Source organism: Mesorhizobium sp. ESP6-5 (assembly GCF_020164695.1).
In the GTDB taxonomy this organism is placed as follows: domain Bacteria; phylum Pseudomonadota; class Alphaproteobacteria; order Rhizobiales; family Rhizobiaceae; genus Mesorhizobium; species Mesorhizobium australicum.
Genome location: NZ_JAIUGR010000007.1, coordinates 168481 through 277771 on the forward strand (window position 1 = coordinate 168481; position 109291 = coordinate 277771).

A 109291-nucleotide genomic window follows, 5' to 3' on the forward strand; every position below is an offset into this window, starting at 1 on the left:
CAGCACCCCGCGCGGCGTTCCCATTGCGTAAGGCGTCGATCTTGGCATGTCGCCCCAATTGGCCGGGGAACTGTCCAGGCTCACCTCGGCGAAATCATACGACCCATGGTAGGCGCCTTCGATCTTGACGATCTTCGGCCGCCCGGTGAAGGCGCGCGCGGCCTTGATGGCCATCATCACCCCCTCCGTGCCGGAGTTGGTGAAGCGAATCCGGTCGACGGAGGGCAGCCGGTCGACGAGAAGCTCGGCAAGCTCGATCTCGCTGAGCGTCGGGGCGCCGAAGGCCGTGCCGAACGGCAGTTGCTCGACCACAGCGGCAGCGACGTCGGGATGTGTGTAGCCATGGATCATCGAGGTGAAATTGTTGATGCAGTCATAGTAGACGTTGCCGTCGACATCCCAGACCCTGCACCCCTCGCCTCGCGCGGCATAGATCGGAAACGGATCGACAAAGACGGTGGTGCGCGTATTGCCGCCCGGCATCACCTTCTTGGCGCGCTCGAAGAGGCTCTTTGATCCAGGCATGGCGTCGGGATAATGCGGCATGGCTCTCGCTGGCGAATTTGACCGTCAAGGCGGCGGCGGCACCGCCGCTCGTCGCAATGCTATGGCCAGCTTCTGCACCGACGCAATCGGCCAGGCGGAGTATGCGACACGACCAGGCCGTCACTGACCATTATCCTCCCGCCGCCACTGCCCGGTTCGGATGCCTGAGGTGGGTTGGCGTGATGCCGGTCTGCTGGCGGAACACACGGCTGAAATGGCCGGCATTGGTGAAGCCGCAGCGGTAGGCGATGTCGCCGATCTGCAAGTCGCTGCCTTCCAGCAGCGACTTCGCATGATGCACCCTGAGCGCCAGATATGCCGCCATCGGGCCGATTCCCAGTTCCAACCCGAAGAGCCGTTCGAGCTGGCGCCGCGAGCAGTTCAGGCGGCTTGCGATCTCGGCCACCGACAGCGTCTCCTGCAGGTTGCTCTCCATCAACAGCAAGGCCCGCTTCACCGCCCGGCTCGACGCCGCCGGAAACAGGTCGCCGACGGGCTGCACGTCGCGGCTGCTCCTGATCCGGTCGAGCACCAGGATCTTGGCGGCCTTCTCGGCCGCCTTCTGGCCGATGAACTGGGACACGAAATGGCCCGCGAGGTCGGCGGCACCCGTGCCGCCCGCGCATGTCGCGCGGCCCCGGTCGACGGTAAAAAGGCTGTCGGCATGGGCGTTGACCTCCGGGAACCGGCTGCGGAAATCCTTGATGTGGAACCAGCTGACGGCAGCGCTGTAGCCGTCGAGCAACCCGTAGCGCGCCAGCACGAAGCTTCCCGTGCAGAGCGCCGTCAGCGGCACTCCCTTGCCGGCGGCACGCAAAAGAAACGCCTCCTTCTCGGAACTCAGGCTGCGGTTTGTGTCGAGCAGGCCGCCGACCACGACCACGTTATCGAAATCCTCGGGGTTGCCGATCCCCCCGGTCGGCAGCAATTCGACGCCGCAACTTGCCCGGATCGGCAGGCCGCGTTCGCCGACGATCTCCCAGTCGAACTCTATCCTGCGGCTGCGGTCGCCCTCATCGCCCGCCAGCCGCAGCGTGTCGATGAACAACGATAGCGGCGACAGCGTGAAGTCGCGAACGAGGAGAAACGCAAAACGCCTGGCCATTGTTGTTCGGAACCGTCCTCGTGCCCTCTGATTGCACCCTGCTGCGCATCAATCGCTACCCCCTTATATAGCCCGTGTCGGAAAAGGCAGAGTTGGTTTGGCAAGCCCAACTCCTTTCGCCAGCGAATTCCTTTCGCCGGGAAAGTTCTGGTCTTCGGCTTCGTGCACGAGATCCCCGCGACGAACATCGGACGCTGCTCAAGCGCCCGTCGCGTCCGACATGAAGGCGATCGCAACCCTTCTCGCCGCGCGGGCAAGCGCGATCAGCGCCGAGATCAGGCGCGGCCTCGGAGTCGAGGACTTCGCGCAGTCGGATGAGCACGACCATCCGCGCCGGCGGTGAGACACTTCGCGCGCGCTGGCTTATTGGCTGCGGTGGCGGCCCCAGGGCCACCGACGCTGATCCGGACCTGGAGGGAGTTGCCAAGGCCGCGGCGCGGTGGTTTGGCGAACCCGAATGAAGCGTGTCCATCGGGCGGCGAATCCAACTGCCCCGCCGATGAAGCCGAACACCCGCCGGGTCCCATGCCAGGGGGAACTGATCGAGCCTGGTTTCGGTTGTCTGTTGTGCGAACGATCGTTGCACGGCAGGCACCTGACGAGCGAAGATGAGAGATGAAACCTGCAGCCAAGCGGCGTGGTTCCCTGCGGAAGGTCCTAGGTGGCATCGCAGCGGCGATTGCGACCACCCCTGACCGGAGGGCCGAGCAAGGCGCGAGCACCGCGTCAATGGTTGCCGAATGGCCGCTGCCGCCATCTGCGACGCTTGGCTCCTCCTTGCGCCTGAAAGGGATCGAACGCGAAGTACGAGCCAGGCTACCCTGGACAGTGAGGAAATTTGCCAAGGCCGAGACCGGCCGCATCGTCTTGCGCATGCTGCAAGCCGACGCGGATGCGTTCCGGGCCGCCTCGGCGACCATCTCCAGGACGCTGGAGGGGATCGAAGCGCTGGCCGTGCTTCCGCGAGAAGCGGAGGACATTCTCACCATCTCGTCGCGCGAGCGGCACAGGTGGCTCAGGGACGGTCGCCTGAAAAGCATCGGCACGCGCACCGTGAAGATGCGCGGGCGATCCAAGGCCGTGACCTTCCATGTCTTCGATCCACGCCACATCGAGGACGTCCTTGATCGTGACCTGGCGACCGCCTGGCGGGAGGAGGACGCGCGGGAAACATCCGAAAACAGGAGGCGCGGAGCTGGCAAGGCCGCGCTGACGCGAGCAGGCAAGCGGACGGGCAACGCCCGCAAGACCAGGAATTCGGGAAAAGACGATGCGCCAAAGCTCGAGGGCTGGGACACGTTCGAGGCGGAAGGATTGCTGCGGTAGAGCAACCCCAGGAAAACGATTTTCCGGCGAGGATCGCGCTCGCGCCCCATTCCCGTCTACGGATATTGCGCCTTACCGGGGCCGGAAGCGCCGAGATCGCCCTGCAATTCCTTGGGCAGGGGAAGGCTCGAACATTGCAGATGGACGTCGCGGGCGAGCAGCTTTCGCTGCTTCTGCTCGTGCTCCTTGGTGGCCGCTATGATCCCCAATCCATACGGGCCAAGTGCAACGAATTCCCAACCCGGATGCGTTTTTTCGCGGACCGCGTAGTCCGAAGCCGCCGCTCGAGCTTGCTGGCATTGCGGCGTCGCCCATTTCTGGTCCTGCTGCGAAAGCGAGGCTCCGTAATCGACTGGAGAGGTCGCGCATCCGGCCATCGTCGCGGCCAATGCGGACGTTGCAAGCCCCACCGCAATTTTCATGCAGAATCCCTTTGCCAACCACCGTGGAGAGTACACGGACGCCTTCATCTCACAAGGGGAGCGTTGCGACCAGAGAGCCCGGCCTCGTTTCCTGGGGGCCGCCCGTCGCCAGATTTGGACCGCAGCTGGGAACCAATGATGGGCGAGACTGTTCAGTTGTAACTTGATACGACGCTGACATTCTTGCCGGCGGGCAAGGCGGACATCTTCAGGAGTTCCCATCATGACTATTTCGTCCGGATTTCGTTCAATCGCCATTGCCGCGATCGCCGCTGCGGGCGTCAGCCTGGCCAGCGCCGCGCATGCCGACAGCGGTAAAATCCGCTTCTCCGTCTACAAGGCGGCCTTCTTTGTCGGCGGCTCCGGTGGCGAGGGCACGCTGACTTTCCATGGCCGCAAATACCCGATCTCGATCGGCGGCGTCTCGGGCGGCCTCGCCTTCGGGGTCTCCAAGACCTATTTCCAGGGCACCGTGCGTCACATCAAGCGCGTCCGGGACGTGACTGGCGTATACGGCGCCGCCGGCGGCGGCGGCACGCTCGGCAAAGGCGCCCAGGTGATCGTGATGACCAACGACAAGGGCGCCCAGCTTGAACTCACGGGCCGACAGGTTGGCCTGCAGGTCAACGCCGATCTGAGCGGGCTCGCCATCTCGCTGAGGTAGGAGCCTCGGCCTGCCGGCCGTTTCAGAGATGACGGACTTGATCTCGATGCTGGCCCTCGTCATGCCCTATCGCGTTGCGAGGCGGCATCCCTGGCCTCGGCGCAGCGTTTCTGGCGGGCGACGTAATCCGCCATGTAATGGTCGAGAGCGGCGCGGAATTCTTCTTCGCGTGAGCGCGGGTTGCTCACTGGGGCCGGTCGGTTGGTCTCGGTCTCAAGTCCAACGCGGTCGAAAGCAATTGCGGACATCCTGGCTCTCCTGTCTTGAAACACTGTGACAGGATGAGCCGGGCGGGCAGCTTCGTCCCGGGCGCGCGGCCGAATAGTTCCGAAAAGCCCCGAAAAGATGCTAGTTTGCACCATGGTGGGGAAACGGTTCGCTTTCGGCCCGTTCGAGCTCAACCCGGAGGCGGGAACGCTGCTCCGGCAACGCATGCCCATTCCCGTTGGGTATCGCGGCGTGTTGCTCCTGGCAGCACTGGTCGAGCGGGCCGGCGAAGTGCTCTCCAAGGCTGAGCTGATGGACGCGGCATGGCCACGCGCGGCGGTCGAGGAAAGCAACCTTTCCGTCCAGATAGCAATGCTCCGCAAACTGCTTGGGCCGGGTCCCGACGACGCAGAGTGGATCGCGACCATCCCCCGGGTCGGCTACCGCTTCGGCGGCGCGGTGGATTGCCTGGACGCCGCCGCACCGTCCGATAGCGTCGAGGCCGGTCCCTCGATCGCCGTGCTGCCCTTTGCCAATCTCAGCGACGAAGCCGAGCAGCAGTATTTCGGCGACGGCCTTGCCGAAGACATCATCACGCGCCTTGCGCGGCTGCGCTGGCTCTTCGTCTCGGCGCGAAACTCCTCATTCACCTATGGCGGCAAGGCGGTCGACGTGAAGCAGATCGGGCGCGAGCTGGGCGTGCGCTATGTGCTCGACGGAAGCGTGCGCCGCTCCGGACAGTGGCTCAGGATCAATGCCAGGCTGAGCGACGCCGATACCGCGCGCCAGATCTGGGCAGAGCGCTACGACGCGGAGATTGCCGATTTCTTCGGGCTGCAGGATGAGATCTCACAAAGTGTGATCGGCGCCATCGAACCCAGACTCTACGTCGCCGAACAGGAGCGTTTCCAGAGCCGGTCGCCCGGCAACCTCGACGCCTGGGGGTACGTGATGAAGGCGATGCCCTATGTCTGGACCTGGGCCTCGCTGCCGGATTTCGAGGTCGCCGAGCCGCTGCTCCAAAAAGCCATCGACATCGACCCCGACTATCCGCGGGCCAACTGCCTGAGCGCATGGGGTCTCGCCGCAAAGGCGATGCTTGGACTGGCCGATGCCCAAGCTGCCCTGGCGACCGCCCACGACATGGCGCAACGGGCCATTCGCAGCGACCCGGAAGACCCCTGGACGCACTTCGCCACCGGCTTCGTACATATGGCCTCGCGCCGTTTCGATCCGGCGGTCAAGGCTCTCTCCGAGGCAATCAACCTCAATCCGAGCCTAGCCTACGCGCATATGATCCTCGGATCCACCTATGCTTATGCGGGCATGCCGGACGACGGCCTGCACCATGTCGCGCTTGCCGACCGCCTCAGCCCACGCGATTTCACGCAGGCAGGCAGCCTCTCTGTCATTGGACTCTGCCATTTCATGGCCGGCCGTTATGCCGAGGCCGCCGAGTTTGAGCGGCGGGCGGTGGACCTCAGGCAGAATTTCGGCACGGCCTGGCGCACATACGCCGCGTCGGCCGGAATGGCGGGCGATCACGCAGCCGCTGCCCACGCGCTGTCTCAGGCGAGGCGCCTGCATCCTGCCGTGTCCTTGGACTGGGTCGAGAAATACCACCCCATCGTCCACGGAAGGGACCGGGCGCGCTATATCGAGGGGTTGCGCGTCGCCGGACTCGACTGAGCGCTGGACAGCGCGGTCAACACCACGGTGTGGGGCCGATTTTTTAGTGGTGCAGCTCCAGGAGGAGCGCGTCGTGCTTTCTGGAGGGAACTGCGTAATACAAAGCTTTGGGCCTCCATTGCGGAGAACGGCCCCTACCCGCTCAGCTCCTCAACCCCGGCGCTTCCTGTCCAGTGCGCTCGACATATTCCGTATAGCCGCCACCATAGGTGTGGATGCCTTCCGGCGTCAGTTCGAGCACGCGGTTCGACAGCGCGGCCAGGAAATGCCGGTCGTGCGAGACGAACAGCATCGTGCCTTCATACTGCGACAGCGCCTCGATCAGCATCTGCTTGGTGGTGATGTCCAGATGGTTGGTCGGTTCGTCCAGCACCAGGAGGTTGGGCGGGTCGAACAGCATCAGCGCCATCACCAGCCGCGCCTTCTCGCCGCCTGACAGCACCCGGCATTTCTTCTCGATCTCGTCGCCGGAAAAGCCGAAACAGCCGGCAAGTGCCCGAAGCGGCGCCTGGCCGGCCTGCGGAAAATTATCCTCCAGCGTCTGGAACACGGTGCGCTCGCCTTCGAGCAACTCCATGGCGTGCTGGGCGAAATAGCCCATTTTCACACTCGGTCCCCGCGCCACCGTACCGGTATCGGGATCGGAAGCACCGGCCACCAGCTTCAGCAGCGTCGATTTCCCCGCGCCATTGACGCCCATGATGCACCAGCGCTCGCGGCGGCGGACCTGGAAGTCGAGCCCTTCATAGATGGTGCGGCTGCCATAGGCCTTGTGCACGTTCTTCAAGGTGACGACGTCCTCGCCACAGCGCGGCGCCGGCTGGAACTCGAAATTCACCACCTGGCGGCGCTTTGGCGGCTCGACGCGGTCGATTTTGTCTAGCTTCTTCACTCGGCTCTGCACCTGCGCGGCATGCGAGGCACGCGCCTTGAAGCGCTCGATGAAGGCGATCTCCTTGGCCAGCATCGCCTGCTGACGTTCGAACTGAGCCTGCTGCTGCTTGTCGGCGATCGCCCGCTGCTGCTGGTAGAATTCGTAATTGCCGGAATAGGCGGTGAGCGATCCCGCATCGATCTCGACGATCTTGTTGACGATGCGGTTCATGAACTCGCGGTCGTGCGAGGTCATCAGCAGCGCGCCGTCATAGCCTTTCAGGAACTGCTCCAGCCAGATCAGGCTTTCCAGGTCGAGATGGTTCGACGGTTCGTCGAGCAGCATGGCGTCGGGCCGCATCAGCAGGATGCGGGCCAGCGCCACGCGCATCTTCCAGCCGCCCGAGAGTTTGCCGACGTCGCCGTCCATCATCTCCTGGCTGAAGCCCAGACCGTCCAGCACCTCGCGGGCACGCCCGTCCAGCGCATAACCGTCGAGTTCCTCGAAGCGATGCTGCGCCTCGCCATACTTTTCGATGATCTCATCCATCCGGTCGGCCTGGTCGGGGTCGGCCATCGCAGCCTCGAGTTCCGCCATTTCGGCCGCCACGTCGCTCACCGGCCCAGCACCGTTCATCACTTCCGCGACCGCGCTGTGGCCGGCCATGTCGCCGACATCCTGGCTGAAATAGCCGATGGTGACGCCACGATCGACCTGCACCTGGCCCTCGTCAGGCTGCTCCTGGCCGGTGATCATGCGAAACAAGGTCGTCTTGCCGGCGCCGTTCGGCCCGACGAGGCCGATCTTCTCGCCCTTCTGCAGCGTGGCCGACGCCTCGATGAAGACAAGCTGACGGCCGTTCTGTTTGCCGATGTTTTCAAGTCTGATCATGGTGATCCGGGGAGGCTCAAAGGAGATTGGAGGATTTGCCCGCGCCCTTACGCGAATGAAGATGCCAGGGGAAGAGGCAGAAGCGCCGCAGATGCCTGGCGGAGCACGAGGCGCCGATTTCCTCAACTGGCGGAAATCGGCGGTTTGCATGGCTGCTCCTGCCTGCCGGCGTCCATGAAAAATCGGCGGGCGGTCGAAATCCGCCCTTGTCGAACGACTTTGACGCGGTGGCCTGCACGGCCAGACCAGAAACGCCAACAGGACAGGACCATGGCAATGGCCAAGATGCTCGTGATCTACAAAACCCCGGCCGATCCGGCCGCCTTCGACCGCCACTATTTCGACGTGCACATACCACTTGCCAAGAAGCTTCCCGGGCTGCGGCGCTATGATGTCAGCAGGCGGCCCATCGTCAAGCTCTCGGCGGGCGAGATGCCTTATCTGGTGGGAACATTGTATTTCGACAGCCTCGACGACATCCGCGCCGCCTTCGCCTCGGAAGTCGGCGTCGCCTGCGCCGCCGACCGGCGGATACTGGCTCCGGGCGACGACGATCTGACGATGCTGTTGTTCGACGCCGACGAGGTGTGATCCCGACCGCCAGAAACACTCCAGAAACAAGATTCAACATCCGGGAAAAACTGAGGAAAACATCGTCGGGCATAACATGCTCGTGGCAACCGGACAGCGGTCGCCACCAATGCAAAGGGATGCTGCCTGCGATGCAACGACATTCGACCGGATGGATGAGTGCCCTCGCAGGCATTTCGCTGGCCATGCTCGCGGTCGCACAGTCGGGTGCGGAGGCGGCGGTCACCCGAAGCGAATATTGCAGCCGGCTCGGTCTTCAACTCGACGGCGCCATCCAGACCAAGGCCAGGCCCGGTGCCAGTGCGAGCCAGATCGCGCAGGCAACGGCACTGCAGGACAAGGCGAACCGGTTCTGTGCCGAAAGCAAGCAGGCGCAAGGCATCCGGACCTACGCCAACGCCCTGAAGCTCCTCGGTGTGACACCGGTCGACCTCAACCAGTGACGAGCAGTCATCACCCTTGAAGACCCGTCGCGAAAAGGGCGGCCTTTTCCTGCGGGCAATGCCGCGAGCGGTCCGCCCTCGCGCAGCATGTCTTGCCCTTGCTGGATGGCGGCAAAGTCCTGATGACGGATCTGGATGGAATCCGGGTAGAACGCGGTCGAGGAATTCTGCACGCCATCACCACGGCAGTCCTGCCGTCACCACGGCAATCTCTCGCCATCGCGAAAAAAGCCGCCGGTCGGGCCGTCGTCCGGCAAGGTCGCGGCCCAGACGATGCCGGCCGCCCCTTGCGCGACCGGGCGTCCGCCCGGTCCTCCCATGTCGGTGGCGACCCAGCCAGGGCAGACGGCATTGACCAGCACGCCGGAGCCGCGCAGCTCCGCCGCCAGCACGCGCGTCAGCGCGTTGAGCGTCGCCTTCGAGGTCGAATAGGCCGGCGTCCCCGCCCCCATCGAGGCTAGCGAACCGCCTTCGGACGACACATTGACCAGTCGGCCATGGCCGCCCGCCCCGAGCAGCGGCGCGAAGGCGGCGCCCGCCCGCCAGGCGCCGAAGACGTTGGTCTCGAACGCCTCGCGGATGACGGTCCAGTCGGGCCGCGAGGCGCGCGAGCCGGTGTCGTAATGGATGGCGGCATTGTTGATCAGCACGTCGAGCCGGCCGAACCGCCGCTGCACCTCTTCGGCTGCCGTCTGAGCCGCGTCAGGCGCGGCGACATCGAGCGCGATGACCTCGACATGGCCATCGAGCGCCTTGGCCGCCGCCTCGCCCTTGGCGATATCGCGCACGCCGAGCAGTACGGTGAAGCCGAGCTTGGCCAATTGCCGGCCGGTTTCCTGACCGATGCCGCGATTGGCGCCTGTGACGAGGGCGACTTTGTCGGACTGGGTGTTCATCTGTCATGCCTTTGTGGATGTCGATCATCGAAGCGAAGATGGCACGGAGGGAATTGATTTATTAGGCGGCGGAGATCGCAGTCATTGTGCGATCGATTGCATGGATTGGTTTGCGCAGGAATCGGGTGTCGGCCGGCGCTGCGCCATGCGATCGTTGATCCATCATGAGGACCGGTCATGCTCACGCTCCACGATTATCTGCCATCGCAGAACGGCTGGAAGGTCCGGGTCCTGCTCGGATTGCTTGAGATTCCCTACGACAGTCATCCCGTCTCGATTTTCGAGGGCGAGAGCCATACCGACGCCTTCCTGGCGCTCAACCCGGCAGGCGCTGTTCCCGTACTTCAACTCCAAGACGGCAGCGCTATTGCCGAATCCAATGCGATCCTCACCTACCTCGCCGAAGGCACGTCCTTCCTGCCGTCGGACCGCTATCGGCGTGCCAAGGTCATGCAATGGCTGTTCTTCGAACAGTACAATATCGAGCCCGTCATCGGCTCGCTGCGCTTCTGGACCTTGACGGGACGGCTCGAGCGCAACCAGGCCATGGTTGCCGGAAAACGCGAAGCCGGAGCCCGTACGCTCGCCGCCCTGGACCGCAGCCTTGGCGAGACGCCTTGCCTCGCCGGCAACGACTTCACCGTGGCCGACATCGCCGTCTATGCCTACAGCCACCGCGCTGGGGATTGCGGCTTTTCGCTCGCGGACTATCCGGCGTTCGCCGCATGGACGGAGCGCGTGCGCGATGCCATCGGACCCGGCTACCCCGTCCACCCCTACGGCATCGATCCGCATTCCGGAGCCTGAGCGCATGCGCTGACGGATCTGGCTCCCGCCAGAATCCGTCTCTGTTTACACCGCGGTGGAATAGGGATACTTTTTATCCTTAATAGGTCGGTCGGTACCGGCCCGGGAACCCGTGGATGATCCTGAAAAGCCAAGTCGAATGGGCACTGCACTGCTGCGCCATTCTCGCCGGTCTGCCCGAGGGGCGGTATCTCTCCACAAAAGCGCTTGCCGAGTTCCACGGCCTTCCCAAGGAATATCTCTCCAAGGCACTGCAAAGCCTGTCGCAGGCGGGACTGGTGCACACGACGCTGGGGCCGTCGGGTGGATACCGGTTGGCGCGGACGCCGGCAGAGCTGACCTTCCTCGACATCGTGGAGGCGGTTGAGGGCAAGGCGCGGACGTTTGTCTGCAACAATATCCGCGAGAACAATCCGTGTCGTCCCCAGGGCTATTGCGAAAGCAATCCTTGCCCGGTGGCGCGCATCATGTGGGAGGCCGATGAGGCCTGGCGCGCAAAATTGCGCGCCGTCAGGCTTTCCGACCTCACCGAAGCGTTGGCGCTCGACATCCCCGCGGAGCTTTGGAAAAACAGCTTCGAATGGGTGCTAGAGCGCGCCGGATGAACGTGGCCGCATGACCGTCGCGGGCGGCCGGTCTCCCGTCGCCGGCATGCAGGCGGCTAGCCATGCCCGCATCGTTCCGGGCGCCCGTTATCGACAGCGCCACGCCGAGATAGATGGCGGCGACCACCAGGTCCTGGAGCAGGCGCGCTTCTCGCGGCCTCAGGCGTGCCATGAGACGCCCACGGCCCTGGAAATACCAGACACGATGCCGGCAAGCCCGAGAAGGTTGATCAAGACCAGAGCCAGGAAATGAGGATCGCCGAACATGGGCTCACCGACAGTATTTTGGCTGGCGGCAGGGCCGGACGCGAGGAAGGGCGACCGGCCTTGCGCCCCTATTTCTTGGCCGGATAGGTCAATTCCTTCTGGGCGCTATCGACCACGAACACCGCCAGCAGCTTCGCGGGCTTCGTCTCGCTGCCGTTTTCGCTAACACTGTGGCGATCACCCGGCATCTCCGAAAAGCTCTCGCCGGCCTTGTAGACCTTGACCGGGTCGTCGTTGACCTGGCTGCGGATGGAGCCTTCCAGAACGGTGGCATAGATGAAGGCGGAGCTTGGATGCGTATGCGCCTCCGAATAGCCGCCCGGGCCATATTCGACGAGGATGCCCTTGATGCTCTTGCCGGGGGCATTCGGCAGTTCATGCTCATAGACGAGGGTGACCTTGGCGGCCTTCTCGCCGGCGCGATGGGCCTCCTTGGCTCCAACCGGGCCGGCCAGTGCCGCCGTCAGGGCGAGCGCGATGGCGATTGACTTGATCATTCGAAAACTCCTTTGTGTGTTGAGCTACGGCGCATCCTGGCGGTCATTTCCGCGCCGCGGTGGCGAACCATTGTTCGAAGGTGATGCGGCCAAGGCGCGGATTGTTGTCGGAGACGAGCGAAGTGTCGTTCAGCCTCGCGCCGAAGTAGAGCGCCTCCGGATCAGCCACGACCTCGCGGGGATCGCCGACAGCCTTGAGGTAGCGGGCGACGAGTTCGCTCATGCGCGCACGCTCCGGACCGGAAATCTCGATCATGCCGTTGATCGGCGCGCCGAGCGCGATCCCGGCCATCGCATCGGCGACGTCGTCCGATGCGATAGGCTGCACATAGGCCGGCGACAGGTGCACGGCCTCGCCGACCGTGCCGGACTTGGCGATGCTGGCCAGGAATTCCATGAACTGCGTCGAATGAACGATGGTGTAGGGGATGCCGGAGGCCTTGATCAGCTCTTCCTGGACGAGCTTGGCGCGAAAATAGCCGCAGTCCTGCAGGCGTTCGGTCCCGACAACCGAGAGCGCGATGTGGTGCCTGACCCTGGCAATTTTGCCCGCGGCGAGCAGGTTGCGGCCTGAAGTGGTGAAGAAATCCATGGCGGGCTGGTCCTCGAACGAAGGTGAATTGGCGAGGTCGATGACGACCTCGGCGCCAGCCAGCGCCACCTCCAGGCCTTCGCCCGTGATGGTGTTGACGCCGGTATTCGGGGCGGCGGCAACCACCTCGCAGCCCTGCTTGCGCAGCCGTTCGACCGTCTTGGAGCCGATAAGCCCGGTGCCCCCGATGATGACGATTTTCATGATAGTCTCCGTTCGCGGCCGCGCCGCGTCGTTGCTGGTTCGTTGAGGGAGAGGTCAGTTCAGGCCGGCCTTGTCGAGGCCATAGAGCTTGTCCGCGGAGCCGGGCACGGTCTTGAAGGCGACGCTGACACGGTTCCAGGCGTTGATGGCCATGATCGAGAAGGTGAGGTCGGAGATTTCGTTCTCCGAAAGCTGCCCGCGCACGCGTTCATAGAGCTCGTCCGGGATACCGCCTTCGGGGAGTTTGGTGACGGCTTCGGTCCAGGCAAGGGCGGCACGTTCTCGGGGAATGAATAGGATCGATTCGCGCCAGACGGCGAGATGGTACAGCCGCAGCTCGCTCTCGCCGTGGATCTTTGCTTCCTTGACGTGCATGTCGAGGCAGAAGGCGCAGCCATTGATCTGGGATGCCCTGACGTGGACCAGATCGCGGAGCTTCTCTTCGATCGCGCCATGTGTCTCGGCCATGCTGAAATCGAGGAGCTTCTTGAAGAGTTCAGGCGATTGCTGGGCGGCGTTCAGGCGCTGCGTCATGGCTTTTCCTTTTTTGGATATCTTGTGTCCTTAAGGACAATTAATATCCATAATGACTGGACAGTAAAGCGCCACCCGCCTACGATGCGAACATAAGGCTTATGTCGAAAAGTATGAGGGCGAGGATGGACGTCGTATCGGCGTTGCGAACGTTCCTGCGGGTGGCGCAGACAAAATCCTTCTCAGCGGCCGCCATCGACCTCGATCTGACGCAGCCGGCTATATCCCGGCAGGTCTCCGCGCTGGAATCGCATCTCAAGACGCGCCTCCTGCACCGCACGACGAGCGCGCTCGCCTTGACGGCGGAGGGTGAACGGATGCTGCCGATGGCGCTGCGCGTCATCGAAGCGGTCGAAGCGCTCGGCGAGGCCAGCGGCGCCCAAGCGGTAGCCGTATCCGGAAAGGTGAGGCTCAGCCTGCCGACGCCCCTCGGCTTCTTCCTCAGCGACCGCCTGGCAGGGCTGTTGGAGCGCCATCCGGCACTTCAGGTCGAACTGCTCCTTCGGGATGAACCGTCGGACGTGGTCGCGAATGCGATCGATCTAGAGGTACGCCTCGGGCCGGTCTGTGACAGCAGCCTGATCTGCCGCCGGATCGGCTGGACAACAGCCTTTCTCGTGGCCTCGCCAGCCTACATCGAGGGACGCGACACACCGCGAACGCCGCAAGACATCAAGGATCACTCCTGCATTTGCTACAGCCGTGGCGGGGACGGCCGGTCGTGGTCGTTCTCCAGCGGAGCGGAGGAAGTGGTTCTGCGGATTGAGCCCCGCCTCGTCGCCAACAATTCGATGGCCGTCCATCGCGCGACCCTGGCGGGAGCCGGGCTTGCGGTGCTTTCCCACATCCTCGCCGGATCGGACATCGAAGTGGGCAGGCTGGTCAAGCTGATGCCGAATTTTCCGCCGACGCGCCTGCCGATCAATGTCGTCTACCCGTCCCGCCGGAATATCCCGCTGCGTGTGACAACGGTGCTCGACTTTCTTATCCAGGCCGTCCGCGGCGATGTCTTGATGGCGTCGTCGGCGCCCGTGCGGACAATTCCCGGACCCTTGACCCACACTACCGCGTCTGAAGGCTCCTATTTCTTTCCCTGCGGATAGATCGTCTCGCCGCGCTTCAGCATCGCCACGAAGGCTTCGATCTTCTTCTTGCGCCCGGCTTCGGTCTTCATGTTGTGGGTGCGAAAGGCGAGCGAGAAGCGGTTCTGCGCGCTGAGCTTTTCCAACATCGCCTTGGCCGCCGGCTCGGCATCGATCGCCGCTTGCAAATCATCGGGGATTTTCAATTCCTTGCCGCTGCCATAGGCACGTGCCCAGCGCCCGTCGGCCTTGGCCGCCTCGACCTGTTTCAGCCCGTGCTCGGTCATGCGGCCCTCCTCGATGAGCCGCGCGACATTGTCGATGTTGATCTTGCTCCAGATGCTTTTTTTGCCGCGCGGCGTGTAGCGCTGCAGGAAACTGTTCTCGTCCAGCCCCTTGCGCACGGCGTCGATCCAGCCGAAGCACAGCGCGACGTCGATGGCTTCCTTCGGTGTGATCGACTTCAGTCCCGAGCCTACCTTGTGAACCTTGATCCACACTTCGGTTTCCGTGGCGTGGTGCTGGCCGAGCCAGGTATGGAAACTGGCCGCGTCGGGAAATTCCCTGACCTTTTCGGGATCGACCTTGACCGGAGCCATCAGCGGGCCTGCCGGTTCAGAATTGTTGTCGCTGGGGCCGCTGTCATCTTGCCTCCGTCATCCTGCGGCCGGCATCATGGCATCACACCCAATTCCCGTCAGCAGTGGAGACGCTGTCATGAAGTTGGAAACACACCATGGATTGCCGCGTTGCGGCTGAAGCGCGCCCGACCAGATGGAGGAGCACGACGCTTCCCCACCGTGCTATAGGACCACAAATGCCACGCGGGGGGATATGCCGCAATGAAATCTCTGCTCTTCGGCCTTGCCTTGTTGCTGCCGGGCGTGGCGCTGGCCGAACCGATCGAAACCCGCAAGATCATCACCGCGCTGACCGGCGACTTCAACGGCGACGGCGCTCCCGACCTTGCCATGGTGGTCGAGACCGGCCCGACCGACCCGATGGACATTCATTTCTTCCTCGGGGACAAGGAGCACAATTACCTCAAGCCTGTCGAGATCGTGCGCGAACAGATCGGTGGCGAGTGGAACGGCTACGACCGGCCGGGCTACGAGAACTCCAACGCCGAGCCGGAACTGACAATGCTGCCCAACGGCTCGATCAAATTCCATCTGCCGGCGCCGGAGATCGGCAGCGAGCGCACCAACCAGACGCTGACCGTCGCCTACCGCAACGGCGCCTTCATCGTTGCCGGCTTCGCCTACGATTCCGATGATTACCTGCAGGAGAATGCCGCCAGCGCCTGTGACTACAATGTGCTGACCGGGAAGGGCACCAGCTCGAAGCAGCAGCCGGACGGCAGCACGAAGCACAAGACCGTGTCGGCGGAAGGCAAGACCATCGCATTCCGGGACTGGAACTCGGGCGACGCCTTCGCTGCTTGCCAGGAATAATGGCTCGCTGGGCTTCGGCCGGCATCAGGCCGGTGGCGGCATTGCCGGCGTCAGGCCGTGACGGCGCATGATCTCCATCATCGCAGCTTTGTCGGGCGGCCCGCCGGCAGCGGCGTTAAGCAGACCGAATGCCTCGCGGAAATAGTCCGGACCAATTGCCGCCGGCGTGATGACGCACAGCGTCTTGGCATCCCGGGTGCCGTTATTGTCGAAGCGGTGGACGGCGCCGCGTGGAATGCACAGCGCCTCCCCCGGCCCAACCTCGATCGGCTTGCCGTTCACGGTCCAGGTCAAAACCCCGTCAATGCCGTAGATCGTTTCCTCGTAATGGTCGTGGCTGTGCGCCGGCGCGGGCAAGCGCTGCGCGCTTGGCACCATCAGTTCGAAAGCGGCGACGCTGCCGTTCGAATTTTCGCCCGACACCAGGAAACGGACCGACAGCCCCTGGGTGCCGATGGTTTCATCGGCTGGGTTGACCCCAGGATTCATGGATGACATTGCGCAAACCCCTCCGGTAAATTACATTTACTAGCTATCAGTAAATTCAATTTACCGGATCGTCAATGGCCACCTCCACCGAAGTTCTGCAGACCAAGACCGAGGATCTTTTGATCGGCGCCCTGCTGCGCGTGCCAGCCCAGGCGATCCAGCGCCGGCTGATCAGGGAGCTCAATGCCGCCGGCTTCGACGAACTGCGTCTGCCGCATATGGCCGTGCTGCAGTTTCCCGGCCCGGACGGCGCGCGGCCCGGCACGATCGCCGAGCGTGCCGGCATGAGCAAGCAGGCCATCAACCAGCTGCTCACCAGTCTGGAAGGCTACGGTTATCTCGTCCGCTCCGACGGCGAAGGCAGCGCGCGCGTGGTGCGGTCCACCGAGCGCGGCCACGCCGCTTTCTGGAAAATGGTCGACACATTGCGCGACATCGAGGAGGACTGGCGCACCGAACTTGGGCCGAAGCGCTTCGCCGAACTTAAGGCGCTCTTGTTCGCAGTCTGGGATAGCCCGCTGGCCCGTTGACCAAGCTTCGGCCATCGAGGCAATCGGGTTTCCAAACCGCACGGCGTCGACCAATCGGCATCTCCGATAGCACCATCGGTTTCTTCCGTTTCCCCTCACCGCATCGAGCTGCCAATTCCCTGCCCTTGTCCAACCAACGAAGGCAGAGCGGAATGAGCATTTCGAACCAGAGAATCCTGATCGTCGGCGGCGGATCCGGCATGGGCCTCGCGCTTGCAAGGCGCTGCCTCGAAGCCGGGGCCGAAGTCATCATCGCCGGGCGCGGCGAGAACAGGCTGCGGCAGGCGCGTGAGGCGCTGGGCAATCCCGCAGGGCTGGGGATGGCCACTGTCGACATTACGCGGGAAGACCAGGTCGGGGCGTTGTTCGCCGGGATCGGCGGCCTCGACCATATCGTCAGCACCGCCGCCGACATCGAAGGCGCCTACCGGCTGCTGCCGGAGCTCGGTCTCGAGGCGGCGCAACGCGTGGTCGACAGCAAGCTCTTCGGCCCGCTGCTGCTTGCCAAGCATGGTGCGCCACGGCTGGCAGTGGCTGGATCGATGACCTTCGTCTCCGGCATCGCCGCCTACCGGCCGGCCGCGCGCGGCTCGGTCGTCGCCGCCGTCAATGCCGCGCTCGAAGGGCTGGTGCGGGCGTTGGCCATAGAACTCGCGCCGCTCCGCGTCAACGCGGTGTCACCCGGCTGGGTCGATACCGAAATTTGGGCGCAAGTGGCGGGCGACAGGAAGGCAGACACGCTTGCGGCGATGGCCGAGCGGCTGCCGGTCGGCAGGATCGGCCAGCCCGAGGACATCGCCGACGCGATCGCCTTCCTCATCGGCAATGGCTTTGCCACCGGCACGACGCTCCACGTCGAGGGCGGACATCGTCTCGTCTAAAACGGACGGCTCTGCGAAATGCTGTTAAAGCAGGGCCTTGGAGCGGCTTGAGGATTCAGCGTCTGAACTGGCTTTCGAGGATGCCGGCGCCTGCATGTCGCGCGCGGCGGCGAGCAGTCGGCGCAATGCCGGCGGCTGGACGCGCCGACGCCGCCAGATCATCGTCAGCGGCGCCGCCTGTTCCGGGCCAGGCCAAGGCAGTTCGATCAGCTCACGACGCTTGAGCGCGTCGCTGACCGCCAGACGTGGAATGAGGCCCAGCCCCGCGCCGGCCGCCACCAGCCGGGCAATGGCACCGATGCTGCCGACTTCGGCGGCAAGTTCAGGCGTACCAGTGCCCGCCTCGGCAAAGGCGGTGTCGAACATGTGCCGGTAGATGCATCCAGGCTCCGTTGCCACGAAGCGCAGCGCGGCAAGGGCGGCCAGGTCGCACGGAACCGGCTTCTGCCCCGGCGCGGTGACCAGCGCCAGCGGTTCGGCCAAAATCGTGCGCCTGGCGAAGCGCTGATTGGCGCCGCCGTTGGACATATCGCGGCGCTCGAAACAGAAGGCGACATCGATGTCGCCCTCCTCCAGCAGGCGCAGCAGCGCGCCGCTATCAGTCACTTTCATGCGCACGGCGATATCAGGATAACTGGCCTGGAACCCCGGCAGCCAGGGCGCCAGCCGGGCCGAGGCGATCGTCTCCAGCGCGCCGATGGTCAGCGCTCCGCTGGTCTGTCCCGCCACAGCGAGCACCGCCGCCCGCGCTTCGGCATCGAGCCGCAGCAATTCCTCGGCGATAGGCTTCAACACCAGTCCCGCCGGCGTCAGTTCCAGGCCCGACTTCGAGCGCGTGAACAAGACAGCGCCAAGCTCGGCCTCCAGCGACTGGACCTGGTCGCTCACACTCGACTGGGCGAGATGAACCGTCTCGGCGGCGCGCGTGACGGTACGGCAGCGCGCCACCGCGAGGAAGGTCTTGAGCAGTCTTGGATGCATCGGCTGGCCGAAATCGCCCGGCCTACTGCAGCTGCGGCTTTTTCAGGAAACTGCCGCGGTCGGCGGATTTCACACGCAGCCACGTTTCGCGGCCGTCGCGCACCACCCGCATCGGGATCTCGGCACCGGCCGAACCGCTTTCCCACAGCTTGCGATAGAAATCGGCGAGCCCGTCGACCGCGCCGTCGCGAACCTCGGAGATGACGTCGCCTTCGCGCAGGCCGGCCTTGGCGGCCGGGCCGCCCTCGGTCACGCTCATCACCACCACCTTACCGTCGCTTTCGGCCGACAGCGCCCCGAGCCACGGGCGCGGCGGCTTGGCCACCTGGCCACGCGTCAGCAGGTCGTCGAGGATCGGCGGCAACAGGTCGATCGGCACCACCATGTTGATATCGGCCACCTCGCCGGCGCGGCTCATCTGCAGGCGCAGCGAACCGATGCCGAGCAGTGCGCCCTCGGCGCTGAACAAGGGCGCGCCGCCCCAGGACGGATGCGCCGGCGCGATGAAGATCGCCTCGTCCAGCAGATACTCCCAATAGCCGGCGAATTCCTGCTTGGTGACGATCTTGGCCTCGACTGCCCGACCGATGCCGTCGGCAAGCACCACCGCGTCGCCGATCCTGGCCTTGCCGGCATCGCCCAGCGCCACGGCCGGCAGGCCGGTCGGCGCCAGCGCCTGGACGAGGCCAAAGCCTGATTCCTGGTCGTAGGCCAGCGCATGCGCGGGAATGACACGGCCGTCATGCGAGGTCAGCCAGACCTCTTCCGCCTCGGTGATGAGATAGCCGATGGTCAGCACCAGCCCGTCATCGCGGATGACGACGCCGCTGCCTTCCCTGAGCGTGCCGAGGGCCCCGGCCGTGAAGGCATCCTCCGGAACGGTCGCCCGCACGGCAACCACGGAGCGCGGATTGGGATTGATGGTCATGATTTTGTCCTGCGATGCGAATGCCTGGCGGCTTGTTGTATAGGTATGCCACGCGGGAGAAGGCGCAAGGGGTGAGAACGGTGGCCATGGACCACGAAGCCAATCACTTGGCCTTTCGAGGTTCGAACGCCCGGCAGGACAATGCGGCGGCCCAAGATTAACATAGTTCAACACAAGTTGAACTTCCCCCTCCACAGCCCTACCTATAAACGCCTATCCATCCTTCCCACAACACGAGGCCGCGCAATGACCGAATACACCCCGCCGAAAGTATGGACCTGGAACAAGGCCAATGGCGGCACCTTTGCCAGCATCAACCGGCCGATCGCCGGTCCGACGCATGACAAGGACCTGCCCGTCGGCAAGCACCCGCTGCAGCTTTATTCGCTGGCGACGCCGAACGGCGTCAAGGTGACGGTGATGCTGGAGGAGCTTCTGGCGCTTGGCCACAAGGGCGCCGAATACGACGCCTGGCTGATCCGGATCAACGATGGCGACCAGTTCGGCAGCGGCTTTGTCGAGGTCAATCCCAATTCCAAGATCCCCGCCCTGATGGATCGCAGCGGCAAGACCCCGTTGCGCGTCTTCGAATCCGGCTCGATCCTGGTCTATCTCGCCGAAAAATTCGGTGAATTCCTGCCCACCGAACAACCGGCCCGGGCGGAAGTGCTGTCCTGGCTGTTTTGGCAGATGGGTTCTGCGCCCTACCTCGGCGGCGGTTTTGGCCATTTCTACGCCTATGCACCGGAGAAGTTCGAATACGCCATCGACCGCTTCTCGATGGAGGTGAAGCGGCAGATGGACGTACTCGACCGCCGGCTGGCCGAGGTCGAGTATCTCGGTGGCAAGGATTATTCGGTCGCCGACATGGCGGTCTGGCCCTGGTATGGCGGGCTGGCGCTCGGCCGGATGTACAATGATTCCGCCGAATTCCTGTCGGTTCACGATTACAAGCACGTTCAGCGCTGGGCAAAGGCGATCGACGAACGGCCCGCTGTCCAGCGTGGCCGCATGGTCAACCGCGCCTTTGGCGAACCGTCCATGCAACTGCACGAACGCCATGACGCCAGCGACTTCGACACCAGGACGCAAGACAAGCTGGCCGCCGAGTAAATTCTGGAGAACTGGCGGGCGACAAACAAAAGCCCATCACCGGATTAAATCGGTGATGGGCTTTTTGCTTGATGCATGAGACGGATCAGTGAAGAACTTCCACGATCTGACGGGTGTCCGGGTCGACCAGCACGGTCTGATCGTTGATCACCGCAACGCGATACTTGACGTTGGGGACCTCGCGCAGTTCGACCTTGTCCGGCACGGACGAGCCGAGCTTGAGCTCGACGCCCAGAAGGTTCACCGACGCCAGCGGCTCCTTCTTGATGTATTCGCGAACCACCGTCTCCTGTTCCGGCTGGACCACGATCGTGTCCGCCAGGGCCGCTCCGACGCCGCCCAGCAGGACGATGGCAGCCGCGGCGCTCGTAAGATAATGTTTCATAACAACCTCCATGATTGGATATTTTCGCTCCGCCTCAGGGAAAACTCTCGCGCAACTGGGAGGTTCCATCCCTGTTTGTGAAATAAATGTGGCGCGCAATCAGAAACATGCCACATTTTATTATGCACACATGTGAAGATAAGCACCGGTATGCTTTTCTTTTCTGAAGAAACTTCTTCTAATTTGCGGGAATAGCAAAAACATCGCGCTTTGCAGCGCAAGCAATGACGCCTCTTTCTCGGATTACCCGCTCCTTAGCAACAACTAACGTATAGCGAAGAGTGTCGTTCCAAATGCCCTACCGGCCTCCAAAAAAGGCCCGCCCTGCCGGGAGCAGAACGGGCCTACAACGGACCGGTGGAGGTGGCGCCTCACCGATCGCGGCAGGAAAAACGCACGCATCACGGCTTCGTTCCACCGGCCACCGCGATTTGGCGGAAGGTGCGCAACGCTCGATGCCGGAGCGGAAGCTCTTCGTCAGAATCGGACGCCGTCCCGATGGAGCGGCGGCACCGGGTTGACTGCATCCGGGCTCATCGCGACGTCTTGCGCGCGCCTGTAGATCAGCCCCACGACGAGCACGAAATAGCCGACCTGCAGGACGACCAGGACCACCACTGTCCAGGCAAGCGCCACCCAGAACGAACCGGTAGCAATATAGGTCCACACCGCGACAACGATCGTGGTCGCCGACATCCCGACGAGAAATGACCCAAAATACATCGACCTTCAAGATCGCCGAACCGGTTCCGGTCCCGGCGACTCCCTGCCCATCTCCACACCCGCGCACAGGTTTTCATTATTTTAGCAATTACGCAAGTATGGCGTCCCTCTGGGCATCCATGTAGAAGTTTGTTGCGGGGCGGCCCCGGCAGGAGCAGTTTGATGCTCACGGACCGCGATATCAGAGAAAAGAGTTCGGTGGGGATTGGAAATGACGCTCAAGCTTATTGGCGCCGGTTTCGGCCGCACCGGCACATGGTCGACCTTTGCAGCGCTGAACAGGCTCGGCCTGCCCTGCTATCACATGCAGGAAGTGATCATGAACAAGGCCAATAAGGGCCATCTTGATTTCTGGCGCGCGGTGGCCAACAGCCCGCCCGGCACCCAGCACGACTGGAACCGCGTGTTCGCAAACTATACGGCCACCGTCGACAATCCAGGCTGCTGCGTCTGGAAGGAATTGATGGCTGCCTACCCCGACGCCAAGGTGCTGCTGACACTACACCCACGCGGCGCCGAGGCCTGGTATGAAAGCACCATCGATACGATCTACTTCACCGAGAACCTGTGGCAGTTCAAGATTTTGGAATGGCTCACACCGTTCGGCCGCAAGTTCGGCGACATGTCGCGCAAGCTCATCTGGGGCCGCACATTGGCCGGCGTCATGGGTGATCGCGACAAGGCGGTTGCCCGCTACCTCAGCTATGTCGACGAAGTGAAAGCAGCCGTGCCGCCGGAAAAGCTGCTGGTGTTCAACGTCAGCGAAGGCTGGGGGCCGCTCTGCCATTTCCTCGACGTCGCCCAGCCAAACGAAACCTTCCCCAACCTGAACGACCGCGAAACGATCAAGAAGATCATCCGCGACATCATCAAAGGCTCCTACATCATGCTGGGGCTGACGATGGCCGCCATCGCGGCGGTGATCGCGGCATTGTGGTGGTGGCTGGGGTAACGGCAAGCCCAGGCAGCTCGATCCCTTGCCTGCATGGAGCGGTTAAGTTTTTCGCTCCGAAACAAACGACCTGAAAGCTACCCGCTTTCACGCCAGACTGGCTGGCAGCGGCTTTCGCTGGAACTCTTGCGCTTGTCTTCCCTTGCCGGGCGGCCACCAGCCCATGCCTGTCCGAGCAGGCTTACCGTTCTTGAACGTGGCGGCGAAGCCGGATGATCATATCTCGATTGGATAAAATAGCGGAACGTCCAATGGACATTGCCGGAACCGAACGGGGCCTCTCGGACCTTCGGGCGCACGAAACAAGACCTTGGTCCTACAAGGAAACCGATCAGTTCGATCCGCAGGCACGCAGCCTATCGAGTCAGATAGCAACGCAACGTCCCCGGTCAATCCATGGACCAGCACTTTGCCATACTGCGTTGCCGCCTTGCCAGCCGCCTGGGGTTGGCCGATCATGCCCGGCTAGAATGCCGGGCCTTGCAGCCGCTGCCTATTCCGCTTTCGCGGAAGTTTCCGAGGTTTGGGCGATGTGCGATGGTGTTGTTGCGGCGGTACGAGCCGCCCTGGTTGGCGCGGGCGCCGAGCACACCCCAACAATGCGCCCCCCCGTCCGCGTCGACCATGGCAAGCGCACGGTTACTTGACCAGCGTCCATGCCCCGGTCCAGCGTCTCCAGGCATTCACCCCGGCGCCCCTGCAAACAGCACGACGCCGTCACCACCGGCCGCTGGCCAATCCCTGATGGTGCGGTCGGAGCCGCCGGTCAGCACCGTGCCATCGGCGGCGAAGGCGACGGCGTAGATCGGTCCGGTCTGGCTGTCGAACATGGCGATCTGATTCCCACTCGCCATGTCCCACAGCCTTGCGGTGCCGTCGAGTGATCCCGACAGCAGGCGTTTGCCGTCGGCCGATAGCACCAGTGCGTAAACCGTGCCCTCGTGGCCCTCGAAGCGCTTCACCTCGCGGCCGCTGTCGACATCCCAGACCTTGATCGTCAGGTCGCCGCTGCCGGTGATCAGATGATGCCCGTCGGCGGTGAACACGGCGCCATAGGTGCCTTGCTCATGGCCGTGCCAGCTGCGCAACTGCTTGCCGCTGTCGATGTCCCAGAGTTTCAGCGTCCCGTCGATGCTGCCCGAGAGGGCCTGCTTGCCATCGGGCGAGACGGCGACCGCGCTGATCGACCAGTCGTGGCCGGTCAGCACATGCAGCACGGACCCGTTGACGAGGTCCCAGATGATGACGTTGCCGGTGTCGTGCCCGCTGACGGCGCGCCTGCCGTCCGGGCTGATCGCCAGCTTGTTGACGCCACCGTTCTGGCCGGATTGGAAGACGTGCAGCACCGCGCCGTCGGCGAGTTTTCGCTGCACGATCTCACCATCGTCGCCGGCCGTCAGCGCGCTGGTGCCGTCGGGCATGTAGAGCGCGGTGCGCGCCATGTCCTTGTGAACGCCGAGATTGCGCATCAGGTGCTTGCCGCCCATGTCCCAGAGCTTGATCGTATGGTCAGTGCTGGCGCTCATGATCGAACGCCCATCCGGCGCCACCGCCAGCCAGACGACCGCATCGCGATGGCCGTCGGGCTGCGTTGGTGCCGCCGGCGGCGACGGCGGCAACGGCGCCACCGTCGGCGGCGGAATGACCGTGACCTCAGGCGGCATCGGCGCTACAGACACCGGCGGAACAGCAGGGACGGCCACCGGCGGAGCTGGTTGCACCGGCAAAGCCGGCGGGTTTGCAGCGGCTGGCGGCGTGGCCGCCTGCTCGGGCGGCAGGGCCGGCGGCAAGGGCGGTGTCCGAGCAACCGGCGCCGGCGATTCCGGCTTTGGCACGGATTCCATGGGCGGCGCGCTGGCGACATGCTCGCCACCCTCATGCGGCCGCCACGAGCCGAACCCGTCGCCAAGCAGCGCCAGCAAGACAACCACTGGCAGCACCAGGAAAGTCCGGCGCAGGCGTGGGCGGCCCGCCGGCTCCAATTCGGCGTCCCTGCCGAACAGCGGCACCCCGGCCGCGTGCACGGGCCGGCCGGGCAATTGGCCCGCCAGGAACAGCAACGCACCGATGAAACAGGCAAGTGCCGCCGCCGAATATGCCGCCGGCCGCAGCATGGCAACGTCGAGCCCGGCAAGGCCACGCCCGGCCAGGATGTCGATCAGCGGATAGACCTGGGCCAGACAGGCAGCCGCGACCACGGCCAGGACAAGCGCCAGCACCTTGTCAGCCAACCTGTTCATCGCGCCCTCCGCCCGCCGATTTGGACAAGATTATCAGCGCCGGTGGATGCCGCAAAGCGCCGCTCTTGTTTCCTGCCCTGATGTACACCGATCGCAGTATTCGGATTTGCGCCAGGGCACCCGGCCTCCTGGAGCCCAGAGTCCGCAATGCTTCGGTGGGCTAACCTCGACTATCTCCCTCACAACATTGACAGATGACCGTGATGTGTCACTATCGTGACGGGATATAGTGGAGAGCTTGCACTATGAAGAAGATTTATGAACGACCCGTCCTGGTCAAGAAGGGTAATCTGAAGTCGGTCACGGCCGGGCCCTCGGCGCCGATACTGCCAGGCTGATCTCAGTACCCGGGAACATATCCGCCAATAATGTTGGGGGCACTGTCCGATCGGCAGGCAGGGATGCTCTGTCTTTCTTGAGGCTGTGACAGCGTTGCCGTCGCGTGGTGTATGCGACGACCGTCGCGCAATGCCTTTCACCCCAATTCCACCCAGACCGGCGCGTGGTCGCTGGCGCCATCTTGCCCGCGCACGTCACGATCGATGCCGGCGGCCCCGAGCTTGCGCACCAGCGTCGTCGACAACAGGATGTGGTCGAGCCGCAGGCCCGCGTTGCGTGGCCAGCGGTTCCGTCGGTAATCCCAGAAGGTGTAGAGCGTCTCCTTCGGGTATTTCTTGCGCAACGCGTCGGTCCAGCCTTGTTCGAGCAGCGCGGCGAAGGCGGCGCGGCTTTCCGGCTGCACCAGCGCGTTGTCGTCATAGGAGCGTGTGGCGTAGATGTCGCGCGGTTCGGGCACGATGTTGTAGTCGCCGGCCAGCACCACCGGCAGGCCGGTGTCGATGAGCTGTTCGGCATGCGCTTCCAGCCTTGCGTGCCAGGCGAGCTTGTAGGTGAATTTCGGCCCCGGCTGCGGGTTGCCGTTGGGCGCATAGAGACAGGCGATGACGATGCCGTTCACCGCCGCCTCGATGTAGCGGCTCTGCCGGTCGGCATCGTCGCCGGGCAATACATCGCGGGTCAGCACCGGCTCGGCACCGCGCGCGAGTATGGCGACGCCGTTCCACGTCGGCTCGCCTTTCCACACCGCGCCATAGCCGGCATCGGCAAGCGCGGTACGCGGAAACTGTGTGTCGCGCGCCTTCAGTTCCTGCAGGCAGACCACATCGGGTTTTGCGGAGCCGAGCCACGACAGCAGGTTGTCCAGCCTGCTGTTGATGTTGTTGATATTGAAGCTGGCGATCTTCATTGGGATCAGGGCGCGATCCTGCCCATCCAAGCCTTCACCGTCTCCGCCAGCGTCGTCAGATGATCCGCGGTAGAGAAACCCGAAATACTCTTGCGCGGCTTCAAATCATGGTCGCCGTCCTCCAGCCAGATCACTTCGATGGCATCGGAAAGGTTGTAGGTCGCGACCTCGTCCTTCGTGCCGAACTCGTCGCGCGTGCCTTGGAAGATCAGCGTCGGCGTCTTCAGCCCGGCGAGATGTTTTGTCCGCAATTGCTCGGGCTTGCCAGGCGGATGGAAGGGATAGCCGAGGCAGATCAATCCTAAGATCTCGCCCTTGGAAAACATCTCGTCGGCGATCATCGAGGCGACGCGCCCACCCATCGACTTGCCACCGATGATGAGCTTGCCCGTTACACCCTTCGCCCTGAGGTCGGCGATCGCCTTGATGTATTCCGGGTTCACCGTTTCGGCACGCGGTGGCGGCTTGCGCTGGCCGTAGCGGCGCGCGGCCATATAGTGGAACTCGAAGCGCACGACCTGGAAGCCAGCGGCGGCCAGCGCCTTTGCGGTGGCTGTCATGGAAGGAGAGTCCATTGAAGCGCCGGCGCCATGGGCAAGCAGGATGGTGACGGGAGCGGTCTCGTGGCCGTCGAAGAGGAAGCTGGTCATGGGTGTCTTCCTCATGAAGGCCGAGTTCCCGGTGTTCAAGCGCAAACATTTCAGCCCGCCGACTTCTGCGCCAGCTCCATATCCACGAACTGCACGCCTTTGGCGGCGACCCCGGCCCACTCGGACTTGGAGTCGAGTTCCAGATAACGAGACCACAGCCGCCGCGCCTCAAGCAGATTGCCGGCGTCAAACTCCAGCCGCGCCAGATTGAACACCGGGTCGGCATAAGTCTTGTCGAGCGCGATCGCCTTCTGCAAATGCCTTCGCGCCGAAGCATCGCGCCCTTGCTCGCTCATCAGCCCGGCCAGGTTGAACCAGGCTTCGACGAAGACCGGATCGAGCTTGATCGCCCTGGCATAATCATGCACGGCTTCCGCCACGCGCCCGGACCCGCGCAAACAGTTGGCGCGGTTGAAGGCGGCGATGGCGTCGGTGGGATCGATGGCGAGGCAGCGCTGGTAGAGTGCGGCGGCCCCGTCATGGTCCCCGCCCTCCTCGGCGGCTTCCGCCTCGGCGAACAAATCTTCCAGCGTGTCGTCGCCTTGTGCCGCGGCGCCGAGATCGAACAGCAGCTGCCCGTCGAGCTCGCTCTGGCCGCCTTCGAGGTAGATGGCGTCGGGGCGGCCGTGCTGCGAGCCGACATTGAGCGACTTGGCGGTCAGCGAAGCCACCGGGCCGGAGCGGTGGACGGAGCGCGCGATCGCGCCCCATGTCGCGCCCCCGGCGATCAGCCCCGCATATTTGCGCGCCAGGATCAGGTCGCGGAAGGAATAGGGCTCGCCATCATGCTCGAAGGCGTCGAACAGGCTGAGCCTGTCGAGATCGGCGCCGGACAGCCTTGACTGGTCGATCAGCGATTGGCGCGACAGCGAAGACGCCTCGGGCGCCTTCATCAGCCCGAGCAGCCGCAGGAAACCGTTCTCGCTCATGAGAATGCGCCCGGCCGCGCGCTCGGCGCCAACGCGGCGTTCGATCTCGCTATCGCTATTTTTGGTTAGTCCGGCCTTGGTCAGCCCCGCCTTGACCAACAATGCGCGTCCGAACACGACATGCGTGGTGCGGCGGGTGACGCCGCGCCTGAGCTGGCCGTGCTGGCGCTCCACCTCGCGTGCGGCAAGCCTGAGCGGAAACGCCGCCAGTGCGCCGATCGTGCCGAAGACAGCGCCCGGAACGGCCGGTGCCGTCATTTCTTGCTCTTGCCGACCGCCTTGAGCAGGTTGGCCTTGAGAGGATTTTCAGGCGCACCACCCGCGGCCGCCTTCTTCGCGGCGGGCTTGGCGGGCTCGTCGGCCTTGCTCTTCGACTTGGCCGGCGGCTTCGACTGAGACAGGCTGGCCTTCAGCGCATCCATCAGGTTGATGACGTTGCCGCGCTCCGGTGCCGCCGCGATGATCGGCTTGTGGCCCTTCAGCTTCTCGCGGATCATCGTCATCAGCGCGACCTCGTAGCGGTCCTCGTAATTCTTCGGATCGAAGGTGGTTTCCTTCTGCTTGATCAGCGCTTCGGCAAGCTGCAGCATTTCCGGGTCAGGCTTGCCGGCTGGAATGTTGCCGAAATATTCGGCCGTGCCACGCACTTCGTTCGGGTTCCTCAACGTGCACACGAACATCCCGTTCTCGCGCGCGCCGATCGTCACCACGCGCTCGCGGCTGGACAGCACCAGCCTGGCGATGGCGAGCTTGCCGGATTTGCGCATCGCTTCGCGCAGCACGGCGAAAGTCTCTTCCGCCATCGCCCCGTCCGGCGCCATGTAATAGGGCGCGTCCTGGTAGATGACGTCGACCTCGTCCTCATCGACGAAAGCCTCGATGTTCATCGTGTGGTTGGATTCGATGCGCACCGCGTCGAGGTCGGCATCGTCGATGATGATGTACTGCTTGTCCTCGTACTCGTAGCCCTTGACCAGATCCGCCCGCTCAACGAGCCCCAGTTCAGGGTCGACCGGCTTCATGTTGATGCGGTTGTGGGTCTTCTTGTGCAGCTGGTTGAACGAGATGCGCTCGCTGGCGCTGGTGGCGGGGTATAGCCGCACCGGACAGCTGACGAGACTGAGCTTGAGGTAACCCTTCCAACTTGCCCTGGGCGCCATGATGAACTCCTACGCGGCCATGCACTGACTGTTACTTCGCAGCGCTTCGTCCGAAGGACGAACAAGGCTGCGCAAATCCTACACCGACCCCGCACAATACCGACAAATCCCTGACGAAAGCTTCCCGCCGGGGCTGCGAGAGGACCGGCGACAAGATAATTCAAATTGTCGAAAGCGTCGATGGCGTTTGAGCCGACACGCCGGCGACCACAGCGAACGCTCCACGCTTCGTCATCCTAGGGCGTAGCAAGGAGCGAAGCGACGCGCGCAGACCCTAGGATCCATGCCGTGACCTACAAGCGTTGCCGCGGTGAAGGAAAGCTCACCATCCAGTCCCGCGAAAGAGTTCGAACCAGTCTGGATTGGCCTTCTCGATCAGTTCAACTTTCCATAGGCGCGGCCGGCGCTTAAGTGACTTCTCGCGCTGGATTGCATCGGTAATGTCGAAATATTCCTCATACCAGACCAGCCGTTGCACGCCGTATTGGCTGGTGAAACGCGAGCCTTGGCCCGACTTGTGTTCTGGCATACGGCGACCTAGGGTCTTCGCGACGGAGCTTCGCTCCTGCTTCGCCCTAGGATGACGAAGTTCAGGAGCCCTGGTCGTCGAAGGGCGCCTCAAAGCCCGTTTACCTTTCCCGAGACCACCGGCAGATCCCTGGCGAAGTCGTCGATCTCAGCCCACGGATCGCCCGACGTCTCCAGCAACCCCGGCAGCGACGCATAATTTAAATCCTGCGGTGCATCGATTGCCTCCAGATCGGCCCAGCTCACCGGTGTCGAGGCCGGCAGGTTGGTGCGGGCGCGCAGCGAATAGGGGGCGGCGGAGGTGTGGCCACGCGCGTTGCGGTGATAGTCGATGAAGATGCGCCGCTTGCGGTTTTCCTTGCCCATTGTGGTGGTGAAGGTGTCGGGCGCGGTGGCCGCTAGATGCGTTGATATGGCGCTGGTTGCCTGATGCAGCTTCTTCCAGTTCTGCTTTTGCGTCACCGGCACGGTGATGTGGATACCGCTGCCGCCGGAGGTCTTTGCGAACGGCACCAGACCAAGCCCCTCCAGCTCGCCCTTGATGTGCACGGCGGCCTCCACCACCTCGCGCCAGGAAATCCCCTCGCCCGGGTCGAGGTCGAGGACGATCTGGTCGGGCTTGTCGAGGCTCGAGCGATGCGTGCCCCAGGTGTGGAACTCGACGACGCCGAACTGCGCCAGCGCCAGGTATCCTTTCGCGCCCTCGACCGAGAGATAGGACTTGGTCTCGCCCTCGGAATTGGTCGCCTGGAACATCACCACCGAAGGCGGCATGCCGGTGAACGCATGACGCTGGAAGAAGCAGTCCTTGGGCAGGCCGGTCGGGCAGCGCACCAGCGACACCGGGCGGCCAAGGATGTGCGGCAGCATGAAGTCGCCGACCAGCGCGTAATAGACGGCGATGTCGAGCTTGGTCGGGCCGGTCTTGCCGAACAGCCGCCGCGTCGGGTTTGTCACCCAGATGGTGGCGAGATCGGTTTCGGCGATCAGGCGCTTGCGCGTCGAGGAGACCGGCGTCGACAGGCCGACATCCCTGAGGCCCCGGAACACACCGTGGCGCAACGAATTGTCCGCGGTTCGATTGGCGTAGTGGATGCGCGCCGAAAACAGCGGCTTGACCCAGTGCATCTCGCGCATGATTTCGCGCGGCACGCCTTCCGGCGGCGTGGCGCCGGATGTGAGCGGCTCAAGCCGGGCCAGCAGGTCGGCCGCGGTCCCGGCATCGAAGCCGGTGCCGACCTTGCCGCGATAGTGCAGTTCGCCGTCCACCCACTCGGCCATGCCGAGCGCGGCCAGCCCCTCGGCCGCGTCCGAAATGGTGTAGCCGGCGATGACGAAATCGTCCTTTTCGAGCGCCTTGGTCTTGGTCCAGCTCTTGGTGCGGCCGCTCTGATAGATCGCGGTGGCGCGTTTGGAGACCACGCCCTCCAGGCCGAGTTCCGTCACCTGGTCGTAAAGCGCTTGCCCGGAACCCTCGACATGGTCGGAGAACTGGATCGCGGAGTTGGCGCCAAGCCCGCCAAGCAGTTCGGCCAACAGCGCCTTGCGCCGGATGAGCGGCACCTTCATCAGATCCCAGCCCTCGAGATGCAACAGGTCGAAGGCGTAGAAATGCAGCTTGCTGCCGGCGCCCGCTGCCAGCGCGTCCTGCAACAGCGCAAAGCGGGAAATGCCCTTGGCATCGAGCACGACGATCTCACCGTCGATGATCGTCTCGCGGCACGGCAGCTTGGCGAACGCATGTGGCAAGTCGCCATAGCGTCTCGTCCAGTCGATGCCACCGCGCGTGATCAGCCGCACCTGCCCGTCGGAGATATGCGCCATGGTGCGGTAGCCGTCGAATTTGATCTCGTGCAGCCAGAGCTCGTTCGTATTCTCGGCAAGGCCTTCGCCGCCCGGCGGCTTCGGCACCTGGCTCGCCAGTTGCGGCTCGATGCGGCTCAGCGCTGGCGCCTTGGCCGCGCCCGGCAGGTCGCCCGGCTTCAGCGAACCGGGCTTTGGCGCGGACTTCGCGGCCGGCTTAGGTGGCGCTGCCAGCTCCTCGATGCGCAAGCCGGATTTCACGCTTTCCGGCCGCGCTTCGAGGATATTCAGCCCCGTGTCGGCGGCGAGGTCGCGCTCCTTGAACAGCAGCCAGTTCTTCTTGTTCTCGTCTTCGCCGGGCTTTGGCTTCAGCCGGGTCAACATCCAGCCGCCATTGAGCTTTTCGCCGGCCAGCCGGAACTTGAAGGCGCCGGTGCGCAGGCTTTTGTCGACATCGTCCATCGGCGCCCAGCTGCCGGTGTCCCAGACGATCATCGGCCCGCCGCCATATTCGCCTTCGGGGATGACGCCCTCGAAATCGATGTATTCGAGCGGATGGTCCTCGGTCTCCACCGCCAGCCTTTTGTCGGCTGGGTTGAGCGATGGCCCGCGCGGCACCGCCCAGCTTTTCAAGACATCGCCAACCTGCAGGCGCAGATCGTAGTGGTCCGCCGTGGCGTGATGCTTATGGATGACGAAGCGGTTGCCGCCCCCAGTCATCAGCCCGCCGGCCGGCTCCGGCGTCTTCGAGAATTCGCGCTTGGCGCGATAGGATCCGAGCTTGGCGGGCGGCATGTCAAAAGCCGAGCCTGGCGGAAACCAACAACCGCCTCGTTCCTTCGCGCCGTGGGGCGCTATCTTGGCACCGCTCGCGATTTATCACGTGGTCTCAGTCGTCCGTCGCCGGCGTCAGCTCCAGCTCGGCCGGCGACAAACCCTGCTGCAACTGGCTCAGCCGAAACTCATCCACCCAGTAGGCCTCGCCGTCGACCAGCACGCGCGCACTGTAGGTGCCGCCTGAGAAACGCTGCGCGGTGACGTAGACCTTGTGGCGGTCAAGTGCCTTGCGCACCGCGGCGCGCTTGGAGTTCTGGCCGTTCACGGCAGTGGACATGCGCTTCGCCCTCGGTCGCCTGACACGGAACTCGGCCGCTTTTGGCGGCCCGGCGACTGGCCCCAAGGATGGCGGAGACGCGCGCGCCTGTCAATTTCGCGGGCGGCGTCCTTCAGGTCTTCAACCGCCGGAAACGGCGCATCACGCCCTGCACGGCCTTGTAAAGCCGCGGCTTGGAGCGCACAAACAGCTCGGCCTTGCAGCGCAGCCTGATATAGGTCGTCGAGCCCCTGCCCTTCAGCGTCATCGCCTCGCACAGTTCGGCCAGCACCGAGTTCGAGGCGCCGATATGCTGCTTGTATCCCTGTCCGCCGACCGAGAGGTCGAAATAGCCGAGCCCTTGCGCCCGTGCCCACACCATCAGCTTGCCGATCATCGTCAGGCCCGGCGCGACGTTGGCCACCGCGTCCTGGTCGAACCCGAGCAGCAGGGCGTGCAAGGTGCCCTTCATGACCAGCACGTACATGACAGCGAGATAGGCCTGGCCGACGCGCAGCCCGAACAGCCGCACCGAGCCGTCGGAAAGCCCCTGCAGGGCGGCGTTGCGGTAGAACTCCACGATCGGCGCCTGCGTCAAAAGGTCGAAGCGCCCGAGTTCGCGAAAGCGGTTGAGCCTGAGGTCGAGCAGTCTGCCGAACTGCTCCTCGATCATCTCAGGCGTCTCGGCTTCGACCAGTGCGAGGCCGCCGAGCTGTTCGAAGCGGCGGCAGTGCTTGTTGAAATTCTTGGTGAAGGAGGATTTGCAGATACGCTTGACCAGCGTCTCCGGCTCGCCATCCATGACCAGACCCGAGGCGATCTGAATGGAGTCGCGCGCCGCCGAAAGCAGCGCCAGCGGATTGGCCACGCCGTGGATTTCCCGCGGAATCCCCGCAATATGGATGCGGTCGGCCGGCGGCAGCACGGCGCGGACCGCGGCCCAGGCGGCGTCGGCGTTTTGCCTGGTCCAAGGCCTGGCATCGGCCAGCAGCGGCGCCGAATAATCGCACACGCCGCAGCTCAGCCATTCGATCACGGAGTGGCCGAGCGCCCGGCGCCGCATCAGCGGCAGCAGCATGACATGCGCGCCCGTGGCGGCATCATTGACCTCGACGACGAGCAGCTCGGCGCTTTTGGGCATCAGCCGCCCGGCGATCCCTTCCACCCAGGCAAGGTCCTGGTGGCCGGTGCACAAACCGGTCTCCTCAAGACGCTGCCAGAGCTGCCTTACGGTGTCGAAGCTGGTGTGCAGCCGCGCCGTATAGTGCGCGGTGGCGCCCATGCCTGCTCTAACCGGCGAAATCGGTTGAACCGGTGCATCCGCCGTCGCGACCAACCGCACTGCCTGGCTTGCCACATGCCTCTCCCATTCGTTCTGGGGCGCATGGGCATTATCCACGCAAGCGCCGAAAACCCCGCATTGTTCCCTGGACCGCGTTGAGCAGCCTTGGGCTGGAGCGTACGAAAGCCTCGACCCGCCTGCGGAACTCGATGGCGGTGGTCGCCACACTGCCCCGCATCGTGAACCCATGGCAGAGTTCGACCAATACCGAACCCTTGGCGCCCATATGTTCCTTGTAGCTCTGGTTGCCGACCGACAGGTCGAAATATCCAAAGCCTCGTTCGCGCGCCCAGCCGATCAACCTGCCCATGATTGCAAGCCCCGGCGAGACATTGGGCACGACGCCCTGGTCCATTGCTATCAGCAGAGCATGAACAGTCCCTTGATGCACGAGCAGATATTGAACCGCGATCAGAGCCTCGCCGACGAGCAGCCCGAAAAGCCGCACCGAACCGTCCAACAGGCCCTGAACAGCCGCGTTCCGGTAAAATTCGACGATGTTCTCCTGGGTCAGCAGATCGAAGCGACCAAGCTCGCGAAAGCGATCGAGCCGCATCCGCACCAGTTCGCCGAAGATACGGTCAACCTCGGCCGGCGCCCCGGCCTCGACCAGTTCCACGCTGCCAAGCCGTTCGAGGCGGCGCCAGTCCTTGCCGAATTCCTTGACGAAGGATGGCCTGCAGAGACGCTTGAGCACTGTTTCGGGATCGCCGTCGATGGCGAGGCCGAAAGTGGTCTGGATGGAATCGCGTGTGGCCGACAGCAAGGCCAGCGGATTGGCGACGCCCTGAATCTGTCGGGGAATCCCCACGATGTGGACGCGGTCCGCCGGCGGCAGCGCCGAGCGCACCGCCGCCCACGCAGCCTGCGCGGATTGTCGCGTCCACGGGCTGGCATCGGCCAGCAGCGGTGCCGAATAGTCGCAGACGCCACAGCTCAACCATTCGACCACCCAATGCTGGAAGGCCCTGCGCCGCATCAGCGGCACCAGCATCCTGGGTTCGCCAGTCGTGGCGTCGCCCACCTCGACGATGAGGAGTTCGGCGCCTTCCGGCAGCAGCCGCGTGGCGATCCCTTCCGCCCAGGCGTAATTCTGGTGGCCGGTGCACACACCGCTTTCCTGGAGGCGCAGCCAGAGTGGCCTGACCGCCTCGAGGCTGGTGTGCAGTTTTGCCGTATAGGCGTCGTTCGCCGCGACGGAGGTGGGATGCGAGACCTGCCCGCCAGGCAAGTCGGTCATCGCGGCAATTTGCACTGCGTGGCCTGTCACATCCTTCTCCTATCGCTTGACCGCGGCGAACGAAACCGCCCGTCGCCAGGAGCCCAGGCGGCTGTCGCGCTGCTGGTCCGGGTGTTCGATGTTCCACATGCGGTGATGCACGAAATACCATGATGCCACGAGCACGAAGATCTCGGACACCGCCGAACCCAGCAGCGCCCATGGCGGGGAGGCGATCGACAGCAGGATGGCGATCAACGCCAGCCCGACGATGGCGCCGCCCAGGGTGATGAAGGCGACGATGCGGAAGTCACCCATTATCTCGAGCACGATGCGGGGCATGATGTAGAGCATGATCGGAACGAAATTCGCGATCACGAAAAACCCGATGAATCCCACCGACGCGTCCTGGAGAGCCTGGGACTTTATCATCGGCAGGACGAACAGGATGGCGCATCCATAGACAACCGCGCCAAGGCCCATGACAACGGCCCACAGCTTTGCCTGCGCCCAGACACGGCGCGTTTCGTTGTTGCGCATCAGCTTGGCGAGTTCGGGCTGCGTCATGTTCACGAAGGCAAGACTGCTGATGCGCAGCGGCGCGAACAGCACCAGCACCGCCGCCAGCGGCGCATAGGCGGCCGGCCCGGCAATCCCCGCGACCAGCAGCGCCAGGCATTGCCCCTGGATGTTGGTGGTGGTGGCGCTGAATGCCGACCAGCAGAGCTGGGACCACAGCCTCGCATAGCGCCGCCGTGTCGGCATGCGGAAGCTGATGCGCATCGTGCGGCGCGCCAGCCTGACCAGGACGAAGATGCCAAACACATTGGCCGCCGCGAGCGCATAGAACACAGTCTGCAGCGCGTCCTTGGCCAGCCAGATCGCCAGGCCGGCCATGACCGTGCCGGCGATCGTGAAGGCGGCATCGCTGACGGAAACGATCACCTGCTGGCGGCGCGCGAAGAAGGCCGTGCGCATGTGGCTGCGCAGCGACCATGCGCCGACGAAACAGCCCGCGGCAATTCCGCTGGGGTCGCCCAAGAGACGCATCACGATCGCCGTGCCGACGGCCATCAGCAAGGCAACAACCAGCGCCGCCGTCCCGAAGGCAACGTCATAGGCATCGACGCCGGCGCTGTTGGTGCTCTTGCCCATCCATATCGAGGCCGGAACGGCGGTGAGCGACCTGATGTAGGACAGGCCGACGCCGCCCATCACCATGCCGATGGCAAAGAGGCCGTAGCCTTGCGCCGAAAGCATATGCAGCAGCGCGATGTTGAGGGCGAAGTGGAAGCCGCTCTGCATCGCCTCGCCGCCGATCATCAGCACGAGACGCCGCACCAGATGGCCAGGAAGTTTCACGGCCGTGTCTCCGCCTGGCGGGCGGTTGCCGTCCGCCCCGGCCTGGCGATGGCTGTCTTCAGCTTGTCGGCGGCTATCGCCGCGATCGCCGCCGCCGCGACCGGTTCGCTGAAGACCGCCTCGTAGCGCGCCCGCCCGGCAGCGACAAAGGAGCGCCAGGCCTCGGGCCGCAGGATGATCTCCTCGAGTTTGGCTGCAAGGGCGGCGGCATCGCCGGGCGGAACATGCCAGCCGGTCTCACCGTCGCTCACCACCTCGACCAGCCCGCCGATCGCCGACACCAGCGGCGGCCGGCCGTAGGCCATCGCCTCGATGGCGACGCGGCCGAGCGATTCGGGACGCCGCGAGGGCACGGTGACGATATCGGCCCAGCGATAATGCTCGGAGGGATCGGGGATGAAGGGCAGCACGCTGACGCGTCCGCCGAGCCCCATGCTGCCGACCAGTTCGGCGAGCGCGCGTTCGCGTTCGGTACTTTCGAAGGCGCCGCCGACCAGCCGCACCTCGATCCTCGACTTGAGTTCCGCCGGCAACGAGGCGATCGCCTCCAAAAGCACTTCCTGGCCCTTGATCCTGTTGATGCGGCCAAGCAGCAGCACCTTGAGCGGCCGCTTGCCGTCATAGGTCGTCGCTTCGGCCGCGGCCGGGCCGGCAACGCCGTTATAGACCACATGGGAGCGCGCGTATCTGGGCTCGCCGAACGCGGCGCGTGTGGCGCGCGAGTTGAAGATGAGATCGGCATGGCTCCAGTGCATCAGGCCGACTAGGATCCTGCGCATGGCGCCTTCGGGAATTTCGTGGATGTGCAGCACGGCCTTGTGCGGCAGCAGGCGCGCGGCAAGCGCATAGTCGGCCACGATCGAGGTGTTGACATAGGTGAGATCGCAATCCCGGAGCCGCCGCCAGGCCCTCAGCACCGCGACCGGCAGCCGCGCCATCTCGATGGTGGCAAGGCGCGCAATCGCCTGGCGCCTCAGCACCCAGAGCGGCTCGAAGACGATCCGGGTCGCATGCGGTTCGAGGATCGGCACGATCGGTCCGCTGCGCGGCAGGACGACCTCGATGTCGGCTGAAGGAAACGCGGCGCGCAACGCGGCGACGCTCTCCGCGAAGCTGCGATCGGAACCATAGAGTTCATAGCCCTGATGGACGCATGCAATCCGCATATTCCCATGCATCTTTCTGCCAGGGGTAGTTTGACGATCCCGCCGCCTGACAGAACAGGCGACTGGAGACTTCAAGCCCAACACCCCTTTGGACTTCACTTGTTGCCGGCATGGTGACGAGCGGATGTAGAACCCGGATCACCATACCAAATGCTGCACGTCCTCCGCCGGTGTGGCGCACAGAAGTCCATGAGCAAGGATCATGCCGGCCCTGATTTCTCCGTCTGCAGGTCGCCCGGTCGCGGCATTGCCTTGTTTCGATACACATACGCTGGGATAGTTGACCGATAGTGAAACAACTCCGGCCGCTGGAAGAAATATTTTACACCCCGGTGCGATGATGGCTGGAACTGAGTCTGGCACGGATATTCGCTGGGCTGTGTTTCCAGAGGGACGGCCGCGCATTGCGGAATCGAGCGGACTTGAAAGCGCCAGCAGCCATGAAACCTGAAATGCCCACCATCCTGATCCTCGGGACGCGCGGCATTCCAGCGGCCCATGGTGGCTTTGAAACCTTCGCCGAGAGGCTGGCGCTGTTTCTTGCCGGGCGCGGCTGGAAGGTCGGCGTCTATTGCCAGGAGGAGGTCGAGCGGGTCGACCAAAGGGTGCGTGTCGACACCTGGAACGGCATCGATCTCATCCATGTCCAGGTCGCCTCGAAAGGTCCCCGCGCGACGCTGGAATTCGACTGGCAATGTGTGCTCGACGCCGCCCGGCGGCCCGGCATCTGCCTGGTGCTCGGCTATAATGGCGCGGTCTTCCTGACCTGGCTGAGGCTGATGCGGCGCAAGATCATCACCAACATGGACGGCATCGAGTGGCGCCGGCCAAAATGGGGTATGGCTGCGCGCACATGGTTCTGGCTAAACGAATGGATCGGCGCCTGGGCCTCGCACCGCCTGGTCGCCGATCATCCGGTGATCGCGGATCACCTAGCGACGCGCCGGCCGCGCAGCGCCATCGCCACCATCACCTATGGCGCCGACCCGGTGACATCGGCCCCGGAGGCGCCGGTGCGCGCGCTCGGCCTTGAGCCTGGCAACTACCTGATCTCGATCGCGCGCATCGAGCCCGACAACAACATCCTGCCCATGGTCGAGGCCTTCTGCAGCCAGAAGCGCGACATGAAGCTGGTGGTGCTGGGCACGCTTTCCCCCGATATCCCTTACCATGCCGCCGTCCGCAAGGCGGCGAACGCCTCGGTGGTGCTGCCCGGCGCCATCTACGACCAGGCGGCGGTGAAGGCGCTGCGTTTTCACGCGCGCGCCTATCTGCATGGCCACACCGTCGGCGGCACCAACCCGTCGCTGGTCGAGGCGCTGGCCGCCGGCAACATGGTGATCGCTCACGACAACCCCTATAACAGATGGACCGCCGGCGCGGCCGCCATCTATTTCACCGATGCGCGGAGTTGCGCCGAGCGGATGCGGCAGGCGATGGAGGATGACGCGCTGGTCAGGACCTGCGGCGCGGCCGCGAGAGCCCGCGCCAACGAAGCTTTCCGCTGGGACGATGTCCTGCTTGCCTATGAAACCGAAGCTTACCGGCTTCTGGGCGTGAGCGCCGCCGCAGCCCAGCCGGTCGACCGTCCCTCGCCCGGCGCCGTATGACGGGCTGGTCGCGACGGCGGCTGCTGAGGACCGCGCTGTCGACGGCGCTGGTGCCCGCCACGGCAGCACTCTCGTCCGCATCGCCCGCGCTGGCCGCCACCGGCGAATGGCGTTTTCGCCGCGGCGTCAACGCCTGGCCCTGGTTCGCGCTGACGCGTGAGTTTCCCGCGCCGCGCACCGACTATGACTGGCCGCCCTTCCAGCCGCAGCGGCCGGTGCCGACACCGGACGACCTTCGCCGGCTGCGCCGGACCGGGCTCGACTTCGTCCGCCTGCCGGTCGATCCTGGCCCGTTCCTGGCCGCCGATGCCGCCACGCGCGCAAAATTGCTGGCGATGCTGGACGATGCCGTCGCGGCAGTCATCGATGCGGATCTCGGCATCATCGTCAACGTGCAGGCCAACGGCGCCACCCATTACTGGAACCCCGACCGCATGGTCTCCAGCACCGCCGCGCCCGAATTCAGAGCCTATCGCGCGCTTGTCGGCACGCTTGCCAACAGGCTGCAGCGGTTCCCGTCGGGCATGGTGGCGCTGGAACCGGTCAACGAACCGCCGCAATCCTGCTCCTCCAACGTCTGGTCGAACGTCCAGGCGGCCCTCCTGACGGCGGCCAGGGCGTCATCCCAGACGTTGCCGCTGGTCGTCACCGGCGGCTGCGGCTCGATGGTGAGCGGGCTTGCCGCGCTCGATCCGGAACCGCTGGCGGCCTTCGAGCCGATCCTGTTCACCTTCCATTTCTACGAACCTTATCTGTTCAGCCATCAGGGCGCACCCTGGATGCGCGAGCCCGTCTACCGCGCGCTCAACAACGTGCCATGGCCAGCCTCCGCCGGTTCGCTCGAACGGACGCTGGCCTCGGTCAGGGCCCGCATGGCCGGGGACACCGAAACCTCGGAAGCGGACAAACAGGCCGCCTATGCCGAAACCGAACGCGTGCTGAAGGTCTATTTCGACGCCAGGCCAGATCGCTGGTTCGTCGACAAATATATCGGCCAGGCGCGCGATTGGGCCGACAGCCACGGCATCGCCCCGACGCGCGTCATCATGGGCGAATTCGGCGCGCTGCGCACCGACGCCCGCTACGTCGCCGCCCCCAATCCCGACCGCGCCCGCTACATCGCCGATGTCAGGCAGAGCGCCGAGGCATCCGGCTTTCCCTGGGCCTTCTGGGACCTGTTCGACGGCATGGGCATGATGGACGACAAAACCCGCTCGCTCGACCCGGCGATGGTGGATGCACTCGGGTTAAGGATGCCGGAATAACCGCCTTCCAAATGCGGCCGAGTTCCTTGTCGCCGTAGAGCAGCGCTACCTCGGCACCCCTTGTGCGCCCGGACGCCCCGCCACCTTCACCGGCCTGTAAAGCGCCAGCGCGATCACCACGAACTTGGTCATCAGCGTCGTCTTGGACGCCAGGCTTTCGGAGGTGTTGAGCAGGATCAGCCAGCCCAGCATCGGCAGCCAGATGCCGGGATGGCAGCGGCGTGCCACTTCGTGCATGAACAGCGCGAAGCCGAAAAACAACAGCAGGGTGAAGAAGGCGCCCTGATAGAGGAGCAGGCGGATGATCGGGTTCTCGATACCCTGTTCGAGGCCGTTGATGCGGCGCAGGCTTTCGATGAGATCGATGTCGGGCCCCACGATCAAGTCGCGCAGTTCGAAATGCTTGAACAACTCGAACATTTCGACGCGGGCATTGGCGCTGCCGCTGTCGGACACAAAGCGCTCCAGCAGCGCGTCGAAGAAGCCGTAGGAGAACAGCATGACCACCACGACCGGCAGCAGCGAGGCGAGCATGACGGCAAGGGCGGCACCCGGCAGGCTGATGCGTCCTCGCCGCAGATAAGCCACGCCACTGAAAAGCAGATAGATGCCGCCGAGCGCGATCGTCGTCACCATCGCCGAGCGCCCGCCAAATGCGACCAGCGCCGCGCATTGCAGGCCGATCAGCCCGAGCCGCAGCGGCATGGACAGGGATTTCGAACCGGAGAGCAGCGCCAGCACATAGATCGAGGTGATCGTGGCGTTGGACAGCGGATGGCCCTGGAGCGCCGTCGAGCGCAGGTCGTTCATGAACACCTCGCCGTCGAGCCGGTAGGGGAAGACCAGCGTCTTGGTGGCGAACTCGAACAGCGCCAGCAGCGCGTTGACCGTCATCACCGCGTGCACCACGGTTTGCATGCGGGCGAACGTCTTTTCGTCGGCCTCGGCCAGCATCATCACCAGCAGCGCCGCCGCCACGAACGTGTCGATCATGCCGGCCATGCCGGGGCGCTGCCTGACGATGACGACGACCAGCAGCATGATCGACATGACGGCCAGCAGCGCGCTGGCAGGCCGCCTGTCGGCGATGGCCAGCGTATAGCCGACCGGGTTGCCGAACGTGCAGGCGCGCCAAGCAAACATCAGCACGAGCAGATAGGTGGAAGGATGGATCTTGGTCGCCGGATTGCCCGTCAGGCCGTCGTAATTGTAGCCCACCAGCCACAGCATGCCGCCCGAAATGCTGAACAGCAGCGCCACCACCGCGACCAGGCCGTAGCCGGTCACCCAGTCGACGGAATTGCCGGTGCGGGGCGCGGTCGGGGCTTGACCCTGGCCAGCCCAGCCGGCCGCCGGGGTGGCGGACCGGGCGGCGCCCCGGATGGCAGCCATGTCAGGCCGCCTCGTCGACCAGCAAGGCGCCGGTCGGCAACCGCCCCATGACCGAAATGGCTTGCGAGGCCGCCGTGACGTCGCGCATCGGCGTCGCGTTCAGCGTGGCGACGAGCACTATCTCGTCGACCATGGCGACCAGCGGTGAGGCGTTGAGATTGTCGGCCAGCGCGCCGCCATCGACGACGACGAGTTCGAAATTGCGGCTCGCCTGGGCCAGCATATGCTGTGTGAAATAGACGCCCTGCGCCTCGGAAAAAGCAGCCTTCGGCCGACCCTTGCCGAGAAGCGCGACGTTGCTGCCGGGCGCGTATTGGCTGAGCGCTTCGAAGGCGTATTCGCCGCGCAGCACGTCGAGGAGACCTGGCTGCGGCTCCTTCTGGCTGCCGCCGGTATTGTTGGTGTCGATGAATAGGACACGGCTGCCCCTGGCAGCCGCCGCGTTGGCCAGCAGGCGCGCCACCCGGCCCCGCTGCGCGGCGTCCTCTGGCGCCGACGTCACCAGGATCGACGGTACCAGTGGCCAGTTCGGCGGACGCCGGCTGGAGGAGAACAGGCGTCTCAACGCCAGGCCGGCGACGGCGTCCATCTTCTGTCCGGCCGGCGCGGCGGCGCCGCCGAAAGGCCACCAGCGGCGGCGCGCTGCTTTTGCCGGCAGCACGCCCACCACGGGCGCGTCGATGGCCGATTGCATCTGCGCGCTGGAAAGCACCGTCGGCGATGAATATTCCGCGATCAGCGCCATGCCGGTACCGAGCCCCAGCCCGCCGAAGAACGCGCCGAACACCAGCAGCAACAGCGGCGGCCAGCTCTTCTTCAGGGCCGGCATGGCGTCGGAGATGATGCGCGCATTGGTGCTGTCGACATTGACCTGCTCGCGCGTTTCCTGCGCCCGTTGCAGATAAGTGGCATAGACGGAGCGCACCGCCTCGAGATCGCGTTGCAGTTCGCGCAGCTTGACCGAGGCCTGGTCGGTGTCGAGCGACTTGCTCTTCATGCCCGCGACCTTCGCTTCCAGCGCCTGCTGGTTGGCCAGCGCGCGCTCGTAGTCGGTTTCGGCGGCGGCGGCGATACGACCGAGTTCGCGCGCGATGAGCGCGCGCGTGTCGCGCAATTGCTGCTGGGCCGCCATCATCGAAGGATGGCGCGGCCCGAGCTCCGTGCCGAGCTGCGAAACCTGGTCGACAAGTGTCGCCTCCTGCGCCCGCAGGCTCGAAATCACCGCCGAGCGCATCGCTTCCGAGGTCGCGTCCGGCGCGCCGCCGGACCGGCGCAACTGGTCGACCTGCGCCTTCAGCGTCGCGGTGCGGCTCTGCGCGGCGGCGAGCTGCGTGTTGATCTCGGTCAGTTCCTGGTCACTGACCAGATTGCCGGCGGCCATGACCATGTTGTTGGCCGACCTGTAGGCCTCGACCGCATTCTCGGCCCGCTGGACGCGCTTGCGCTGCTCGTCCAGCCGCGCCGTGATCGAGTCGGAAGCATCCGTGGCCATCTTCGCGCGCGCGCTCGCCTGATCCGCCAGGTAGGCCTGCGCGATGGCATTGGCGAGCTTCGCCGCCTTGTCGGCGCTCTTGGCGGTAACGATCACGTCGAGGACCAGCACCTTGTCGGCCCGCTTGACCGCAAGCCGCCGGCGCAGCGCATCGAGCGTCTTGCCCGCCTTGTCGGTTTCGGCCGAGCCCGAGCCCAGCACGCCGCCGAGCAGGCGGCTCAACAACCCGCCCTGCCCGTTGAATTCCGGGTCCTCGGTCAGGTTGGTCGCCGCGATTGCCCTGAGCAGCACGCCGCTCGACTGGACGACGGCAACCTGGCTTTCCACCATGGTGATGCCGCCATCAGGCGGAACGCGGCTCGGATTGACGTCGTTGGTGACCACCTGCAGGTCCTGCGGATCGACGATGATCTCCGCCACCGAGCTGTAAAGCGCCGGCGTGAACAGTCCATACAGCAGCGCCCCGAGGGTCAGCAGCGCGGCGGTGGCGAGGATCAGGAAACGGCGGCGCACCAGAATGCGCTTCAGGTCACCCAGCTCGACGGTCGAGGACGGATAGGACGCGGCCGGCGGTGGCTCCGGCGCATATTGCATCACCTCTGGAGCGTGTTGTTGCGGCAACGAGAGCAGGGATGATTGCAAAGGTCGCTCCGACAACACTCCATGTGCCCCAAAAGCTTAAATTGCGGCTTAAGCTTAGCTATTACTCCAACTGTTAAAACACTGTTAATTATGTTGGGAGCTCTTCTGATTTTTGGCACGGAGTTTGCGTAGCAGAGGCATGGGCCGTGTTGACAGGGCGCAAGCGAGCGGGAAACGAATGGAAATGGAGCAACATCTTCCTCCAGTCCGACCGTCGCCCACCGATCGTGCCTAAAAATCGAACACCGGCCAATACCGAACATCAGAATTCTAGGGGTGCGACATGCAGGTGAGCCTGCGCCTGGACAGCGACTGCCTCCGTGCTTTTCACCTGCTGCTGCTGCAGCGCCTGGCCGCGCTCGCCGAGGTCGCGGTCAGCGTCGACGCACGCCCAGCCGGGAGCGGCATTCCAGGCAGCGTCGCGGCACTGTTCCAGCTTGAAACGGTCATCCATGGCTTGCCCGCGGACGGACTGGCCAAGCGCCTGCCGTTGTCGGCGCTGGCACCCTACCGCACGCAGCCCGCCGCCGCGCCCGACCTCGTGCTCGACCTCTGCGGCGATGTGCGAATGGAAGGAACACGCGTCTGGCATGTGACCTATGACGGCGCCGGCGGCGAAGCGGCCCTGCTGGCGTCGGTGCTCGACGGCCGGACCCCGCGGGCCTGCATCGAGGAGAACGGCGCCGTCGTCGCCGAAGGACGCCTGGGCACCGAATATGGCGGCATCGCGCTCGCCTCGTTCCAGGACATGCTGGCGCGCACGGCAAGCCTGATCCTGGCGGCGGTGACGGGCGCGGCGCGGGGCGCCCTGCCCGCCCTGCCCGAGCCGGAGGACGGCAGGGGGCCGCCATCGCTGCCCTCGGCCGGCAAGCTCGGCGTCAGGGCGGGCAAGGCATTGGCGCGCCGCGTCGTCCAGAAGATCTACCATCTCTGCTACAACGCCCCGCACTGGAAGGTCGGCTGGCGCGAGGCTGGCGGGCGGGATCTGTTCGACCTGCGCGCGCATCCGGCCTCTGGCTGGCGAGAACTGCCCGACGACGGCAGCCGCTTCTACGCCGATCCGTTCCCGATCCTTCATCAGGGACAGGTAACCCTGTTCGTCGAGGACTATATCCACCGCCTGGGCCGAGCCATCATTTCCGCCGTGCCGTTTGGTCCGTCGGGGCCGATCGGCCGTCCGGAGCCGGTCCTCGATCTGCCCTACCACCTCTCCTACCCCTTCGTCTTCGAGCGTGACGGCGAGGTTTGGATGGTTCCCGAAAGCTGCGCCAACCGGACGGTGGATCTCTACCGCGCCACGGCCTTCCCGGGCGGATGGGTCAAGGAAGCGACGCTGCTGTCCGACATCGTCGCCAGCGACGCCACCTTGGTCGAGCATGGCGGCTCGTGGTGGCTGTTCGCCACCGTCCGGGACGGTGAAGGCAGCGCCCGGGACGGCGGCGGCGCCTTCTCGGACGCGCTGCATCTGTGGTCGGCGCCGGACTTTCGCGGCCTCTGGACGCCGCATCCCAGGAATCCGGTGCTGATCGACATCGCCTCGGCGCGGCCGGCCGGACGCATGGTCGAACGCGACGGCCAGTTGCTGCGTCCGGTACAGGACTGCCGCAGGAGCTACGGCGGCGCCCTTGGCATCGCACGCGTCACTCACCTTGATTTGAACGGCATGGAGCAGCGTGTCGAGACGATCTTAACCCCCGGCGCGCTATGGAGTGGGCGTAAGCTGCACACGCTAAACGAGGCGGGCGGCCTGGAGTTCATCGACGGCTCGGCGATCGCGCCGCGCTGGAAAAGAGGTGGCCGTGGTTAACCTAAACGTTTGTTACTACCGGCTACCCGCGTTGGTTGCTTGAGGTTGATTATGGTCCGGAAGATATTTTCCACCACGGATTGTGGAGACGGAAGATGACCAGCATGAAGGGCAGCGATATCACCCCCGCCGACGCTGACCCCATCGAAGTCGACGTGGCGATCGTTGGCGCCGGAATGGCCGGCACCACGCTGGCAACGGTGTTGGCAAATGCCGGCCGCAAGGTGGCACTGATCGATCCGCACCGCGTTCATCACGACGAGTTCCGGGCCGAAAAAATCGGTACCGATCAGATACGGCTGTTCGAGAAGCTCGGCCTCGACAAAACGATCATGCGGCTCGTCACGCCGTTTGACGACATTCATGTCTTCCGCCTTGGCCAGCTGTTCTCGCGTGAGCGCAGGCCCGAATACGCATTTTCCTATGCCGCGTTGATCAACGGGCTGCGCGATGCCCTTCCCCCGCAAGTGCCGATAACGGTCGGCAAGGTCGCCCAGGTCTCGACCGGACCGGACCGGCAGCGCCTCGTGCTGAACGACGGCAGGGTCATCACGGCTCGCCTGCTGGTGGTCGCCACCGGTCACAGCGAAGCGGTGCGGCGCGCCATCGGCGTCGAGCGGGTCGAGCAATCGAAAGCTCATTCGCTGTCGATGGGTTTCGACCTCGCCATTCCGCCGCGCGAATGCGTCTACCAGGCCGTCACCTGCTACGGCAGGCGGGCCAGCGACCGCGTCGCCTACATCACCGTCTTTCCTCTCGGCGACAAGATGCGGGCCAACATGTTCGTCTATCGCACCGTGGCCGAACAATGGACGAGGGACTTTCGGGCCAATCCGCAGAAAATGCTTTGCGAATTGATGCCTGAAATATCGGCGCAATGCGGCAACTTCGCGGTCTCAAGTCCCGTCGAGGTCCGGCAGATCAACCTGACCACGACGCAAGGCCATCGCCGCGACGGGGTCGTCTTCATCGGTGACGCGTTCTGGACGACATGCCCGACGCCGGGCGTCGGCATAGGGCGGGTCATGATCGACGTCGATCAGCTCCATTCCGTTCACATTCCACGCTGGCTGGAAACGCCAGGCATGGCGGCGGACAAGATCGCCGCTTTCTATGACGATCCGGTCAAGCTGGCCTCCGATGAGGCCGGCATGCGTGTGAGTGTCTATGCCAGGCGGATCACCACCGAAACCGGGCTGGAATGGCGCGCGCGGCGCCTGCGCAACAATACGGCACGCAGGCTGATGATCATCGGCCGCAAGGTGCGCCATTTGGGAATGCGGAGGGAGCCGGGCATGGCGTGAGGGGTCTCCCACCCTTCATCGTCATCGTGGTTCTGTCCTGAGGGCCGTACCTCTGACCTGCCTCCACCCCTCCCGGAGAAGGAAACCGCTGGAGCGCTTCACTGGGACAGCGACATCGCGCTCAAAAAGCAGATCCAGTGCCGTTCGGTGGGAACAAGCGGCTTGCCGACAGGTTATTCCCGCAGGAGATCCTGTCATGGTCAAGAATATCGACCGCGCGTTGCAGGATGCTATTCTGGCAATGCGCATTCTTCGCAAATCCATCATTGATCATGGGCATATGGAAGCCATGGCCGAATTTGACGGCTTGATGAGCGTGACCATATCGGAGGCCGAGCGCCAACTCACCAGTTGGCAGACCGGTCATCGCGCCGAGCGATCGGACCACGCAGAATCCTGACGCGATCTCAAAGCTCGGACCCAACGGAACCTTGCCGAACGGCGTTGGTTTCATGGAATGCGACACGCTGCCGGAGGACAAAGTGGCCCGATTGGTCGACAAGCATAAGCTTGAGAGAGCCGATCGCGAGTCGCGGCTCATCCTGGACGCCGAACGGCAGGCCCGCGACGCAAAGACCGAGCGCCTTCGCAAGCAGCGGCTGTCCGCCGAGCCAAGCGGCGAGCGACAGAAGCCCGCACCGCCGAAGCGGCGTGGGTGACGGCCTGCTCGTTCGCAAAGGCAAAAGGCGCGATCGGCGATCGCGCCTTTGTTTCAGCAGGCGAATGCGTTCAGGTCGGCAACCCTGAAGGTCCAGCGAGAGCAGTGACGGCCGAAAGCCGTTCGCGCTTCTGCCAGGTTGGCTTCTCGTATTTCTTCACCAGCCATCTCCCCTTGTTGGAAACCGTAGAGAAGACCGGCTTCGCCGCCAATGTCAATCGTACCAGCACGGCCGTGGTGATTGTTCGAACGCCTGCGCCGGGTGAATTGGTCTACCGTGCTTTCAAATCCGCCGGCACGGGATAGATTTAGGATCGAGAAAGCGCCACAAGCCGCTTGGGAGGACCTTGCCAATGTCAGACACCGCCTTGCCACTGGTGATCAGCGCGCCCGAGCCGCGCACGCTCGAACTGATCTTCACGCCGCCGCAGCTGGCGCGCCTCAAGGCGCATTATCGCATCGTCGAGACGACGCCCGACGGCGTGGCGCGGCTGCCGGCCCAGGTGCTGGCCGAGGCCCGCTACATCGTCGGCCAGCCGCCAATCTCGCCGCGGACGCTTGAAGCGATGAAGGCGCTGCGCTGCGTCTTCAACGTCGAGAGCAACCTCCTCGACAACATGCCCTACGAAACACTGTTCGCACGCGGCATCCATGTCGTCACGACGGGCCTGGTCTTCGCCGAGCCGGTAGCCGAGCTCGGCCTGGCCATGGCGCTCAACCTTGCCCGCGGCATCGTCGATGCCGATCTTGCTTTCCGCAAAGGCGAGGAACTGTGGGGCGGCGACGGCAACCAGACGGCGCGGCTGCTTTCAGGAGCCGATGTCGGCATCATCGGCTTTGGCGATCTCGGCCGCGCCCTCAACCGCCTGCTGTCGGGCTTCCGCACCCACACGAAGGTGTTCGACCCCTGGCTGCCGCCGTCGATCCTGAGGGAAAACGGCGTCGAGCCGGCCTCGCTGGACGAGGTGCTGTCATCAAGCGACTTCGTCTTCGTCGTCGCCTCAGTAACCTCCGAGAACCAGGGGTTTCTGGGCGCCGATGCTTTTGGCAGGATGCGCAAGGGAGCCGCCTTCATCCTGCTCAGCCGTGCCGGCGTGGTCGATTTCCCCGCCTTGATGGCGGCTGTGAAGAGCGGCCACATCCTTGCCGCCAGCGATGTCTTTCCCGAGGAGCCGCTGGCAGTCGACCATCCCGTGCGCGCGCTGCCCGGCTTCCTGCGCTCCGCCCATCGCGCCGGCGCCCTCGACATCGCCTTCAAACGCATGGGCGACATGGTGCTGGAGGACATGGACCTGATCGACCGTGGCCTGCCGCCGCTGCGCTCCAAACGCGCCGAGCGCGAGACGGTGTCGAGGATGCGTTCGAAGCCGTCCGACAGGAATTGAGCAACCGCGCGGGTGTGCTCAACCGCATAGGCGGGTTTTGTACCAAACCGTACGCTGAATCCCCTTTGAGATGCACCTTCGGAGGCGTAAAAAACAACCTCAGGGAGGTAGCGATGGTTGGAAGCCATATAGACGTGGCGCGGGCAGCTATCGAAGCCAGCTTCCTGCTACGACATCGTTCCATTGCTGGAAACATCGCCTTTCGCCGCGAAATGGACCATTCCAGGCGCGCGATCGCGCAATCGCGCGAGCTTCTGAAACAGCTTCGCCAACGCCAACGCGATGACAACGGTCAAGCCTGGGAAGCTACAGACCCGGTTCCCGTTGCCGTCTCAGCGTTCGATGCCGACATTCTGCGCGCTGTGTTTCGAGATCTGGTCTCGCAAGCGAACGTGCCCGAGTGTCAATGGCGCGACTTGGCCAAAAGCCTGGTTCACGAGTTTACCGGCTGCGATCTGGTCGAAACCGGCTTGATAGAATGGCTCATTCACAAATAGTGACCCGCAAAGGCCCGTGAGCCCGTCTCCCAGAGATGCCCGCGCTTCCTGATGGAACGATCGCGCCGCCGGCTGGTTTTGCAAATGGCCGGGCGGTGGGAAGCCCGGCGTACTCGGAAGGCCCGTCACGAGTCGCGTCGGTGGCGGGCCTTTCCATGTCCAGCAGCGATATTGGCCGAAGGTCCCATTCGTGGCCGTGCAGTGGGCGCTCTTCTCCGAACCGGTCCTGGTCGGCCAGGCCTTCGTGACCGGAGCGGGGCCGGCCTGCCTGCCGGTCATCATGCGCCAGCAAGTCGGCAGGATCAGCTTGCGCCACGCGATGCGGATGTGCGGCGTCGTCAGCCTCGATGACACGCGCCTCGACCAGCTTGTGGCCAGCCTCGCGCGCGAACGCTAGAGTGGTCGGGGCCAATGACGATTTGGCCGGGCCAGCAAGAGGATCGCGATGCTCAACACGGTCGACTATGGCGGCAAGGAAGCCGATATCGTCCATGCGCTGGAGGAAGACATCATCTTTGGCCGGCTGGCGCCCGGCACGCGGCTGGTCGAGGACGTGCTGCTGGCCCGCTTCCCGGTCTCGCGCCACACCATCCGCCAGGCCCTTTACCAGCTGGAAAGGCTTGGCGTCGCCACGCGCGAGCGCAACAAGGGCGCCACGGTGCGCCGGCTCGCCCCCGAGGAAGTGCGCCAGATCTACGAGGTGCGCGAGATGCTGCAGCGCCAGGCCGCGCTGATGATCCGGCTGCCGGCGAGCGAGGCGCTGATCGCCGAGCTGATCGAGATCCACCGCGTCTACAGCACCCATGTCGACGCCGGCTACCTCAGAGGCATCCATGAGGCCAACGACCGCTTCCACCTCACCATGTTCTCGGCCTGCGGCAACGCCTATCTCGTGTCCTCGATCGAGCACTATATGCGCCTCAGCCTGCCGGTGCGGGCGAATTCGCTGGCCGACCGGGACAAGCTCGAAATCTCGCGCCAGCATCATCTGATGATGATCGAGGCGCTGAAACGCAGCGACAATTGGGTGCTGGCGCAGCTCTGCGTCGACCACCTGCAGCCGAGCAAGGCGTTTTATCTCAGGGAGGTCGAGATGAGACCGGTGGGCCGCGACGCCGGCCAAGGATGATGATGGGCAGCGCCGGGGACAGGTGACGCGCTGCCGCGCCATTCTATCTGACCTTGATGACGACCTTGCCTTTTGCCCGTCCGGTCCCGACATAGGTCAATGCTTCGTTGGTCTGTTCGAATGGGAAGACCCGATCGACGACGGGGCGTACGGCGCCGGATTCGATGAGCGACGTGATCTTGCCCAGCTGGTCGCCCTGCGCCCACATGAACAGGAACGAATAGTCGACACCGGCGCGTTTTGCCTTGCGGCGTATGCCACGGCTCAGCAGGCCCACGATCAGCCTCAGGACGATATTGAGGCCTTGTTTCCTGGCAAAATCGGAATCCGGGGGACCGGAGATGGAGATCAGCTTGCCGCTCGGCTTCAGAACGCGCAGCGATTTTTCGAGCGTCTTGGCGTCCTGGCTGTTCAGGACAACGTCGTAGCCCTGCAGGACGTTTTCGAAATCATCCTTCTTGTAATCGACGACGATATCGGCGCCGAGACTTTTGACCAGATCGGTGCTCGCCGCGCTCGCTGTTGTCGCGACCGTCGCGCCGAGATGCTTCGCCAGCTGGATGGCGAAGGTCCCCACCCCGCCGGAACCGGCCTGAATGAAGACTTTCTGCCCCTTCCTCAGTTTGGCTTTCTCGACCAGCACCTGCCAGGCAGTCAGGCCGACGAGCGGGATCGAGGCGGCCTCTTCCATGCTGAGGTTTTTTGGCTTCAGGGCCACGTCGGCTTCGTTCATGGCTATGGATTGCGCGAATGTCCCGATCCGGCCATCGCGCGGCCGGGCATAGACTTCGTCGCCTGGCTTGAAGCCGCGGACTTTCGATCCGACCCGCACGACGATCCCTGCCACGTCGTGGCCCAGAATGAAGGGCGGGCGATAGGGCAGGATGGGTTTGAACTCTCCGTCCCGGACCTTGGCATCCAGGAGGTTCACGGCGGCGGCATGGATCTCGACCAGGACATCATCGTCCCGCGGATCCGGCTCTGGCATTTCGGCCAGCCGCAGGGCGCCCTTCTTCTGATATTTGTCGACGACAAAGGCTTTCATCATGGTCACTTTCTGAAAATCGTTTGCTCAGGCAGGCAAGCGGAACTGCTTGCGCAAGGTCTTGTCGAACATCCCGGCGGGCGCGAAGCGACGCAGCAGGCTGACCTGCCGGGCCGCCTTGCCCGCGGTGTAGCGCCGGCGCGGCTGGCTGGCGGTCGCCGCTTTGACGACCACATCCGCCACCACTTCCGGCCGATCGGCTTTGGGCATCACATCGGCAAGCAACGCCTTGAAGCCGGCTCGCGCCCGATCGTATTCCTTCAGCACGGAATCCGGTTCTATTCCATTCTGGTCGAAGACGGTGCGCACGAATGCCGGCTCGATGACCGAGACGCGAATATTGAAAGCACGAATCTCATGATCGAGCGATTCCGAATAACCTTCGAGCGCGTGCTTGACCGCGGAGTAATGCGCCGAATATGGCGCGGGTACCAATCCCAGGATCGAGCCGATATTTATGATGCGTCCTACGCCCTGCCGCCGCATCGACGGCAACACCGCATTGGTCACGCGCATGACGCCGAACAGATTGACGTCGAACAGCGCCTGCACCTGCGAGATCGAGGATTCTTCGGCTCCTCCAAACATGCCGACGCCGGCATTGTTGACCAGCAGATCGATGCGGCCGGTCTGCGCGTGTATGGTTGAAACGAGTGCATCGATGGCCTTGTCGTCGGTCACATCGCAAACCAGCATGGTTACTCCGTTCGGGCTGTCGCCGAGCTTGCGGCGGCTTGTACCGAACACGGTAAATCCCGCTCGCGCCAGCGCTTCCGCGCTGGCGCGGCCGATGCCCGAGGAGGCTCCCGTGACGAGCGCGGTCTTTCCCGAATTCCTGTTCATTTGGTGCTCCAAAATCATGAGGGCTAGCTTTTTCGCCTCGTTAGAATTATGCTCGTAATATCACATTACACTCATAATGCAATAGAAGAAAGGAATCGCAGCCATGCGCTATGAAAAAGGCCGGAAGGACGCCTCGCGCAGCCGGATCATGGAGGTTGCCGCCAACCGTTTTCGCGGTGACGGTATCGCCGCGTCCGGGCTCGCAACCATCATGAAAGACGCCGGCCTGACCAACGGGGCCTTCTATCCGCACTTTCAATCCAAGGCGGCGCTTGTCCGTGAAACCGTGGCAGCGGCCTTGGAGGATCAGTCGGACCAGATCCGCGAAGCTTTGGCTGCCGGCGGCCTGGATATGGCCATCGACGCTTATCTGTCGACGGCACACCGGGACAATCCGGGACAGGGCTGCGCGTCCGCCGCATTGCTGCCGGAGATCGCACGCGAGCCTTCCGAAACACGTCAACTCTATACCGAGCGCTTGCTGACCCAGGTGCGCCAGGTGGCGGCGGAACTGCCGCCGCGGACCCGGAATCGGGAAAGCGTTGCGCTGGGCATCTTTGCGACCCTTATCGGCGCCCTTCAGATGGCCCGCGCCGTGGACGGAACGGAACTCTCGGAACGCATCCTGGCGGCAGGGGCAGACGCGGCGCGCACGCTGATCCAGCGGGATAGCGAGGCTTCCTCCTAGGTTCGAGCGAAGTTGTAGGCTCAGACGAAGTCTGCAAGGTGCCGGCAAGCTGGGTTTCGTAGCAGAGGCGCTTGACGGTCGCTGGGCGCTGAAACTTTCCGCAAGCCGGCCTCGTTGCTGCGCAATCGCTTCCTGAGGCGATGACAAGTCCCTCCAATCAATGCCTCGCTGGCTGCGCCCGCGAGGCCTTTTTTGTGCGGCGACAAGGCCGTCCTGCCGGAACCCGGAACCATCCGCGAGCCGCGAAGTTGTCCAGACGACCTGAAGCCTGGTCGTCCAGCGTCAACGGCGATGAGCAGCAGCGGGGAAGATTGCTCAAAACCAAGCAGTCGCCTGGAGCCGTGGCTCGCGTTCCAAATATTGCAAATATTTGGAAGGTTAGACAGAACACATTTTGGTGGAATTAGGGAATCTTGGTCTGATAAACCGGAACTTTCGGGCAACCTGTTTCGTTATAACCTTGATCGTTGCTTCGACGATCACAAAGCAACAGGGAAGGATCCAGTCATGAACATCAAGATGATCTGTCTTGGCGCGATGGCGCTTTCGATGGCCACCGGTTCGGCTCTCGCGGGAGGCAGCACGGGAACATCCGCTCTCGACGATCCTGCCAAGATGAAGCCGTTCTACACGGACTCAGGCATGAAGAAGATGGTCGGCAATGATGACTTCGTCAAAGCCTGGAAGGCCCTCACGCCCGAGGACCAGACCGCCATGAAGACCGCCTGCGCCGACGAGGCCAAGAACGCCAACCCGACCAACACGCATCCGGAGTTCTGCAGCAGCGTGAAATTGAACGGCGGCAGTTGATAACGCGCCGCAGCCGTGAAAACAGCCCCGTTCGCGGGGCTGTTTTCGTGACCGCCGTGCTTTGCCCTGCCGCTACTCATTCGGCCCCCACTCCAAGTGCCTGACCCCACGAGTTTTTGCCTCGATCAACACATTTCCCGCTTTTTTCAAGAAGAGGAAAAAACAGCGTCCTTGCTCTGGCCATGTTGCACTGCGAAATATATGCTGCATTGCAATATCGGCTACCCGGCCGGACAGGTGACGGCTGGGCGCAAACGAAGGAGCTGTCGTGGCGGCATCGTTTCGGCCTGACATACAGGGCTTGCGCGCGCTGGCGGTTGGCGGCGTCGTCGCCTACCATTTTGGCCTCACGGCGCTGCCTGGCGGCTTTGCCGGGGTCGACATCTTCTTTGTCATTTCCGGCTGGCTGATCACCACGCATCTGATGCAGGAGATCACCGAGACCGGCCGGCTCGACCTCTGGCGCTTCTATGCCAGGCGCGCACGGCGCCTTCTGCCGGCCGCCATCTTCGTCATCCTGATCACGCTCGCCATCGGCACCTTCATCATGGCGCCGCAGGAACAGGCGCTCTATTCGCGCGGCGCCATGTATGCCGCGGCCTATACCATCAATCTGTGGCTGCTGCGCTGGTCGTTCGACTATTTCGCCGCCGATGCCTTGAGCAACCCCTTCATCCACTTCTGGTCGCTGTCGGTGGAGGAGCAGTTCTATCTCGTCTGGCCGGCACTGCTTGTCTTCGCCGCCTGGCTGCATCGGGGCCGGCGGATGACGGTGGTCGTGATCGGTACCGTCGGCCTCGCCTCCTTCGCGGCGTGCCTCTGGCTCACCAGTCTCTCGCCGGCCTGGGCTTTCTATTTCTCGCCGCTGCGGGCCTGGGAATTCGCCGCCGGCGGCCTGGCGACCTTTGCCGCGCCAATCTTGTGGCGGCATCAATCCTGGCTGCGGGCGGCACAGGGATGGTTGGGCTTGGCGCTAATCGCCGTCGCCTATCTCTGTTTGAGCGAAGACCTGCCCTTCCCCGGCTGGTACGCGCTGCTGCCAGTTGCCGGCTCCGTGCTGGTGCTGTTGAACGGCGCCGGCGAGCAGGGCGATGCCCCGGCCAGGACTCGCTGGCGGGCCTTGGCGCCCGCCGCCATGCTCTCGCTGCCGCCCTTGCAGTGGGTCGGCACGCTCTCCTATTCGCTCTATCTCTGGCATTGGCCCGTCATCGTCTATGCCACCATGCTGCAGCCCGACCTCGGCGTGGCGCAGCGCATCGGCTGCGCCGTGCTGGCGCTGGCGCTGTCGGCGGCCACCTACCGGCTGATCGAAAACCCCGCGCGGCGCGGCGACTGGCTGGCGGCGACAGCCAGAGCCTTTCGCTTCGACGCCAGCCCGGCCGCAGGACCGCTTCGGCTTTTCCCCGGGCTTGCCCTCGCCCCGGCCCTCGTGCTGACCGCCGCCGGCGTGGCTGCGGCCTACGCCAACGCGCATCTGGCCACGCGCAACATCGACCCCACCCAGCGCGGCATCGAAGAGGCCGCCGAACAGCCGTCCATCGCGCGCGCCGTCGACAAGGACTGCCTGCTCGATTTTCACACGGTGGAGCCGAAACCTTGCACCTTCGGGCCGGCCGACGCCGCCCACACCATCGTGCTGTTCGGCGATTCGCATGCCGACCACTGGTCGACGCCGCTGGTCGAGGCAGCAAAACGCAACGACACCAAAGTGATCACCTACCTCAAATCCTCGTGCCGCGCTTCACGCCTGTCGACCTTCAACGCCGTGCTCAAGCGCGACTACACCGAATGCGACGCCTGGCGCGAACAGGCGATTTCAGACATTATCCGCAGCAAGCCGCGCCTGGTGGTGATCTCGGAGTTCTCGATCGGCAATCTGACACGCGACATGTCCGCCGCCAGCCGCAAGGCCGAGATAGCTCGCTGGCAGGCTGGCCTGCGCTCCACCTTGGAGGCCTTCAGCCAGGCGGGCGTCGAGGCCGCCGTCATCCGCGACACGCCGATCGGCGACAGCTTCGCGAACGCCTGCGTCGCCCGCGCGCTGTGGTGGCGCGAGGCGCCGTCGCTGTGCGACACGCCGAGGGCCGAGGCCGCCAATGACGACGTGGCCGCCGCCGAGCGCGCGGTGGTGAAAAGCATCCCCGACACGCTCTATGTCGACCTCACCGACCGCTTCTGCGGCCCGACCGAATGCCACGTCTTCATCGACGGCAAGCTCGCCTTCCGCGACAGGCATCATCTGGCGACGGCCTTTGCTGAGACATTGGCAGGACCGCTGGAAAAGGCGCTGTTTTAGAGGGTTCCTTTCCCCTTGTGGGAAAAGGAAGCGCGCCCGCTTACTCGGCCCCGTTGCATCCAGGGGAAATGGACGGCGGCGGCCAAGGTTCAAAACGCCCCTCACCATGCTGACAGGTATGGCCAGGGCGGCATCGCCCGACAGGTCCTTTGCCGCCACGGCACCAGCTCTAACCGTCGATTCACCGATTTATGGGAACAGGGCCGCGGCTGCAGCGTTTATTAGGCACACCTTAAGAAGGAGGTTGTCATGAAAAAGCTCTTGCTTGCATCCGTGATCGCGGTCGCTTCGGCGATGGCGGTGATCGCTCCGGCAAATGCCGCCAGCATCACGCTCGGCATCGGGAACGGCTATGATGACGACTACTACGTTCCCAGACATCGCGACTATTACCGTCACTACTCCGACGATAGCGACTATTACGGTGGCTACTCCGATGATGGTGCCTATTACCGCCGTCACCACTATCGTTATGGCGTGTACGACGACGGCTACCGGCCGCGCTATTACGGCATGTACCATCGCCGCTGCCACACCGAGCTGGTGAAGCATTGGCGCCACCACCACCGTGTAATCGAGAGAGTGCGGGTCTGCGGCTACTGACCTTGGGATTTGGCCCGGCCGGCGTTAGCCGGCCGGATCAATATTGCCGTCCGGCTTGCGTAAAACACCAGCATCTGCCGGCGCGCCCGCATCGTCGGGGTTGAACTAACCCTAACGCCCCATCATCATCCCATAGTGCACGGCCAGCAGGTCGAGCCCTACCTTCAACAGCCTTGTCACCACGTCGCGGCCTTCGCCATCCTGTTCGGCCACGGTCTTCACCGGCTGTTCCAGGCAGACGACCTTCCGCACGATTGCCGCCACGTCCCAATGCCCGAGCGCCCGTGTCGCGGCGGCGTGCGTGCGGCCGGCGTTGAGCACGCTGTCGGCGATGCCGCCGCCGATGCGGCCGCCGTCGACGCGCTCCGTCCAGCGCATCGGCTTGATATCGGCCTGCTGGCTGCACCGGAAGTGCTCGCGGTAGCGCATGCCGGCCTCGCGCTGTTGGCGGGTCAGCGAGGTGATGCCTAGCAGCGGGTCGACATTGCGCACCCGCACGATGCCGCCGGTGGAAGTGTGGCCGTCATTCGACACCTCGTAGACGCGCCGCGCCTCGGCCGTGCCCGGTGTCAGCCGCTTGCGGCCGAAGGCATCGTCCTTCAGCGCGAAATCATGGCCGACCTCGCGACGGATGCGCACCTGCTCGGCCTCGCCTCTCGGCAGTTTCGGCGCTTGCGGCCTGGCGGCCTTGGTTTTTTTGGGCATGGGTGGCTCCTTGGTTGTGTTCGAGTGGTGGCCAATTCTCAGTCGGCTCTGGCGTGGCCGACGGCGTCCCCCTCTCCGTCCCGGCTTCGCCGGGCCGCCTCTCCCCCGCTTCGCACAGGCGAGGAAACCAGGCCGGCGCCCCTCCGCGCCAGCAACTCCCGCATCACCCGCCGCTCGCGCACTTCGATGCAGAGCTGCGCGCTCGAAGGGCAGAACTGCGCGTTGCAACTCCTCACCTCGCCGCGCACGAAGCGCTGGATGGCGGCCTGCAGGTCGCCCAGTTCGGCATCCCTGATCGCGCCGAGGTAGCCGCGCAGTTGCATCTCGACGTCAGTCAGGGCGGATTGCGGGAAGCAGGAGAACATTGCCGCCAGCGCCTTCGTTGCCTGCTGCAGTTCGGCCGTGGTCATATCCGCGGATCTCCTCGATGATGGCGTTGGCGGCGTCCCCGTGGGTTTTCGGCCTGGTCCAGCCCGGCGGCTTTTTGAGCCGGCCCGGTCTTTCGCGCCCTTCGCGCGCTGAAAAAGCCGAAGCTTTTTCCATCTGGTTTCTGGACTCTGGAGAATGCCGCGTCAAAACATCGGCATTTGCTTGGGTATGCGCCTTTGTTTTCAAGGCGGTGGCGGCTCCGCCGCGCGCGCCGGCGGCCGCTCTCGCCTCGCTCTTGAGCCGCGCCTTGCGCAGCTCCTTCGTCAGTCTCTTGTGTCCGATCTCGTCGCCCTCGCGCTCGAAGAAGGCGAGCAGCTCGGCACTGATCGCGCGCCATCGCTTCAACGGCAGGCGCGCCACGCGCGCCAGCCTCGCGTCATCATCGGGCAGGCTTCCCCCGGCGTTCCACATCGCCATCAGCAGCAGCATGTAGGCGCCGATCTGCTCGGTCGAGAGTTGCAGCGTGTCGCCGATGAAATCGGAGACGTAGAGCTGCATGAAGGGCCGTTCGCTCATGCCGCGCACCACCTCGTTCTTACAGCCGCGCTAATGGAACCCGCCGCCGGTCCGGACGTTGTGACGCGTCCATGCCCAAGGGGAGGATTGCCCATGACGGCTTTCATGCCGGTGACCCTGCGTTTCTGCGACAACAAGACCATGCTGGTCGGCTCGGTGGCCGATGCGGCGACAGCGCTTCGTCACCAATGGCCCGACAAAACCGCGCCGGGCTATCTCGAGGCGGCGCGGCTCGTCCGGCTCGCGGTCGAGGGCACTTGCTGTCCGCGCCCCGCCTTCGAGGCCTTCCGCGAGGCGGCCAGGCAACAAGGCATATTGGTGGCCAAGCCAAGAAGCCGCGCGCATGAGTGGCTCGACGCGGCGGCGAGCCCCTGAGACGGCCGCGATGCAACCGGCGGCAGGCCTGGTGCGTTTATGAGCGTCGGCTCGAAAGCCGCGCCCGGACCGAAGGTGAATGCCGTGGGTACGATGAAGACCGGAGTGCCGCTCAAAGTCTCCCTGGACGGTCATGTCGAGGAGATCGAGACTGTCAGCGAGGCTGCCGATTTCCTGCAGCGCTGGCCGATCGAGCGGCGGGGCCACGTCTATCGCAGCGCCCTCAACGCCTGCAGCGCCGCCATCGCGGCGCAGATCTCGCAATCCGATGCGATGAAAGTGTTCACCGGCTTTGCCCGGGTTGCCGGCATTCTGGTTGCCGGCGGCGGCCCGGCGACGATGCTGGAGCGACGGGCGGTGCAGCCGCCCAAACAAGGGCGCCAGATGCCGAAATAGCGGTGCGGCGCGATAGGCGTTCACGGTAATTCTCCCGGTATTGGCGGCGATCGAAACTGGTGACGGCGGCGTGAGAAGCGCCTTTTCCTCCATTCAACGGGGAGAAGGGACCGAGCTTCACCCGGCTTCGCAAACAGGGCGGTGAAAGCGCGCCTGATGGTAGCCGCAGTAGCTTTTCAACGCCGTGGTGCGCATGCCGCAGCACAGCATGTCCTGGCCGGGCCGTCCGCCGGGCTGACCATTTTTAGCATCTTCCTCCGGCGCTGGGTCGAGCGGAGCACGGCAGCGGGTGAACAGGCAATCGATGAAGCGCATGGCCACGCCATGCGGCTGCCGGCCGATAGGACCGCGCGGCGACGCCGGCACCTTGAAGCGGTAGGTTTGCCCATCAGCGATCAGCACGCCCGCCTCGCGTTGGAAAAGCCGTGGCCGGACGGGCGAAGGGGCCTGCTTCGGCCGCACGGCCGGTGTGCTCCCCGGCTGCGGGATGGCGCCGGCACGGCTCGTTGGAGGTTCCGCCTTGGCGGCTCGGCTCGCCGCCTTGGCCATCGCCGTGCCGGCTGCCGACGGGCCCTTGCCATTGGCGAAGCCGATCGCGCCCAGCATGGCATTGCGATGGACGATGCCGATAATGGCGTTGCGCGATACTGGGCTGCCGCGCTGTGCGCTGAACGCCGCCGCGATCCTGGAGGCCGAAAGCCCATCCCCGAGCCAGGCGGCAATCGCCTGCAATTCGCTGTCACTGTAGCTTGCCATGTCCGTCTCCATTGCGCGGCCAGCGGCCGCCGTGGACGGCGCCGTCAGGCAAGCGTCGGTTTGCCCGCGGCCGTCATGGGCGCTGTCGGGCCTGGTCGGCCTGTCGGCCGCTGGGATTGCTGTGGACGAGCCGGCTCTCAGCCTCGCCGGGCGACCTGCGGCGAGGCGCGCAAGCCGCGCCCGCGCCAGGTCTCTATCGGGGGGCCGAACCAGCCCTGCCCGTCATCGGCTCGTACAGGATCTACGGTGCCGTTCTGCGTGCGACAGGCAACACCCGCGGCCGGGTCGAATGGGGGGCCGGAGCCGCGGGGAGCGGCGGCTCCGGCCGTTCCGGCCGCCGGGAACGGGCGGACCGGACGCAAGGCCGATGCACCAAGGCAATCGGCTTCGCGCTTCGCCCCGGCCGGGGAGGAGGCGGCCGGGGCGGAAGGGAGAGGGCAGGCCGGCAAGGCCGGTCTGGAGGTGCTGTCGACTCTGAGAGGGTTGAGCTTTTGCATGAGTTGATATAAGCATAACTCAAAAAATGATGCAAGCCATTCTTTCATGGACGAAAGCGGGACTTGCCGGTCACATGAGGCCATGGTGAAAACGCAACTGTCGATCAGGGTCGGGGCCGCGATCCGCCAGGCACGCAAGCAGCGTGGCCTGGTCATGCGCCACATCGCCGAGCACAACGACACCGATGTCGCCGCCGTCGGCAACTGGGAAACCGGGCGCAACCTGCCCAAGACCGAAAACTTGCTGAAGACCGCCGCCTTCCTGCGCGTCGACCCCGTGGCGCTGGGCCAAGGGCAGGTCGTCTTCCTCGACGATGCCGGCCCGGTGGCGGACGCCGAGATCGTCACCGACGCCGGCCCGCTGCCGGCCGGAGCGATGGACATTCCGGTGCTGGGCGCCGCCGTCGGCGGCGACGACGGCGACTTCACCTTCAACGGCGAGCCGGCAGGATACGTGCAGCGTCCGCCAGGGGTCCGCAACCTGCCGAGAGTATTCGCGCTCCATGTCCTCTCGGATTCCATGGTGCCGCGCTACGAACCCGGCGACATGATCTATTGCGGCGGCCGCGATGCGGTGCCGGGCGACCATGTGGTGATCGAGACCTTTCCCGACGAGAACGAGAAGAACGGCAAGGCCTTCATCAAGAAACTGGTCCGGCGCACGGCGGGTGAGCTGGTGGTCGAGCAGTACAATCCGCCCAAGACGCTGACCTTCAATCGCTACGCCATCAAGCACGTCTGGCGGGTGATTCCGCTGAAGGAACTGCTGGGATACTAGGCCGGGCCTGCGTACCGCGGGCTATCGCCCGCGAGCCACGATAGCATTCAACATCAGGGACAACACCGTGACGATCTGCAAGCCTTTCACGCAGGGCGAGACGTTGCCCTCTTCGACGAAGACGACGTCTGCTGACGACTTGGCCAGCCGGCGCCCTCAAGCCCGCCTCGACCCCTCCAGCGGCACGTCGCGGCCGCTCAGCATGCGCGCTTCCGAGCGCACGCGCTGGCGCTCGTCGATGAAAGCGGCCTGGATCGAGATCGCCGTGCCAGGCAGCCCGTCGGCCCGGCAGGCCGAGCAGACAATGCGGCCCGACAGCGCGGCCAGCGGCGTGCTCCCATTCACACCGAAGCGCTTCAACTGATCGGGCCGCCACCACCTGTTGCGGCCGCAATCGGCGCACTCGACCGACAGCGAGGCGACCTGCGCGATCACTGCTTCCCTGCCTGGCAACGCCATCACTTCTTCGTCCTTTTGTTCGTGCTTTGTTCCTATCTTCCCGTGTTTCGAAGCAGGAGTCGAGTCGCAGTTTCCAAACTCCTCCAAAAGTCTCCCTTCTATGTATGTTTGAGTTATGCTTATATAACACTTGCAAATGTGAGTCGGCGCGGGATCACCTCGCGCCAGATCCGGGAGCAAGAATGGATGCCGCCGATTTCGCCCGCGCCTGCGGCTACACCGGCGACAGTCCCGCCTTGCTCGAAGCCTTCGAGGCGATCCGCCGCACCGGCATCGCGCAGGCCCGCCTGGATCATTTCAGGCGCAAGGCCGTCATCGACGAGTTGAAGCAGGCGGAGCCGCTGTTCCTGGCCGCGATCGACCCGGCGCTGTCGGCGCACGAAGCCGTCGAGGATGCAGCCCGTTTCATCGCCGGCTGGCGCAACATGCCGCGCTGGCGCCAGGAACGGCGCCTGGCCGACCTTGCCAGGGCGAAGCAGCAGCGGCTCGTGGCGCGCTTCTTCCGCCGTTTCGGCCATCGTCTTTGGGCACTTGAAGCAGCCTGAGGCCCGAGCACGGCTGGACCGAGCCATTTGCGGGTTTCAATCCCTGATTTTTCTTTCTAGATTGCGCCTGGGGTGCCTGTTCGTTCGACGCACATAATTTGGAATGTTCAAGACTGCCCGCTCAAAAGTTCAGACCTGGATAACGGCCGGCGCGGGAACCATTGCCGCCTTGTTCGTCGCCGGCCTGATGGGGGCATTCGGCGCCCTGCCCGCCCATGATCCACCACAATTGCCGCCAGACGCCGTCATCGAGGCCGGCCGCTGGCGCCTGCAGCCGGTGCGCGCCTATGTCGGCCATGCCAGGGTCCACGGCGTGCCGCTGAAGCCGGGCCAGAAGGCGCTGGTGCTGGAAGTCGACATGACCAACCACACCGCGCAATCCGATAAGGGCTATTTCAACGTCTTCGCGCCGGACGGCGTCATCCTGTCCGATCCCGTGCCGATGATCGTGTTGACACGCGATCCCACGATGACGCCGGAACTGCATCCCGGCATGACCGAGCGCATGGCCTATGTCTGGCCGCTTGCCGGGGACGCCGCCGTGCCGGCAAGCCTCGCCTTCGGCGTCACCGCCGAGATCTTCAAGCCGCGCGACAATCTCTATGGCACACCAGGCTGGTACAACCCCTACCGGCTCGGCACCGTCACCTTGCCGGTCGCCGACCTGCCGGCGGCCGGGCAGTCGCAGAGTGGGCAGTCTCAGAGTGGGCAGCCGGAAAGCGGCCCATGAGGATACGCGTGCTTGGCAATCTCGCGATCCTTTGCGCCACCGTGGTGCTGAGCTACGGCATGCAGATGACGAAGCCGCATTATGCCGACCTCACCGCACCTATCCCCATCGATGGTTCGATGCATGACACGGTGGGCGCGCGCAGCTTCGCTGTCAGCTTGGACAAGGTGATCTTCGCGCGCCAGCTCAAGACTAATCAGTTCGGCCAGGAAAAGCTTTTGACGACCAGCGGCCTATGGGCGGTGGTAACAACAAACCTCACCGCGACCAGCACCTCCACGGCGGTCGCCGACGGCATCTGGCAAGGCCCGACCGGGCTGCGTTATCACCAGACGGAGCGGCTGGGCTACCGCCCCGACATGCCGCCGCACGGCGTCGATCCGGGCCTGGACAAGCGTAGCCTGTTCGTTTTCGAGGTACCACCGGACCAGATCCGCGGCGCCAGGCTGCTGATATCGGCGCGCCAGTTCGGCCCGCTCGACGGGCAGGCCCGCATCAGCCTCGACGCGCTGCCGACCGGCGCTGACGGCCAGCCGGCCGACATCCTGCCGGAATTCGACCTCGACGCGGCGCCGGGCCTGACACCGCAGGACAAGACACCGCAGGGCAAGACATGAGCGCCGTTTCGACAGACACCCCGACCGTGGACCGGCAATCCGAGCGACGATGGCGCCGGCGCGGCTTGATGGCGCTCGCCATCCTGCTGCCGCTGACACTGGCCGAGACCAGCCATGACAGCGTCCGCGAATGGCTGCATGGCGAGGACCTTATCGCCAGGGATGTCGAGTTCGGCCAATCCGTGCCGTTCGGCGGCAGCGGCTGGAAACTGGCCGATTTGCGCGGCGGCAAGGCCGGCCGCCTGCCCAACCACGCCTACGCCGTCATCGCTACCTTCACCGTGACCATTGGCGACCCAGACCTGCAGAAACAATGGCTGGGCTGCAAACTTATGCTGACCGATGCCGCCGGGCGCCGATGGCTGCCCGATTTCATCAGCGGCGTCAGCCTGCCCGACGGCGTGATGAATTGCGCTTCGGCCATCTTCTCCGGCGCCAAAAAAGGCGATGTCATCACCGTCGGCGACACCTTCATCGTGCCCGAGGACGCGGTGAAAACCATTCGCCCCGCCGTCGGGCTGGGCAGCGAACGGCCGTGGTATCTGCGTTTCCAGCGGCCGCCGAAGTGACAACGCCCCAGGCTCGGCTCTGCAAGGCCGGCGCCAACAAATCCTCTACTTCCGCGCTTCGACAGTCCCGGTCACCCGCTTGGGCAGCGAGAACGCCGTCTCCAGCACGGCGGCGAGAAAACATATCCTGATCGGCTCGATCAAAATGCCGGTGGAGGAATCCTGGAACGGGCTGCCGAACAGCAGCGTCAGTCCATGCGAGAAAATCTGCCAGACGTCTAGCTCGTGCGGGCCGATCAGCCGCGTCGCGCCAAGCCACAGCCAGGCCGCGCCCCAGTCTAGCAGGCGGTAGCCGACGATCAGCGTGCACAAAAGCACCAGGCTGGAACTCACCGTCAGCCGCACGCCATTGGCGATCGGCAGGTAGCGCGAACGATAGCCGGCGATGAAATGCTCGACGAAATCGCGCAGGAATTTCGGCAGTCCGGCATAGCGCCGGCCGAACCGCTCGACGCGGCTGTCGACCCGCATCAACGCCGCGTCGTCGCGCACGTCATAGCCATAGATCAGCGCCGCCATCACCAGCCAGATCAGCGGCAAAAGCATGTAGAAAAACAGATTGACCGCCACCGTCGAGGGCGCGATCGAGGTGATCTCGACCGGCACCACAGGTGCGGCGCTCGTCGCCGTCACCGGGCTCGCCAGCCCGTCGATGGACGCCTGCAGCACGGACCAGAGATTGCGGCTCATCAGCCAGTGCAGCGCGCTGTCCTTCCAGCGGCTGATGACGTAGAGACCGACGAAGATCCAGTTGGTCTCGCAGATCACCACCACGATCTGCCAGAACGACGTTGCCGTCGTCTTCGTCTGCATGAACTTGGCCAACCGGCGGATCAGCCATGACACGGCGACCGAAATCAGCAGCCAGCGCGAATCGAGCACGTCGAGCACATTGCCGCTCTGGCCGAAATCGGCCTGTTCGAGCGAGGCGCGCGAATATTGGCGCACGATATCGCCGAGGAACCCCCAGGCGGCATAATAGGCAAAGAACGGCAGCAGCGCGATGGTGATCATGCGCACCAGCCGCGAGCCGCGCCGGTCAGTACCTCCCGCCTCCTTGCCAGCGACTTCGCTCTCGGAGGCCGCGGCCTTGTCCGCGCCGCGCTGCGCGGCCAGCACATTGGGCAGGCCCGGCCGCAGCACATGGAACATCGCAACCGTCACCACCAGCTGCGCCAGCGCCACCAGCGTCAGCATGGCAAGCCCGGCGAAATGGTTGGCGAGCGCCACCCTGGCAGCCAGCTGCAGCAGGAGATCGCCGGCCAGCACCCCGGCCAGCACCAGCGCCACGAGCTGCGGCCAGAAGCGCCGCAGCAGCGAAAAACTCAAGCTGATCGGCCTGATGATGTCGGCAACCATGAGATTCTTTCACGCTGCCCCCGCGCGAAGCCTTTCTAGCAAGGCGCGGATGTTTTGCAAGAAATGGGGGCAGCTTCCTGGCAAATGGCTGGGGTGAGCGCACAACCCTTGCTGCTCCTATCGCCTCACCCGCGACTTCAGCCAGCGGTCGAACGCCACCGCCAGGATCAGGATCAGCCCGATGACGATGCTTTGCGTGTAGGACGAGACGTTGTTGAACTGCAGGCCGTTCTGCAGCACCCCGATCAGGGCAGCCCCCACCACCGTGCCGCCGACCGAGCCGATGCCGCCGAACAGCGAGGTGCCGCCGATGACGACGGCGGAGATCACCGTCAATTCGTAGCCGATGCCGGCGACCGCTTCGGAAGAATTCAGCCTGGCCGACAGCACGAAGGCGGCGAGCCCGGCGAAGAAGCCGACGATGACATAGACCGAGACCAGGATACGGTCGACGCGCAGGCCCGACAGCCGCGCGGCCTCGGCATTGCCGCCGACGGCATAGACGGCGCGGCCATAGCGGGTGTAGCGCAGCACGATATGGCACAGGATGGCGGCGATGGCGAAGATGATCGCCGGCACCGGCACCGGACCGATCAGCCCCGTGCCGAACCAGCGCATCGAGGCGTCGAAGCCGGAGATCGGGCCGCCGTTGGAAATGGTCAGCGTCAGCCCGCGGAACACCGTCAGCCCACCCAGCGTGACGACGAAGGGCGGCACTTTCAGCCTTGTGATGGCGAACCCCTGCACGCCGCCGGCGAGCGCACCGACCACGACAGCAGCGAGCAACGCCGCGAACCAGCCAAAACCTTGCGTGCCTGACGTGGACAGCGACAGCGTGTTGGCGGTGCCGCCCTTGGCGACCACGGCCGCCACCATGCCACAGAAGGCGAGCAGTGAGCCGACCGAAAGATCGATGCCGGCAGTGAGGATGACGAAGGTCATGCCGAGCGCGATCAGCCCGGTGATCGAGATCTGCCTGGTGATGTTGAACAGGTTGATCGGGTCGATGAAGCTCGGCTTCAGCACGGTGAAGACGATGACCAGCGCCGCCAGGAACAGCAGCGGCCCAAAGCTCATCAAAAGCCGCGCGATCGTCACGCCGCCGCGCTGGCTCTGTTCCTCGGCGATGCTCATCGTGCCTGCCCCTCCGCATCCTGTGCCGGCGTATCCTGCCTGTCGAGCGCCATCAGTTCCATCAATCTTTCCTCGTTTGCCTCGACGCCCGGCATTTCGCCGGTGATACGCCCCTTGCGCATGGTGACGATGCGGTCCGACACCGCCAGCACCTCGGGCAGCTCGGACGAGATCATCATCACCGCGATGCCGCGCGCCGCCAGCTGCACCAGAATCTGGTGCACCTCCGCCTTGGCGCCGACATCGACGCCGCGCGTCGGCTCGTCGACGATCAGCACTTTCGGGTCGCGCGCCAGCCAGCGCGCCAGGATCACCTTCTGCTGGTTGCCGCCCGACAGGCCCTCAATCGCCTGCTCGGCCGAAGCCATGCGGATCGATAGCATCTTCCTGAACCCTGACAGCGCGTCGCGCTCGCGCCGCTCGGCCATGAAGCCGAAGCCGTTGCTGAAGCGCCCGAGGGAGGCGACGGAGAAATTCGGCAGGATACCAAGGGCTGCAAAGATCGCCTGGTGCTTGCGGTCTTCCGGCACCAGCCCAATGCCGAGCGCGATGGCGTCGGCCGGCGATGCGGGCGCGATCTGCTTGCCGTCGAGCGTGATCATTCCCGCCGCGATCCGATCGGCGCCGAAAATGGCGCGCGCCAGCTCCGTGCGGCCAGAGCCGACGAGGCCGGCAACGCCGAGGATCTCTCCCGCCTTGAGGTCGATATCGACACCGTCGAGCACGATGGCGTGCGGCGCTTCGGGATCGCGCACGGTGCGCAAGCCCCGAACCGACAGCACCACATCGCCGGCCGCCGCGCGTTGCGCCGGACGGGCGTAAAGTTCGGAAGCGGCGCGGCCGACCATCTTTTCGATGATGGCGGGCAATTTGACCGGCCCACCCTGACGCTCGAGATGTCCCGCCAGCCTGCCGTCGCGCAGCACCGTCATGCGGTCGCAGATGGCGGATGCCTCTTCCAGCCGGTGGGTGACGAACATGATGGCAACATGGTCCTTGCGCAGCCGGTCCATGATCGACAGCAGCCTCTGCACCTCCGTCTCGGTCAGCGCCGAGGTCGGCTCGTCCATGATGATCAGCCGACTTTTCAAGGACAACGCGCGGGCGATCTCGACCAGCTGCTGCTCGGCCACCGACAGTGCCGACACCGGCGTCATCGGATCGATGGTAAGGCCGACACGGGCAATGATGGCGCGGGAATCCTGTTCCATCTTGCGCCAGCTCACCAGCCCAAGCCGGCCGATCGGCGCGCGGCCGATGAAAATGTTCTCGGCCACGGTCAGCGTCGGGATCAGGCTGAGTTCCTGGTAGATGGTGACGATGCCCAGCCGCTTGGCCTCCTGCGGGCTCGCCGGCTGGTAGTCGGCGCCGTCGAAGGTGATGCGGCCGCCGGACGGTGGCATGACGCCCGACAGGATTTTCAGAAGCGTCGATTTCCCCGCGCCGTTTTCGCCAAGCAGGCCAAGGATTTCGCCGGCGCGGACATCGAGCGAGACATCGCTCAGCGCGGTGACGCCGGCAAAATGCTTGGTGACGCCCTCGACGGCAAGCAGGATCGGCGATGCGGCTTCAGACGGAGACAAGGGTGGCTCCTTGATGCGGTTCAGGCTGCGCTTGAACACCCCCCTCTGTCCGGCAGGACAGAGGGGGGTGCTGTCCTGCCCGCCTCGCCAATCGGCCGATGTCCACCCGCCCCTACTTCGTCTCGCTCAACCTCTCCGCCTTATCGAGATTGTCCTTGCCGATGACGATCGGCGTCAGCAGCACCAGCTTCTCCTTCGGCTCCGTCTTGTCCTTGGCGTAGGCGACCGCGATCTGCACGGCGGTGCGCGACTGCTTGCCTGGGAACTGTTCGACCGTGCCGGCGAGCTTGCCGTCACGCACGGCCACCAGCGCTTCCGGCAGCGCGTCGAAGCCGTAGATCTTGACGTCGCTGAAATTGCGCGCGGCACACGCTTCGAGCGCGCCCAGCGCCATGTCGTCATTGGCGCAGATGATGGCGTCCGGCTTGCCGTTGGCGGCAAGGCCGGCTTCCGTCACCGTCAGCGCCTCGGCGCGGGCGAAGTTGGCGGTCTGCTCGTAGACGATCTGGTACTTGTCCTTCAGCGGATCAAGCACATTGTGCACGCCCTTGTTGCGGTCGATCGCGGGACCCGCGCCCGGCTGGCCCTGCAGGTGGAACAGCTTGGCGCCATTGGGGAACGCCGCCACCACGGCCTGGGCTTCCGCCTCGCCGCCCTTGACATTGTCGGCGCCGACATGGGCCAGAATGCCCTGGACACCGTCGACGCGGCGGTCGATCGTCACCACGGGAACGCCGGCCTTCACCGCTTCCTCGATGGCTGGCGCCAGCGCGTTGACGTCGAGCGGCGAGATGACGATGGCGTTGACCTTCTGCACCAGCGCCGCCTCGATGTCGGCGGTCTGCTTGGTGGCCGAGTTCTGGCCGTCGCTCTCGGTCAGGTTGACGCCTTGCGCCTGCGCTTCGGCCTTGATCTCGTTCAGCATGTGCACGAAGAACGGAAAGCCGAGACTGGGCACCGAGCCCAGTATGGTGAGTTTGTCCTCGGCGAAAGCCGAGCGTGCGGCGAGCATCATGGCGCCCGCGGCCACGGACGTCATCAGGAATTCGCGTCTGTTCATGGGTTCCTCCTCCACAGAAGCGCACGGCCCCTAAAAACCGGGACCGGTTTCAGGAAGGATCATGCGCCGGTTAAAGTGTTGGAGCATCCTCCTTGCGCCAAGAACGCATGCCGCTCCAGCTGACCGCCGCCTAAATTCCTCCGATCGGCGTCAACAAGAGGATGCTAACCCAGGGTCAACCATTTGTGCAACATCGATATAACAGCCAGGACAGCAACTTGTCGGAATTGTCTGAATTTTGGACTCTTCGGTCCGAAGGCCTTCTACGTCAGGAACGCCAAGGAGCGACTCCAGAGCTGCGCGGCCGCCGTTGCATTGTAATCGGACAGTGCCGGGTCGGAAACATAATGTCCCGCGTTTGGATAGCGGAAAACCTGCACATCCGCTCTCGCTGCCTCCGCGCTTTCCTGCCAGGCAGTGACGTCGGGCTCGGGGAACAGTGGATCGGTGTCCGCGACATGCAGTTGGATGGGCAAGCCGGGTCGTGTGTTGGCAGGCACGGTCGCCAAACCATGCAACAGCAGAACACCCGCTGCCAGCGGCCGCGACTCCCAGAATTCCGCCACCACGCCGGCTCCCATCGAGATACCCGCCAGCACCGCATCCCCCGGCGTCGAGGCCAGAGCCTCTCGCGCCTTCAGGCAGATGGCACCCCAGCCGATCCGCGCCTTGATCGCGAAACCTTCATCGAGATCATCCGTCGCCGCACCCTGATAAAGATCTGGCAGTGCGACCGCATGGCCGCAGACGCGAAGGCATTCCGCAAGATGACGCTCGACCGGGCGAAGGCCAAGAACCGAGTGAAACAGGATGATGTCCGTCATGCACCGGCCCCTAGGTCGCGCAGATCCAGTCATTTTTTACCTGCCGGGGCGTGCAGCCTCAAGGCACACCGCATCGGCTTCCATTTTCCCGGTGCGCCACTACCTTTGGGACGGCCAGGCCGACGAAATGGAGACACCATATGAAGCCGCGCATCATCTGCCACATGCTTGCCTCGCTCGACGGCAGCCTTCATCCAAGCCGCTATACTGAAAGCCCCGACGGCAGCCGGGCGGAGTGGTCGGGCCTCTATGAAAAGATCCACAACGACCTCGAAGGTGACGCCTGGATCGTCGGCCGCGTCACCATGGCCGAGATGAGCAAGGCCGCCGCGCATCCGCCCGAGCATGTGGGCAAGGTCGATCGGCCGCATCATTTCGCGCGGCGCGACGCGGGCAGCTTTGCCGTGGCGCTCGATGCCTCGGGCAAGCTGCACTTCGCCAAACCCGATATCGGCGGCGACCATGTCGTGGTGCTGCTCGGGTATGATGTGGCCGACAGCCATCTGGCCGAGCTCGCCACTGACGGCGTATCTTATATCGTGTCGCAAACGCCCGGCATCGATCTCGCCGCCATGCTGGACGTGCTTGCCCGTGAGCTCGGCATCCGCCGTCTGCTGCTCGAAGGCGGCGCCGGCATCAACGGCTCCTTCCTGGCGGCGGGGCTGGTCGATGAACTCAGCCTTCTCATTGCCCCCGCGCTCGACGCGCGGGCGGCAAACCAGGGCTTTGTCGAGTTCGGTGAAAGCGGCCTTGCCGACAAGGTGCGGTTGTCGCTCAAGGATTGCAAAGCCCTCGCGCATGGGCTCGTCCATTTGCGCTATGCCGTCACCCCTGGCTAAGGCCGCGTCTTGCGCGCCTCAGTATCGCATCGCGTCCAGATCGGCGATCAGCGTCGGGCCGGTCGGACGCCAGCCGAGCCGCGCCTGGGTCAGCGCGCTGGAGGCCGGCAGGTCCATGGGGGCGAACATCGCCATCCAGCCGAAATGCTCCGCCGCCTTTTCCGGCGCGATCGAAACCACCGGCAGGTTCAGTCCCCGGCCAAGCGCCTCGGCGATCGCGCGTACCTCGACGCCTTCCTCGCCGACGGCGTGATAGCGCGCGCCGGGCTGCCGCTTCTCCACCGCGAGCCGGTAAAGACGCGCGGCGTCCGCGACATGGCCGGCCGAATAGCGGTTGCGGCCCTCGCCGACATAGGCCGAGGTGCCCTTCTGGCGCGCGATCTCGATGAGCGGCGAAATCAGCCCCTGCTTAAGCGTGTTGTGGACCTGCGGCAGGCGCATCACCGACAGGTTGATGCCCGCCTCCAGCAACGCATTCCCGGCGAGTTCCGAGGCGATGCGCGGATTGGGGTGATCGGGGTTGAAGACATCCTCGACGGCCAGTTGGCCGTGGCCGGGACTGCCCATGCCGACGCCCGAGGTGATCACCAGCGGCCGGTCGGAGCCGGCGAGTGCCTGGCCGAGCGCGGCGATGACACGGCTGTCCTTTTCGCAATTCTCGGCGAACCGCGAAAAATCATGGTCGAACGCGGTGTGGATCACGGCTTCCGCCTCCGCCGCGCCGTCGCGCAGGCCTTGGGGATTCTCGAGGGTTCCCCGATACACCTCGGCGCCGGCGGCGGCCAACGCCTCGGCACCGGCATCGGAGCGGGTGACGCCGACGACCTGATGGCCGGCCTGAAGAAGTTCGGGAACGATGGCCGAACCGATGAAACCGGTCGCGCCGGTTAAAAAGATACGCATGCAAAATCTCCTGCACAGTTGCCTGCGTACTATCGCTGCTCTATTATTCCATTAAAGTAGTGATCTTATCATGGTATAATGGCTAACAGGATGTCCAACACTTCCGCCGGTTCGCTCGCAGCATTCCTGAAAGACAGACGCACCCGGCTCGACCCCTCATCGTTCGGCTTTTCCGGGCGCAGGCGCACGCCGGGACTGCGCCGGGAAGAGGTCGCGCAACGCGCCAACATCAGCCCGACCTGGTACACATGGCTGGAACAGGGACGCGGCGGCGCGCCTTCGGCCGACGTGCTGAACCGGATCGCCAAGGGCCTGCTGCTGACCGAGGCCGAGCGCGAACATCTTTTCATGCTGGGGCTCGGGCGCCCGCCCGAGGTCCGCTACATCGGCGCCGACGGCGTCAGCCCCAGGCTGCAGCGCCTTATCGACACGCTCGAGGCAAGCCCGGCCCTGATCAAGACGGCGACCTGGGATGTCGTCGCCTGGAACCGCGCCGCGCAAGTCGTGATGACCGATTACAGCACCTTGCCCGCTGGCCAGCGCAACATCCTGCGGTTTATGTTCCTGAGCCCCACCATCCGCGCCAAGCAGCACGATTGGGAGAACCTCGCCCGTTTCGTGGTCGGCGCGTTCCGGGCCGATGCGGCGCGCGCCGGCGCGGTGTCAGAGGTCGCCCAACTGGTGGAGGAGCTTTGCAGCGCCAGCCCGGAATTCGACGCGCTGTGGCGGGAAAACGACGTGCTCAGCCATGGCGACGGGACAAAGCGCCTGAAGCATCCCGAACTCGGCGACATCGAGCTGGAATATTCAGCCTTCGCGGTGGATGGCCGGCCGGATCTGAGCCTGACCGTCTACAATCCGGTGGACAGCAAGGTCGCCGATCGGATCCGCGATCTCGCCCGGCGGCACCAGGAGCGAGAGCTGGACCTGTCGCGTTGACTCTGGATCCCATTCAAGGCGGCGTTCGCACACCCGTTCAGCTTGCGCAAGGCCGGCATCCACTCACACAAATTCTGATTGTCAGGCAACGCATTTGCACGGTTGGCCCGCCGCCAGCCGGCAGCGGGCCAGGCGCCGCTACTGGATGATCTTGACGATCTTGCGGGTGCTTGGATCCACGATCACGGTCCGGTCGTCGACGACGGTGTAGCGATACTTGACGTTGGGGACTTCGTGAAGCTCTACGGTATCGGGCAAGGCCGTGCCGACGTTGAGTTCCACGCCGGGAACCTTGACCGAAGCCAGGGGCTGCTTATGCACATACTCCTTGATCACTGTTTCCTGCTCGGGCTGGATGACGACGTCCTCGGCAGCGGCTGCGCCGACACCTGCGAGCAACAGAACCGCGGCTACGGCGGCAAGATCTTTTTTCATGAGTACCTCCATCTGAAACCTGCACAGCGCAACATTGTCACCGCGCTGCCGGATCGAACTTCAGGCATGATTGAATGTTCCAGGGCTTGGGCTTCGGTCCGGCCAGCACCAGACTTAGGTCCCATCGAAAAACGCAATAGTCCTGCCGGCGCCGCCGGCGGGAACGGCCGTCTTTCGCGCTCGTTGTTCGCTGCAAGTTCATCGCGGATACCTGACGGATGTCGGGCAGCACTGCGGGTGTGTTTTTTGCGAATTGGCGCAGCTACGTCCCTTCCTGCGCCAATAGGGTTCGCTCACTGCTTCAGGCGGTGAGCGAACCCTAAACCCTCGGCGTCAGCCGATAAGTGAGGAGGTTTAATGTTCAGCGACAAGGAAACCCGCCTTATGGAGGCGGCGCTGGTGATGGCGGTCCCGTTGTCGGCCTTGATCGCCGTCCTGCTCGTCAGCCTTACTTTGAACTGGTAGCAGCCCTTGCTGCCTTTATCGCCAATCGTGGGGTCGAGTTGAGGCCATGGGACAGCAGATCCGTCCATACAATCCCAACCTGACCATGCTGGCCCGATCTGACCATGCTGGCTAGCCGCCAAAGGGAGGAGAATCGCGCCTTTGTCGCCGTGGAGCAAGGCGGACGGTACCGGCGCGCTTTCCGCCACCCCGCTGATCGGGCCTTGCCCTCGCTGCGCAACCAGCGCTCACCGCTGCCCGTGGAAATCGCGGTCCGTTTGTGACCCTTTCAGAAAGGAGCCCGGCCTGCTTTGGCGGAGGGCTCGGCACGTTGCGAGCAGGCCGGGCTATGCTCCGGCTGCCACACTTGGCGGAGGCTCGGCCGGTGCAAAGGCAGGTTGTGCGTTTATCGCTCGACCCGCAACTCGGACTGAAGTCCTGCGAACCAGGCGCATTGGTCCCAAACATTGAACATAGTTTGCTGGCGCTCGTTGCCGAGAGGGACGCGTGAATTGGAGAAGAGCAATGCAGCTTGGTGAGATCATCGCCAACACCTTGGCCATCCTCTTGCTGGTCTGTTTTCTCGCCAGCACATTCTTCCTTTTCGGAAAGCCATTGTGGCCGGAGCAGCATGCCCGCATGATCATCCTCGTGCCGGTTGACGCGATGGCGACAGCCTCGACCAGCCGCAGTGGCCCACCTGTGTTGCCAGGCACCTTCGACACCGGCCTTGCCCATCCAAGGCCGTCCTGATGGGCATCGGCGATGGTGAGCCGACCCTAGCCGGCGCTATCGAGCGCTGCTCGCGGCAAGCCTAGTCGAGCTTCTGGATGCGCCCTTTGTCGAGACGGAACACGCCATCGTTGCCGCCTTGTTGCTCGAAGTCGGTCTGCAGCTCATCCCAGATACCAAGATATCTGCCGCACTCGGCGCAACTGATCCGCGTCGATGGTGTCGCATCGGCCGGGATTTGCAGGCGGATGGTGCCGCAAAAGGGGCACTCCAATCGGTGATCGAGATATTCGCCAGGGCGCGTCTGTAGTAGCCTGCGCACAGCTTCCTCCTGGATTTGGGTGGAAGCAGGATGATCGCTCCCAAGCGCCCACGTGTCTTCGCGTCGCGGACGGCCTTTGACAAGTTACGCCAGCCATTGGCGGGGTCAATAAACAAAGACATGACTGCCAATCACCAGCCCAATCCTGGAAGCGTGGCGGCCGCGGCATCTCCAGGCAGACGCCTGACCCCGGCAGCGAATACAGCTTCACGAACGGCCCGGAACCAAACCACCCGGCAGCGGTTTCCCAATGGAAGGGACCGCAAACCACGGAAGCAGCAATGGAACTTTTGACCTTGGAACTTGCCAGGGCGAGGCAGCGACTTAACCGGGCGGAACTCGCCCTTGAACGCGCAAACGCGATGCTGGACGAAGACTGTGGCGTCGGTATCAATCTGCGGCTTTGTGACAGGATAAGATCCGCGCAACAACGCGTCGGCGAAGCGAAGGCTCGTCTTGTGAAGCTCGATCGCGCCAGCACGGATTCAGTTCACTCCGGCTGAAGCTTACGCGCCACCGAGAGAGCTTCCCGCCCGGACCCTCGTTCAGGCAATCGCAAGCTCAGCCTTGATCCAAATCCACCGGCAGTGGCCTTGCAAGTCTCATATCTTGCGCCGGGAACCGGTCGAGCGTTGGTCGCTGAGATGCGGGCGCCAGCCATGCACCCGGTCCCGCCCGGCGGCCTTGGCGCCGTAAAGCGCCTCGTCGGCGCGTCTCAGAAGATCGGCAATCTCCATCGCGGCGCCGTCCGCATCGAGGGTGCTCACCCCAATGCTGACCGTGACGATACCCTTTTCGCTGCCGGCATGCGCCATGGCAAGGTCGCGCACCTTGCTCCTGAGGGTCTCGGCGATGACGAAGGCGCCCCGGGCGTCGGTCTCCGGCAGGATGAGCGCGAACTCCTCGCCGCCGTAGCGGGCCGCCGCGTCGGCCGGACGGCGGGCAGTCGCCTGGATGCAGCGGCTCACGGCGCGCAGGCAATCATCGCCCGCCGGATGGCCGTAATGGTCGTTGAACCGCTTAAACCAGTCGACATCAATGATCATCAGGCTGAGCGGCGCCGCATTGCGCCTGGCGCGCGAGAATTCGCGCGCCAGCGCTTCATCGAAGGCGCGGCGCGTCCACAGTTCGGTCAGCCCGTCGCGGTGCGCCAGAAGGTTCAGCTTCTCGTTGACGGCCAGCAGTTCGGCCTCGACCTGCTTGGCCTCGGTGATGTCGGAAAACACGCTGAGGCTGCCGCCGTCGCCTGTCGGCCGGGTGCGTACGTCGAGCCAGCGGCCGTCGGCGAGCCAGACCTGGCGATGGCTGACAAGCTTCTGCGAGGCCATGATGCCGTCGATCCAGCCCTCGACCGCGTCTGGCGGTGTGGTCCCCTCGCCGCGCGCCGCCGAGGCGCGCAGGATGTCGCGATAGTCGGCGCCGGGCACCCTCATCTCAGCCGTCTTAGGAAACATGGCGCGATACTGGTCGTTGCACAGCACCAGCCTGCCGTCCGGGTCGAACATCACCAGACCGTCGGCCATGTGTGTCAAGGCGTCTCCGAGCCGGACCCGACTTTCCGCCAGCTCGGTCTCGAGCTGCTTGCGCGCCGTGATGTCGCGATTGTGCGTGATCAGGCCGACGACGGCCCCGCTCCTGTCGCGAAAGGGCGCCTTCAAGGTCGCCAGCCAGCCTTCGGTTCCATCCTCGTGATGAAGGTGCTGTTCGATGGTGGACGAGACGCCCGACGCCAGCACGGCAAGCTCGTCCTCGCGGAAACCTTTCGCCGTCTCGCGCGGATAGAAGTCGAAGTCCGTCTTGCCGATCAGCGCCTTGGCGTCTGGCGCCTGCATCAGTTCGGCCGTTGCCGGATTGGCCGCGATGAACCGCCCGTCGAGGTCCTTGACGTTCAGGCAATCCGGCAGCGTCTCCACCACGGCCTTGTAGATGCGCCGCGACTGCAGCGCCTCGAGGCGCCGCCGCTCCTGGTAAAGCGTAAGCCCCGACAGCACCACCGAGACGAAGATGAGCAGGGAGGAAGGCAGCGCAACCTTCGGCAGGACTGTTTGCAGCACATCCCGCGGCAGGACGCTGAGGCCAAGCAGCGACGCCGCCGCTGCCGCCGCGCCGAGGGTCATGATGTCGACCATGGTGGGCCGGCGGCCCCTAAGGGCAAGGTTTCCGGCAACACCGACCAGCATGGCGGCCGCGATCCCCACCGCGCCGGCGAAGGCGCCGATGCCACCCTCGAAAGTCCGGAACGCACCGGCCATAACCCCGGCGACGACGCCGGCGACGGGACCGCCGAAGAAGCCGGCAACGGCAATCATCGTCGCCCTGAGATCGGCGAGCACGCCAGGCTGCAGCTGCATTGGTGTGAGCATCAGGATGATGGCTCCGGCGCCCATCAGCAGGCCGAAGGTCGCCGCCTTTGCGGCGGGCGCCCAGCGGTCCAGCCACACATGGGTGTGGATCCAGACCGACACGAACATCGCCACGACCGCCAGATTGGCCAGCAATTCGGACCAGGGCGAACCCATTGGGCGCCTTTCCTGTTACCGGGCTTTCGCCGTACCGCCTCCTCGATAGACCCTCAATGACAACAAAGTGTTACATCAGGGATTGCCTTTGGTCGAAGGAGCCAGGCCGTCGCGCCCCCCCTCACCACCGCATCCCGTCGACAAAATCGATGAATGCCCGCAGCGGCGCTGGCGTCAGGCGGCGGCCGGGGTAGTAAAGGAACGGACCCGAGAATTCCTGCCACCAAGGCTCCAGCACGGGCTCGAGCCTGCCATCGTCGAAATAGGGGCGCAGCCAGTCCTCGAACAATGAGACGATACCGCCGCCGTCGACCGCCACGCTGACAGCGAGGTCCATCGCCGTGCCGGTGCTGACCAGCAGCGGGCCGGTCGGGTCGACGCTCACCGTCTCGCCGTTGCGTTCGAAGTCCCAGGGCGGCATGGAGCCGCTGGCGAAGCGGCCGCGCAGGCAGGCGTGATCGAGCAGGTCGCGTGGATGGCCGGGCCGGCCGCGCCGATCGAGATAGGCCGGTGCGGCGGCGGTGGCGAAGCGCTGCCGGCGCGGGCCGATCGGCACCGCGATCATGTCCTGCTCCAGCCGTTCGTCATAGCGGACGCCGGCATCGCAGCCGCTCGCCAGTATGTCGACGAAACTGTCCTCGGCGGTCACTTCGACGCGGATGTCGGGATAGGCCGCGAGGAAGGGCGGCAGAAGGCGCGGCAGCACCAGTTTCGCCGCCACCACCGGCACGTTGAGCCGTAGCGTGCCGGCCGGACGGCCGCGAAACCCGTTGATCACGTCGAGCGCGGCCTCGACCTCGCCGAGCGCGGGACCGAGCCGCTCCAGCAGGCGCGCGCCGGCTTCGGTGGGGGCGACGCTGCGCGTGGTGCGGTTGAGGAGCCGCACGCCAAGCCCCGTTTCCAGCCGTCGCACCGTCTCGCTCAGGCTGGAGGCGCTGAAGCCGGTCGTCCGCGCCGCCTGCCGAAACCCGCCGGCGCGCGCCACCACCATGAATGCCTGGAGGTCACCCAGATCCGTCGCCATTGTTCGCCTTTCCGCACAGCCTGTGCCGACTGCGCCATATTATCGCGCGGGCGGGGACTGTCTATATCGAGCCGATCCAAAGGAGATCGAGACCCATGACCGACATCAGCAAGGCCGGAACTTTCAAGCTCGGCGACCGCACCGTGAAGCGCCTGGGCTATGGCGCCATGCAACTGGCCGGACCCGGCGTCTTCGGCCCGCCGAAGGACCGCGATGCGGCGATCGCCGTGCTGCGCGAGGCCGTTGCCAGCGGCGTCGACCATATCGACACATCGGATTTCTATGGTCCGCACGTCACCAACCAGATCATCCGCGAGGCGCTGCACCCCTATCCCGCGGACCTCACCATCGTCACCAAGATCAGTGCGCGGCGCGGCGAGGATGCCTCGTGGATCCCGGCGATGTCGCCACAGGAACTGACGCAGGCCGTGCACGACAATCTGCGCAATCTCGGGCTGGACGTGATCGAGGTCGTGAACCTGCGCTCCATGCATGGCATCCACGGGCCCGCCGAAGGCTCGCTCGAGCCGCAACTCGAAACGCTCGCCGAACTGCAGCGCCAGGGGCTTGTGCGCCATATTGGCTTGAGCAATGTCACCCGCAAGCAGATCGCGCAGGGACGCGGCATGGCCGACATCGTCTGCGTGCAGAACCAATACAACATCGCGCATCGCCAGGACGACGCGCTGATCGACGAGCTTGCCGCCGACGGCATCGCCTATGTGCCGTTCTTCCCGCTCGGCGGCTTCACGCCGCTGCAGTCGAGCACGCTTGCCGACGTCGCGCAAAAGCTCGGCGCTACCCCCATGCAGGTGGCGCTCGCCTGGCTGTTGCAGCGCTCGCCCAACATCCTGCTTATCCCCGGCACCTCGTCGGTCGGGCATCTCAGGGAGAACCTGGCGGCGGCCGAGCTTAAGCTGCCGGCGGATGCCGTCCAGGTCTTGAACGGCATAGCAGGCGAGACCGAGCAGGCCGCGTGACGCGTCGAAAGGCCCCGTTTGGCCGGCTTGCCGCCGGGGCCTCGATGCGGCCTCGGCGGCAGCTTGCTAAGCTGACGCTGCCCATGGCATCTGTCCAATACCACGGATCGACCCAAGCAGCATGGCTTCACGACCACCACCGCCCGGCAGGCCGCCACCCGGCAAGCCACGCAGCGCCGGCCCTCCTGGCGTCAGCCTGAACCGAGCGCTCTCAAAACTCGGCCTGTGCTCGCGCACGCAGGGCGAGGCGCTGATCGCGCAAGGCCGCGTGCGCGTCGGCGGCAAGGTGGTGCGCGATGCCGCGCTGCGCGTCGACATGAACCGCGACAGGATCGTCGTCGATGGCGTCGAGGTGGTTGCCGAGCGCAAGGTCTATCTCATGGTGAACAAGCCGCGCGGGCTGGTCACCACGCGCGACGACCCGCTCGAGCGCGACACCGTCTATGCCTGTCTCGAAGGGCTCGACCTGCCCTTCGTTTCGCCGGTCGGCCGGCTGGACAAGGCCAGCGAAGGCCTGCTTCTGATGACCAACGACACACGCTTCGCCAACCGGCTGATGGACCCGGCCTCGCACCTGCCCAAGACCTATCACGTGCAGGTCGCCACGGTGCCGGATGAAACGATGCTGGACAAACTCCGCGCGGGCGCCACCATCGACGGCGAGGCCTTGGCGGCCAATTCGATCGAATTCCTGCGCAGCGGCGGTCGCACGGCCTGGCTGGAGATCGTGCTCGACGAAGGCAAGAACCGCCACATCCGCCGCCTGCTCGCCGCTCATGGCATCGAGGTCAAGCGCCTGATCCGCGTCGCCATCGGCAGCCTGCCGCTCGGCGACCTCGCCAAGGGCGTGGCGCGGCACCTCATGCCGGAGGAACTGGCGCTGCTGGCGCAGTGAGTGGGCGGCGAAGCCACTATTCGACGTTGATGCTGACGGCGGTCTGATGGGCATTGCCCATATAGGTGTGGACCGAAAACGTGACCTGGTCGCGCCCCTTGTATCCGGGGTTCGACCGGTAAAACCCCTTGATGCCGTCCACTTTGTGGGCATTGCATTTCCAGCGCTCGTTCGATTTGCTGAAACCGGTATAGAGCTTGGCATGCACGAGCCTGATCTTCCCGTGGCTTGGGCCCGCGACGATCCTGACATCGTTCGCGCCGGCGCTGGAACAGTCGGCATTCAGACTGGCATCCCTGAAAATATAGATCTCCTGTCCGGAGAGCGCCGCCTTTCCATAGCTTTCCGCCGCCGCCGGCCAGGCGGCACATCCCAGAACCGCCAATGCCGTTATCACACCTGTCGTCCGACGCTTCATTTCAACGATCCTCCTGCTTGTGCGATTTAGGACAATTCCAGGAAAAGTGCGTAATGGTTTTCCGTCCGGAATTGCGTAAAACAAAGCGTTCGGGCGAGCACTACTCCACCTTGATGTTGGTGACGTATTTGAACGCGTCGCCGTCATAGGTGTGAACCGAGATCGTCACCTGATCCCAGCCCTTGAAGCCAGGGCTCGACCTGTAAAGCGCCTTGATGCCATTCACCTTGTGGGAATTGCATTTTGCCCGGTCGTTCGACTTGTTGTAATGCGTAAACACCCCGTCATGGACGAGTTTTACATTTCCGTGGCTTGGACCCGAGACCACTCTCACATCGTCCCTGCCCGCGCTGGAACAATCCACGTTCAGGCTCGCTCCGCCGAAGAAATAGACATCGCGGCCCGAAAGCGCTGTCTTTTGGGAGGTGAACATGCGGTTGGAAGCAGCCGCCGGACTGACCGCAAAAGCCAGAAGCGCCAGGCCGGCCATGATGCTTGTCGCGCGGTGAGACATGTTTTTTCCCCCGTTTCAGAAATTTCCCACCGGCGATTTTATGACGGCACAAATCCAGGCTCAAATCACGGAAACAGCCATACCAATCAATTCATGGTTATCAGAACAAAATCGAGTAAAGGCCCGGCGATCGCCCTTATCAACACTCTGCCGAATGAAATGGAGTATTCCTGTCGAAACAACGCCATGAAAATCGTCAAGCCATAAACTTTGCCAAGAACAGATTGCCGATTGCGCTGTTTGACACCTGCCGATGATTTCTCCCTCGCGCCGTCCAGGAGTCGCTCAGGCCCGAATAGACCATCGCACCCCCCTCTCCTGACAGAAAGCTGGCAGGAGACCTGGGCTATGCATCGGCTGGGAAGCCCGGCCCGGGCTTCAGCGACCAAGGAACCTAAGCGATGAATTTCGTCTCAGTCCGCATCATCACATCGGATGTCCAGCGCCTCGTGCGCTTCTACGGTGAGGTCACCGGCATGCCGGTGACGGTCTATACCGAAGACTTCGCCGAACTGGCGACGCCAGCCTGCACGCTGGCGATCGGCAGCACGCGCACCTTGATGCTGTTCGGCGGCGACATCGCCCGCCCCGCCGACAACCACACGGCCATCCTCGAATTCCGCGTTGGCGACGTCGATGCCGAATTCGCCCGGCTGTCGGACCTCATCAAGAACACGACCGTGCAGCAGCCGACCACCATGCCCTGGGGAAACCGCTCGCTGCTGTTCCGCGACCCCGACGGCAATCTGGTGAATTTCTTCCAGCCCGTCACCGCCGAGGCGATCCGGAAGTTTGACAGATAGAGACGGTCGGGATTGGCTAGGGTTTGGGAATTGCCGAAGCCTCCCCGTGTTCGTCATCCCAGGGCGGAGCAGCCGCGAAAGCGGCGTCGCGGAGACCCTGGGATCCATGCCGCGATGCTGGCCGTGGAGTGCAGCGGAGCAGATTCCGCACCGTGGCCGCGCTCGGAGGTCGCGGCATGGATCCTCGGGTCTGCGCCGCGTCGCTACGCTCCTTGCTCCGCCCGTGGATGACGAAGTGACGGGCGCTTCCGCGCTCAGCAGGCGCAGATGCACTCCTAGTTCAAGTTCCACTTGCGCACGACCGGCTCGCCGAAATCATGTTCGTAGCCGAGCACGCTGATGCTGGCCGTGTCGAGCACGAACAGCGCCCCGCCTTCCGGCGGCAGACCCAGCCAGCGGGCGGCCAGCACGCGCAGGAAATGCGCGCTGGAAAAGATCAGTATGTCGGCATTGGCCTTGCGCAGGCGCTCGATGATCCTGTCGGCGCGGGTGCCGACATCGGCCGCCAGCTCGCCTTGCGGACAGCCGTCGCGAAACACGTTCCAGCCCGGCCGCTCGGCCAGGATCTCTTTCGTCGTGCGCCCTTCATAGGCGCCGTAGTCCCACTCCTGCAGATCGTCCATCTTGACGCTTGCCGCGCCAAAGCCGGCAAGCACGCTGGTGTTGTAGGCGCGCAGCGAGGGGCTCGACCAGACGGCTGAGAACGATAGGCCTTTCAACCGCTCCGCAACACCCCGCGCGGCCGCCTCGCCGGCCGGCGTCAGCGGCATGTCGGTGCGCCCGGTATGCTGCCCCGAAAGGCTCCATGCCGTCTCGCCATGCCGGACCAGATGGATTTGGGGGAACGCACTGCTCATGGGGTACCTTTCGATGTCGGCGGCACCTTAGAGGACGATGCGGCAAAGGGGAATCCGGGGTACTGGCGAAACCTCGCCTGGCCCTGATTCCCGCCGCATTGGCACAATGATTGAGCGTGCGGCATAACTATCTCTGCTGGATAGTCATCAGGCACGACAGGCAACACCATCATGTACAAACATCTGCTCATCGCCACCGACGGTTCTGACCTGGCCGACAAGGGTGTCGCCCAGGGCCTCACACTGGCCAAGGGCATCGGCGCCGCCGTCACCTTCGTTACCGTCTCGGAACAATTCCCGATCTTCGCCTGGGGCGGCGCCATGGCCGGCTATGCCGCCGGCGACGAACTGGTCACCTATCAGGAGGAAGCGCGCCGCTATGGCAAGGAAGTGCTCGACAAATGCAAGGCATCCGCCGATGCCGCCGGCGTGTCCGCCACGCTGGTCCATGTCGAGGACAAAAGGCCGGCCGAAGCGATCCTGGAACTGTCGCGGGCGCAAGGCTGCGACCTGATCGTCATGGCCTCGCACGGCCGCCGGGGCCTCGGCAGGCTGCTTCTGGGCAGCCAGACGGCGGAAGTGCTGTCCTACACCGAGATCCCGGTGCTGGTGGTGCGGTAGCGGCCACAACCCGATATTTTCAAGCTGGCGCCATCGGTCAGCGCAGTTTCACCGGTGCGGCTTCATTCGCCAGGGCATATTCAACCCGTGGCGGATGCCCGAAGAGCTGTTTGTAGGCGCGGCTGAAGGCGGCTTCGGACTCGTAGCCGATGCGCAAGCCGATCTCACCCACGCGTGCGTCTCGCCTGGCCAGCAGATCGCGGGCCAGGCCCAGCCGCCATTCATTCTGGTAGCGCAGCGGCGAGCGCCCGACGAGCGCGGCGAAGCGCTCGCAGAAGCTGGAACGGGACATGCCGGCCTTGTCGGCCAGTTCATTGATGCTCCACCGCTGCAGCGGCCTTTCGTGGATGGCCTTCAGGGAACGGGCGATGCGGGCGTCTGAAAGCCCGCCGAGCCAGCCCGTGGCGCGTCCTTCATGGACCCAACTGCGCAAGGTGCGGATGACCATGAGATCGATGATGCGGGAAATCATCAAAGCCGCGCCGGGCTGGGCGTCGCTGGTTTCGACCATCAGGAAAGGCAGCATTCCATCGACCCACCCTGCCCCGTGGGCACGCCCGATATGGATGCATCGCGGCAAGGCGAAGATCATTCCCCGCAGGCTGTCAGGATCGAACCAGAAGCGGCAGGCGACGATCGCCACTTGCGGATGCGACGCCACCAGCCGCAACGCGCCGGGACCGCGAGGCAGGAGCACGAGGTCGCCGGCCTCTATGACGACAGGGGCCTGATCCCCACTCTCCATGCGCAGCGCGCCGACGGTCACCACGACGATATGGGCTTGGCCCTCGTCGAGATCGAGTTGCTCCGCCTGTGCCAGCGTGCGTGAAAAAACCTCGTCGCCGGTAAGCCTGATCTGCGCCAGCACATGCGAGAGAAGGTCCCCCGAGACACCGGCACGCGGCCCTCCATCCGGAAGAATGGTCAAATTTTCAGGCGATTCCATCATGGATGCGGCCGGCCGGCTCCCCTACATTGCTTACGACGATAGCGCATTTTCGTGCTGATTATGCGCCGTTTTTTCCTTGGATCAAAACCATTCCCGCAGCCAGGACTGAGAGAACGGGCTGTTCCAATCATCCAACCCCGCGGACGTGGTTCCAAATCGATCAAGCGGGTCAATCGCCGTCCAACCAACGAGACAGGAAATTCCAATGAGCACTCAAACCATTCAGGCGCCCGGCGCCGCATCGCAGTGGCTGAAATCCTATTATTTCCTCCGGGCCGGCTTTTCGGTCGCCTGGGTGGCGGCCGCCTTCACCCTTGGCAAAAGCGCGCCGCCGGTTTCCGCGCTACTCCTGGTCGCCTACCCCTTGTGGGACGCTGTCGCCAATATTCTGGACGCGCAGCGCAGCGGCGGCCTGAAAGCCAATCCCAGCCAGGCGCTCAACGCGGTGGTCAGCACGATCACGGCCATTGCCGTCGTCATCGCACTCGGACAGGGCCCGCACGCGGTTCTGGCGGTGTTCGGTGCGTGGGCGGTTCTCTCCGGCCTGTTCCAGCTTGCGACCGGTGTGCGCCGTTGGCGGGCGGGCGCGCAATGGGCGATGGTGCTGAGCGGTGCGCAGTCAGCGCTTGCCGGTGGCTTCTTCATCAAACAGGCAATCGGCACCGCGACGCCTGGCATCACCGACATCGCGCCCTATGCCGGGTTCGGTGCCTTCTATTTTCTCGTCTCGGCCGTATGGCTGGCCGTCACGCAGGCACGCAAGCCTACGTAAAGGCCTGGGACTGGTCGCTGCGGCCGCCTTCGTTCACACCACTTCCAGCACCTTGCCCGTGTCGTGCTGGCGCACGAAATCGACGCGGCCGCCGTCCCAGTGGTAACTGTAGTGGCGGCCCTGCACAGGGACACCGATGACGTCTGGCCAGAAGATGCCGATGCACTCCCCATCGGGCATGCGCACGCTGTTCCACACCAGCCCGTCGCTGCCGGCGGCCCGCAGCGCCCGCCCTTCCGCCTGCGACGCCGTGTAGTCGTCGGGATCGAGCACGCCGGGCACGGCGTTGACGTCGTCGAGGTCGCGATCGACGCTGCCGATCAGCACGCGGAAATCGGCCGTCCAGCCGGGCGCCTCGTTGGTGGCGCGCATGAATTTCTGGTGATGGTGGATGGTTTCGGCCAGCGCCACGTCCTCGCTGTCGCCGGCATAGTAGATGCCGTAGCTGCCGTCCGAAAACCGGCCGGGCCGAAGGACGGAACAATGCACGAAAGGCGCCATGACGAAACTGGCCCCGGGACCGGAAACCCGCCTTGCGGCCGGCACCTTGCCGAGATCGCCAAGCTCCAGCCGGATGCGCGGGTTGGTCTTCTCCTCGACGGCGGCGAGCGCCTCCCAGTCGCGCGGATCGGCGATGTCCTCGAACAGATCGATCGGCGGATGGATGGAGCGGATGATGCGATAGGTCTGGGGCCAGTGGACGCGGCGCCGGACCGCGAGCCCACTCACCATGCACCACGCTCCGCGTCGAGCCATTCACGCATCGCCGCGAGATCGGAAATGTCGCCGCGCAGCATCACGTCGAGCGCCGACTGCCCGCCGAAGGTGGCATTGGGCTTGCGTATCCAGGCATAGCCGCGCGCCGGCTCGGTGAAGAGGTAACGCAGCCCCTTGTGGATGCCCATCAGATGCGCCATGCGGGTGCGCAGATCGCGGTCGATCCGGCCGACGCCGCCCTCCTTCCAGCGCGCCCAGGTGCGCGCCGAAATGCCGCCAAGCAGGACGCAGGCCTCGAAGTCGGTGAGGTTCCAGGCCTTGAACAGGTTGACCGTGGTGCGCGCCAAAGCGCCTGCCTCTTCATCCGAAATGGCTGAGCCGACAGTGGCCGGTGTGGCGGTGATGGCTTGAAGCTGCATGTTTAGACCTCGCTAATTGGCAGATATATAGCATGTATATGCCAATTGGCAAGGCGGGGAGCCATTGTGAAGACCGCACTGATGGCGATTAGATGGTCCGAACAATATTGCATCAACAATTACGGTCGAATTTCCCGGTAGTTGGATTTCCAACTAAGGTCGCGCGTGCCCCTAAACGGTCCTTGGCGCGGTTCCGCGACCCGTGACAAACCGCAAGATCGGTCGAGCGCGTCATGTCCGCATACGCTTTAGCTGGTGCTGCCACGGAGAACGGAATGATGAAGGCGGCGCTTCAAAACTACCATGCCCGGATGCAGAGAGTGTTGGATCATATCGACCAGCATTTGAACGGCAATCTGGACCTGGATGCTTTGAGCGGCATCGCGGCATTTTCCAAATACCATTTCCACCGGCAGTTCACGGCGACCTTCGGGCTGTCCGTGCATCGCTATGTCCAGCTTGCCCGCATGAAGCGCGCTTCATACCGGCTGGCCTTCAGGGATGCCGAAAGCGTCACGGACATAGCGATGGATGCCGGTTACGATGCACCGGACGCCTTCGCCCGCGCCTTTCGGCAACGGTTCGGGCAGTCTCCTTCATCGTTCCGGAAGTCGCCCGACTGGGCACCGTGGCTTGCGGCCTTCGGGCCTATGGACAATGCAAGGAGCAAGCTCATGCACATTACCTATGACCACGACGACGTGACGATCCGCGATGTGCCCCCGACGCCGGTGGCGATCATGGAACATCGAGGCGACCGGGCGACACTCGGCGACACCATCCAGCGGTTCATCGCCTGGCGCAAGGCCGCTGGCCTGTCGCCGGAGACGAGCCCGACTTTCAACGTCTTCCGTTCCGAGAGGATGCCCGCCAACCCAGCCGATTACAGCATGGACCTGTGTGTCGGGACTGACCTGCCGATCGACGCTGATGACGGGCAAATGATGGCTGGCGTGATCCCCGGCGGACGCTGCGCGGTCTTGCGCGTCGTCCACAATACCAACAATTTGGAGCCAGCCGCGCTCTACCTTTATCGCGACTGGCTTCCTGCCAGCGGCGAGGAAGCGCGTGACTTCCCGATCTATTGCCAACGGCACTTTTCGATGTTCCCGAATGTGCCGGTGCCTGATGTGGTCTGCGAATTGTTTCTGCCGCTGAAATAGAGCCTTCTGACGGGACCTGGCCCTTCTGACCGGGCCGGCGTTGCGCCGGCCCGAAAGTCCTGCACTACTCCGCCGCCTCGTACCCCGCGATGCCCTTGATCTCGAGGAAATCCTCCAGCCCGTATTCGGCGTATTCGCGGCCATTGCCCGACTGCTTGTAGCCGCCGAAGGGCAGGCCGGCGTCCCATTGGGGATAGTTGATGTAGACATTGCCCGAGCGCATGCGGGCCGCGACCTCGCGCGCCTTCCGTAGGTCCTTGGCCTGGATGTAGGAGGCAAGGCCGTAGACGGTGTCGTTGGCCTGCTCGACAGCCTGCTCGACCGTGTCGTAGGGCAGGATCGCCAACACCGGCCCGAAAACCTCCTCGCGCGCGATGCGCATGTCGTGGGTGACGTCGGCGAACACGGTCGGCCTGACATAGTAGCCGCGATTGAGTTCGGCAGGGCGGCCGGGGCCGCCGGCGACCAGCGTGGCACCCTCGTCGATGCCGCTCTGGATCAGGTCCTGGATCTTGTCGAACTGGACCTGGCTGACGACGGGGCCGAGCTTGGTGTTGGCGCCGTCGGCTGGACCGACCGTGAACTTTTCCGCCGCCGTCCTGGCATATCCCGCGGCCTCGTCGTGGCGGTCGCGCGGCACGAACATGCGCGTCGGCGCGTTGCAGGACTGGCCGCTGTTGCTGAAGCAGCCGGCGACGCCCTTGCTGACGGCGGTGGCGAGGTCGACATCCGGGAACAGGATGTTGGCCGACTTGCCGCCAAGCTCCTGATGCACGCGCTTGACGGTGTCGGCGGCGGCCTTGGCCACCAATATGCCGGCTCGCGTCGAACCGGTGAACGACATCATGTCGATGTCGGGATGGCTGGACAGCGCCTGGCCGACGCCAGGGCCGTCGCCATTGACGAGGTTGAACACGCCCTTCGGCACGCCGGCCTCGTCGATGATCTCGGCGAAGATGATGGCATCGAGCGGCGCGATTTCCGACGGCTTCAGCACCATGGTGCAGCCGGCGGCGAGTGCCGGACCGACCTTGCAGGTGATCTGGTTCAGCGGCCAGTTCCAGGGCGTGATCAGGCCGACGACGCCGATCGGCTCCTTGACCACGAGATGGTTGCCCTTGACGTGGCGGAACTGGAAATTCTTCAGCGTCTCGGCCATTTTGGCCAGATGCGCCAGGCCGATGCCGACCTGGCTGTCGAGCGCCATCTGGCGCGGCGCGCCCATCTCGCGCGACACGGCGACCGCCAGGTCCTTGCTGCGCTTCTTGTAGACCTCGATGACGCGGTTGAGGATGTCGAGGCGCTCCTCGACCGAGGTGAAGCCATATGTGTTGAAGGCGCGCTTGGCGGCGGCCACCGCCTTATCGACATCGGCCCTGGAGCCGAGCGAAATCCGGGCGAAAGCGTCCTCGTTCGATGGATCGATGACGTCGAGCGTGTTGGGCACGACAGGATCGACCCACGCGCCATCGATGTAGAACTGCAGATCGTGTGACATGGTCTCTCCTTGGGGTGCCGCATGGCCGGTCAGGCCGTGATATCTGGCTAGAAATAACGATGCGCAAACGGCGCTGTCAAACGCAACCCCCGAACTGGTTGAGCCAACGCGGCAGTGGTTGAGCCAGAGGGCTGGACCAGCGATGAGCGGACTATAGCAGCGTATGCCCGGCTTCGCCCAGCAAACCTCTTGCCGCAGGCTCGTCAGCCGCTTTCACCAGCAGGTGATCGCCATCGAAAGTCGATACCAGGAAGATGCCCAAACCGTTTTCCGACAGCGGCCTGATGACGGACAGCACGATGCCGGTTTCGTCGAACGCGAACGGCCCCTGCAATTTGAAGGCGACCCAGTCGCGGTCATGCTTGACGGCATCGGGCACGCGATCCTGAAGGCAGGTGATCGAGAGCTCGTCGTCGGTCCTGGTGATGCTGACGAAACCTGGTCCGTCCGCCCAGCCAGGGATGCCGTCAGCGGCCTGAAGCCGCGAAATCGCGTAGAGCCCGGACAGTTGCTTCAGCGTTATCCTCGCAGCCATCGTCGCGCTCTGATCGTCATGCCAACCTCTTGCTCATATAGACCGTCACCCCATTCATGAACGGCTCTTCCCGGTCGACTGTATAGCCGTGCCGCTTGTAGAGCGACACGTTGGCTTCGAAGGCGCCGTTGGTCAACAGGCGAAGCTCGTTGCGGCCCGCCTCGCGCGCCTTGATTTCCGCACGCTCCAGCAGGAGGCGGCCGATACCCCTGCCCTGCGCTTCCGGCGCGACGCAGACGTTCTCGATCCACAGGTGATCGTCGGCCAGCGTGGTCTCGATCATGCCGACGATGCGGCCGTCCTCGACGGCGAGGTCGAACGGATGCTCGGCGACGGCCTTTTCGTAGTCGGCGCGCATCGGCAGCGGCTCGCGGCCGATCACCGGCACCCATTTGGCATAGGCGGCACGCACAATGTCGCGGATGGCGGCGGCATCGGCGGGTTCGGCCGGCCGAAACCGGATGGCAGACTCGATGATCATGACAGTGCTCCAGGCATGAAAAACCCCGCCGGCTGTTGTCGCGGGCGGGGCTGGAAACGAGCGAAGCGGATTTATCCTGCCGGCCTTTGTCGTCGCGCAATCAGCGTGCCGCTCCACGCTGGGCGGAAGCGGCGTCGCTTGGCGATGACGGGCGCGGGAACGAACATCGCGGCAAGCTGGAGCAGCAACGGTCCCGCGTCAAGACACCGCCTCGGCCTGTCATTGGGCCAAACCGTCGGCAACGCCTTCCAGGTTTGGCTGCCGGGCCTGATACGGCTGGGACCCTCAGCGATCGATCCTCGCCGCCTGTTGCGGGGAGTATCGTTCTCCCTGGACGGCAATCGCCGAGACCGCGTTCTCGATATCGCGAAGATCGTCCGCTGTCAGGGCAACGGCGAGAGATCCGATGTTTTCCTCAAGGCGGTTTAGCTTGGTCGTGCCTGGGATCGGAACGATCCAGGGCTTGCGCGCCAGCAGCCAGGCAAGCGCGACCTGTGCCGATGTCGCGTTCTTGTCAGCCGCGATCGCGACGATGGCGTCGACCAGTGCCTGGTTTGCCTGGCGGGCTTCCTCCGTGAACCGCGGAACGCTGTTGCGGAAATCGTTGGCATCGAACGTCGTCCCGGCGTTGATGGCGCCGGTGAGGAAACCCTTGCCCAGCGGACTGAAAGGCACAAAGCCGATTCCCAGTTCCTCGAGGACCGGCAGGATCGCCTCCTCGGGTTCACGCCACCAGAGTGAATATTCGCTCTGAAGCGCGGCGACCGGCTGCACCGCATGAGCGCGGCGGATGGTGCGCACGCCCGCTTCTGAGAGGCCGAAATGCTTCACCTTGCCTTGGCTGATCAAGTCCTTCACCACGCCAGCCACCTCTTCGATCGGCACGACCGGATCGACCCGATGCTGGTAGAGAAGATCGATGTAGTCCGTCCTCAGCCGCTTGAGAGAGGCCTCGACGACGTCGCGAATATGCTGCGGCCGGCTGTCCATGCCCTGATGTCCGGCCGCACCGGCGATGTCGATGCCGAATTTGGTGGCGATCACCACCTGGTCGCGGATTGGCTGCAACGCCTCGCCGACGACCTCTTCGTTCCTGAACGGTCCGTAGACCTCCGCCGTGTCGAAGAAGGTGACACCGCGCTCGAATGCCGCCCGGATCAGACGGACCGCATCCGGCGTCTCCATCGGCTGCCCATATGACTGGCTCATGCCCATGCAGCCAAGGCCGATGGCCGAGACTTCGAGGCCGCTGTTTCCAAGTGTGCGCTTTTGCATCGTCAGTGTCCCTTCTTCTCGGCGTCGGCCTGTTCGAAGACCTTGCGGGCGATGCCGATCGCGGTGCTTGCCGGCGGCCATCCAGCATAGAAGGCAAGATGCGTGATGGCCTCGATGAGCTCGTCATGGGTCACGCCATTCTCGAGCGCCCGCTTCATGTGGAACGGCATCTCGTTGATCCGGTATCCCGAGACCAGGCTGGCGACGGTGACGAGGCTGCGGTCGCGCGGCGAGAGGCCGGGGCGTTTCCAGACGTCGCCGAAAAGCACCTCGTCGGTATAGGTGCCGAGTGCTGGAGCGATGTCGGAAAACGGGCTTTTGGGAGGCGCTGGGGCATGGGTCATGAGGATCTCCTTCTTGTGTCGTCGGTGGGCGAGGCCTGGTGGTCAAATCCCGTATTGTTCGTCGGTGACATGCTCCATCCAGTCGACGACCTTGCCGTCGAGCGCTTCGGCAATGGCGATATGGCTCATCGCCGTTGTCGGCGACGCCCCATGCCAATGCTTTTCGCCCGGCGCGAACCAGATGATGTCGCCGGAACGGATCTGTTGGATCGGCCCACCTTCGCATTGCACCAGACCGGCGCCCGACAGAACGATAAGCGTCTGGCCGAGCGGGTGCGTGTGCCAGGCCGTGCGCGCGCCGGGCTCGAAGGTCACGGTGGCCCCGCCGACGCGCGCGAGGTCGCTGCCCTTGAAGGGTGCATCGATGCGCACCGCCCCGGTGAAATATTCGGCGGGCCCCTTCGCCGAGGGCTGCGAGCCGCTTCGTGTGATCTCCACGTTTTCCGTCCTTTCGTCATGCCGGGAGGACATTGCCGCCAGGCCAGGAGCGCCGGCTTGTTGGGCCGATTGCGTTCTATTTAGGGGCTGCGATGGTCATGAGTAGCTGCTATATCCGGCATGTACTTATGAGAGAAATTCATCAATGCCACGCGACAATCTGAATGAGTTGACCGCCTTCCTCGCGGTCGCGCGCGAGAAGAGCTTCACCAGGGCGGCGGCCAAGCTTGGCGTATCCCAATCGGCGCTCAGCCATGCCTTGCGCACGTTGGAAGAGCGGCTGGGCGTACGGCTTTTGACCCGCACCACGCGCAGTGTCTCGCCGACCGAAGCCGGCGAACGCCTGGCCCGCACCGTCGGACCGAGGCTCGACGAGATCGAGAGTGAGCTCGCCGCCTTGAGCGCATTGCGAGAAAAGCCCGCCGGAACCATCCGCATCACCGCCGGCGAACATTCGGCCAACACGGTCCTATGGCCGGCCATTGCCCGGCTGTTGCCGCAATATCCCGACATCCGGATCGAGATCGTCGTCGACTACGGCCTGACCGACATCGTCGCCGGGCGTTACGACGCCGGCGTACGGCTGGGCGAACAGGTGGCGCGCGACATGATCGCGGTGCGCATCGGGCCGGACATGCGCATGGCGGTGGTCGGATCTCCGGCCTATTTCGCAAGCCGGCCGAAGCCGCGCACGCCGCAGGACCTGACCGATCACAATTGCATCAACCTGCGCCTGCCGACCCATGGCGGGCTCTATGCCTGGGAATTCGAGAAGGCCGGACGCGAGCTGAAGGTGCGCGTCGACGGCCAGTTGATCTTCAACACGGCGGGGCTGCGCATGAATGCCGTGTTGGCCGGCGTCGGCCTCGCCTATCTCCCGGAGGATCAAGTGACGGCGCATCTCGCCGATGGCCGCTTGTTGCGGCTCATGGCCGACTGGTGCCCGCCGTTTCCCGGCTATCACCTCTACTATCCCAGCCGCCGCCAGGCGACGCCCGCCTTTACGCTGCTGGTCGATGCGCTGCGCTACCGCGGCTAGCCCGCGGGTCCAGCGGAACCGTTTCAGCCCGACGACGTTCACGCTGGTTAAATGGAACCTTGCGCATGACAGACCTGTCGAAAAGCTCGACGCTCGATCTATCCCATCAAATCCTCGATAATCTTCCTGTCGCCATCTACACGACCGATAGCGAAGGCAGGATCACCTATTTCAACCGGGCCGCGGCCGATTTTGCCGGACGCGAGCCCGAACTCGGAAAAGACCAGTGGTGCGTAACGCACAAGCTGTTCACGACCGACGGGCAGGTGTTGCCGCACGACCAATGCCCGATGGCCGTTGCGTTGCGGGAGAACCGGCCGGTCAGAAACCAGTCGGCCATCTCGCAGCGTCCCGACGGCACGCGCGTGCCCTTCCTTCCCTATCCCACGCCGCTCCATGACGACCAAGGCAGGCTGGTCGGGGCCGTCAACATGCTGTTCGACCTCACCGACCGGCATCTTGCCGACGAGGCCAGGCATCATCTGTCGGCCATCGTGGAATCCTCCTTCGATGCAATCGTCAGCAAGGATTTGAACGGCGTCATCAAGAGCTGGAACTCAGGCGCCCAGCGCCTGTTCGGCTACACCGCCGACGAAGCGGTCGGCAGGTCCGTGACGATGCTGATACCCGATGACCACCTGGACGAGGAGCCGCGCATATTGGAGCGCATCCGCAAAGGCGAGCGGGTCGAGACCTACGAGACCATCCGCCGCCGCAAGGACGGCAGCCTAGTGCCCGTATCCCTGACGATCTCGCCCGTACGCAATGCCGTCGGCCGGATCATCGGCGCCTCCAAGATCGCCCGCGACATCTCGATAGCCAAGGAGAGCGAATATCGCATCCGCATGCTGATGCGCGAGGTCAACCATCGGGTCAAGAACCAGTATTCCGTCATCATCTCTATGATCCGCGAGACCAGCAAGAGGTCCTCGACACCGGCGGAGTTCGAGCGCCAGGTGCGCGAGCGCATCATGGCGCTGTCGCTCTCGCACGACCTGCTGGTATCCGGCGACTGGCGAGGCGCGACGATTTTCGAGCTGCTCCTGGCACAAGCCAAACCGTTCGGCAACGAGGAACGGATTTCCATGGCTGGCCCTTCCCTGACGCTGAACCCCAATGCCGTCCAGTATCTCGGCATCGCCTTCCATGAACTGGCGACCAATTCCGCCAAATATGGCGTGCTTTCGGCCGCCGAGGGAACGATATCGGTGCAATGGAAGGTGAGCCAGGCAGGCGACCTGAAACGGTTCCAGCTGATCTGGAAAGAGCGCGATGGTCCTCAGGTGCAGAACATCGGCCATGGCGGTTTCGGCACCGTCGTGCTCCAGCGCGTCGCTCCAGCAGCTGTAAGTGGCACCGGCGTTCTCGAATATGACAGCCACGGCGTCACCTGGACCGTTGAAGCACCCTTGTCGCAACTCGAAGCCTCGGTTGACAGCGAGCACGTCGACCCACAGGCGATCGACGAGGTGATCGGCGGACCGGAATTCGAAGTCCTTCCCTGATGCCGCACTCGCATTCCGGCATCGCCGCTCTATGTCTTCCCGAACAAGCATTTCTCGCCTTCCGGAACAGTCGTGGAAGACATGCGGTTGGCAAAAACACCGGAGCGCGCTGTGACCGATGAAGATCTTGCCAACAGCTATCGTGGCTACATCGCCTGCCTTAACGCCCAGGACTGGCGAAGCCTCGACCGCTTCGTACACCAGGAGGTGCACTACAATGGCGACCGGGTCGGCCTGTCGGGTTACCGCGACATGCTGGAGCGGGATTTTCGCGAAATTCCCGATCTCTATTTCGACATCCAGCTGCTGATCGCCGATACGCCTTTCATAGCGAGCCGCCTTCAATTCAACTGCACGCCGAAGGAAACTTTTCTCGGCCTGCCGGTCAACGGCAGGAAAGTGTCCTTCAGCGAGAACGTCTTCTACGAGTTTCTCGACGGCAGGATCAGGCACGTCTGGTCGGTGATCGACAAGGCGGCGATCGAAGCGCAGCTGTAGGCCGGCCCCTTTCTCAGCTTTCGAGGGCCAAGACCGTTCGTAAAAATCAATCATTCTAACGAAAATAATTCGTTGGAAAGATTAGTCTTGGAATGACATTTCTCCGGCGTACTCGCACGGAGAATTGTATTGTCGTCCCTGACTCCCATCGCAAACGGTATTCCGAACCTGATTTCCGCCGATCTGGCCCAAGGTCGCAAGCGCCTCGATTCCGTGGGGAACGGCATCGTTCCCGGCATCGTGCTGGTGGCGATGATCACGGCCGTCGCCTTCTCGGCCCGCAATGTCTCCGGTTTTGCCCTGTTCAGCCCGATGATCCTGGCCGTCGTCGCCGGGATGGTCTATTCCAACGTGCTCGGCACACCGGTGCACGCCAAGGCGGGCATCGCTTTTTCGCAAAAGCGCCTGCTGCGCTTCGCCATCGTGCTGCTCGGCTTCCAGCTGACGCTTGGCCAGGTCGTCTCGATCGGCGCCGGCGGCGTCGGCATCGTCGCGCTGACCCTTGGCGCCACCTTCGTCTTCACCATCACGCTCGGCCGGCTGATCGGCGTCGACGCCAAGCTCACACAGTTGATCGCCGCCGGCACCTCGATCTGCGGTGCCTCGGCGATCGTCGCCACCAACATCGTCACCGATGCGCGCGACGAGGACGTCACCTACGCCGTCGCCTCGATCACCTTGTTCGGCACCATCGCCATGCTCGGCTTCCCGCTGCTGGCGCCGCTGCTCGGCCTCGACCAGCACGCCTTCGGACTGTGGGCCGGCGCCTCCATCCATGAGGTGGCGCAAGTCATCGGCGCCGGTTTCCAGAACGGCACCCAATCCGGCGAGATCGCCACCGTCGCCAAGCTGACCCGCGTCGCCATGCTTGCGCCGATGGTCATCGCGCTCGGCCTGATGGCGCGCCGCAAAAGTGACGACCAGTCGGCTGCACGCCCGCCCATGCCGTGGTTCGTCGCCGCCTTTGTCGCCGTCGTGGCATTGAACAGCCTGGTTACGATACCAGCCGAAGTGAAGCAGGCGGTAGTGCTGGCCACCACCATCATGCTCACCATGGGGCTGGCCGCCATGGGCCTGCAGGCGGACATTTCGCAGCTGCGCTCGCGCGGCCTGCGCCCGCTGGCGCTCGCCTTCTGCGCCTTCCTGTTCATCGGCGGCTTCAGCCTGATGCTGGTGAAGGTCTCAGGCTAACTAATCCTGGAACGAACTCGCCGCGACATAGATCGCCGCCAGCGCCTCGATGCCGGCCTGGTCGGCACTGTCGAAGCGGCCGGGCAGCGGGCTGTCGAGATCGAGCACGCCGAAAACGCCCTCCTCGTCCTCAAGCAGCACGACCAGCTCGGAGCGCGAGGCGGCGTCGCAGGCGATGTGGCCGGGGAAATCATGCACGTCCTTGATCAGCATCGAGGTGCCGAGCTCGACCGCCGTTCCGCATACGCCTTGGCCGACGGCAATGCGCACGCAGGCCGGCTTGCCCTGGAAGGGCCCCAGCACAAGTTCCTCGTCCGATGCCAGGAAATAGAAGCCGGCCCAGTTGAGGTCGGGCACCATCTGGAAGATCAGCGCCGCGGTGTTGGCGGCGTTGGCGATCGAATCGTGCTCGCCCTCGAGCAGCGCCTTCAATTGCTTGGCAAGGTCGCGGTAGAACGCGGCCTTGTCTGAGATATCGATGGCCTGGGCCGCGAACATGATTTGTCTCCAAACTGGGAATCGCGGTTCCGTTTCCGCAAACCCTGCACCAAACGACCACCTGACCATCCTAGGCAATTCCAGGAAAATGCGAAACGGTTTTCCGTTCGAAATTCTGTCCGTTGGCGCCTTGGCGCTATCTCCATTCCCGACGCAAGATTTGATTCCGGCGGGAGAAAAATTTCAAAAGTATTATTTCGAAGCGCGGTCTCCTGACGCCGACAAAGAGGCCAAATTATTCGAAAGATTGAATTTTTCCTTCCGGGCGCCTATTTATCGAGAAGTTCATTTTCACGATTTCACGCGCGAAGGAGATTTCTTCAATGGCCGACGGCAATCAGACGATCATGCAAAAAGCTGAAGCCCGCTTTGTCGACAAGCAGAAGAAAACCGCGGAGCGCAACAAGGCAACCGCCGAATACATGTCCGAGGCGAGGGCCAGGGAGATCAAGACCGCAAGGCTGAGGGAATTGCGCCTGGCCAAGGAAGAAGCCGATCGCGTGGCGGAAGCGCTGAACCCGGCGCCGAAAAAGAAGCGTGTGGCCAAGAAGGCATAGAGTCACTCCAAGGACGTGAGCGGTCTCCCGCTGGGCTTGCACCAAGTCAAGGAATGCGGCGGCTCAAGCCACGTCTGACGTTCCAGCCATGCAATGATCCTGCCGACCAAGGGCAAGAGCGTCCAGCTCCACACCGCGGCGCGTTCCCTTTCACCTGCCTTTCGGCCTCGAAGATGCGAAACGTCGCGGCCGCGCGCGAAATAGCGGATGGTACCGAGGAACCCTGATCTGGCCATTTTCCTCTTGATCGGTCCCCCGATCTGGCCTAGCCTTCAAGTTGAGAAAAGGTTTTTCCAGACAGTCCCGATGGGGTTCGGCCGTTAGCCGGGCTTTATTCAGGCCGGTAAGGGAAAACCTTTTTCCAACCAAGGATTTCTGCCGCGATGGCATCGGACGACCAGCCAGTTCCGGTCTTTCCCAAACCCGTCACCTTGCGCGACGTGGCCGCGCAGGCCGGCGTCAGCGTTGCCACTGCATCCAAGGCGCTCAACGATCAGGGGCGCATGACCGCCGAGACCCGCGAGCGCATTCGCGAGACGGCGCGCAACCTGGGCTTCCGGCCTAACAGCCTGGCGCAGAGCCTGCTGAGGCGCCGCTCCTTTACTGTCGGCCTGCTCACCAACGACACCTATGGCCGTTTCTCGCTGCCGCTGATGTCGGGCATTTCGGATGCGCTGGTCGATGCCGGCGTCTCGGTATTCCTGTGCAATGTCGAGGAGGATCCCCGTCTCGGCCAGCTCCATGTCGAGGCCATGCTCGACAAGCGCGTCGACGGCATCATCGCCACCGGCAAGCGCATCGACCGCCATCTGCCGATCGATCTCGCCAATTTGCGCATCCCCGTGATCTACGCCTTCACTCAGCCCGATCCCGACGCCGTCGCCTTCGTTTCCGACGATGCCGGGGGGGCGCGGCTGGCCGTCGACCATTTCTGCCGGCTCGGCCGCAAGCGCATCGCCCATGTCACCGGCCCGGCCAGTTTTGCCGTGGTGCATGAACGGGCGCAGGCCTATCGCGCCGCGCTGATCGAGAACGGCCTGTCCGTCATCGAACCCCTGCTCGGCGCCTGGTCGGAAGCCTGGGGGCATGAGGCGGTGACGTTCCTTTTCGATGGCGGGGGAGAAAAGCCGGACGCCGTCTTCTGCGGCAACGACCAGATCGCGCGCGGCGTCATCGATGCTCTGCGCGAGCGTGGCTTGAGCGTTCCCGGCGATGTTGGCGTCATCGGCTTCGACAATTGGGAGATCGTGGCCGAGGCGACCCGCCCGCCGCTGACCTCGGTCGACATGAACCTGACAGCACTAGGCCGCGAGGCCGGGCTGACCCTGCTTTCCCTGGTCGGCGGCAAGCCCGCCGCGCCGGGCATCAGAAAACTGCCGTGCCGGCTGGTGGTGCGGCAGTCCTGCGGCCGCCTGCCCGACGGCTGAAAAGACGGCTGAGAAACGAAGCGCCGCGATCGGCGGCAAGCCGCGCATCGCGGCTAAATGAGGAGGAGGAGAACATGAGGACTTTGATTGCCAAACTGGCCCCGACCAAATTGGCCCTGACCAAATTGACGTTGACGGCTGCCGTTCTGGGTTGCGGCCTGCAATTTGCCGCCGCCGAAAGCGCCAACATCTGGGTACGCGCCGACGGCTCGAACTTCATGCCGAGGATCGTCGACGCCTTCAACAAGGCGAACAAGGACCAGGTCAAGCTCGACATCATCCCCAATGCCGAGATCATCCCGAAATATGGCGCGGCCGCGGCCGGCGGCACGGCGCCCGACGCGCTGTCGCTCGACCTGATCTACACGCCCTCCTTCGCGGCCGCCGGCCAGTTGGAGGACATCACCGACTGGGCGAAATCGCTCCCCTATTTCGCCAGCCTGTCGCCCGCGCATGTGAAGACCGGCACCTACAAGGACCGCATTTACGGCCTGCCCTTCTCGGCCGACGCCTCGGTGCTGATCTGGAACAAGAAGCTGTTCAAGCAGGCAGGCCTCGACCCTGAAAAAGGCCCCGCCAACTGGGCCGAGATCGAAGCCGACGCCGAGAAGGTCAACGCTCTTGGCGGCAACATCAAGGGCTTCTACTTCTCCGGCAATTGCGGTGGCTGCAACATCTTCACCTTCACGCCGCTGATCTGGGCCTCGGGCGGCGACATCCTGTCGGAGGACGGCTCCAAGGCGACGCTGGACAGCCCGCAATTGCGCGGCGCCATCGATCTCTACCGCTCGATGGTCAAGAAGGATTTGGTGCCGGCGGGCGCGCAGACCGATACGGGCGCCAATTTCTTTGCCGCCTTCGCCGCCGGCAATATCGGCATCTCGCCCTCCGGCGCCTTCGCCATCGGCGCGCTCAACACGCAATATCCTGATGTCGACTACGGCGTCACCTTCCTGCCGGGCAAGGATGGCAACTGGTCGTCCTTTGCCGGCGGCGACAATTTCGTCGTCACCAAGGGCACCAAGAAACTCGCCGTGGTGAAGGAGTTCCTGGACTTCGCCTATTCGCTCGAAGGCCAGACGATCCTCGCCAAATACGGCAGCCTGCCGGTGCGCGGCGACATCGCCAAGGACGCGCTGAAGGAGCTCGACCCGCGCTACCAGATTGCCGCCGAGGCGATGGCCAAGGGCAAGACGCCGTATTCGGTGGTGTTCAACGACCTGATCAACTCCGCCAACGGCCCGTGGACACAGATGATCAACGAGGTGTTCTTCGGCGACGACGTCGATGGCGCCATAGCAAACGCCCAGGAGACCATGCAGTCGATCATCGACCAGGCGCCGCAGAAGTAGCGCCGCCTCCACCTCCCCCTTGAGGGGAGGTCGGACCGCAGGTCCGGGTGGGGTTGTCTCGGCAGTGCTCGACGTTCCTTGATGTCGGCGCGCTTGGCGGAGGACCCCACCCCCGGCCTTCGGCCGGACCCTCCCCTTGAGGAGGAGGGGACGCAGCGCCAGGGAAACAGCCATGACCACCATCACCGCAACCACCGCCCCACCCCGCGTCCGCAAACGCGTCGGCGCCGGGCGCCGGCAATGGATTGGCCTGCTCTATGTCGCGCCGGCCGTGGCGCTGGTCATGCTGTTCTTCGTCATTCCGCTCGGCATGACGGCCTGGATGTCGCTGCACAACTGGCCCTTGATGGGCGAGCACTCCTTCATCGGCCTCGGCAATTACTGGGCAATCCTGCGCGACACCAGGTTCTGGAACGCGCTGAGATTCACCGGCTACTACACGCTGATCGTCACCATCGCGATCTTCGCCGTCGCCTTTCCGCTGGCGATCTTCATCGAGCGGCCGCGCCCATTCACCAACCTCTACCGCACCATGTTCTTCATGCCGGCGGTGGTCGGCTTTGCCTCGGCGAGCCTTTTGTGGTCGTGGCTGCTCAACGTCGATTCCGGCCTGTTCAGCCCCGCCGCCTACGATCTCGGCCTGATCGACAAGAAGTTCAACCTGCTCGCCACCTTCCAACCGGCCTTCTGGTCGATCATCGCCATGGTGGTGTGGAAGGTCGCTGGCTTCACCATGATCATCCTGATGACCGGCCTGCAGTCGATCCCGCAGGATCTGCAGGAGGCCGCCGTCATCGACGGCGCCGGGCCGTTCGCCAGGTTCCGGGCGATCACCTTGCCGCTGATGCGCCGCACCCTGGCGCTGGCGCTGATCCTGTCGGTCGCGGGCTCCATCCTTGCCTTCGACCAGTTCTACATCATCCTGCGCGGCGGCCCGCGCAACCAGACGCTGACGGCGGTGTACTGGATCTTCAACCAGTCCTTCGTCTCGTTCAAGCTCGGCTATGGCGCGGCACTCTCGATGGTGCTGCTGGTCATCCTGGTGGCGCTCAGCCTCGTCCAGCTCTGGTTGCTGCGCAAACCCGAGGGGCTCGACTGATGGCGCAGGCGATATCGGGCACAGGCAAGCTTGCCGCGCGCTTGGCCAGGCATTCCACCGGCATCGTCGCCTCGGTGCTGTTCGTGGCGCCGATCGTGTGGACGGTGCTGTCGGCCTTCAAGCCGGCACAGGAGGCGCGCCTGCCGCCGCTGCCGCCCTGGCCGACGACGGGCTTCTCGCTGGAGAACTATCAAACGCTGAACAGTTTCGGCGACGGCCTGTGGGCCTCGGCGCAGAACAGCATCTATGTCTCGGTGATGACGGTCATGCTGTCGGTCATCGTCAGCGTGCTCGCTGGCTACGGTTTTTCGCGGTTTCGGTTCCCGTTCAAGGACTTGTTCTTCGTCCTCATCCTGTCGACGATCATGATCCCGTTCCAGTCGATCCTGACGCCGATCTTCCTGGTGCTGACCAAGCTTGGCCTGCACAACACGCTGACCGGCCTGGTCGGCGTCTATGTGACGCTGCAGCTGCCGTTCTCGATCTTCATGATGCGCAACGCCTTCGACGCGGTGCCGCGCGAGATCGAGGAGGCCGCGCGCATGGACGGCGCCGGCAACGCCACCATGCTCATAAAGGTCATGCTGCCGCTGGTCTGGCCTGGTGTCGTCACCATCGCGCTGTTTGCCTTCCTCGGCGCCTGGAACGAATTCCTCGCTGCCCTGGTGCTGATGACCGACCAGTCCAAGTTCACGCTGCCGGTGATGATGACCGCACTTCAGTCCGGCCGCTTCGGCGCCATCGACTGGGGCGCGGTGCAGGCGGGCGTCACCGTGATGATGGTGCCGTGCCTGATCCTGTTCCTGGCTTTGCAGCGCTTCTACATCCGCGGCCTGATGGCCGGGGCCGTCAAATAGAGCATGATCCCGAAAAGTGGGAACCGGTTTTCGGAAAGATCATGCTCCAACAAAGAGATAGACGTCAGATCGAATGGAGTGAGTTCATGACCGCATCGCCATCCCCCCGCCACGCCACCCCAAATAAATCGCAGGGGACGGGCAAGCCGAAGCTCGCCTTCCGCCCGCTGCCGGTGCCGCAGGTCGACGTGCGCGGCTTCTGGGGCGACCGCGCCGAGGCGGTTGCCACGCGCACCGCCGACATCCTTTACGACCGCTGCGTGGCGGCGCGCATGCTGGAGCAGATCGATCCGGACCAGCCCTCGCCAGGCGTCGTCATTCCGTTCCACTCGCCCTCGCCCGACGAGGCGGCCTCCGCCGGCTTCACCGGCTCGACGGTGACCACGCAGATGTTCTGGGATTCCGATCTCGGCAAGACGATCGAGACCGCGGCCTATTCGCTCTACCGGCGTAAGAATCCCGAACTGGAGAAGAAGATCGACGCCGTCATCGACATGTATGGCAGGCTGCAGCAGGAGGACGGCTATCTCTCCAGCTGGTACCAGCGCATCCAGCCGGGCAAGCGCTGGACCAATCTGCGCGACTGCCATGAGCTTTATTGCGCCGGCCACCTCATCGAGGGCGCGGTCGCCTACTACCAGGCGACGGGCAAGCGCAAGCTGCTCGACATCATGTGCCGCTATGCCGACCACATCGCTTCGGTGCTGGGACCCGAGCCCGGCAAGAAAAAAGGCTATTGCGGCCATGAGGAGATCGAACTGGCGCTGGTCAAGCTGGCGCGGGTGACGGGCGAACAAAAGTACATGGAATTGGCCAAATATTTCATCGACCAGCGCGGGCAGCAGCCGCACTATTTCGACGAGGAGGCGCGCGCCCGTGGCGCCGACCCGAAGGCTTATCATTTCAAGACCTACGAATACAGCCAGTCGCACATACCGGTTCGCGAGCAGGACAAGGTCGTCGGCCACGCGGTGCGGGCCATGTACCTCTATTCGGGGATGGCCGACATCGCGACCGAATATGGCGACGACACGCTGCGGGTGGCGCTCGACCGGCTGTGGGACGACCTCACCACCAAGAACCTCTACATCACCGGCGGGCTCGGCCCGTCGGCGCACAATGAGGGCTTCACCAGCGACTACGACCTGCCCAACGAAACCGCCTATGCCGAGACCTGTGCGTCGGTCGGGCTGGTGTTCTGGGCGAGCCGCATGCTCGGCATGGGGCCGAACGCGCGCTACGCCGACATGATGGAGCGCGCGCTCTACAACGGCTCGATCTCGGGCCTGTCGCTCGACGGTTCGCTGTTCTTCTACGAGAACCCGCTGGAAAGCCGGGGCAAGCATAACCGCTGGAAATGGCACCGCTGCCCTTGCTGCCCGCCCAATATCGGGCGCATGGTCGCCTCGATCGGCAGCTATTTCTACAGCCTGGCGGACGACGCGCTGGCGGTTCATCTCTATGGCGACTCCACCGCCCGCTTCGACATTGCAGGCACACCGGTCACGCTGACGCAGGCGAGCCGCTATCCCTGGGATGGTGCCGTCGAGATTACCGTTGAGCCGCAGGCGCCGGTAGAGTTCACGCTGCACCTGCGTGTGCCGGCTTGGAGCTCCAAGGCCAAGCTCGAGATCAATGGCGAGGCGATCGACCTCGCAGAAGTGACCAGTGACGGCTACGCCGCGATCCGGCGCCAATGGAAGAAGGGCGACCGTGTCAGGCTCGATCTCGAAATGCCGATCGAGCGGCTCTATGCCAATCCCGAGGTGAGGCAGGATGCCGGCCGCGTCGCGCTGTCGCGCGGGCCGCTGATCTACTGCGTCGAGGCGACCGACAATGACAGCCGCCTGCATCGCTTGACCCTGCCGCGCACGGCCGGCATCGAGGCGCATGACGAACCGGATCTGCTCGGCGGTGTGGTGACGCTTTCAGCCACGGCACAAGCCGATGCCGGGGATGGCTGGCAGGACGGCCTTTATCGCTCCGAGCCGCCGGCCAAGGTCGAGACCCGCCTGACCGCCGTCCCCTATTTCGCCTGGGACAACCGCGAGCCGGGCGAGATGCTGGTCTGGCTGCGCGATGGTTGAGGTCGGCCGTAACGCCATGGGGCGGCCGGTTATGTCCGGCTCGACTGGGCGGCGGCGGTCAGCGGCTTTTTCGGCGCTGTTTTCGCGGCGCTGCCGTCAATATGCGCCCAGGCCGGCCGCTCGAACAGGAACATGCCGAAGCCGATGCGCTGGACAATGAAGTAAAGCACGACGGGGCTGACGATCGAGACCAGCAGCACCGCCAGGCTGAGCAAGCCCGTGTCGGTCAGCAGGCCGCTTGCCAGTGCGGCGCCGCGGAACAGCGACATCGGAATGGTGAAGGCGACATAGACGACCAGCGAATGTTCGCCGAGCCAGCGCAGCCATTCCATGGCGGGAAATTTCGACAGGAAACCGCCAAGCACGCAAAGCGCCACGGCACCGGCGACGGCCAGGACGAGATGCAGCGGCGGCCATGCCGCCAGGCCCATCTGCATGCCGACCGGCTGCATGGCATAACCCGGCGAATAGACCAGCAGGCCATTGACGACAGCCCACAGGACGAGCCCGGCGACAGCCACCGCCGGGCGGGCTTGCGTCCATTCGACGAGCCGGAACACCAGCGGCGCCATGACGAAGCCAACGTAGAAAAAGACGAAGTAGGCGGCGAATTGTTCGACCGCGTAGCTGTCGGGATGCGGCGCCCACATCTGCAGACCGGCGGCGATCGGGATGACGATCCAGGCGGGCACGGCAAGCTGCCGCAGCAGTTTCGCGGCAAGACCGAACACCGCCAGCATGTAGATGAACCACAGGACGCCATAGGGCTGGACGACGGCCATTGCCAGGTCGTGCAGCATGCCGGCGGGATCCCGGCTGAAGATGCCGATCTTCAGCCCGATCGAGATGATCGCCCACAGCACGTAGAAATAGAGGTAATGGACGACGCGCCGGTCGATATAGCGCCGCCACGGCCGGTCGATCACCTGCGACAGGAACAGCCCCGAGATCAGGAAGAATTCCGGCATCCGAAACGGCGTCGCGAAGCCGATGACATAGTGGAGAAAGCCGACGCCGCCTGTATACTCGCCGGTGTTGTAGGCCGAGTACATCATAACCACGAGGATGATCGAGAGGCCTTTGGCCGTGTCCACCCACGGCATGCGCATTGGGCTGCTGTTCATGGCGGCGAATCCAAACCGGCCGGCCCGGCTGGCCAGCCATCATCCCGCGATGTCTAGCACCATCAAGCTTCCCAGATCGTAAACGCGGCTGTCTTGCGGTGAGGCTGGCAGCGTCCGCGGGCCGCCGTGTTGAAGCCGTTGGCAATCATCTGCCGTCAGCGCTGCCCCTCGCCTGCCTGGCATCATCTCCCCGTAAACGGGGCGAGGGACGCCGTTCTCGCCGATTTCGCCAATCGCCGGCGTTGCGGAAAGAGCGTCGGCCTCGCGGCAGCCCTCTCGCCCCGTTTACGGGGAGAGATGTCCGGCAGGACAGTGAGGGGCAGCGCCGACCGTGACCTCTATGCACAATGAACGATTACTTTCGGGACTTGGATTTGTTCAAAGCCACCGCCGCGCGTACCAGCGCCTTGAAGGCCTCCTGGTCGACCTCCTCGCCTTTCTGGAAATCGATGGCGCGCCGTGTGTTGCCTTCGAGGCTGGAATTAAACAGGCGCGCGGGATCGGGCAGCGCGGCACCCTTGGCGAAGGTCAGCTTGACGACGGCCTTGTAGGTCTCGCCGGTGCAGATCATGCCGGCATCCTCCCACACCGGCACGCCGCGCCATTTCCACGTCTCGACCACGTCGGGATCGGCTTGATGGATCAGCGTGCGCAGCCGCCCCAGCATCTCGCCGCGCCAGTCGCCCAATTCCTTGATCCTGCCGTCGATCAGCTCGGAGGGAGATTTGCTGTCCTGGGTGGTCGTCATGCCGTTTCTCCTTCGAATGCTAGATAGGGCACTCACATGCGCTCGCCAGGCAAGAGGCTCGCCTGCTTCACCCAGGCGCTGAACTGCGCTTCGTCGAACGCGTCGTCCTCATGAATGTTGAGGTAGCGCGTGTCCTGGCTCCTGGATTCGCCCGGCGGCACCGGATCCAGCGACATGCCGCGAAAGAAGGCCACCTTGATGTATCTGGTGAAGCAATGGAAGCTGAGGAACCAGCCTTCGCCCTCGACGCCGTAGAAAGGCGAGTTCCATTTCACCGCCTTGTTCACCCCGGGCACGGCGCGCTCGATGAGCGCGTCGAGCCGCCCGCCCATCTCGCGCTTCCAGCCCGGCATTGCCGCGATATAGGCCTGCACCGGAGCGTCGCCATAATCCTTGGCGATCTGCGGGTTGCCGCCGGAAAGCAGCTTCGGCTCAGCCTTGGCCGGGTCGCCTTGGCCATGCGCTTTCCTCCTATCCATTGGCCCGCTGTGCGCTGCGTCCTTTCGCGACATAGGGCAGCACGAACATATAGAGGCCGCTGAACAGCATAAGGAAGAGCGGCGGCAGTGGCGAATAGACCACCCAGGCCGGCGGCTGTCCAAACGCCATGGTGACGAAATTGGCGACGACGGTCGCCGTGAAGACGATCGACAGCCAGCGATGCGCTTGCCGCATCCATTTGCTCCAGTCCAATTCTGCCTCCTCTTGCGCTATGCGTTGAAACCCGGCGCCCTACCAGCGCGCCAGTTCGGTGATCTGGATGAGATTGCCGCAGCCATCCTCCAACTTGGCGATGGTCGAGCCGGTCACGTCGGTAGGCGCCATGGCAAAGGCACCGCCCTTCGCCTTGATGCGCTCATGGTCGCCCTTGATGTCGTCGGTGAAGAGCATCAGCGCCGGCTGGCCCTGCTTGAAGATCGCCTGCTGGTAGGCCTTTGCCGCCGGGTTGTCGTTCAGCGCCAGCTGCAATTCGGTGCCGTCGGGCTCTTCGGCCGAGACGACCGTCAGCCAACGGAACGGCCCATTGCTGAAATCGGCTTTTTTGGTGAAGCCCAGCACGCCGGTGTAGAAGGCAAGCGCCTTTTCCTGATCGTCGACATAGATGCTGGTCAGTTTGATCTTCATCGCTTTTTCTCCATGGTTTTGCCGGCGGAGAACCCGCCCTCTGATATTTCTGTGTGGCTTTCAGTTCGAGGCCTCAGTCCGTCCGCGCCAGAAGCTCTTCCAGCTTTTCCAGGAATTGCGGCCAACCCACCTTGGCGCCGCCATAGGCCCGCTTCTGGTCGGGCCGGAAACCGGCCTGCTCCATGCGCAAATGGGTTCCCGTTGGCGTCGGGGTGAGCGTGAAAGTCACCACGCTCCTGAGATCGAACGCTGGGTCCTGATGCGCGAGGTTCCAGCTGTAGGACAACCTCTTGTGCGGCTCCACGGCAAGCACCTCGCAGTCCAGCACGCCGCCCCAGTCGGCGCTGATGTTGAAGCGATGGCCGACGGCGGGTTTGAAATCGTTCTTCATCAGCCACTCCTCGATGAGATGCGGTTGCGTCAGCGCGCGCCAGAGTTTTTCGGGCGGATGGGAGATCTCCCGCTCGACGACGACAGTGCGGGTTTGCTGTGCACTGTCGTTCACTGGTCCATCCTTTTGAGCAAATCCTCGAGGTCGTCGAACCGGCTTTCCCAGAACCCCGCCATATGGCGTGTCCAGTCCATCAGCGGCGCCAGCGCGGCAAGCTGGGCGCTGTAATGCGTCTGGCGGCCTTGATGGCGGTCGCGCACCAGCCCGGCCTGCTTCAGCACGCCGAGATGCTTCGACACCGCCGGCTGCGAGACGCCGGACTGGCTGGTCAGCGCCCCGACCGTCTGCTCTCCCTGGCGGCACAGCCGCTCGAAGATCGCCCGCCGTGTCGGGTCGGCGAGGGTCCTGAAGAGCGTGTCATGAGCGTCTGGCATCTCTAATCGATAACCCGTTGGCTATTGGTTGACGTATAACCACAGGGATATATGTTCGTCAAGCGAAAGATTGCAGCGTCCTGAATACGGTGGTGGCTAGACGGCGACGTGGCTGCGACCGATCTCGCGCGCCACCAGTTCCTGCAGTTGCCACAGATTGCGGTCGCGTATGCCGCAGGCGTCGAGATGGCGGATGGTCTCGAACAGATATTGCGCGCCCGAGCCCCAATGGCCGACGGCGTTCGCCAGCGTCGCCGCGACCGCGGGCTTGTCCAGTTTGCCGGCATAGCGCGGGTTGGCGGGATCGACGACGAAGCCGAGCGCCAGGCACGGCCCGCTTTCGGTGCTGACCCGCAGCCAGCGCGGCACGTTGACGGCGGGCAGGATGGTCATTTCGCGGCGCAGCAGCGCTTCCAGATTGGCGGCAACCGGTTCGGCGATCTCGAACACCATGCCCTGGCACTGGCCGCCACGGTCGAGCGCCATCATCAGCCCGGGCTGCTCGAGCGTGCCGCGAAAGCGCTGCACCGTGAAGCAGAACGACCGGTGCCAGCCCCGCGCCACCGCCCGCTCACCGCCCCTCACCTCGCCCGCCGGCTTCCACAACAATGAGCCATAGGCGAACAGCTTCAGCGGCCCGGGTGGTGCCGAGGCCAGGATCTCGTCGCGAAACCGCGCATAGTCGTCATCGATCATCGGGATCATGCCCGGCACCGGCCCGGCATCCTCGACCACGCGCAAGGTGCGCGCCACCAGCGCCTCGGTCAGCGCCATCGGCGCCTTGCGTGGCGTTGATTTGCGCGGTGCGGCGGAAATCGGCTTGCTCATTGTCGTGCCTCGGCCATGGCAGCCATGTTGCTGAAGGCTAGGGGATTCTCAAGAGCCAGAACCGTTCGAAACCTGGAATCCATACCTGAGCCATCCCGTGCAGCAGCTTGATCAGATTCAACAAAATCGGGCGACGTTCGGCGTGCCTATGACACCAGCGGCATCGGCAGCTTGAGCCCATCGATCAGCGCATCGCGGAACAGCGCGATGGGGCGCCCCAGCCGCCCGGCAGGCGGGCGGTGCAGCAGCCAGGCGCGCACTTGCGGCTTGAAGTCGGGGCAGTCGATCACCTCGACGGCATCGCGCCAGCGACTGTCGGCGAAGGCGCCCGGCGTGACGATGCCGATGCCATGGCCGCGCGCCACCAGCGACATTCTGAGATCGACGCTGAGCGCTTCGACGCCGACCTGGAAAGGCAGCCTCGCGGCCTCGAAGCTCTGACGGATGAAGGCGCGAAAACCGCAGCCGTTTTCGTTCATCA

The 109291-nt window shown here is 64.3% G+C and carries 126 protein-coding genes and 1 pseudogene (2 of these 127 running past the window's edge); 58 read left to right on the top strand and 69 right to left on the bottom strand.

The genetic code is table 11. From position 1 onward, the window contains the following. On the bottom strand, positions 1-546 hold the 5' end (the start) of the coding sequence (locus LB524_RS13655; protein WP_224527164.1) for an aspartate aminotransferase family protein. It extends 783 nt beyond the left edge of the window; 546 of the gene's 1329 nt are visible here — the first part of the coding sequence; it begins with the start codon at positions 544-546; its stop codon lies off the left edge, out of view. A gap of 130 nt (positions 547-676) precedes the next feature. Continuing rightward, on the bottom strand, positions 677-1651 hold the full coding sequence (locus LB524_RS13660) for a GlxA family transcriptional regulator (RefSeq protein WP_015316877.1): 975 nt from the start codon (positions 1649-1651) through the stop codon (positions 677-679). Between the two features lie 220 nt (positions 1652-1871). On the opposite strand from LB524_RS13660, the gene LB524_RS28850 reads away from it, so the two are divergent. After that, the gene (locus LB524_RS28850) at positions 1872-1994 is read left to right on the top strand and encodes a hypothetical protein (RefSeq protein ID WP_263486586.1); all 123 of its coding nucleotides are present in this window, start codon (positions 1872-1874) and stop codon (positions 1992-1994) included. Positions 1995-2266: 272 nt separating this feature from the next. After that, positions 2267-2977, top strand: a complete 711-nt coding sequence (locus LB524_RS13665; RefSeq protein ID WP_140663448.1) for a hypothetical protein — start codon at positions 2267-2269, stop codon at positions 2975-2977. A 56-nt stretch (positions 2978-3033) separates the two neighbouring features. Here the strand turns inward: LB524_RS13665 and LB524_RS13670 are convergent, their stop codons facing one another. Beyond that, the gene (locus LB524_RS13670; RefSeq protein ID WP_140725526.1) at positions 3034-3399 is read right to left on the bottom strand and encodes a hypothetical protein; all 366 of its coding nucleotides are present in this window, start codon (positions 3397-3399) and stop codon (positions 3034-3036) included. A 223-nt stretch (positions 3400-3622) separates the two neighbouring features. Here LB524_RS13670 and LB524_RS13675 point away from each other — a divergent pair, with 223 nt between their 5' ends. After that, the gene (locus tag LB524_RS13675; protein WP_140663452.1) at positions 3623-4063 is read left to right on the top strand and encodes a hypothetical protein; all 441 of its coding nucleotides are present in this window, start codon (positions 3623-3625) and stop codon (positions 4061-4063) included. Positions 4064-4122: 59 nt separating this feature from the next. Here LB524_RS13675 and LB524_RS13680 read toward each other — a convergent pair whose 3' ends face one another. Then, the gene (locus LB524_RS13680; RefSeq protein ID WP_140824042.1) at positions 4123-4311 is read right to left on the bottom strand and encodes a hypothetical protein; all 189 of its coding nucleotides are present in this window, start codon (positions 4309-4311) and stop codon (positions 4123-4125) included. Positions 4312-4423: 112 nt separating this feature from the next. Between LB524_RS13680 and LB524_RS13685 the strand changes: the two genes are divergently transcribed. Then, the gene (locus LB524_RS13685; protein ID WP_224527167.1) at positions 4424-5959 is read left to right on the top strand and encodes a winged helix-turn-helix domain-containing tetratricopeptide repeat protein; all 1536 of its coding nucleotides are present in this window, start codon (positions 4424-4426) and stop codon (positions 5957-5959) included. A gap of 142 nt (positions 5960-6101) precedes the next feature. On the opposite strand, the gene LB524_RS13690 is transcribed toward LB524_RS13685, so the two are convergent. Continuing rightward, positions 6102-7724 (bottom strand): ABC-F family ATP-binding cassette domain-containing protein, encoded by a 1623-nt coding sequence (locus tag LB524_RS13690; RefSeq protein ID WP_140663454.1) that lies wholly within the window; start codon positions 7722-7724, stop codon positions 6102-6104. 276 nt (positions 7725-8000) lie between these two features. On the opposite strand from LB524_RS13690, the gene LB524_RS13695 reads away from it, so the two are divergent. Continuing rightward, positions 8001-8315 carry an EthD family reductase gene (locus LB524_RS13695; RefSeq protein WP_015316871.1) on the top strand — a complete coding sequence of 105 codons (315 nt, stop codon included), beginning with the start codon at positions 8001-8003 and terminating at the stop codon, positions 8313-8315. A gap of 155 nt (positions 8316-8470) precedes the next feature. After that, positions 8471-8758 carry a hypothetical protein gene (locus tag LB524_RS13700; protein WP_224527170.1) on the top strand — a complete coding sequence of 96 codons (288 nt, stop codon included), beginning with the start codon at positions 8471-8473 and terminating at the stop codon, positions 8756-8758. 197 nt (positions 8759-8955) lie between these two features. Here LB524_RS13700 and LB524_RS13705 read toward each other — a convergent pair whose 3' ends face one another. Then, positions 8956-9654, bottom strand: a complete 699-nt coding sequence (locus tag LB524_RS13705; protein ID WP_224527173.1) for an SDR family NAD(P)-dependent oxidoreductase — start codon at positions 9652-9654, stop codon at positions 8956-8958. A 177-nt stretch (positions 9655-9831) separates the two neighbouring features. Between LB524_RS13705 and LB524_RS13710 the strand changes: the two genes are divergently transcribed. Beyond that, a complete protein-coding gene (locus LB524_RS13710; RefSeq protein WP_224527176.1) occupies positions 9832-10461 on the top strand; it encodes a glutathione S-transferase family protein in 630 nt (209 codons plus the stop codon). 116 nt (positions 10462-10577) lie between these two features. After that, the gene (locus LB524_RS13715) at positions 10578-11066 is read left to right on the top strand and encodes an RrF2 family transcriptional regulator (protein WP_015316869.1); all 489 of its coding nucleotides are present in this window, start codon (positions 10578-10580) and stop codon (positions 11064-11066) included. A gap of 82 nt (positions 11067-11148) precedes the next feature. Here the strand turns inward: LB524_RS13715 and LB524_RS13720 are convergent. The 4 genes and pseudogenes from LB524_RS13720 to LB524_RS13735 form a co-directional block, all read right to left on the bottom strand. After that, positions 11149-11333 (bottom strand): annotated as a pseudogene (locus LB524_RS13720) (hypothetical protein); the annotation flags it as partial. 68 nt (positions 11334-11401) lie between these two features. Further along, entirely contained in the window at positions 11402-11830 is a 429-nt protein-coding gene (locus LB524_RS13725; protein WP_140663463.1) for a cupin domain-containing protein, read from the bottom strand. Positions 11831-11873: 43 nt separating this feature from the next. Further along, positions 11874-12626: an SDR family oxidoreductase gene (locus LB524_RS13730; RefSeq protein WP_140617941.1), complete on the bottom strand. Its 753-nt coding sequence runs from the start codon at positions 12624-12626 to the stop codon at positions 11874-11876. A 54-nt stretch (positions 12627-12680) separates the two neighbouring features. Continuing rightward, the gene (locus LB524_RS13735) at positions 12681-13160 is read right to left on the bottom strand and encodes a carboxymuconolactone decarboxylase family protein (protein ID WP_224527179.1); all 480 of its coding nucleotides are present in this window, start codon (positions 13158-13160) and stop codon (positions 12681-12683) included. Between the two features lie 125 nt (positions 13161-13285). On the opposite strand from LB524_RS13735, the gene LB524_RS13740 reads away from it, so the two are divergent. Then, on the top strand, positions 13286-14263 hold the full coding sequence (locus LB524_RS13740) for a LysR family transcriptional regulator (RefSeq protein WP_224527182.1): 978 nt from the start codon (positions 13286-13288) through the stop codon (positions 14261-14263). On the opposite strand, the gene LB524_RS13745 is transcribed toward LB524_RS13740, so the two are convergent. After that, a complete protein-coding gene (locus tag LB524_RS13745) occupies positions 14242-14841 on the bottom strand; it encodes a YdeI/OmpD-associated family protein (RefSeq protein ID WP_224527185.1) in 600 nt (199 codons plus the stop codon). The genes LB524_RS13740 and LB524_RS13745 overlap by 22 nt on opposite strands. Before the next feature lie 243 nt (positions 14842-15084). Here LB524_RS13745 and LB524_RS13750 point away from each other — a divergent pair, with 243 nt between their 5' ends. Further along, entirely contained in the window at positions 15085-15696 is a 612-nt protein-coding gene (locus LB524_RS13750) for a hypothetical protein (RefSeq protein WP_140716435.1), read from the top strand. Positions 15697-15720: 24 nt separating this feature from the next. Here the strand turns inward: LB524_RS13750 and LB524_RS13755 are convergent, their stop codons facing one another. Then, entirely contained in the window at positions 15721-16194 is a 474-nt protein-coding gene (locus LB524_RS13755; protein WP_224527188.1) for a cupin domain-containing protein, read from the bottom strand. Positions 16195-16259: 65 nt separating this feature from the next. Between LB524_RS13755 and LB524_RS13760 the strand changes: the two genes are divergently transcribed. Both LB524_RS13760 and LB524_RS13765 read left to right on the top strand, forming a co-directional pair. Continuing rightward, positions 16260-16715 (top strand): MarR family winged helix-turn-helix transcriptional regulator, encoded by a 456-nt coding sequence (locus LB524_RS13760; RefSeq protein ID WP_224527191.1) that lies wholly within the window; start codon positions 16260-16262, stop codon positions 16713-16715. A 152-nt stretch (positions 16716-16867) separates the two neighbouring features. Then, positions 16868-17596, top strand: coding sequence for an SDR family oxidoreductase (locus LB524_RS13765; RefSeq protein ID WP_224527194.1), 729 nt, complete (start codon positions 16868-16870; stop codon positions 17594-17596). Positions 17597-17620: 24 nt separating this feature from the next. Here the strand turns inward: LB524_RS13765 and LB524_RS13770 are convergent, their stop codons facing one another. Together LB524_RS13770 and LB524_RS13775 are read right to left on the bottom strand one after the other, a co-directional pair. Then, the gene (locus LB524_RS13770) at positions 17621-18577 is read right to left on the bottom strand and encodes a LysR family transcriptional regulator (protein WP_224527197.1); all 957 of its coding nucleotides are present in this window, start codon (positions 18575-18577) and stop codon (positions 17621-17623) included. Positions 18578-18599: 22 nt separating this feature from the next. Beyond that, positions 18600-19505 carry a S1C family serine protease gene (locus LB524_RS13775; RefSeq protein WP_023775064.1) on the bottom strand — a complete coding sequence of 302 codons (906 nt, stop codon included), beginning with the start codon at positions 19503-19505 and terminating at the stop codon, positions 18600-18602. Between the two features lie 246 nt (positions 19506-19751). Here LB524_RS13775 and yghU point away from each other — a divergent pair, with 246 nt between their 5' ends. Beyond that, positions 19752-20618: a glutathione-dependent disulfide-bond oxidoreductase gene (gene yghU, locus LB524_RS13780; RefSeq protein WP_224527200.1), complete on the top strand. Its 867-nt coding sequence runs from the start codon at positions 19752-19754 to the stop codon at positions 20616-20618. Positions 20619-20703: 85 nt separating this feature from the next. Here the strand turns inward: yghU and LB524_RS13785 are convergent, their stop codons facing one another. Continuing rightward, on the bottom strand, positions 20704-21003 hold the full coding sequence (locus tag LB524_RS13785; RefSeq protein ID WP_015316855.1) for a DUF1236 domain-containing protein: 300 nt from the start codon (positions 21001-21003) through the stop codon (positions 20704-20706). A gap of 477 nt (positions 21004-21480) precedes the next feature. Then, positions 21481-21726 (bottom strand): exopolysaccharide production repressor protein, encoded by a 246-nt coding sequence (locus tag LB524_RS13790; RefSeq protein WP_224527204.1) that lies wholly within the window; start codon positions 21724-21726, stop codon positions 21481-21483. A 211-nt stretch (positions 21727-21937) separates the two neighbouring features. Here LB524_RS13790 and LB524_RS13795 point away from each other — a divergent pair, with 211 nt between their 5' ends. After that, a complete protein-coding gene (locus tag LB524_RS13795) occupies positions 21938-22678 on the top strand; it encodes a sulfotransferase family protein (protein ID WP_224527223.1) in 741 nt (246 codons plus the stop codon). 683 nt (positions 22679-23361) lie between these two features. Here the strand turns inward: LB524_RS13795 and LB524_RS13800 are convergent. Further along, positions 23362-24918, bottom strand: coding sequence for a WD40 repeat domain-containing protein (locus LB524_RS13800; protein ID WP_224527226.1), 1557 nt, complete (start codon positions 24916-24918; stop codon positions 23362-23364). Between the two features lie 245 nt (positions 24919-25163). On the opposite strand from LB524_RS13800, the gene LB524_RS13805 reads away from it, so the two are divergent. After that, a complete protein-coding gene (locus LB524_RS13805) occupies positions 25164-25256 on the top strand; it encodes a lasso RiPP family leader peptide-containing protein (RefSeq protein WP_140617931.1) in 93 nt (30 codons plus the stop codon). Between the two features lie 137 nt (positions 25257-25393). On the opposite strand, the gene LB524_RS13810 is transcribed toward LB524_RS13805, so the two are convergent. The 11 genes from LB524_RS13810 to LB524_RS13860 form a co-directional block, all read right to left on the bottom strand. Further along, positions 25394-26164: an exodeoxyribonuclease III gene (locus LB524_RS13810; protein WP_224527229.1), complete on the bottom strand. Its 771-nt coding sequence runs from the start codon at positions 26162-26164 to the stop codon at positions 25394-25396. A 5-nt stretch (positions 26165-26169) separates the two neighbouring features. Then, complete coding sequence (locus tag LB524_RS13815) at positions 26170-26814, bottom strand: alpha/beta family hydrolase (RefSeq protein ID WP_140824373.1); 645 nt, start codon at positions 26812-26814, stop codon at positions 26170-26172. Between the two features lie 50 nt (positions 26815-26864). Beyond that, on the bottom strand, positions 26865-28001 hold the full coding sequence (locus LB524_RS13820; protein WP_224527232.1) for a tetratricopeptide repeat protein: 1137 nt from the start codon (positions 27999-28001) through the stop codon (positions 26865-26867). Further along, entirely contained in the window at positions 27998-28903 is a 906-nt protein-coding gene (locus LB524_RS13825) for a Ku protein (protein WP_015316846.1), read from the bottom strand. The genes LB524_RS13820 and LB524_RS13825 overlap by 4 nt, the downstream gene beginning before the upstream one ends. A gap of 322 nt (positions 28904-29225) precedes the next feature. Beyond that, positions 29226-29525: a GIY-YIG nuclease family protein gene (locus LB524_RS13830; protein ID WP_224527234.1), complete on the bottom strand. Its 300-nt coding sequence runs from the start codon at positions 29523-29525 to the stop codon at positions 29226-29228. Next, a complete protein-coding gene (gene ligD / locus LB524_RS13835) occupies positions 29522-32029 on the bottom strand; it encodes a DNA ligase D (protein WP_224527237.1) in 2508 nt (835 codons plus the stop codon). The genes LB524_RS13830 and ligD overlap by 4 nt, the downstream gene beginning before the upstream one ends. 94 nt (positions 32030-32123) lie before the next feature. Continuing rightward, positions 32124-32348, bottom strand: a complete 225-nt coding sequence (locus tag LB524_RS13840; RefSeq protein WP_015316844.1) for a hypothetical protein — start codon at positions 32346-32348, stop codon at positions 32124-32126. 112 nt (positions 32349-32460) lie between these two features. Further along, positions 32461-33684, bottom strand: a complete 1224-nt coding sequence (locus LB524_RS13845; protein WP_224527240.1) for a GNAT family N-acetyltransferase — start codon at positions 33682-33684, stop codon at positions 32461-32463. 34 nt (positions 33685-33718) lie between these two features. After that, entirely contained in the window at positions 33719-34939 is a 1221-nt protein-coding gene (locus LB524_RS13850) for a GNAT family N-acetyltransferase (protein ID WP_140788421.1), read from the bottom strand. A 9-nt stretch (positions 34940-34948) separates the two neighbouring features. Next, positions 34949-36250, bottom strand: a complete 1302-nt coding sequence (locus LB524_RS13855) for a hypothetical protein (protein ID WP_015316841.1) — start codon at positions 36248-36250, stop codon at positions 34949-34951. After that, a complete protein-coding gene (locus LB524_RS13860) occupies positions 36247-37416 on the bottom strand; it encodes a glycosyltransferase family 4 protein (RefSeq protein ID WP_224527243.1) in 1170 nt (389 codons plus the stop codon). Before LB524_RS13860 ends, LB524_RS13855 begins: the two co-directional genes overlap by 4 nt. Positions 37417-37856: 440 nt before the next feature. Between LB524_RS13860 and LB524_RS13865 the strand changes: the two genes are divergently transcribed. Together LB524_RS13865 and LB524_RS13870 are read left to right on the top strand one after the other, a co-directional pair. Next, entirely contained in the window at positions 37857-39026 is a 1170-nt protein-coding gene (locus tag LB524_RS13865) for a DUF1972 domain-containing protein (protein ID WP_224527247.1), read from the top strand. After that, the gene (locus LB524_RS13870; RefSeq protein WP_224527250.1) at positions 39023-40291 is read left to right on the top strand and encodes a glycoside hydrolase family 5 protein; all 1269 of its coding nucleotides are present in this window, start codon (positions 39023-39025) and stop codon (positions 40289-40291) included. Before LB524_RS13865 ends, LB524_RS13870 begins: the two co-directional genes overlap by 4 nt. A 45-nt stretch (positions 40292-40336) precedes the next feature. On the opposite strand, the gene LB524_RS13875 is transcribed toward LB524_RS13870, so the two are convergent. Next, positions 40337-41683, bottom strand: a complete 1347-nt coding sequence (locus LB524_RS13875; protein WP_181173016.1) for a VpsF family polysaccharide biosynthesis protein — start codon at positions 41681-41683, stop codon at positions 40337-40339. A gap of 1 nt (position 41684) precedes the next feature. Then, the gene (locus tag LB524_RS13880; RefSeq protein WP_224527255.1) at positions 41685-43817 is read right to left on the bottom strand and encodes a GumC family protein; all 2133 of its coding nucleotides are present in this window, start codon (positions 43815-43817) and stop codon (positions 41685-41687) included. A 283-nt stretch (positions 43818-44100) separates the two neighbouring features. On the opposite strand from LB524_RS13880, the gene LB524_RS13885 reads away from it, so the two are divergent. From LB524_RS13885 to LB524_RS13925, 9 genes are all read left to right on the top strand, one after another. Next, positions 44101-45624: a formyl transferase gene (locus tag LB524_RS13885; protein WP_224527258.1), complete on the top strand. Its 1524-nt coding sequence runs from the start codon at positions 44101-44103 to the stop codon at positions 45622-45624. A gap of 95 nt (positions 45625-45719) precedes the next feature. Continuing rightward, a complete protein-coding gene (locus LB524_RS13890; protein ID WP_224527261.1) occupies positions 45720-46928 on the top strand; it encodes an FAD-dependent monooxygenase in 1209 nt (402 codons plus the stop codon). Between the two features lie 196 nt (positions 46929-47124). Then, positions 47125-47328, top strand: coding sequence for a hypothetical protein (locus tag LB524_RS13895; protein ID WP_140617918.1), 204 nt, complete (start codon positions 47125-47127; stop codon positions 47326-47328). A gap of 52 nt (positions 47329-47380) precedes the next feature. Next, positions 47381-47587 carry a hypothetical protein gene (locus LB524_RS13900; RefSeq protein WP_041163398.1) on the top strand — a complete coding sequence of 69 codons (207 nt, stop codon included), beginning with the start codon at positions 47381-47383 and terminating at the stop codon, positions 47585-47587. Continuing rightward, complete coding sequence (locus tag LB524_RS13905; protein WP_224527264.1) at positions 47584-47892, top strand: hypothetical protein; 309 nt, start codon at positions 47584-47586, stop codon at positions 47890-47892. Before LB524_RS13900 ends, LB524_RS13905 begins: the two co-directional genes overlap by 4 nt. 47 nt (positions 47893-47939) lie before the next feature. Next, positions 47940-48971, top strand: a complete 1032-nt coding sequence (locus LB524_RS13910) for a hydroxyacid dehydrogenase (RefSeq protein ID WP_224527266.1) — start codon at positions 47940-47942, stop codon at positions 48969-48971. A gap of 113 nt (positions 48972-49084) precedes the next feature. Next, a complete protein-coding gene (locus LB524_RS13915) occupies positions 49085-49468 on the top strand; it encodes a hypothetical protein (protein ID WP_224527269.1) in 384 nt (127 codons plus the stop codon). A gap of 190 nt (positions 49469-49658) precedes the next feature. Further along, positions 49659-49865 carry a hypothetical protein gene (locus tag LB524_RS13920; RefSeq protein ID WP_224527272.1) on the top strand — a complete coding sequence of 69 codons (207 nt, stop codon included), beginning with the start codon at positions 49659-49661 and terminating at the stop codon, positions 49863-49865. A 48-nt stretch (positions 49866-49913) separates the two neighbouring features. After that, complete coding sequence (locus LB524_RS13925; protein ID WP_224527275.1) at positions 49914-50597, top strand: GntR family transcriptional regulator; 684 nt, start codon at positions 49914-49916, stop codon at positions 50595-50597. A gap of 43 nt (positions 50598-50640) precedes the next feature. Here LB524_RS13925 and LB524_RS13930 read toward each other — a convergent pair whose 3' ends face one another. Further along, a complete protein-coding gene (locus tag LB524_RS13930) occupies positions 50641-51642 on the bottom strand; it encodes an NADP-dependent oxidoreductase (RefSeq protein ID WP_224527509.1) in 1002 nt (333 codons plus the stop codon). A 27-nt stretch (positions 51643-51669) separates the two neighbouring features. Next, on the bottom strand, positions 51670-52485 hold the full coding sequence (locus LB524_RS13935; protein ID WP_015316827.1) for an oxidoreductase: 816 nt from the start codon (positions 52483-52485) through the stop codon (positions 51670-51672). A gap of 103 nt (positions 52486-52588) precedes the next feature. On the opposite strand from LB524_RS13935, the gene LB524_RS13940 reads away from it, so the two are divergent. The 4 genes from LB524_RS13940 to LB524_RS13955 all read left to right on the top strand — a co-directional run bounded on the left by LB524_RS13940 (position 52589) and on the right by LB524_RS13955 (position 56882). Beyond that, positions 52589-53173, top strand: a complete 585-nt coding sequence (locus LB524_RS13940) for a TetR/AcrR family transcriptional regulator (protein ID WP_140663505.1) — start codon at positions 52589-52591, stop codon at positions 53171-53173. Positions 53174-53680: 507 nt separating this feature from the next. After that, positions 53681-53983, top strand: a complete 303-nt coding sequence (locus LB524_RS13945) for a hypothetical protein (RefSeq protein WP_015316825.1) — start codon at positions 53681-53683, stop codon at positions 53981-53983. Between the two features lie 268 nt (positions 53984-54251). Further along, positions 54252-56279 (top strand): acyltransferase family protein, encoded by a 2028-nt coding sequence (locus LB524_RS13950; protein WP_224527277.1) that lies wholly within the window; start codon positions 54252-54254, stop codon positions 56277-56279. Between the two features lie 261 nt (positions 56280-56540). Then, positions 56541-56882, top strand: coding sequence for a hypothetical protein (locus tag LB524_RS13955; protein WP_318012225.1), 342 nt, complete (start codon positions 56541-56543; stop codon positions 56880-56882). Positions 56883-56993: 111 nt separating this feature from the next. Here LB524_RS13955 and LB524_RS13960 read toward each other — a convergent pair whose 3' ends face one another. Genes LB524_RS13960 through LB524_RS13970 form a run of 3 tightly spaced genes read right to left on the bottom strand, consistent with a single transcriptional unit; the run spans position 56994 to position 58514 of the window. Then, complete coding sequence (locus LB524_RS13960) at positions 56994-57587, bottom strand: DUF6456 domain-containing protein (protein ID WP_224527282.1); 594 nt, start codon at positions 57585-57587, stop codon at positions 56994-56996. A gap of 38 nt (positions 57588-57625) precedes the next feature. Beyond that, positions 57626-57997, bottom strand: a complete 372-nt coding sequence (locus tag LB524_RS13965) for a hypothetical protein (RefSeq protein WP_140876472.1) — start codon at positions 57995-57997, stop codon at positions 57626-57628. After that, complete coding sequence (locus LB524_RS13970; protein WP_263486588.1) at positions 57918-58514, bottom strand: YdaU family protein; 597 nt, start codon at positions 58512-58514, stop codon at positions 57918-57920. The genes LB524_RS13965 and LB524_RS13970 overlap by 80 nt, the downstream gene beginning before the upstream one ends. Before the next feature lie 111 nt (positions 58515-58625). Between LB524_RS13970 and LB524_RS13975 the strand changes: the two genes are divergently transcribed. Then, positions 58626-58907, top strand: a complete 282-nt coding sequence (locus tag LB524_RS13975; RefSeq protein WP_140617911.1) for a DUF982 domain-containing protein — start codon at positions 58626-58628, stop codon at positions 58905-58907. Positions 58908-58946: 39 nt separating this feature from the next. Continuing rightward, a complete protein-coding gene (locus tag LB524_RS13980; protein ID WP_140663513.1) occupies positions 58947-59303 on the top strand; it encodes a DUF982 domain-containing protein in 357 nt (118 codons plus the stop codon). 117 nt (positions 59304-59420) lie between these two features. Here the strand turns inward: LB524_RS13980 and LB524_RS13985 are convergent, their stop codons facing one another. Next, positions 59421-60059: a GcrA family cell cycle regulator gene (locus LB524_RS13985; RefSeq protein ID WP_224527285.1), complete on the bottom strand. Its 639-nt coding sequence runs from the start codon at positions 60057-60059 to the stop codon at positions 59421-59423. Between the two features lie 579 nt (positions 60060-60638). Between LB524_RS13985 and LB524_RS13990 the strand changes: the two genes are divergently transcribed. Continuing rightward, positions 60639-61334 (top strand): XRE family transcriptional regulator, encoded by a 696-nt coding sequence (locus tag LB524_RS13990; protein WP_181166485.1) that lies wholly within the window; start codon positions 60639-60641, stop codon positions 61332-61334. 156 nt (positions 61335-61490) lie between these two features. On the opposite strand, the gene LB524_RS13995 is transcribed toward LB524_RS13990, so the two are convergent. After that, positions 61491-61793, bottom strand: coding sequence for a hypothetical protein (locus tag LB524_RS13995; protein ID WP_015316815.1), 303 nt, complete (start codon positions 61791-61793; stop codon positions 61491-61493). Positions 61794-61975: 182 nt separating this feature from the next. Here LB524_RS13995 and LB524_RS14000 point away from each other — a divergent pair, with 182 nt between their 5' ends. From LB524_RS14000 to LB524_RS14015, 4 genes are all read left to right on the top strand, one after another. Then, on the top strand, positions 61976-62338 hold the full coding sequence (locus tag LB524_RS14000) for a hypothetical protein (protein ID WP_015316814.1): 363 nt from the start codon (positions 61976-61978) through the stop codon (positions 62336-62338). Between the two features lie 103 nt (positions 62339-62441). Further along, complete coding sequence (locus tag LB524_RS14005; RefSeq protein WP_224527288.1) at positions 62442-63068, top strand: hypothetical protein; 627 nt, start codon at positions 62442-62444, stop codon at positions 63066-63068. Further along, positions 63065-63685, top strand: coding sequence for a hypothetical protein (locus tag LB524_RS14010; RefSeq protein ID WP_224527291.1), 621 nt, complete (start codon positions 63065-63067; stop codon positions 63683-63685). Before LB524_RS14005 ends, LB524_RS14010 begins: the two co-directional genes overlap by 4 nt. Continuing rightward, positions 63682-64254, top strand: a complete 573-nt coding sequence (locus LB524_RS14015; protein ID WP_140663523.1) for a hypothetical protein — start codon at positions 63682-63684, stop codon at positions 64252-64254. The genes LB524_RS14010 and LB524_RS14015 overlap by 4 nt, the downstream gene beginning before the upstream one ends. Positions 64255-64299: 45 nt before the next feature. Here the strand turns inward: LB524_RS14015 and LB524_RS14020 are convergent, their stop codons facing one another. From LB524_RS14020 to LB524_RS14040, 5 genes are all read right to left on the bottom strand, one after another. Then, the gene (locus LB524_RS14020) at positions 64300-65613 is read right to left on the bottom strand and encodes a hypothetical protein (protein ID WP_224527294.1); all 1314 of its coding nucleotides are present in this window, start codon (positions 65611-65613) and stop codon (positions 64300-64302) included. 117 nt (positions 65614-65730) lie between these two features. Further along, positions 65731-66747 (bottom strand): ABC transporter permease, encoded by a 1017-nt coding sequence (locus tag LB524_RS14025; protein WP_015316810.1) that lies wholly within the window; start codon positions 66745-66747, stop codon positions 65731-65733. After that, a complete protein-coding gene (locus LB524_RS14030; RefSeq protein ID WP_224527297.1) occupies positions 66744-68330 on the bottom strand; it encodes a sugar ABC transporter ATP-binding protein in 1587 nt (528 codons plus the stop codon). Before LB524_RS14030 ends, LB524_RS14025 begins: the two co-directional genes overlap by 4 nt. A gap of 112 nt (positions 68331-68442) precedes the next feature. Further along, complete coding sequence (locus tag LB524_RS14035; protein WP_015316808.1) at positions 68443-69390, bottom strand: substrate-binding domain-containing protein; 948 nt, start codon at positions 69388-69390, stop codon at positions 68443-68445. Positions 69391-69653: 263 nt separating this feature from the next. Further along, on the bottom strand, positions 69654-70214 hold the full coding sequence (locus tag LB524_RS14040; RefSeq protein WP_224527301.1) for a dienelactone hydrolase family protein: 561 nt from the start codon (positions 70212-70214) through the stop codon (positions 69654-69656). 140 nt (positions 70215-70354) lie between these two features. On the opposite strand from LB524_RS14040, the gene LB524_RS14045 reads away from it, so the two are divergent. After that, entirely contained in the window at positions 70355-71053 is a 699-nt protein-coding gene (locus LB524_RS14045) for a RibD family protein (RefSeq protein WP_140725018.1), read from the top strand. Between the two features lie 18 nt (positions 71054-71071). On the opposite strand, the gene LB524_RS14050 is transcribed toward LB524_RS14045, so the two are convergent. Further along, positions 71072-71956 carry an SDR family oxidoreductase gene (locus LB524_RS14050; RefSeq protein WP_140663534.1) on the bottom strand — a complete coding sequence of 295 codons (885 nt, stop codon included), beginning with the start codon at positions 71954-71956 and terminating at the stop codon, positions 71072-71074. Positions 71957-72046: 90 nt separating this feature from the next. On the opposite strand from LB524_RS14050, the gene LB524_RS14055 reads away from it, so the two are divergent. Next, on the top strand, positions 72047-72895 hold the full coding sequence (locus LB524_RS14055; protein WP_224527304.1) for a helix-turn-helix transcriptional regulator: 849 nt from the start codon (positions 72047-72049) through the stop codon (positions 72893-72895). Positions 72896-73033: 138 nt separating this feature from the next. Here the strand turns inward: LB524_RS14055 and LB524_RS14060 are convergent, their stop codons facing one another. Beyond that, entirely contained in the window at positions 73034-73330 is a 297-nt protein-coding gene (locus LB524_RS14060; protein WP_015316803.1) for a DUF1236 domain-containing protein, read from the bottom strand. Between the two features lie 969 nt (positions 73331-74299). On the opposite strand from LB524_RS14060, the gene LB524_RS14065 reads away from it, so the two are divergent. After that, on the top strand, positions 74300-74527 hold the full coding sequence (locus LB524_RS14065) for a polymerase (protein WP_224527308.1): 228 nt from the start codon (positions 74300-74302) through the stop codon (positions 74525-74527). Positions 74528-74588: 61 nt separating this feature from the next. Here the strand turns inward: LB524_RS14065 and LB524_RS14070 are convergent, their stop codons facing one another. Next, on the bottom strand, positions 74589-74828 hold the full coding sequence (locus LB524_RS14070; protein WP_015316799.1) for a hypothetical protein: 240 nt from the start codon (positions 74826-74828) through the stop codon (positions 74589-74591). Between the two features lie 281 nt (positions 74829-75109). Between LB524_RS14070 and LB524_RS14075 the strand changes: the two genes are divergently transcribed. After that, positions 75110-75331: a hypothetical protein gene (locus LB524_RS14075; RefSeq protein ID WP_015316798.1), complete on the top strand. Its 222-nt coding sequence runs from the start codon at positions 75110-75112 to the stop codon at positions 75329-75331. Between the two features lie 99 nt (positions 75332-75430). Here the strand turns inward: LB524_RS14075 and LB524_RS14080 are convergent, their stop codons facing one another. Together LB524_RS14080 and LB524_RS14085 are read right to left on the bottom strand one after the other, a co-directional pair. Next, positions 75431-77347, bottom strand: a complete 1917-nt coding sequence (locus LB524_RS14080) for a diguanylate cyclase (protein WP_224527311.1) — start codon at positions 77345-77347, stop codon at positions 75431-75433. A 121-nt stretch (positions 77348-77468) separates the two neighbouring features. Further along, positions 77469-78371: a LysR family transcriptional regulator gene (locus LB524_RS14085; RefSeq protein ID WP_224527315.1), complete on the bottom strand. Its 903-nt coding sequence runs from the start codon at positions 78369-78371 to the stop codon at positions 77469-77471. Positions 78372-78466: 95 nt separating this feature from the next. Between LB524_RS14085 and LB524_RS14090 the strand changes: the two genes are divergently transcribed. Together LB524_RS14090 and LB524_RS14095 are read left to right on the top strand one after the other, a co-directional pair. After that, positions 78467-79351, top strand: a complete 885-nt coding sequence (locus LB524_RS14090) for an aldo/keto reductase family oxidoreductase (RefSeq protein WP_224527318.1) — start codon at positions 78467-78469, stop codon at positions 79349-79351. Positions 79352-79472: 121 nt separating this feature from the next. Beyond that, complete coding sequence (locus tag LB524_RS14095; protein ID WP_224527321.1) at positions 79473-80246, top strand: pseudouridine synthase; 774 nt, start codon at positions 79473-79475, stop codon at positions 80244-80246. 16 nt (positions 80247-80262) lie between these two features. On the opposite strand, the gene LB524_RS14100 is transcribed toward LB524_RS14095, so the two are convergent. After that, positions 80263-80664 carry a hypothetical protein gene (locus LB524_RS14100; RefSeq protein WP_140788515.1) on the bottom strand — a complete coding sequence of 134 codons (402 nt, stop codon included), beginning with the start codon at positions 80662-80664 and terminating at the stop codon, positions 80263-80265. Between the two features lie 100 nt (positions 80665-80764). Further along, a complete protein-coding gene (locus tag LB524_RS14105) occupies positions 80765-81178 on the bottom strand; it encodes a hypothetical protein (RefSeq protein ID WP_015316792.1) in 414 nt (137 codons plus the stop codon). Positions 81179-81579: 401 nt separating this feature from the next. Here LB524_RS14105 and LB524_RS14110 point away from each other — a divergent pair, with 401 nt between their 5' ends. Beyond that, a complete protein-coding gene (locus tag LB524_RS14110) occupies positions 81580-81981 on the top strand; it encodes a VOC family protein (RefSeq protein WP_140724997.1) in 402 nt (133 codons plus the stop codon). 275 nt (positions 81982-82256) lie between these two features. Here the strand turns inward: LB524_RS14110 and LB524_RS14115 are convergent, their stop codons facing one another. Further along, positions 82257-82838 (bottom strand): histidine phosphatase family protein, encoded by a 582-nt coding sequence (locus tag LB524_RS14115; protein ID WP_224527323.1) that lies wholly within the window; start codon positions 82836-82838, stop codon positions 82257-82259. A gap of 171 nt (positions 82839-83009) precedes the next feature. Here LB524_RS14115 and LB524_RS14120 point away from each other — a divergent pair, with 171 nt between their 5' ends. Next, a complete protein-coding gene (locus LB524_RS14120) occupies positions 83010-83459 on the top strand; it encodes a universal stress protein (RefSeq protein ID WP_140663549.1) in 450 nt (149 codons plus the stop codon). A gap of 37 nt (positions 83460-83496) precedes the next feature. On the opposite strand, the gene LB524_RS14125 is transcribed toward LB524_RS14120, so the two are convergent. After that, positions 83497-84408 (bottom strand): AraC family transcriptional regulator, encoded by a 912-nt coding sequence (locus tag LB524_RS14125; RefSeq protein ID WP_224527326.1) that lies wholly within the window; start codon positions 84406-84408, stop codon positions 83497-83499. A 205-nt stretch (positions 84409-84613) separates the two neighbouring features. On the opposite strand from LB524_RS14125, the gene LB524_RS14130 reads away from it, so the two are divergent. Beyond that, positions 84614-85180, top strand: coding sequence for a DUF308 domain-containing protein (locus LB524_RS14130; protein WP_224527331.1), 567 nt, complete (start codon positions 84614-84616; stop codon positions 85178-85180). 33 nt (positions 85181-85213) lie between these two features. Here the strand turns inward: LB524_RS14130 and LB524_RS14135 are convergent, their stop codons facing one another. Further along, entirely contained in the window at positions 85214-85912 is a 699-nt protein-coding gene (locus LB524_RS14135; protein ID WP_141906936.1) for an RES family NAD+ phosphorylase, read from the bottom strand. Continuing rightward, complete coding sequence (locus tag LB524_RS14140; RefSeq protein ID WP_224527334.1) at positions 85906-86316, bottom strand: MbcA/ParS/Xre antitoxin family protein; 411 nt, start codon at positions 86314-86316, stop codon at positions 85906-85908. Before LB524_RS14140 ends, LB524_RS14135 begins: the two co-directional genes overlap by 7 nt. A 278-nt stretch (positions 86317-86594) precedes the next feature. Between LB524_RS14140 and LB524_RS14145 the strand changes: the two genes are divergently transcribed. Beyond that, positions 86595-87479, top strand: a complete 885-nt coding sequence (locus tag LB524_RS14145) for a GyrI-like domain-containing protein (RefSeq protein WP_224527543.1) — start codon at positions 86595-86597, stop codon at positions 87477-87479. A 64-nt stretch (positions 87480-87543) separates the two neighbouring features. Here LB524_RS14145 and LB524_RS14150 read toward each other — a convergent pair whose 3' ends face one another. The 6 genes from LB524_RS14150 to LB524_RS14175 all read right to left on the bottom strand — a co-directional run bounded on the left by LB524_RS14150 (position 87544) and on the right by LB524_RS14175 (position 92050). Further along, positions 87544-88977, bottom strand: coding sequence for an aldehyde dehydrogenase family protein (locus LB524_RS14150; protein WP_140876512.1), 1434 nt, complete (start codon positions 88975-88977; stop codon positions 87544-87546). 151 nt (positions 88978-89128) lie between these two features. Continuing rightward, positions 89129-89512 carry an ACT domain-containing protein gene (locus tag LB524_RS14155; protein WP_140824338.1) on the bottom strand — a complete coding sequence of 128 codons (384 nt, stop codon included), beginning with the start codon at positions 89510-89512 and terminating at the stop codon, positions 89129-89131. Between the two features lie 16 nt (positions 89513-89528). Continuing rightward, on the bottom strand, positions 89529-89993 hold the full coding sequence (locus LB524_RS14160) for a GNAT family N-acetyltransferase (RefSeq protein WP_140617885.1): 465 nt from the start codon (positions 89991-89993) through the stop codon (positions 89529-89531). 285 nt (positions 89994-90278) lie between these two features. Beyond that, positions 90279-91268: an aldo/keto reductase gene (locus tag LB524_RS14165; RefSeq protein WP_140617884.1), complete on the bottom strand. Its 990-nt coding sequence runs from the start codon at positions 91266-91268 to the stop codon at positions 90279-90281. A gap of 2 nt (positions 91269-91270) precedes the next feature. Continuing rightward, positions 91271-91612, bottom strand: a complete 342-nt coding sequence (locus LB524_RS14170) for a carboxymuconolactone decarboxylase family protein (RefSeq protein ID WP_015316779.1) — start codon at positions 91610-91612, stop codon at positions 91271-91273. A 42-nt stretch (positions 91613-91654) separates the two neighbouring features. Beyond that, positions 91655-92050 (bottom strand): cupin domain-containing protein, encoded by a 396-nt coding sequence (locus tag LB524_RS14175; protein ID WP_140876516.1) that lies wholly within the window; start codon positions 92048-92050, stop codon positions 91655-91657. A gap of 145 nt (positions 92051-92195) precedes the next feature. Between LB524_RS14175 and LB524_RS14180 the strand changes: the two genes are divergently transcribed. The 4 genes from LB524_RS14180 to LB524_RS14195 all read left to right on the top strand — a co-directional run bounded on the left by LB524_RS14180 (position 92196) and on the right by LB524_RS14195 (position 96283). After that, a complete protein-coding gene (locus tag LB524_RS14180; protein ID WP_140876518.1) occupies positions 92196-93089 on the top strand; it encodes a LysR family transcriptional regulator in 894 nt (297 codons plus the stop codon). A 65-nt stretch (positions 93090-93154) separates the two neighbouring features. Further along, positions 93155-94594, top strand: coding sequence for a PAS domain S-box protein (locus LB524_RS14185; protein WP_224527336.1), 1440 nt, complete (start codon positions 93155-93157; stop codon positions 94592-94594). Between the two features lie 81 nt (positions 94595-94675). After that, positions 94676-95092 carry an ester cyclase gene (locus LB524_RS14190; protein WP_263486589.1) on the top strand — a complete coding sequence of 139 codons (417 nt, stop codon included), beginning with the start codon at positions 94676-94678 and terminating at the stop codon, positions 95090-95092. A 129-nt stretch (positions 95093-95221) separates the two neighbouring features. After that, on the top strand, positions 95222-96283 hold the full coding sequence (locus LB524_RS14195; protein WP_224527339.1) for a YeiH family protein: 1062 nt from the start codon (positions 95222-95224) through the stop codon (positions 96281-96283). Here the strand turns inward: LB524_RS14195 and LB524_RS14200 are convergent, their stop codons facing one another. Further along, on the bottom strand, positions 96284-96781 hold the full coding sequence (locus tag LB524_RS14200) for a GAF domain-containing protein (RefSeq protein WP_015316771.1): 498 nt from the start codon (positions 96779-96781) through the stop codon (positions 96284-96286). Between LB524_RS14200 and LB524_RS14205 the strand changes: the two genes are divergently transcribed. The 7 genes from LB524_RS14205 to LB524_RS14235 all read left to right on the top strand — a co-directional run bounded on the left by LB524_RS14205 (position 96762) and on the right by LB524_RS14235 (position 104160). Then, on the top strand, positions 96762-97142 hold the full coding sequence (locus LB524_RS14205; protein ID WP_224527342.1) for a hypothetical protein: 381 nt from the start codon (positions 96762-96764) through the stop codon (positions 97140-97142). The genes LB524_RS14200 and LB524_RS14205 overlap by 20 nt on opposite strands. Then, the gene (locus LB524_RS14210; protein WP_015316770.1) at positions 97105-97338 is read left to right on the top strand and encodes a hypothetical protein; all 234 of its coding nucleotides are present in this window, start codon (positions 97105-97107) and stop codon (positions 97336-97338) included. Before LB524_RS14205 ends, LB524_RS14210 begins: the two co-directional genes overlap by 38 nt. 383 nt (positions 97339-97721) lie before the next feature. Further along, positions 97722-98765, top strand: coding sequence for a LacI family DNA-binding transcriptional regulator (locus LB524_RS14215; protein ID WP_140724953.1), 1044 nt, complete (start codon positions 97722-97724; stop codon positions 98763-98765). 74 nt (positions 98766-98839) lie between these two features. Next, complete coding sequence (locus LB524_RS14220; RefSeq protein WP_224527345.1) at positions 98840-100117, top strand: ABC transporter substrate-binding protein; 1278 nt, start codon at positions 98840-98842, stop codon at positions 100115-100117. A gap of 172 nt (positions 100118-100289) precedes the next feature. Next, positions 100290-101216, top strand: coding sequence for a carbohydrate ABC transporter permease (locus tag LB524_RS14225; RefSeq protein ID WP_140724950.1), 927 nt, complete (start codon positions 100290-100292; stop codon positions 101214-101216). Continuing rightward, positions 101216-102073, top strand: coding sequence for a carbohydrate ABC transporter permease (locus LB524_RS14230; protein ID WP_140617877.1), 858 nt, complete (start codon positions 101216-101218; stop codon positions 102071-102073). The genes LB524_RS14225 and LB524_RS14230 overlap by 1 nt, the downstream gene beginning before the upstream one ends. 86 nt (positions 102074-102159) lie before the next feature. After that, positions 102160-104160: a glycoside hydrolase family 127 protein gene (locus tag LB524_RS14235; RefSeq protein ID WP_224527348.1), complete on the top strand. Its 2001-nt coding sequence runs from the start codon at positions 102160-102162 to the stop codon at positions 104158-104160. Between the two features lie 29 nt (positions 104161-104189). Here LB524_RS14235 and LB524_RS14240 read toward each other — a convergent pair whose 3' ends face one another. From LB524_RS14240 to LB524_RS14280, 9 genes are all read right to left on the bottom strand, one after another. Next, positions 104190-105284 (bottom strand): acyltransferase family protein, encoded by a 1095-nt coding sequence (locus LB524_RS14240; RefSeq protein ID WP_224527351.1) that lies wholly within the window; start codon positions 105282-105284, stop codon positions 104190-104192. 355 nt (positions 105285-105639) lie between these two features. Then, on the bottom strand, positions 105640-106032 hold the full coding sequence (locus LB524_RS14245) for a DUF1801 domain-containing protein (RefSeq protein WP_140716554.1): 393 nt from the start codon (positions 106030-106032) through the stop codon (positions 105640-105642). A 32-nt stretch (positions 106033-106064) separates the two neighbouring features. Beyond that, complete coding sequence (locus tag LB524_RS14250) at positions 106065-106511, bottom strand: DUF1801 domain-containing protein (protein ID WP_140824324.1); 447 nt, start codon at positions 106509-106511, stop codon at positions 106065-106067. Then, positions 106504-106725, bottom strand: coding sequence for a hypothetical protein (locus tag LB524_RS14255; protein ID WP_224527354.1), 222 nt, complete (start codon positions 106723-106725; stop codon positions 106504-106506). Before LB524_RS14255 ends, LB524_RS14250 begins: the two co-directional genes overlap by 8 nt. A 39-nt stretch (positions 106726-106764) precedes the next feature. Next, positions 106765-107157, bottom strand: a complete 393-nt coding sequence (locus LB524_RS14260) for a VOC family protein (RefSeq protein ID WP_140663587.1) — start codon at positions 107155-107157, stop codon at positions 106765-106767. Positions 107158-107230: 73 nt separating this feature from the next. After that, the gene (locus tag LB524_RS14265; protein WP_015316759.1) at positions 107231-107662 is read right to left on the bottom strand and encodes an SRPBCC family protein; all 432 of its coding nucleotides are present in this window, start codon (positions 107660-107662) and stop codon (positions 107231-107233) included. Continuing rightward, positions 107659-107982, bottom strand: a complete 324-nt coding sequence (locus LB524_RS14270; protein ID WP_140617871.1) for an ArsR/SmtB family transcription factor — start codon at positions 107980-107982, stop codon at positions 107659-107661. Before LB524_RS14270 ends, LB524_RS14265 begins: the two co-directional genes overlap by 4 nt. 96 nt (positions 107983-108078) lie before the next feature. Then, positions 108079-108810 (bottom strand): gamma-glutamylcyclotransferase, encoded by a 732-nt coding sequence (locus tag LB524_RS14275; RefSeq protein ID WP_224527357.1) that lies wholly within the window; start codon positions 108808-108810, stop codon positions 108079-108081. Positions 108811-108956: 146 nt separating this feature from the next. Continuing rightward, positions 108957-109291: the 3' end of a LysR family transcriptional regulator gene (locus LB524_RS14280; protein ID WP_141906920.1), read on the bottom strand. It continues 574 nt past the right edge of the window; 335 of the gene's 909 nt are visible here — the last part of the coding sequence; the start codon falls outside the window, past its right edge; the stop codon is at positions 108957-108959.

Coding starts and splice junctions, on each gene's coding strand:
- LB524_RS13660 (WP_015316877.1), bottom strand. CDS start 1,651: ATGGCCAGGCGTTTTGCGTTTCTCCTCGTTCGCGACTTCACGCTGTCG.
- LB524_RS28850 (WP_263486586.1), top strand. CDS start 1,872: ATGAAGGCGATCGCAACCCTTCTCGCCGCGCGGGCAAGCGCGATCAGC.
- LB524_RS13665 (WP_140663448.1), top strand. CDS start 2,267: ATGAAACCTGCAGCCAAGCGGCGTGGTTCCCTGCGGAAGGTCCTAGGT.
- LB524_RS13670 (WP_140725526.1), bottom strand. CDS start 3,399: ATGAAAATTGCGGTGGGGCTTGCAACGTCCGCATTGGCCGCGACGATG.
- LB524_RS13675 (WP_140663452.1), top strand. CDS start 3,623: ATGACTATTTCGTCCGGATTTCGTTCAATCGCCATTGCCGCGATCGCC.
- LB524_RS13680 (WP_140824042.1), bottom strand. CDS start 4,311: ATGTCCGCAATTGCTTTCGACCGCGTTGGACTTGAGACCGAGACCAAC.
- LB524_RS13685 (WP_224527167.1), top strand. CDS start 4,424: ATGGTGGGGAAACGGTTCGCTTTCGGCCCGTTCGAGCTCAACCCGGAG.
- LB524_RS13690 (WP_140663454.1), bottom strand. CDS start 7,724: ATGATCAGACTTGAAAACATCGGCAAACAGAACGGCCGTCAGCTTGTC.
- LB524_RS13695 (WP_015316871.1), top strand. CDS start 8,001: ATGGCCAAGATGCTCGTGATCTACAAAACCCCGGCCGATCCGGCCGCC.
- LB524_RS13700 (WP_224527170.1), top strand. CDS start 8,471: ATGAGTGCCCTCGCAGGCATTTCGCTGGCCATGCTCGCGGTCGCACAG.
- LB524_RS13705 (WP_224527173.1), bottom strand. CDS start 9,654: ATGAACACCCAGTCCGACAAAGTCGCCCTCGTCACAGGCGCCAATCGC.
- LB524_RS13710 (WP_224527176.1), top strand. CDS start 9,832: ATGCTCACGCTCCACGATTATCTGCCATCGCAGAACGGCTGGAAGGTC.
- LB524_RS13715 (WP_015316869.1), top strand. CDS start 10,578: ATGATCCTGAAAAGCCAAGTCGAATGGGCACTGCACTGCTGCGCCATT.
- LB524_RS13725 (WP_140663463.1), bottom strand. CDS start 11,830: ATGATCAAGTCAATCGCCATCGCGCTCGCCCTGACGGCGGCACTGGCC.
- LB524_RS13730 (WP_140617941.1), bottom strand. CDS start 12,626: ATGAAAATCGTCATCATCGGGGGCACCGGGCTTATCGGCTCCAAGACG.
- LB524_RS13735 (WP_224527179.1), bottom strand. CDS start 13,160: ATGACGCAGCGCCTGAACGCCGCCCAGCAATCGCCTGAACTCTTCAAG.
- LB524_RS13740 (WP_224527182.1), top strand. CDS start 13,286: ATGGACGTCGTATCGGCGTTGCGAACGTTCCTGCGGGTGGCGCAGACA.
- LB524_RS13745 (WP_224527185.1), bottom strand. CDS start 14,841: ATGGCTCCGGTCAAGGTCGATCCCGAAAAGGTCAGGGAATTTCCCGAC.
- LB524_RS13750 (WP_140716435.1), top strand. CDS start 15,085: ATGAAATCTCTGCTCTTCGGCCTTGCCTTGTTGCTGCCGGGCGTGGCG.
- LB524_RS13755 (WP_224527188.1), bottom strand. CDS start 16,194: ATGTCATCCATGAATCCTGGGGTCAACCCAGCCGATGAAACCATCGGC.
- LB524_RS13760 (WP_224527191.1), top strand. CDS start 16,260: ATGGCCACCTCCACCGAAGTTCTGCAGACCAAGACCGAGGATCTTTTG.
- LB524_RS13765 (WP_224527194.1), top strand. CDS start 16,868: ATGAGCATTTCGAACCAGAGAATCCTGATCGTCGGCGGCGGATCCGGC.
- LB524_RS13770 (WP_224527197.1), bottom strand. CDS start 18,577: ATGCATCCAAGACTGCTCAAGACCTTCCTCGCGGTGGCGCGCTGCCGT.
- LB524_RS13775 (WP_023775064.1), bottom strand. CDS start 19,505: ATGACCATCAATCCCAATCCGCGCTCCGTGGTTGCCGTGCGGGCGACC.
- yghU (WP_224527200.1), top strand. CDS start 19,752: ATGACCGAATACACCCCGCCGAAAGTATGGACCTGGAACAAGGCCAAT.
- LB524_RS13785 (WP_015316855.1), bottom strand. CDS start 21,003: ATGAAACATTATCTTACGAGCGCCGCGGCTGCCATCGTCCTGCTGGGC.
- LB524_RS13790 (WP_224527204.1), bottom strand. CDS start 21,726: ATGTATTTTGGGTCATTTCTCGTCGGGATGTCGGCGACCACGATCGTT.
- LB524_RS13795 (WP_224527223.1), top strand. CDS start 21,938: ATGACGCTCAAGCTTATTGGCGCCGGTTTCGGCCGCACCGGCACATGG.
- LB524_RS13800 (WP_224527226.1), bottom strand. CDS start 24,918: ATGAACAGGTTGGCTGACAAGGTGCTGGCGCTTGTCCTGGCCGTGGTC.
- LB524_RS13805 (WP_140617931.1), top strand. CDS start 25,164: ATGAAGAAGATTTATGAACGACCCGTCCTGGTCAAGAAGGGTAATCTG.
- LB524_RS13810 (WP_224527229.1), bottom strand. CDS start 26,164: ATGAAGATCGCCAGCTTCAATATCAACAACATCAACAGCAGGCTGGAC.
- LB524_RS13815 (WP_140824373.1), bottom strand. CDS start 26,814: ATGACCAGCTTCCTCTTCGACGGCCACGAGACCGCTCCCGTCACCATC.
- LB524_RS13820 (WP_224527232.1), bottom strand. CDS start 28,001: ATGACGGCACCGGCCGTTCCGGGCGCTGTCTTCGGCACGATCGGCGCA.
- LB524_RS13825 (WP_015316846.1), bottom strand. CDS start 28,903: ATGGCGCCCAGGGCAAGTTGGAAGGGTTACCTCAAGCTCAGTCTCGTC.
- ligD (WP_224527237.1), bottom strand. CDS start 32,029: ATGCCGCCCGCCAAGCTCGGATCCTATCGCGCCAAGCGCGAATTCTCG.
- LB524_RS13840 (WP_015316844.1), bottom strand. CDS start 32,348: ATGTCCACTGCCGTGAACGGCCAGAACTCCAAGCGCGCCGCGGTGCGC.
- LB524_RS13860 (WP_224527243.1), bottom strand. CDS start 37,416: ATGCGGATTGCATGCGTCCATCAGGGCTATGAACTCTATGGTTCCGAT.
- LB524_RS13865 (WP_224527247.1), top strand. CDS start 37,857: ATGAAACCTGAAATGCCCACCATCCTGATCCTCGGGACGCGCGGCATT.
- LB524_RS13870 (WP_224527250.1), top strand. CDS start 39,023: ATGACGGGCTGGTCGCGACGGCGGCTGCTGAGGACCGCGCTGTCGACG.
- LB524_RS13875 (WP_181173016.1), bottom strand. CDS start 41,683: ATGGCTGCCATCCGGGGCGCCGCCCGGTCCGCCACCCCGGCGGCCGGC.
- LB524_RS13885 (WP_224527258.1), top strand. CDS start 44,101: ATGCAGGTGAGCCTGCGCCTGGACAGCGACTGCCTCCGTGCTTTTCAC.
- LB524_RS13890 (WP_224527261.1), top strand. CDS start 45,720: ATGACCAGCATGAAGGGCAGCGATATCACCCCCGCCGACGCTGACCCC.
- LB524_RS13895 (WP_140617918.1), top strand. CDS start 47,125: ATGGTCAAGAATATCGACCGCGCGTTGCAGGATGCTATTCTGGCAATG.
- LB524_RS13900 (WP_041163398.1), top strand. CDS start 47,381: ATGGAATGCGACACGCTGCCGGAGGACAAAGTGGCCCGATTGGTCGAC.
- LB524_RS13910 (WP_224527266.1), top strand. CDS start 47,940: ATGTCAGACACCGCCTTGCCACTGGTGATCAGCGCGCCCGAGCCGCGC.
- LB524_RS13915 (WP_224527269.1), top strand. CDS start 49,085: ATGGTTGGAAGCCATATAGACGTGGCGCGGGCAGCTATCGAAGCCAGC.
- LB524_RS13925 (WP_224527275.1), top strand. CDS start 49,914: ATGCTCAACACGGTCGACTATGGCGGCAAGGAAGCCGATATCGTCCAT.
- LB524_RS13930 (WP_224527509.1), bottom strand. CDS start 51,642: ATGAAAGCCTTTGTCGTCGACAAATATCAGAAGAAGGGCGCCCTGCGG.
- LB524_RS13935 (WP_015316827.1), bottom strand. CDS start 52,485: ATGAACAGGAATTCGGGAAAGACCGCGCTCGTCACGGGAGCCTCCTCG.
- LB524_RS13940 (WP_140663505.1), top strand. CDS start 52,589: ATGCGCTATGAAAAAGGCCGGAAGGACGCCTCGCGCAGCCGGATCATG.
- LB524_RS13945 (WP_015316825.1), top strand. CDS start 53,681: ATGAACATCAAGATGATCTGTCTTGGCGCGATGGCGCTTTCGATGGCC.
- LB524_RS13960 (WP_224527282.1), bottom strand. CDS start 57,587: ATGCCCAAAAAAACCAAGGCCGCCAGGCCGCAAGCGCCGAAACTGCCG.
- LB524_RS13965 (WP_140876472.1), bottom strand. CDS start 57,997: ATGACCACGGCCGAACTGCAGCAGGCAACGAAGGCGCTGGCGGCAATG.
- LB524_RS13970 (WP_263486588.1), bottom strand. CDS start 58,514: ATGCAGCTCTACGTCTCCGATTTCATCGGCGACACGCTGCAACTCTCG.
- LB524_RS13975 (WP_140617911.1), top strand. CDS start 58,626: ATGACGGCTTTCATGCCGGTGACCCTGCGTTTCTGCGACAACAAGACC.
- LB524_RS13980 (WP_140663513.1), top strand. CDS start 58,947: ATGAGCGTCGGCTCGAAAGCCGCGCCCGGACCGAAGGTGAATGCCGTG.
- LB524_RS13985 (WP_224527285.1), bottom strand. CDS start 60,059: ATGGCAAGCTACAGTGACAGCGAATTGCAGGCGATTGCCGCCTGGCTC.
- LB524_RS13990 (WP_181166485.1), top strand. CDS start 60,639: ATGGTGAAAACGCAACTGTCGATCAGGGTCGGGGCCGCGATCCGCCAG.
- LB524_RS13995 (WP_015316815.1), bottom strand. CDS start 61,793: ATGGCGTTGCCAGGCAGGGAAGCAGTGATCGCGCAGGTCGCCTCGCTG.
- LB524_RS14000 (WP_015316814.1), top strand. CDS start 61,976: ATGGATGCCGCCGATTTCGCCCGCGCCTGCGGCTACACCGGCGACAGT.
- LB524_RS14005 (WP_224527288.1), top strand. CDS start 62,442: ATGTTCAAGACTGCCCGCTCAAAAGTTCAGACCTGGATAACGGCCGGC.
- LB524_RS14010 (WP_224527291.1), top strand. CDS start 63,065: ATGAGGATACGCGTGCTTGGCAATCTCGCGATCCTTTGCGCCACCGTG.
- LB524_RS14015 (WP_140663523.1), top strand. CDS start 63,682: ATGAGCGCCGTTTCGACAGACACCCCGACCGTGGACCGGCAATCCGAG.
- LB524_RS14020 (WP_224527294.1), bottom strand. CDS start 65,613: ATGGTTGCCGACATCATCAGGCCGATCAGCTTGAGTTTTTCGCTGCTG.
- LB524_RS14025 (WP_015316810.1), bottom strand. CDS start 66,747: ATGAGCATCGCCGAGGAACAGAGCCAGCGCGGCGGCGTGACGATCGCG.
- LB524_RS14035 (WP_015316808.1), bottom strand. CDS start 69,390: ATGAACAGACGCGAATTCCTGATGACGTCCGTGGCCGCGGGCGCCATG.
- LB524_RS14040 (WP_224527301.1), bottom strand. CDS start 70,214: ATGACGGACATCATCCTGTTTCACTCGGTTCTTGGCCTTCGCCCGGTC.
- LB524_RS14045 (WP_140725018.1), top strand. CDS start 70,355: ATGAAGCCGCGCATCATCTGCCACATGCTTGCCTCGCTCGACGGCAGC.
- LB524_RS14050 (WP_140663534.1), bottom strand. CDS start 71,956: ATGCGTATCTTTTTAACCGGCGCGACCGGTTTCATCGGTTCGGCCATC.
- LB524_RS14055 (WP_224527304.1), top strand. CDS start 72,047: ATGTCCAACACTTCCGCCGGTTCGCTCGCAGCATTCCTGAAAGACAGA.
- LB524_RS14060 (WP_015316803.1), bottom strand. CDS start 73,330: ATGAAAAAAGATCTTGCCGCCGTAGCCGCGGTTCTGTTGCTCGCAGGT.
- LB524_RS14065 (WP_224527308.1), top strand. CDS start 74,300: ATGCAGCTTGGTGAGATCATCGCCAACACCTTGGCCATCCTCTTGCTG.
- LB524_RS14075 (WP_015316798.1), top strand. CDS start 75,110: ATGGAACTTTTGACCTTGGAACTTGCCAGGGCGAGGCAGCGACTTAAC.
- LB524_RS14080 (WP_224527311.1), bottom strand. CDS start 77,347: ATGGGTTCGCCCTGGTCCGAATTGCTGGCCAATCTGGCGGTCGTGGCG.
- LB524_RS14085 (WP_224527315.1), bottom strand. CDS start 78,371: ATGGCGACGGATCTGGGTGACCTCCAGGCATTCATGGTGGTGGCGCGC.
- LB524_RS14090 (WP_224527318.1), top strand. CDS start 78,467: ATGACCGACATCAGCAAGGCCGGAACTTTCAAGCTCGGCGACCGCACC.
- LB524_RS14095 (WP_224527321.1), top strand. CDS start 79,473: ATGGCTTCACGACCACCACCGCCCGGCAGGCCGCCACCCGGCAAGCCA.
- LB524_RS14100 (WP_140788515.1), bottom strand. CDS start 80,664: ATGAAGCGTCGGACGACAGGTGTGATAACGGCATTGGCGGTTCTGGGA.
- LB524_RS14105 (WP_015316792.1), bottom strand. CDS start 81,178: ATGTCTCACCGCGCGACAAGCATCATGGCCGGCCTGGCGCTTCTGGCT.
- LB524_RS14110 (WP_140724997.1), top strand. CDS start 81,580: ATGAATTTCGTCTCAGTCCGCATCATCACATCGGATGTCCAGCGCCTC.
- LB524_RS14115 (WP_224527323.1), bottom strand. CDS start 82,838: ATGAGCAGTGCGTTCCCCCAAATCCATCTGGTCCGGCATGGCGAGACG.
- LB524_RS14120 (WP_140663549.1), top strand. CDS start 83,010: ATGTACAAACATCTGCTCATCGCCACCGACGGTTCTGACCTGGCCGAC.
- LB524_RS14125 (WP_224527326.1), bottom strand. CDS start 84,408: ATGATGGAATCGCCTGAAAATTTGACCATTCTTCCGGATGGAGGGCCG.
- LB524_RS14130 (WP_224527331.1), top strand. CDS start 84,614: ATGAGCACTCAAACCATTCAGGCGCCCGGCGCCGCATCGCAGTGGCTG.
- LB524_RS14135 (WP_141906936.1), bottom strand. CDS start 85,912: ATGGTGAGTGGGCTCGCGGTCCGGCGCCGCGTCCACTGGCCCCAGACC.
- LB524_RS14140 (WP_224527334.1), bottom strand. CDS start 86,316: ATGCAGCTTCAAGCCATCACCGCCACACCGGCCACTGTCGGCTCAGCC.
- LB524_RS14145 (WP_224527543.1), top strand. CDS start 86,595: ATGAAGGCGGCGCTTCAAAACTACCATGCCCGGATGCAGAGAGTGTTG.
- LB524_RS14150 (WP_140876512.1), bottom strand. CDS start 88,977: ATGTCACACGATCTGCAGTTCTACATCGATGGCGCGTGGGTCGATCCT.
- LB524_RS14155 (WP_140824338.1), bottom strand. CDS start 89,512: ATGGCTGCGAGGATAACGCTGAAGCAACTGTCCGGGCTCTACGCGATT.
- LB524_RS14160 (WP_140617885.1), bottom strand. CDS start 89,993: ATGATCATCGAGTCTGCCATCCGGTTTCGGCCGGCCGAACCCGCCGAT.
- LB524_RS14165 (WP_140617884.1), bottom strand. CDS start 91,268: ATGCAAAAGCGCACACTTGGAAACAGCGGCCTCGAAGTCTCGGCCATC.
- LB524_RS14170 (WP_015316779.1), bottom strand. CDS start 91,612: ATGACCCATGCCCCAGCGCCTCCCAAAAGCCCGTTTTCCGACATCGCT.
- LB524_RS14180 (WP_140876518.1), top strand. CDS start 92,196: ATGCCACGCGACAATCTGAATGAGTTGACCGCCTTCCTCGCGGTCGCG.
- LB524_RS14185 (WP_224527336.1), top strand. CDS start 93,155: ATGACAGACCTGTCGAAAAGCTCGACGCTCGATCTATCCCATCAAATC.
- LB524_RS14190 (WP_263486589.1), top strand. CDS start 94,676: ATGCGGTTGGCAAAAACACCGGAGCGCGCTGTGACCGATGAAGATCTT.
- LB524_RS14205 (WP_224527342.1), top strand. CDS start 96,762: ATGGCCTGGGCCGCGAACATGATTTGTCTCCAAACTGGGAATCGCGGT.
- LB524_RS14200 (WP_015316771.1), bottom strand. CDS start 96,781: ATGTTCGCGGCCCAGGCCATCGATATCTCAGACAAGGCCGCGTTCTAC.
- LB524_RS14210 (WP_015316770.1), top strand. CDS start 97,105: ATGGCCGACGGCAATCAGACGATCATGCAAAAAGCTGAAGCCCGCTTT.
- LB524_RS14215 (WP_140724953.1), top strand. CDS start 97,722: ATGGCATCGGACGACCAGCCAGTTCCGGTCTTTCCCAAACCCGTCACC.
- LB524_RS14220 (WP_224527345.1), top strand. CDS start 98,840: ATGAGGACTTTGATTGCCAAACTGGCCCCGACCAAATTGGCCCTGACC.
- LB524_RS14225 (WP_140724950.1), top strand. CDS start 100,290: ATGACCACCATCACCGCAACCACCGCCCCACCCCGCGTCCGCAAACGC.
- LB524_RS14230 (WP_140617877.1), top strand. CDS start 101,216: ATGGCGCAGGCGATATCGGGCACAGGCAAGCTTGCCGCGCGCTTGGCC.
- LB524_RS14235 (WP_224527348.1), top strand. CDS start 102,160: ATGACCGCATCGCCATCCCCCCGCCACGCCACCCCAAATAAATCGCAG.
- LB524_RS14240 (WP_224527351.1), bottom strand. CDS start 105,284: ATGAACAGCAGCCCAATGCGCATGCCGTGGGTGGACACGGCCAAAGGC.
- LB524_RS14245 (WP_140716554.1), bottom strand. CDS start 106,032: ATGACGACCACCCAGGACAGCAAATCTCCCTCCGAGCTGATCGACGGC.
- LB524_RS14250 (WP_140824324.1), bottom strand. CDS start 106,511: ATGGATAGGAGGAAAGCGCATGGCCAAGGCGACCCGGCCAAGGCTGAG.
- LB524_RS14260 (WP_140663587.1), bottom strand. CDS start 107,157: ATGAAGATCAAACTGACCAGCATCTATGTCGACGATCAGGAAAAGGCG.
- LB524_RS14270 (WP_140617871.1), bottom strand. CDS start 107,982: ATGCCAGACGCTCATGACACGCTCTTCAGGACCCTCGCCGACCCGACA.
- LB524_RS14275 (WP_224527357.1), bottom strand. CDS start 108,810: ATGAGCAAGCCGATTTCCGCCGCACCGCGCAAATCAACGCCACGCAAG.